Below are 112,495 nucleotides of genomic sequence, written 5' to 3' on the forward strand. Positions count from 1 at the left end.
TTGGCGCCAGCGCGCAATCCATCACGACGAGCTCGACGTCGAGGGTCTCGACCAGCCCGGCAATCTCTTCGGCCTTGCCCTTGCCGATGTAAGTCGCGGGCCGGATCTGGCTGATCGGCGCGATGATGGCATCGGCAACGACGAGATCGATCGCGCGCGCGAGGCCCGCGGCTTCATCGAGCCGGGCCTCGCTGTCTCGCAAGATATGGTTAGACGAGGCATGGTTTTCCGATTGCGCGTCGGTACTCCCTGCGCGCAGTCGCAAGTAGGGGCCGATGACAAGCACCCGCCCCGATTGCTTAGCCCCTGCCGACCGCGGACGGTCGGCCTCCCCGTCGAAATTCCGGGGTTCCAATCAGGTCACTCTCAAGCCGGCTGATCCTCGCCGCCTTCGAACAACTGGATCGGAGCGCCCGGCATGATGGTCGAGATCGCATGCTTGTAAACGAGCTGCGAGTGACCGTCGCGCCGAAGCAGCAAACAGAAATTATCGAACCAGGTCACGATGCCCTGGAGCTTCACTCCGTTGACCAGAAAGATCGTCAGTGGCGTCTTGGTTTTGCGAACGTGATTAAGGAAGGTGTCCTGTAGGTTTTGTGCGCGGTCTGCCGCCATTGTTTTTTTCTCGCTTTGAGTTTCTTTTTATTGCGCCGGTTGCGCCCCGCTTTTGAAAATGCGGGGTCTCTTCCGGTTGCCGTTCCTCATGAGATCCCCCTCGGAGGAACAGCGGTTCGATTAGAGGGCAGGACGGGTTATTAGGCAAGCCGCTTCGCGCGGCAGGCCGGGCCCAATTGCCCCCGAAAAACTACGGAAATCGATGGATTTCCTGGCTTATCCGCCACCGGCGGCTGCAGCGTCGCGGGTTAGCCGACGCCGAGCGCCTTCAATTTCCGGTGCAGCGCCGAGCGTTCCATGCCAACAAACTCGGCCGTGCGAGAAATATTTCCTGAAAAACGGCTGATCTGTGCAATCAAATAGTCGCGCTCGAACACTTCGCGCGCCTCGCGCAGTGGCAGGCCCATGATGTGCTCGCCATTGTTGCTGGTCGGCATCGCCGGCACCATCGAGCCGACATCCTGCGGCAGCATGTCGGCGGTGATGATCACCTCCGGCCCGCCTGCGGCCAGAATCATGACTCTCTCAACGTTGTTGCGGAGCTGGCGCACATTGCCCGGCCAGACATGCGATTGCAGCACCGCCATCGCGTCCTGCCCGATCTGCCGCTTCGGCAGGCCGCTGCCGGCAGAGATCTGCTCCATGAAATAGTCGATCAATTCCGGAATGTCCTCGCGCCGTTCCGAGAGCGCGGGCACGCGGATCGGCACCACCGAGAGCCGGTGATAGAGGTCCTCGCGGAAATGGCCGGCCGCGATCTCCTCTTCGAGATTGCGCGCGGTCGAAGAGATGATGCGGACGTCGACCTGCACCTTGGAGGTGCCGCCGACGCGCTGGAACGACTGCTCGACCAGCACGCGCAAGATCTTGTTCTGGGTCTCGCGCGGCATGTCCGCGATCTCGTCGATGAATAGCGTGCCGCCATGGGCTTCCTCGAGCGCACCCGGCTTGCGCGCGTGCTCGCCGTTGGATTGCTCGATGCCGAACAGCTCGTGCTCCATGCGCTCGGGCGTGATGGCGGCCGCGTTGATCACGACGAAGGGACCGTCGGCGCGGCCCGAGGCCGTGTGCAGCGTGCGTGCGGCCAGCTCCTTGCCGGCACCGGCGGGGCCGACGATCAGGATGCGGCTGTTGGCTTTCGCCGCGCGGTCGATAGTCTGGCGCAGCTGGTTCATGCTGGGCGAACGGCCGACGAGCGAGCTTGCGCTCGGCGCGAGCTGCTTCAGCTCCTTGACCTCGCGCTTGAGCCGCGAGTTTTCCAGCGCCCTGGTCGCGACCAGGATCAGCCGATCGGCCTTGAACGGTTTTTCGATGAAGTCATAGGCGCCGCGCTTGATCGCGGCGACCGCGGTCTCGATGTTGCCGTGGCCGGAGATCATCACCACCGGCAGATCGGGATTGTCCTTCTTGACCTGCTCCAGCAGCTGCAAGCCGTCGAGCTTGGAGCCCTGCAGCCAGATGTCGAGGAACACCAGATGCGGCCTGCGGTTGGCGATCTCGGTGAGCGCGGAGTCGCTATCGCGCGCGGTCCGCGTGACAAAACCCTCGTCTTCGAGAATGCCCGCGACGAGATCCCGAATATCGGCCTCATCATCGACAATCAGAATTTCACTTGCCATGAGTCGCGCCTGTCTTGTCAGCTGCCTGTTGAGGCTTCGATTTTCGTTGAATCATTAGTCTTTTCAGCCGGCTCTTTGGTTTCGGCAGCCGGCCCTTTTGTTTCGGAGGCCTTGGTGGATTCCTTGGCCGTTTCCTTGATGTCCGGCTGGGCTGTGCCCTTGGCCTCGGCCGCCGGCGCCTGCTCAGCCCCCTCGCTCTTCGGGGGGGCGCCGGAGATCGCAAAGCGCATCCGCATCCAGGCGCCACGCTGGCCTGCGCGGAAGTCCGAGGCATCCTTCAGCTCGATCCGCCCGCCATGGTCTTCCAGCACGCGGCCGACGATGGCGAGCCCGAGGCCGGTGCCCTTGACCCGCGTCGTCACATAGGGCTCGAGCAGCCGCGAGCGCGCGACCTTGGGCAGGCCGATACCGTTGTCGATGACGTCGATCAGCACGTCCTCGCCCTCGCGCGAGACCACCACGTCGATACGGCCTTTTCCGTTTTCCTGGCCGAGCTCCTCCGGCGGGACCTGCTCGATCGCCTCGGTGGCGTTCTTGACGATGTTGGTCACCGCCTGGGAGATCAGCCGCCGGTCGAACTGGGCGCGCAGCGGATCTTCCTTGAACTCCGTCTCGATATCGATCTCGGGATGGGCGACCTTCATCAGGAATACCGCCTGCCGCACGGCGTCAACGACGTCCTCGCCCTCCATCACTGGCTTGGGCATCCGCGCGAAACGCGAGAATTCGTCGACCATCCGGCGGATATCGTCGACTTGGCGCACGATGGTGTCGGTGCACTGCTCAAAAATCTGTTTGTCCTTGGCCTCGGTGATGGCCTTGCCGAATTTGCGGCGGATGCGCTCGGCGGAGAGCTGGATCGGCGTCAGCGGGTTCTTGATCTCGTGAGCGATGCGGCGCGCCACGTCGCCCCAGGCCGAGGTGCGCTGCGCCGAGACCAGGTCGGTGATGTCGTCGAGCGTGATGATGTAGCTGTCGTGCGGCTGGTTCTTCTCGGCGCTGACGCGGACCGACAGATTGCGTTCGTCTCCGTCGCGCGTGATCGTGATCTGGCCCTGCACCAGGCGCTGGGTGCCTTCCCGCGCCGTTTTCATCATGTCTTCGAGCTCGGGCAGCACGTCGGAGAGCGGATGGCCGAGCGTCTCGGCCTCGGAGTGTCCGATCAGCTTCTCGGCGGAGCGGTTCAGGATGCCGACGCTGCCTGAGGTATCGACGCCGATGATGCCGGCGCTGGCCGAGGACAGCACGGCCTCGATGAAGCGGCGGCGGCTGTCGATGAGGTCGCTGGCATTGACGAGCTCGTCGCGCTGGCTGCGCAATTCCTGCGTCATCTTGTTGAAGGTTTCGCCGAGCTGGGCGAGATCGCCTTCCGACTGATGCACCGGCACCTTCACGTTAAGGTCGCCGGTCGAGACCGTATGGGCGGCGTTCATCAGCCGCCGGATCGGCGACACCAGCGAGTTGGCGAAGTTCAGCCCGATCAGCACCGAGGCCATCAGGATGGTCAGCGCGATCACCGCGAACATCAGCGCAAAGGCGACCTGGATGCCGAGCCGGCGCGACTCGATCTGGGCGTATTCGGCGACGCTGACCTCGGTCTGCTTGAGCTGATTGACGACATTCGGATCAAGAGGCCGCGCGACATAGAGGAACGTGTCGTTGAAGGCGCGCAGGCGGATCACGGCCGCAACGAAGCTCGCATCCGGAAGCACCGCGATCTCGGGCTCGGATTCGTTGACGTTGCTGAGGAAGTCCGGCGCCGGCGGCGAATAGGCCAGCCGCATCCCGGTGTCGGCGGATTCCAGGATGTTGGTGTTCTTGTCGATGATCATTGCGCCCGGCAGATTGCGCGAGCCGGCGCTGGAGGTCAGCAACTCGCGGAACGAGCGGCGGTCCTGGTCGTAGAGCGGGCGGGCATGGGCGATGTCGTTGGCCATGCCGAGAATGTCGCCGCGGATCAGCTGCGCATGGTCCTGCATGTAGGCGCGCGCGATCGTCAGCGAATTCTGGATCACTTCCTTGGTCGGCCCGGAGAACAGCCGGTCGAGGCCGCGCTCGATGGTGACGTTGGCGACGACGGCAACCAGCACCGCCGGCAACACCGCCACGATCGAGAACAGGCTGACGATCTGGACGTGGAGCCGCGCCGCCGCCCTGCCCCGCCGCCGGGCCACGATCATCTGCCAGAGCTCGCGGATGATGATCCCGACCAGCAGCAGGATCGTGGCCGCATTGATCAGGTAGAACGAGCGGACGATCTCCGGCGTCGGCTCGATCGTCGTCAGGCCGGTCAGGACGACAAAGGTCAGGAAGGCCGACCCCAGTGCCAGGACCACGGCAAACGGCGCCAGCCAGCGCCGCACCGACCAACGCCGGGGCTCATCTGCTGGGGCCGTGTCGAAGTGTGCGGCCGAGGTGTCTGCGCTGGTCATTCCGGCAATGGGTGCTGAAAACGGGGTCCGCCGCGGGCGGATACTGATGTATTCGTACCACATTGTTGCCGAATTGCGACAATTCCGCGGCGTCCCTGCCGCGACGGCCCGGCGCATCCACAGGGATGCCAGGTCAGCCGGAACGGAATCCGGCCATTCCGGCTTGACCCGGCATGGACAGGTTCTTTCTCGCGATAATGGTTTCGGCGGTGCTGCTGCTGATCGTGGCCTCCGACCTGCTGGTCAATGGCCCCGGCATGAAGACACCGGCTGACGTGGCCATGCTGCCGGCATCAGCCCGCTTGGTCAGATAGGCGCGACGCCACGCCGCGCGGCCTCATGATCAATTTGAAGGGACCGGCGGAACATTTCGGCCCGATTCGGACTTCTGATCACCGCGCCAGTCACAAAGGCCAGCGCGATCCGGACAGGCTCAGCTCCGCTTTGGTAGGGGGAGCTGAGCCACCGTTCGTTGGAGGACTAGCCCCCGCTCCGATAGACTTGGATATCGAGATCCCGGATCTTCTTCCGTAGCGTGTTGCGGTTGAGGCCGAGGAGATCGGCTGCGCGGATCTGGTTGCCGCGGGTGGCTGCGAGCGCGGCCGTGAGCAGCGGCACCTCGATCTCCTTGAGGATGCGGTGATAGAGGCCGGGCGGTGGCACGCCGTTCGGAAAGCCCTGGAAGTGCGAGGAGAGATAGGCCTCCACCGCTCCGCCGAGATTGTCGACGCCCTGCTGGACCGCAGCGCCCGGACTGACCGAGGGAGGCGCCAGCTCGCCGTCGATGACGGAGGCCGTGATTACGTCCTGCGGATAGAGGGCGGCGAGACGCCGGGCGAGGTTTTCCAACTCGCGCACGTTGCCGGGCCAGCGGTGCTGCTTCAGCCGCTCCAGCGCCAGCGAGTCGAGCTTCTTCGGCGGCAGGCCATCCTTCTCGGCGAGCGCGAAGAAGTGACGGATGAGATCCGGCAAATCCTCGATGCGCTCGCGCAAGGGCGGCAGCCGCAGCGGCACGACGTTGAGGCGGAAGAACAGATCCTCGCGGAACAGGCCCTGCTGGATCAGCACGCGCAGATCCTTGTTGGAGGCCGCGACGATGCGCACATCGGTCTTGATTGGGGTGCGGCCGCCGACAGTGGTGTATTCGCCTTGCTGCAAGACGCGCAGCAATCGTGTCTGCGCCTCCATTGGCATGTCGCCGATTTCGTCGAGGAACAGCGTGCCGCCCTCGGCCTGCTCGAAACGACCGGAGGCGCGGGTGTTGGCACCGGTGAAGGCACCGCGCTCGTGGCCGAACAATTCCGACTCGATCAGGTCGCGCGGGATCGCCGCCATGTTGACCGCGACGAACGGACCGTTGCGGCGCTTGCCGTAATCGTGCAGCGCGCGTGCGACGAGCTCCTTGCCGGTTCCGGACTCGCCCGTGATCATCACGGTGAGGTCGGTCTGCATCAGACGCGCCAGCACGCGGTAGATTTCCTGCATCGCCGGCGAGCGGCCGACCAGCGGGATCGATTCCAGCTCCGAATCGTCGTCCGGCGTCGCGACCCGCTCCTTCGGCTCGGCGAGCGCGCGGCCGACGATGGCGATCAGCTCCTTCAGATCGAAGGGCTTTGGCAGATATTCGTAAGCCCCCCGCTCGGAGGCGCGGATCGCCGTCATGAAGGTGTTTTGCGCGCTCATGACGATGACCGGCAAATTCGGCCGCATCTTCTTGATCCGCGGCAGCAGGTCGAAGGCGTTTTCGTCCGGCATCACCACGTCGGTGATGACCAGATCGCCCTCCCCCTGGCTGACCCAGCGCCACAGCGTCGCGGCATTGCCGGTCAGCCTGACTTCATAGCCGGCACGGGACAGTGCCTGATTGAGAACTGTGCGGATGGCGGTATCGTCATCAGCAACGAGAATGCTACCTGCGGGCATTGTTAATCCTCATTTTGCCCCCTGAGATGCAGACGACGACTTCCCGGCAGAGCCGTCGCGACTGCTTAGATCGGGATGTTTGACCGATGTGGAGTACATCGGCATCAGCACGCGGAAGGTGGTCTTGCGCGGCTGAGATTCGCATTCGATGATGCCCCCGTGATCGCCGACGATCTTGGCGACCAGAGCAAGACCGAGGCCAGAGCCGGTCTGCTTGGTGGTGACGAAGGGATCGAACAAATTGGACAGAAGATCGTCGGGCACGCCTGGTCCGTTGTCCCTCACGCAGAATTCAAGCGGCAGGGATACCCGGGATTTTTGACCGGGGACTGACAGGCGAACGCCGGGGCGGAACGCCGTGGTGAGCTGGATCTCGCCGTCGGCAACGTCGATCAGGGCTTCGGCGGCGTTCTTCACGAGATTGAGAAACACCTGGATCAGCTGATCCTGGTTCGCCAGCACCGGCGGCAGCGAGGGATCGTAATCCTCGACGAAGCGGATGTTGCGGGCAAAGCCCGACTGCGCCAGCCGCTTCACGTGATCGAGCACGGAATGGATGTTGACGGGGCCGCGCACCACGGGTCGCTCGTCGCCGAACACCTCCATGCGGTCGACCAGCGTCACGATGCGGTCGGCCTCGTCGCAGATCAGCCGCGTCAGCATGCGGTCCTCGGAGGAAGCCTGCTGCTCCAGCAATTGCGCGGCGCCGCGAATCCCTGAGAGCGGGTTCTTGATCTCGTGCGCGAGCATGGCTGCCAGCGCGATCACCGAGCGCGCGGCGCTCCGATGGGTGAGCTGGCGGTCCATCTTGTCGGCGATGGAACGCTCCTGGAGCATCACCACGATATGGCCGGGCCGCTCCGTCAGCGGGGCGACGTGCAGATCGACCTGACGGTCGCCGCCCATGCGGGGCGTGCCGAGATCGACCTTATATTCGTTGACCGGCGAGTTCGACGATCGCACCTGGTCGATCAGCGCCAGCAAGGGGCTGCCGAATGGGACCAGCTCCTTCAGCGACTGCCGCTTCAGGAACTGCGTCGAGATATCGAAGAAGGCTTCAGTTGCGATGTTGGCGCCGACGATCTTGCCGTCCGGCCCGATCAGGAGCACGGGATTGGGCAAAGCGTCCAGGATCGCGTCGCTGTCGGTCGGAAGCGGCCGACGATGTTCAGCAGCCGAGCTCATGCAGCAGCGCTCCATGCGAAGTCGTCGAAGGCATCTTGCAGTGAATGGTGAACGCGACGCGGATCTTCGGACGTAAGAATGGTCTGGCGCCAGGCCTTCAGCTTCTCGGCCGGCGCACGGCTGACGTCGGCGGCGACGTCGAGCGCCCAGCCCAGATGCTTGCGCGCATGCTTGAGGCCCACGCGCAGGCCGTAGAGCGCGCACACGCCCTCATAGAGCGTGCGGACGTAATGCAGCTGCGTCTCGAGTGACGGGGTGGCTTCCGCCGCCCCGCCCATAAGGCGGCGGCCAATCTGGCCGGGCAGCCAGGGCTGGCCCTGCGCACCGCGGCCGATCATCACGGCATCGGCGCCAGAGGCCGCTAACGCGGCAAGCGCCTTCTCGTAGGATGTGATGTCGCCATTGACGATGAGCGGGATCGAGATCGCCTCGCGCACGGCGCGGATCGCATCCCAATCGGCTTCGCCCTTGTAGAACTGGCAACGGGTGCGACCATGAACGGTGACGAGCTTGATGCCCGCGGCCTGTGCGCGCCGCGCCAGCTCCGGCGCGTTGCGGGTGAGGTCGTCCCAGCCGAGCCGCATCTTCAGCGTCACCGGCACCTTCACCGCCGCGATGGTCGCATCGATCAGGCTGACGGCATGGTCGAGGTCGCGCATCAGGGCCGAGCCCGACTGGCCGCCTGTGACGTGGCGGGCCGGACAGCCCATGTTGATATCGATGATGTCGGCGCCATCAGCCTCGGCAATCCGGGCGCCTTCGGCCATCCAATGCGCTTCGCAGCCGGCGAGCTGGACCACGTGCGGACCGATCCCGGTCGCTTCGCAGCGCAACCGCGACATCCGGTGGCCATTGGCGAGCTCATCGCTCGCGGTCATCTCGGACACGACCAGACCCGCGCCGAGCTCGGCGACCAGCCGTCGGACGGGTGAGTCAGTCACTCCCGACATCGGTGCCAGGAAGACCGGGGTGGTGACCTCAATATCGCCTATTTTCAAGGGCTTGGAGCCTGATCCTGCCGGGCCGGTCACAGTGGTCTCATCAAGTAGGCAGCGCCTCATCGCGACTGCCATGACCTATCTTGCGCACAATTCTTGTGCAGTCAAGCGTCATGCCTACACTTTAACCAGTTCTGCAAATCTTTCAAGTGCAGTGCAGCAAAATGCTGAATCCCACAATCCGGGGAAACCCCCTTTTTTTGCGGGCCTGCCGTGCTAGAGGCATGCGGCAATCACCCCACTCCCAGACTCTCTTCATCACCAACTGAGTATTTGAGTCCTATGGCGAAATCACAGCGCACCGCAGTCGTTCTCGTCGCGGCCGGACGCGGCTTGCGCGCTGGCGCCGGTGGTCCCAAGCAATATCGGGAGATCGGCGGCGTGCCTGTGATCTATCGCGCCATGGAAGCCTTCAGCCGTCACGCCGATGTGTTCGCCGTGCAACCGGTGGTGAACCCCGACGACAGCGCCATGTTCACGGCAGCAGTCGCAGGATTGAAGCACGAGGCGCCGACCAGCGGCGGTGCGACCCGGCAGGCCTCCGTGCTCGCCGGTCTCGAAGCGCTCGCAAAGCACAAGCCGGATATCGTGCTGATCCACGACGCCGCACGTCCCTTTGTCTCGGAAGGTGTGATCTCGCGCGCGATCGATGCGGCGAGCCGTACCGGCGCTGCGATCCCGGCCGTGCCTGTGACCGACACCATCAAGATCACCGGCGAGAACGGCAATGTCGAGGACACGCCGGACCGCGCGCGCCTGCGAATCGCGCAGACGCCGCAATCCTTTCGTTTCGACATCATCCTCGAGGCGCATCGTCGCGCGGCAAAGGACGGCCGCAGCGATTTCACCGACGATGCCGCGATTGCCGAATGGGCGGGATTGACGGTTGCAACCTTTGAAGGCGATGTTGCCAACATGAAGCTCACCACCCCCGAGGATTTCGTGCGCGAGGAAGCGCGCCTGGCCAGCCTGCTTGGCGACATCAGGACGGGCACGGGCTACGACGTTCATGCCTTCGGCGAAGGCGACCATCTCATGATCTGTGGCGTGCGCGTGCCGCACACCAAAGGCTTCCTCGCCCATTCCGACGGCGATGTCGGCCTGCATGCGCTGGTCGACGCCATCCTCGGCGCGCTCGCCGACGGCGACATCGGCTCGCACTTTCCCCCGAGCGATGCGAAGTGGAAGGGCGCTTCTTCCGACCAGTTCCTGAAATATGCCATCGAGCGCGTCACCCAGCGCGGCGGCCGCATCGCCAATCTCGAGGTGACGATGATCTGCGAGCGGCCGAAGATCGGCCCCTTGCGCGACATCATGCGCGCGCGCATCGCCGAGATCTCCGGCGTCGACATCTCCCGCGTCGCGGTGAAGGCGACGACCAGCGAGCGGCTCGGCTTCACCGGCCGCGAGGAAGGCATCGCGGCCACTGCGAGCGCCACCATCCGTCTTCCGTTTAACGAGAAGACCTGGAGCGCCTAGATCATGGCCGGCAGCGACGCACGCGCCCTCTCCCGCTCGCTGCTGGATCTGTGCCGGATGCGCAAGCTGACGATCGCGACCGCGGAGTCCTGCACCGGCGGCCTCGTTGCAGGCGCACTGACTGACATCCCCGGCTCCTCCGACGTCATCGACCGTGGCTTCGTCACCTATTCCAACGACGCCAAGCGCGCGATGCTTGGCGTCGAGGCGAGCACGCTGACGAATTTCGGCGCCGTCAGCAAGGAGACCGCGATCGCAATGGCGGTCGGCGCGCTGGAGCGTGCGGGCGTCGATCTCGCCGTTGCCATCACCGGCATTGCCGGCCCCGGCGGCGCCACCCCCGGCAAGCCGGTCGGCCTCGTGCACTTTGCGGTCGCCGCGCGCGACGGCCGCATCGTCCATCGCGAGCATCGTTTCGGCGCGATCGGCCGCACGACCGTCCGTCAGCGCTCCGTCGTCGAGGCGCTGCGCATGCTGATGGATCTCGCCCGCGGCCCGAAGGCCCAGCCCAAGCCGCGCGCCGCCGCGGCAAGCCGCCTGCGCCCGCGCGTGACCCGTTCCCCGCGTCGGCATGTGGCCAAGCGCAGGCCGCCGCGCTCGCCGCGGGGATGAGACCTGCTTCGTAGCCCCTAGGGTGGATTAGCGAAGCGTAATCCACCACTGCTGTCTCCGCGGAGATCAAAGAGGTGGATTACGCCTTCGGCTAATCCACCCCACGCACCACAATCCCTTGCGTTGCCCGACGGGCAAAACACCCAGCCGGCGGGTCAATCCGCGTGCGTGAAAATATTCCACTTTACCGAAATTCGGATGTTGGGCTTCACCTGTATGCCGCTGTGCACGCTTTTCGTAGCGCACGCTTCGCACAGTGGACCGTGGGTGCCAGTCGGCACCCGGTCTTCCCTGCGCCCTCTGACATCTGAGGGCGATGCGACGAAGCAGAGCTCGGGCGACAATTGCCGCGAGAACACAGCGTCATGTCTGCTTATCAAAAAGCACGCAAATCTTGTCGAATTGGATCAGGATCGCAAATGTGCAGGCGCGACCAAACGTCATCGCAGCTGTCCTGTCTTGCGCAGGAAGATATTGGCGTAATAATGCGGCTCTACGTTGCGGCCAGGAATCAACCCGGTCCTGTTTTCTGGAGGGCGGCGTGTTCGCTCGCTACACTGCTCCGGCAATCGCCGTTGCCACCTTGGTCGCCTTTAATGGTGCCGTCGCCCAGACCCCGAGCCAGCCGCCCGATACCATGGCGGCGCGGGTGGAAGCCTGCACGCCCTGTCACGGCAACAAGGGCGAAGGCACCAGCGACGTCTATTTCCCGCGCCTTGCCGGCAAGCCCGCCGGCTATCTCTACAATCAGCTCCTCGCCTTCCGCAGCGGCCGGCGCAAATACCCGCCGATGAACTATCTCCTGGAGTTTCTGCCCGATCCATATCTGGAGGCGATGGCGGAGTATTTTGCCAGCGAGCACCCCCCGTTACCGCAGCCCGCGCCGAGCGAGGTCAGCAAGGAAGTCCTCGCTCAGGGCGAGCTGCTCGCCACCAGCGGCGATGCAGGCCGCAACATCCCGGCCTGTGTGAGCTGCCACGGCCCGGGCCTCACGGGCATGCAGCCCGGCATTCCCGGCCTGCTCGGCCTGCGCGCCAACTATGTCAGCGCCCAACTCGGCGCCTGGCGTTACGGCACCCGCACGGCGAAATCGCCCGACTGCATGCAGCTTGTCGCCGGCCATTTGACCGAGGCCGACGTCACCGCGGTCGCGGCCTGGCTCGCGACGCGGCCTGCCCCCGCCAATCCGGCCCCCGTACCGAAGGGCACATACGCGCTGCCGTTCGGCTGCGGCAGCCAGCCCAACTGACGAGGCGCATGATGGGCTCAAGACTGTTGATCACGCTCCTCGCTGTTGCCGCTCTCACCACGGTTGCGCAGGCGCAGGACAAGACCAACGACGTCATCGCGCGCGGCGAATATCTCGCCCGTGCCGGCGATTGCACGGCCTGCCATACCGCGGCCGAGGGCCGCCTGTTTGCCGGCGGGCGCCCGATGCCGACCCCGTTCGGAACGATCTACACCTCCAACATCACGCCCGATCCGGAGACCGGCATCGGCAAGTGGAGCGCGGACGATTTCTACAGAACCATGCACAATGGCCGCTTCCCCGATGGCGGGCTGATCTATCCGGCGATGCCGTTTGCGTCCTACACCAAGGTCACGCGCGCCGACAGCGATGCGATCTTTGCTTATCTGCGCTCGATCCCGCAGGTGAATCAGAAGAACAAGCCGCACGAGCTGCGCTTTCCCTACGACAACCGTCAGCTGATCCTCGGCTGGCGCACGCTGTTCTTCAGCGAGGGCGAGTTCAAGCCGGATTCGAAGAAATCAGCGGAATGGAATCGCGGCGCCTATCTGGTCGAAGGCCTCGGCCATTGCGGCATGTGCCATTCGCCGATCAATGCACTCGGCGGCACCTCGCAATCGGACGCCTTCAAGGGCGGCCTGATCCCGATGCAGAACTGGTACGCGCCCTCGCTCACCTCCAATCGTGAAGCGGGCCTCGGCGACTGGAGCATCAAGGACATCTCCGATCTGCTCCAGACCGGCGTCTCCACGCGCGGTGTGGTCTACGGTCCGATGGCCGAGGTCGTGCACAACAGCCTGCAATATCTCAACGACGAGGACACCAGGGCGATGGCGGTGTACCTCAAGGGCATCGCCGAAGGCTCCTCGCCGGCGCCGGCCAGCTCGGTGCTGCCGACCACCGAGAGCAGCCTGCTGATCAGCCTCGGCAAGACCGTCTACGACAAGAACTGCGCGAGCTGTCATGGCACGCAGGGCGAAGGCAAGCCGCCGCACTGGCCGCCGCTCGCCAACAACCAGTCGATCGAGATGCAATCGGCGGTCAATCCGATCCGCATGGTGCTCAATGGCGGCTATCCGCCGGGCACCAAGGGCAATCCGATGCCCTACGGCATGCCGCCCTTCGCCGGCCTCCTCTCCGACAACGAGGTCGCCGCCGTCGTCTCCTACATCCGCACCGCCTGGGGCAATCGCGGCACGCCGGTCTCGGCGCGCGAGGCCAACGAGCTCCGCTCCGCACCGCTGAACTGAGACAAGCCATGTTCAATTCCGACCCGCCGACCAGCCCAGCCGCCGCCGACCAGGCCGTCGAGGAGGTCGTTGCACAGGGACCGTCAGGAGCGATCGTGGTCGCCGGCATCGCCACGGCCTGCGTGGTCGCGATGTGGTTCGCGTTCTATCTGTTCGTCTTCCTGCCGCGCGGATCGTTGCAATGAGCTCTGAGCAAGCCCATCGCAGCGTCGAGGTCGCGGCCCGCGTCGAGCGACGCTGGGCCACCATTGCCGTGATCATTGTCGTGGGGATGGCGCTGCTGGCGGCGTTCGCCGGCATTCATCGCGCGACCATGCCGCAGCCGCGCGTCGAGACCACCGATCCGTCGCGGATCCATCTCTCCGGCGAGTTCGTCGAGAGCAATCTCGGCAGCGTGCTGGAAGCCAACGGCAATGTCACCGTGCGCGCGATTGGCCAGCAATATTCCTTCACGCCGGCCTGCATCGTGGTGCCCGCGGACACGCCGATCACCTTGCGCGCCACCAGCGCCGACGTGGTGCATGGCATCCTGATCCAGGGTACCAACGTCAACACCATGCTGGTGCCGGGTTACATCTCCGAGCAGCTGATGCGGTTCACGAAGACAGGCGACTATCTGATGCCCTGCCAGGAATTCTGCTCCTTCGGGCATGAGGGCATGTGGGGCAAGGTCAGGGTGATCGACAAGACCGACTTCGCCAATCGCGCGAAGGCTGGCGGGAGGCTGAGCTGTGTTGGTCAATAGGAAGCTCATCCTCGCTCATTTCTGGCTGGCCTTCGCCGTGTTCGGCGTGGCGCTGACGCTCGGCGCCTGGCAGATGTTCATCCGCAGCCCGATCGGCACGTGGCTGTCCAATCCCGAGCTGTATTACCGTTCGCTGACCGCGCATGGCACGGTCATGGGTTACGTCTTTCCAACACTCGTCGCGATGGGTTTTGGCTATGCCATCAGCGAGTCCGCGCTGGAGCAGCGCCTGGTCGGCGTGCGCTGGGCCTGGACCGGATTCTGGCTGATCGTGATCGGCAGCGTCATGGCGGTGATCCCGATCGCGCTCGGCCGCGCCTCGGTGCTCTACACGTTTTATCCGCCGTTGATCGGCAACGTCTTCTACTATCTCGGCGTCGTGCTGGTCGTGGTCGGCTCCTGGATCTGGGTCGCGCTGATGTCGATCAATCTGCGCGTCTGGCGCAAGGCCCATCCCGGAGCGCCGGTGCCGCTGGCGATGTACGCCAATGTCGCGGGCTCGTATCTGTGGGCCTGGACCGCGGTCGGCGCCGCGCTCGAGCTGCTGCTCCAGATCATTCCCGTGGCGGCAGGATTGAAGAATACGATCGATGCCGGTCTTGCGCGCATCTTCTTTTCCTGGACGCTGCACGCCATCGTCTATTTCTGGCTGATGCCGACCTACATCGCCTATTACACCATCGTGCCGCGCGCGATCGGCGGCCGTGTCTATTCCGACAGCATGGCGCGGATCTCCTTCATCCTGTTCCTGGTGGTGGCGATGCCGATCGGCATGCACCACACTTTTGCTGATCCGCAAGTCGGCGCCGGCTTCAAATTCATCCATTCGGCCTTCACGGCGCTGGTCGCGCTGCCAACGCTGCTGACCGTGTTCACGATCTGCGCCTCGGTCGAGATTGCGGCACGCCTGCGCGGCGGCCGCGGGATGTTCGGCTGGATCAGGGCCCTGCCCTGGGACAATCCGATGATGCTGGCGCTGGCGTTCTCGTTCGTGATGCTCGGATTCGGCGGCGCCGGCGGCCTCATCAACATGAGCTATCAGCTCGATGCCTCCATTCACAACACGCAGTGGATCACCGGCCATTTCCACCTGATTTTTGGTGGCGCCATCGTCATCATGTACTTCGCCATCGCCTATGATCTGTGGCCGCATCTGACCGGGCGCGAGCTGATCGATATCCGCCTGATCCGCACCCAGCTCTGGCTGTGGTTCGTCGGCATGATCGTCACCACCTTCCCGTGGCACTGGGTCGGCATTTTGGGCATGCCGCGCCGCATGGCCTATTTCGACTTCGGCGATCCCGCCATCGCGCCGCAGGCGCTGTCCGTGACCTTCTCGGCGATCGGCGGCTTCATCCTGCTGACCTCGGGCATCATGTTCATCGTCATCCTCGCGCGTGGCATGCGTACGCCCAAGGTTGATGCCGGCCCCTACCGCTTTGCGATCGCCGTGCACCAGTCGGCGACCGTGCCGGTGGCGCTCAACACGCACGCGCTGTGGGTGGCGTTGATGATCGTCCTCACGATCACCAATTACGGCTATCCGATCCTGAATCTGGCGCTGGGCGCGGGCACGTCAGTGCCGGCCGTCTATGTGGGAGCGCAGTGATGAGCACGCGCGACCTCTTCACGTTCAGCAATCGGCATTTCACGATCGGCGTGGGCGTCATCGCCGGCATTCTCGTCGTGACAGGGATTGCCGGCTTCATCGTGCTGCCCTTCGCGCAGCCCTGGGTCCAGTTCGCCAACGTCTGGGATGCGATCTGCAGCGCCGCCGGTGTGCCGCAGCGCGCGGCGAACGTCACTGCGCCCGAACAGGCAAAACGCCTGTCGGAGGTCGTGCTGACCTCGCGCACGTTGTCGCGCCCAAGCCAGGAGGCGATCGGCCGCGGCGCGACGCTGGCGCAGCGCTGCGCGATCTGCCACGGCCCGACCGGCATCAGCCGCGCGGACTCGCCGAACCTCGCCGGCCAGTACGCCGCCGTGATCTACAAGGAGCTGCACGATTTCCGCTCGGGTGCGCGCACCAATGCGGTGATGTCGCCGTTCGCCGTCAACCTGACGGACGAGGAGATCGCTGATCTCTCCAACTACTACGCCTATCTGCCGCGGCTTCCGGCCTATCACCCGACGCCGCAATTGCCGAAGCCGAACATCGTGATCTACGGCGCGCCGATGCGCGGCATCGCGCCCTGCGGCGCCTGCCATGGCAGCCTCGACAACAAGACTGGCAGCCCTTGGCTCGAAGGCCAGTCAGAGGCCTATCTGAAGGTGCAGCTCCAGGCCTTCGCGGCCGGCGACCGCCGCAACGACATCAGCCAGCAGATGCGCAACATCGCGCGCGCCATGACGCCGCAGGAGATCGAAGCGGCCGCGGCGTATTACGCTTCGCAGCCGCCTGATGTGGTGAAGGCGGTGGATTGAGATTGACCGCGAGGACCTTGATCGCCAAATCGACCAGTCTAGATGATCTCGTTCTCGGGAACGCGTCCAATCACGACCGCCGGATTGCCGGCAACGATGGCACGATCGGGGACGTCCCGCGTCACGACCGATCCGGCCCCAACCAACGCGTTTTCGCCGATGACCACGTTCGGACACAGCGCGCTGCCACCGCCGACGCGCGCGGCCCGCAATATCCGCGGCGCGGCGCGCGCGAAGGTCATGGATGGCCGTCGATGGGTGATACGCTTGTCGTTCATGGTGATGACGCGGGGGCCGCAAAAAACCTCGTCTTCGATCACGACACCTCGCGTGATGTAACAGCCGCTCTGCAGCGAGACGAAGTTGCCGATCCGTACATCGCCTTCGATGTCGAGGTAGGAGCCGATGACGCAACCGCGCCCGATGATGGTATTTTCGCGGATGAACACGAAATTACCGATGCGGGTGCCCTCACCCATCACGACATCATCCGCGATGACGCAATGCTGTCCTTGCATCGAGGTCAACTCGATCCCTCCTCACGGGCCACGTAGCGGTGCGACGCGCCTATATACGGCCAAACAGACGCCGGCGCCAAACGGCTGCCTGACGCCGCAAGATGCCTGGCCGCGACGCCGATTTCTCCAACTCCTGCTGGAGCGCGAAAATTTCGCCGCGAAGCCGGGCATTTTCATCGACGACGGCGCCATGTTCGGCCGCAAACTCGTTTGCCGCCAGCAGGGTATCGAAGTTTTCGGGGATTGTCCCTTCGCCGAGCCGCCGCAGCCATTGCGCCGCGAAACTGCCGGTCGCCCGGAGGTCCTCCCTGGAATTGACGTCGCGTGGCAACGCGGCGACCTCGCGGTGCAGTGCTTCGACCTGATCGAGATAGGCCGACAATGTTGCCACCTCGCGGATGCGCTCGGATACCTTCATTGCGTCGGCTGCATCGTAGCGCGCGATCTCGGCGCTGATCGCATCCGCGGTCACCGCGCGCGTCAGCACGCTCACGCCAAAATTCCTGACACGCCAGGCATCCACCGTGGCTGCGGTCGCGAGCCCTGCAAGGCCCCGTCCATCGACGACGACGACGGCGCAGCCGACAGCCAACGCCTCGAGCGCCATTCGCGCAGTCGCAAATACCAGATCGTAGTTCCTCAGCTGTGCGTGCAAGTCGTCGATCTCGCGGCCGAACGCGCTGCCGACTTCGTCGAGCACAAGGCCGGACCCACGCGCCGCATCGCGGACTGCGGCGATATGCTCGGTGTTCTTGGTGAGCAACAGTGCCCGCGCCGGTCTTTCAGGAAGCCGCCCTCGCGGCACGAACAGATCCGTGTCGACCGCATTCATCAAGAGGACGACGTCGTCGCTTGGACAACCCGTCTCCGCGACCAGGCGTGCACGGCAGGCTTCATCGACAGCACAGAGCCGCTTGACGCGCGGCAGGCGTGGCGGGCCATCGAACCAGTAAGCCGTGGAATGGCAGACGAAGAGCCCGGGCGTCTCGGGGAAGCACGCCAGGGCGGATGTCAGAACGTGGTTGTGGTGACCATGGATGACATCGGGAATCCACGGGACATCCTCTGGCCGGTCCGTCACCAGGACGCCGCGCCGCCGCAGGATCTCGGCATTTGACCCGAGCAATGGTGCGAACACCGCGACCTCGTGGCCGCGCCGCTGAAGTCCCGAGGCAAGATCGATCGTCACGATCTCCGAGCCGGAGCGGCCGCGCATGGCACAGTTGGTCACCAACACGCGCATGTGGGAGCAGCCTCCTCAGCCAAACCTCTTGTAACCGTCCGACGATCAAGACGACGCGAGCTTCGGCCGGCCGTAGATCGCATCTGCGCGCTTCTCGAACGCAATGGAGAACCGCGCAAACGCGGCATCGAACATCGAGCCCATCAGCATCGCCAGCATGCGGCTCCTGAACTCGTAGGCGAGGTAGAAACCGACGTCGCAGACGCCCTCACCTTTGGGCTCGAACGTCCAGCGATTTTCGAGGTTACTGAACGGACCTTGCAGATATTCGACCTGGATTTTCAGATTGGCGCGATCGAGCGTCACCCTGCTGGTGAAGGATTCCTTGACCAGCTTGAACGACACCGTCATGTCGGCGACCAGCACCTCGGTGCCATCAGGCTTCGCCATGCGCTGGCGGATCTTCAGCGCGCTGCACAGCGGCACGAATTCCGGGTAGCGCTCGACGTCGGCGACCAGATCGTACATCTCGGACGCGCTGTGATCGACACGGCGCTTGCTCGAAAATTTGGGCATGGCGGTTCAGCGAGCGGTCGCGGCCCGGGCGGCCTTCAGTCTGGCAAAATCCTCGCCGGCATGGTGCGACGAGCGGGTGAGCGGGCTTGCCGACACCATCAGGAAGCCCTTGGTGTAGGCGACCTTCTCGTAGGACGAGAACTCGTCCGGCGGCACGTAGCGCATCACGGCGTGGTGCTTGCGGGTCGGCTGGAGATATTGCCCGATGGTCAGGAAATCGACGTCGGCCGAGCGCAGATCGTCCATCACCTGCTGCACTTCGTGGCGCTCCTCGCCGAGCCCGACCATGATGCCGGACTTGGTGAAGATGGTGGGATCGAGCTCCTTGACCCGCTGCAACAGCCGGATCGAATGGAAATAGCGCGCGCCGGGCCGCACCGTGAGATAGCGCGACGGCACGGTCTCGAGATTGTGGTTGAAGACGTCGGGCCTCGCCGCAACGACGACCTCCATCGCGCCTTCCTTGCGCAGGAAGTCCGGCGTCAGGATCTCGATCGTGGTCGAGGGGCACGCAGCCCGGATCGCGCGGATGGTCTGGGCGAAATGCTCGGCGCCGCCATCAGCGAGATCGTCGCGGTCGACGGACGTGATGACGACATGGGCAAGGCCGAGCTTGGCGACGGCCTCGGCGACATTCTCGGGCTCAGCTGCATCCAGTGCATTGGGCATGCCGGTCTTGACGTTGCAGAAGGCGCAGGCCCGGGTGCAGGTGTCGCCCATGATCATGAAGGTCGCGTGCTTCTTGTCCCAGCACTCGCCGATATTCGGGCAGCCCGCCTCCTCGCACACCGTGTGCAGGCCGTTGGCGCGCACGATGTTGCGGGTGTCGGCATAGCCGCGGGTGTTGGGCGCGCGCACGCGGATCCAGTCCGGCTTCGGCGGCGAAGCGGAATCAGGGCGATTCACCTTTTCGGGGTGACGCGGGCGCAACGGGTTCGAGATAGTGTCGACAATAACGACCATGATCTGTCCGGTCTGTTCAGGTCCTACCTAATCGGTCTGCTTGCCTGCTGCAACCCGGCTCGCGCCGCTTCAGGGAACATGGCAGATATGGGCATTATCCTGCTCTGTTCTCAAGCGATTCTCACCTCGAATGGCTCCAGTCTCGAAAGCCTCCACACCGCGGCTCGGCAAGGCCCTGAAGCGCGCGTTCTTCGGCCGCAGCGTCCAAGAGGTCGCTCCCGATCTGATCGGTGCGACGATGCTCGTCGACGGCGTCGGCGGGATCATCGTCGAGGTCGAGGCCTATCATCATACCGAGCCGGCGGCACACTCCTACAACGGCCCGACACCGCGGAACCAGATCATGTTCGGCCCGCCCGGCTTCGCCTATGTCTACCGTTCCTACGGCATCCATTGGTGCGTCAACTTCGTCTGCGAGGAGGCAGGCTCGGCCGCTGCCGTGCTGATCCGTGCGCTGGAGCCGACGCATGGTCTCGCGGCGATGCGCCGCCGCCGCCATGCGGTCGATGTGCACGCGCTGTGCTCGGGCCCAGGCAAACTGACCGAGGCGCTCGGCATCACCATTGCGCACAACGCCCTGCCGCTGGACCGGCCGCCGATAGCGCTACATGCGCGGACGGAGGAATTCGAGGTCGCGACCGGCATTCGGATCGGCATCACCAAGGCCGTCGAGCTGCCCTGGCGCTATGGCGTCAAGGGCTCGAAATTCCTCAGCAAGCCGTTTCCGAAATAGGCCCAAGAGGCCTAGGTGGCCTGCTTCAGCCGCTCCAGCGCCTCCAGCAGCTTGGCCTTGCGGGCAAGCGCGGCTTCACGCTTTTCGCGCTCCTCCTCGACGACCTCCTCGGCCGCGTTGGCGACGAACTTCTCGTTCGCGAGCTTCGACTCGGCGCGCTTGATGTCGGCATCGGCCTTGCCGATCTCCTTGTCGAGGCGGGTCCGCTCGGCGGCGACGTCGACGACGCCCTTCAGCGGCAGCGCCGCGACCTCGCCGCGCACGAGGAGCTGGACGGCGCCATCAGGCGCGCGATCGGCGAAGGAGATGTCGGAGAGCCGCGCCATGCGCTTGATGACGTCGGTCCAGCGCGGCGCGCGTTCCCTCGTCTCAGTCGAAGCACCTGCGAGCACCAGCGCCGTCAGCGTTGCCGGCGGGATGTTCATCTCGGCGCGCACCGAACGGATCTGGGTGACGAGGTCGATCACCCAGCCGATCTCGGCTTCCGCCTTGGGATCGCTGAAGTCGGCATGGTCGAAGATCGGCATGATCAGGATCGGAGAGATCAGCGGATCGGTCGGACCGGCCGCGGCCGCCAGCATCGCGAGTTGCTCCGGCGTCGGCTGGGACGGCTTCAGCGGCCACTCTGCCAACGCGAGCAGGCCGTCGCGTTTGGCCGTCACCTCCCACAGCTCTTCAGTGATGAAGGGCATGAAGGGGTGCAGCAGCCTCAAAATCTCGTCGCGCGCCCAGGCCACCATGGCGCGGGTTTCAGCCCTGAGCGGACCGTCTGCGCCGAGGAGCGCAGGCTTTGCGAGCTCGACGTACCAGTCGCAATAGATGTTCAGGACGAACCGATACATCGCACTCGCGGCTTCGTTGAAGCTATGCGCTTCAAGGGCCTCGGTCACCTCGCGCGTGGCCTCTGCGGCCTTGTGTGCGATCCAACGATTCAGCGGCTCCTTGGCCTTCGCCGGCTCGAAACCTTCCGGCACGACGCACTCGTTCATCTCGGCGAAGCGGCAGGAATTCCAGAGCTTGGTCGCGAAATTGCGATTGATCTCGACAAGCTGCGACGACAGCTTGATGTCATGCGTATGGGCCGCCTCGCGTGCCAACGCAAAGCGGAGAGCATCGGCGCCGTATTCGTCGATCAGATTGAGCGGATCGATGACGTTGCCCTTCGACTTCGACATCTTGGCGCCCTTCTCGTCACGGACGAGGCGGTGGATGTAGACCGTCGAGAACGGCGCCTCCTTCATGAAGTGAAGGCCCATCATCATCATGCGGGCGACCCAGAAGAAGATGATGTCCCAGCCTGTGACCAGCACATTGGTCGGATAATAGCGCTTCACCTCCGGCGCATCTTCGGGCCAGCCGAGCGTCGAGAACGGCCACAGTGCCGAGGAGAACCAGGTGTCGAGCACGTCCTCGTCGCGGGTGATGAAGCCTTCGCGCTTGTTGCGGTCGAGCGCCATCTCGCGGCCCTGCTCGGCCGTGATGACCTCCTGCTCGACGTAATAGCCGAGCGCGTGGCTGACGGCCTCTTCCTCAGTCTCGGCGACGAAGACCTTGCCGTCCGGACCATACCAGGCCGGGATCTGATGACCCCACCAGAGCTGGCGCGAGATGCACCAGGGCTGGATGTTCTCCATCCACTCGAAATAGGTCTTTTCCCAATTCTTCGGCACGAAGGTGGTTTCGCCCGAACGCACCGCGGCGATCGCTGGCTTGGCCAGTGTCTTGGCGTCGACGTACCATTGGTCCGTGAGATAGGGCTCGATCACCGTGCCGGAGCGATCACCGTGCGGCACCATGTGGGTATGTGGCTCGATCCGCTCGACGAAGCCGAACGATTCCAGCCGCTCGACGATGCGCTTGCGCGCCGCGAAGCGATCGACCTTGTTGAACTCCTCGGCGAATTGCGAGGCGCCTTCCGGCAGGCCGCGCAGATAATCCTCGTTGTCGAGGAGATCGAGGCAGCCTTCCTTGTCGAGCACGCTGATGCGGCGCAGGCCGTGGCGATTGCCGACCTCGAAATCGTTGAAGTCATGCGCCGGCGTCACCTTCACGGCGCCCGAACCCTTCTCCGGGTCGGAGTAGTCGTCGGCGACGATCTTAATCTTGCGGCCGACCAGCGGCAGGATCACGTTCTTGCCGACCAGCTTCTGATAGCGCTCGTCGTCGGGATGCACGGCGACGCCGGTATCGCCGAGCATGGTCTCGGGGCGCGTGGTGGCGACGACGATGAAGGTCGCGGGATCCTCGGGGCTGAAAACCTTGCCCTCGATCGGATAGCGCAGATACCACAGGCTGCTCTTGACCTCGGTCTGCTGCACCTCGAGATCGGAGATCGCGGTGAGCAGCTTGGTGTCCCAGTTCACCAGCCGCTTGTCCTTGTAGATCAGTCCGTCACGATGCAGCTCGACGAACACCTTGACGACGGCCTTGGACAGGCCCTCGTCCATGGTGAAGCGCTCGCGCGACCAGTCGCAGGACGCACCCAGCCGCTTGAGCTGGTTGATGATGGTGTCGCCGCTCTCGGCTTTCCACTTCCAGACCCGCTCCAAAAACTTCTCGCGGCCCATCTCGCGGCGGCCGGGCTGCTGGCGCTCCATCAGCTGGCGCTCGACCACCATCTGGGTGGCGATGCCGGCATGGTCGGTACCGGGCTGCCACAACACGTCGCGGCCGCGCATGCGCTCGAACCGGCACAGGATGTCCTGGAGCGTGTTGTTGAGGGCGTGGCCCATGTGCAGCGAGCCCGTCACGTTCGGCGGCGGGATCACGATGGTGAAGGGTACCGCGTCACGGCGGTCGGGGCGGCCAGCCTTGAAGGCAAGGCTGTCCTCCCAGACGATGGACATGCGGGCTTCGATATCGGCGGGCTGGTAATTTTTCTCGATCATGGGGCTGGTAGAAAGCCGCGCGCGGGGCTCAAGTCAACGGAAAGCTCAGCGGCAATAAGGCTTTCCGGCCCGACTGGCAGGTCCAATATGACACAGGAGCAGGGCTTTATCGGGGCCGCGCGGCCTGGTTCAGCGTCCGCCGCGCGAGACTCGCTCGATTTCGGCCTTCACGATGCGTTCGACGAGGCCCGGCAGATTGTCGTCGAGCCAGGATTTCAGCATCGGGCGCAGCATCTCCTTGACCAGATCCTCCAGCGTCCGCGCGTTGCTGCTGAGCACCGTATGGGCCAGTGAGTTGAAGGCCGATTCGACCGCGGAGACCGTCGATTGCGCCAGGATCGGCTGCTGCGGCGGCAATGGCGGGGCATCGAAGTCCACCGGCGCATAGGACGGTGGCGGCGTGGGGCGCGGCGGCGGCGCTTCGGCGAATTCGAGATCGTCGCGCGGCTCGACCCTGCGGAAACTCGGCGGCGGCGGGGCCGGTGTCGGCTCCGGGTCCACGGCCATCTCGTCGGTCAATTCAAGCACGTCGGGCTCGGGCTCCGGCTCGGGTTCCGGAGCTCGAACCTCGGGCGCAGGCGTGGCTGTGTCGAGCCCTGCCAGCAGCGCGTCGATATCGTCCTGGTTATTGGATGCATCCACCGGAGGCGCGGGCGGCGGCGGCGCCGGCGCGGGCTTCGCGGCCGGCGGTGGGGCAGGCTTCTCGGCAGCAGGCTTGGCGGGGGCAACCTTGGAGGGCGGAATGTCGTTCATCGCCTGCGGTTTTGGCGCAGCAGCAGCTGGCGCCGGCGCGGGCTTCGCAGCTTCTGCCGGCGGCGGCTTCGCCTCATCGTCGGCAATGATGCGCCGGATCGAGGCCAGAATCTCCTCCATCGAGGGTTCTGTGACCTTTGCTGGCTGCGTCATCTCCGACTCCACATCATCAACGCCCTCGCATGCGTTGTTTTACACCAAGCACGACAGGATTGGCCGGTTCCGGACGGACGCCCCGACATTTTCGTCGCGGCGGCCCGACTTGTCCCCAGTTCACGGCTCAACGTGCGGCGGTGCGCCCCTGCCCTCGGCACTCAAGCTTTACGCACACGACATCGGGTGCGGGGCGAATCGACCCGCATCCTCTTGGCAAGGCTATGTCAGGGATTTTGATGAATGCAAGCAAAGCGCTGGTCGGCCTCGGCTGTTTGCGAGGCCGACCGGATCACTACGGGACTTTAGCGTCCGTCAGGTATCCGCACGCCGGCCCAGCTGTCGCGGATCTGCTGGTAGTGCACGCTCGGATCGTAGACGTTGGTGTTAAGGCCAAGCACCTGAGGCGCGAGACGACCGGTCGCGTTGAGCACCGAATAGGACGCCACCACGCGGTCGTGCTGGGCAGTGACGAGCGCAACGCGCGCGTTGACCAGCGCCTGCTGCGCGTTGAGCACGTCGAGCGTGGTGCGCTGGCCGGCCTTGGCTTCTTCGCGCACGCCGTTCAGCGCGATCTCGGAGGCCGTGACCTGAGCCTGTGCGGACTGCACCTGCGCCTTGCCGGCTTCCAACTGGCCCCAGGCCTGCACAACGTTGGCGCGGGTCTGATCGCGGGTGGTTTCGAGGTTCAGGCGCTGCTGCGCCAGGTTCTCTTTCGATTGCCGGATCAGCGCATATTCCGCGCCGCCCTGAAAGATCGGAATCGAGGCTGTCGCGATGGCGGACGCGGTATTCGTTCGGAAAACCGACAGGGTCTGCTGATAGGCCGTACTGACAGCAGCCTGGACCGTGACCGTCGGCAGCAGCGCGCCTTCGTTGATCTTGACCTGGAGATAGTTGACGTCGATGCCGAACATCGAAGCCGTGACGTTGGGGTTCTCCACCAGGCTGAGATTGACCGCGGATGCGAGCGTCCCGGGCAGGAAGCGATCGACCGGCGAGCCCGGGGCAAGGTTGGTCGGCTCGTTGCCGATGATCCGGCGGAAGTTCGCGCGCGTCGTCGTGAGATTCGATTCGGCGGTCAGGGCCTGGGTCCTGCCGGCAGCCAGCTGCGCCTCGGATTGCGCCACGTCTGTGCGCGTGACCTCGCCGACGTTAAAGCGATCGCGGGTTTGCTTGAGCGTCTGCTCGAGCACGCGCACGTTGCTGCGCTGAACTTCGAGCGTTGCCGCATCACGCAAATAGTCCATGTAGCTCGTGGCAGCCTGTAGCAGGACCGTCTGCTCGAGCACACGCAACGCCTCGCGGGACCCCGAGACCTGACTCTCCGCCACGCGCGTCCTGTTGGCGGTCTGATTGCCGTTGTAGAGCGTCTGGTTGACGGTCAGACTGGCGCTGTTGGACTGGGGGACGCCATAGAACGGAGTGCCCTTCTGCGCAGCTTGGGTGTCCTGATATTGATACCCGGTGCCGAGGGTCACATTGACCTTGGGCCGATAGCCCGACAGCGCCTGCGGCACATTCTCGTCGGTCGAGCGCACCTGAGCGCGCTGTGCGTTGAGCTGCGGATTGTTCTGATAGGCGCGCACCAGCGCCGCCTCGATCGTATCCGCCAAGGCAGGCGTCGGCCCTGCAAGCGCCAGCAACAGGACCGAAACAGCAGCTCCGGTGAAGAGCTTCACCCCATGCATCCCTGAAATTCCGTTCATTCTAACGCCCGGCTCGTGCCCGCGAGCTGGGTTACCGTCTACCAGTGGAGTCGTTGCCCCGCCGCAACATAGGACGTGGTCGAGCGCGACGGAACTACCTCAAGGTAGTTCCCAGTGGAAACTCTTCACGTGCAGCATCCCGGCCACACTTCTGATTCAGAACGGGATTTTAACAGGCCAAAGCCGCCAAACGGGCCGTCAGAAGACGAAGGCGGCGGCCCGTTCCAGCCCGGGAAGGACCGGGGCTGCGGCATCGAACAGCGCCCGATGGCCGAATTCGCCGTGGGTATGGGTCACGATCATGGCCCGCGGCGGCCTGGATTCGGCCGACACCCCCACCAGACGCCCGCCCTCCCTAAGCTGCCCGAGCAGCCCCTCCGGCGTCACCTCGGTGGCGCCATTGAGGATGATCACATCATAGGGAGCGGCAGATGAATCGCCCTCGGAGCAGGAGGCAGCCTTGCAGGTGACGTTGGCGAGCCCGAGGCTGGCACAAGCGTCCTTAGCCTTCGCGGCCAGAGCCGAATCGCACTCGGTCGCCGTGACCTGTTTGGCCAGCTTGGCCATCAGCGCGGCGAGATAGCCTGTGGCGCAACCGACCACCAGCACGTTGTCGCCCTCGCCAATCTCGGCGGCCTGGAGCAGCTTGCCGGTCAGCTGCGGCTTGATCAGGAATCGCTTGGCGCCGCCTTCGCTGACATCAAGGTCGAGGTCGAGATAGGCCAAGGCCTGCTTGGCCGCGGGCACGAATGCCTCGCGCGGAACCGCGAGCATGGCGTCGAGAACATTGCGATCGGTGACGTCACTGGTGCGCACCTGGCCATCGACCATTTTGAGGCGCGCGGTCGAGAAACCGGACATTTGCGGACCCTGAAATGCGGACGATGCCGCTGAGATGAGTTGGCGGCATCTTTGGAACATGCCCGGCGAAAACGCAACATGGCCGTTGGCCTCGCCGGCCAGCGAATCCGCGACGCGCCGCATCAGGGAGCGGGATGGACTATTCGATCGTCACCGCGAGGCGGCCGATCAGGGCGGCGACCTCATCCAGCCGTGCCGAATCGGGCGTCTCGACCGCGCGCTTGAGGCAGGCGATGCATTGATCGTCGCTGAGCTCGGGAATGTCGGCCGGCAGAATCGAGGGAGCCAGTTGGACACGGTCGATCTGGATGTCGGGCATGGGAATCAGCTCCGTAAAAATCCGGCGCTTGCGAAGGTCGATTTGAATTGAGTCGATTTGGTGCCGCCCGCGCGGTGGCGAAGCCTTCAGCGTACACATCTGGTTGAACGCGATTCTGCGGCGGATTAGCTGGACCGCCGTTGAGATCCTGCTCGAACGACATCGCGCGCCACATCAGGGCACGATCTCAAGCCATTGAATTTCAAGCGGAATTTGGCTCCCCGGGCAGGATTCGAACCTGCGACCATCCGATTAACAGTCGGATGCTCTACCGCTGAGCTACCGAGGAAAAGGCGAACCGTTCGTTCGCGCGCGGCTGCGTATAACAAAGCCGGTTGCGCTTGCAAAGGACGAATTCGCCATCGTCCGCAACGCATCGAGGAAGGGGCTTCCTGAAGTTCTTGGCGGCCCCTCCTCGGGTCATGAGCGCCGCAACTATTCGGCGGTGAAAGACGTGGTCTTGGTGCCGGGGTCGTAGCGCAACCGAAGCGCGGTCATCTTGCAGAGGTTGACGTTCTTCCAGAGCACGGTCTCGTCATAGTTCTGCCAGTCGACGCGGATGTTCCAGACGCAGCCCTCGTCGTCCTCGTCGAACTCGACATAGGTGCTGGCCTGGTTCTGCAAAACCTTGTCGAGCTCGTTGTCCCATTCGTCCATGCCGTCGTCGGGCGCGTTGAAGCCCAGGAATTTGATGGCATAGCCGGTCTCGTTGACGACGGTGACGTTACGGGCGTCGGCCGCGAATGACGGCGTAGCGGCGATCGCAAGTCCGATCGCGAGCAGTCCAGACAGAAAATACTTCATGTGAAATTCTCCGGATCGAAACAGGCTCCGGCGCCTGACGTCGATCGGCGCAGGCGCCGTGGCAACAAATGGCGTTGCCTCGAAGGATTCGTCCGGTGCCAGATCGAGAGGTTCAACACGCCATCGATCCGCACCCTGGCTCGTTGCGCGACGCGAGACGCGCAACGAGCCAGTTCATATCGATTCGAATTCTCCGCAGCAATGAACCGGCATTCATAGATCGGCGGAGTTTGTTTTCTCCGGCGCGGGCGCCGGGACCGCGGCGCCGTTGCTCTTTCCCGTCACGGCATTCACCAGCGTCTTCACGGGATCGTCGCCCGGCGCAAAGCCGCCCTGGCGCAGGATCTCGTCGATCATCGGACGCAGCGCGTGCACCTTGAGGAGCTCGCCGGCAAGACCTTCGCCGAAGCCGACATTGCCGCCGCCTGCGCCATTGCCGCCGAACGCGCCGCCGGTGTGGAGGATGCGGACGTCCTTCAGGTTGGCGATCGGTCTGACCATCTCGGCGAGCGCCGAGGGCATGATCTCGATCCGCTTCTTGGCGATCTCGAAATCGATGACGTTGGCGCCGAGCTTGTTCTGCGCCTCGTTCTTGAGCGTGATGACGGCGGCTTCGGCCTCGCCGATGTTCCTGACACCGACCGCCTTGATCTTGTTGGATTCGGCTTCGGCTGTTGCCAGCGTCTTGACGGCCTCGGCGCGATCGAGCGACGCCTTCTTATCGGCTTCGGCCGCGACGATCAGCTCGGTCGATCTGCGCTCGGCCTCGGTTCGTGCCGCAAGCACCTGGGTGAGACGGGCACGGTCGGCGACCTCGACGGCGCGCGCGGTCACGACCTTCTCCTCCGCGGAGACGGCAATCGCCTCGGCGGTCTTGGCTTCGGTGACGGCTTCGGAGGTCTGCTTGCTCTTGGCCGCGATCTGGATCTCATTCTCCTGCGTGGCGATCTGGATTTCGCGCTGGGCGTCGGTCTTGCGCTTGTTGATCGCCAGGTCCGACTCGATCACCGCGGTCTCCTTGACCTGTTTGGCGCCCGCCTCCTTCTCGGCAACGGCACGGTCGGTATCGATGCGGGCATTCTCCTCGGTCAGGCGCGCGGTTTGCGTCGCGGTTGCGACCTCGGCGCGGGTGCTCGCGGTCTTGTTGGCGACGTCGCGCTCCTGCGACAGCTCGGCCTCCTTCTTGGTCCGCTCGATGGTCAGCGTCTGCTGCCGCGCCTCGAGGTCCTTCTGTGCGATCGCCACTTCGTTGTCGCGCATGATGGCGTTGCGGTCGCGGCGACGGGTCTCGGTAACCGTCTTCAATTGGGTCAGACCTTCGGCGTCGAAGAAGTTCTCCGGGTTGAAGAATTTGACGTCGGTCTGATCGAGCTTGGTCAGCGACACCGATTCCAGCTCGAGCCCGTTCGATTTCACGTCGGACTCGACCGTGGCCTGCACGTGCTTGACGAAGTCGGAGCGCTTCTCCTGAAGCTCGAGGATGCTCATGGTCGCCGCCACCGAGCGCAGGCCGTCGACGAATTTCGCCTCGACCTGGTTGCGCAGCGCTTCAGCGTCGTTGGTCAGCGCGCCCAGAGTCTGGCTTGCCAGCGCGATGCTCTCATCGTCGGGACGGACGCGCACGTAGAATTCCGCGACGATGTCGACGCGCAGGCGATCTCTGGTGATCAGGGATTCCCGTTCCTTGCGCTCGACGGTCAGCCGCAGCGTCTTCAGATTGACGCTGGCATAGGAGTGGAAGATCGGCAGGATCATGGCGCCGCCGTCGAGCACGACCTTCTTGCCGCCGAGGCCGGTGCGCACGAAGGCCTCGTCACGCGTGGCACGCTTGTAGAGAATGGTGAAGACGATGCCCAAAACGACGATCAGCGCGACGCCGATCATGGCCGGGACTGCGATGTCGAACATGACTTTCTCCGATAAATGGCTTGCTAGCTGCTTAGAGGCGGTTTGGACGGTTTGAGTTCATCCTCGGCCTTCACCGCGACGAAACGGGTACCGGCGCGATCGACCAGCAGGACCATAGTTCCCTGCGGCAGGGGCGATGATGACGGTGCGGCGACCGCCCAGACGAAATGGCGGTTGCCATGGATGTCGGCGACGCTGACGCGGCCGGGCGGCCCCTGGTCGAGAGGACCGATGACGACCTCGCCGACGCGACCGACGAGATCGCCGAGGCCGATGACATAGCTTTCATCCTTCGGAATGATCCGCGCGATGGCGCCACTGGCGGCGCGAACGAGCGGCACCGACACAGCGACGGCCCCGATCGAGGCGATGCTTGCCGGCAAGGGGCCGGCGACCATCCGCGCGACATCCTGGATCAGGAAGCCGGTGATCGAGAACGCGCCGAGCACCAGCAACAGGAAGATCAGCAGCGGGACGCCGCCGACATTGATCCAGGAGATCGCGTTGATCACCCCATTGTCGCTGGGGTGACTGAAATCAATGCTGGTGCCGAGCATCTCGCTCAGCGAGGCCCCGATCAGCATCGAGACCACTTCGATCGAGCCGACGATGAGGATCATGGCCGCCGCGATCGCGAACGGCCTCACCTCCGGCGACATTACATGTTCGAGCAGAGCGCTCATGATGCATGACTCAGGAGCGCGACTTCAACCGCGCCAGCCTCGCTGCAATCTCCTTGTCGCGATGCAACGTGCTGAGCTCGTCGATGTCGCTCGAATACGGGATGCCCTGCGGCACGCCGGTGGCGCGCGCCACCGCCCTGCTCGCACGCAGCGCCTTCGCCGCCGCGGAGCTGCCGCCCGGCTTCCGCGGCGACGTCGAGGCCTGGTGGCTTGCAGCCGCCTCACTCTTTGCGAGATCGGCGCGACGCTGCTCGGCATCCTGGAGCGCCGACAGCACCGCGCGCAGCGATGTCACGCATTGCTCGATCTTCTCGTTGTTCTCGTCGATGGCGCGGGAGAGCACCTCGAACTGCGCCTCCATATCCATTTGCCGCGCGATGCCGGCGCGGGCGAGATCGTCGCGGCCATCAGCGATCGCACCCTCGATCTTGGGCGCGAGATCGGTCATCTCGCGTTCGATCTCGGTGCGGCGCGCGTTGAGGCGGTATTCCTCGGCCCGCGCCAATGCGAGCGCATCGCGGGCCTCGCTCTCGGCGCGCTGGATCTCGCGGATGGCCTGTCCGACCACCCCAAGCTTGTTCTTGCCTTCCGCCTGCTCGATCGCGTCATAGGCAATGCCGGCGATCAGACGTCCGACCCGGGACAGGAAATTTTCGGGGGCGGCAGCAATGGTATCCATGGCATTCTCCTCCTCTGGCAGATTGTTCGGCGTGACGCCGTAGTGAACTTCGAAGCCGTCGTCGGTGCGGATGAGGTGCGCGGGCACGCTTTGCCCCCAGCCCTCGGCGTAGCCGGCGTAGTCGAAGGGCACGCTGAAGCGCCCTTGCACGGTTGAAATCGAAATGGTGGCGGGGCCCTTGATTTTGGCGAGCTTGTCGTCGAGCGGCAGGCGGCGACCATGGGCGGCGCGATAATCGGCACGGTCGCGCAGACCCAGCGTCACCAGCCGCGACGGCAATGCGGTTTCTTTCCGGATCGGCTCATAGGCATGGGCATGCAGCAGGACGACATTGGAGCCCACATTGTGACTCCGCGCGACCTCGTCGAGGATCTCCATCATGCGGTCATAGGCCCTGAACGTCGCCTCCATGGCGGCCTTGGCGGCCGGGTCAGGGGCAAGCCTGTAACGCAGCGCAGACGGCGCGTTTCGGGGCGACTGGCTCATAGAAAGCACTAAAGCACCATTTTGGTGCTTTAGGAAGAGGAGCTACGATCACGTTCCACTGATCCTTGTGCACTCTATCGGTTTGTCGCGGCGGCTCAGGCCCGCGTTCAAGGCGGGTGATCACCTCTAGATCACCGCCGATCAAGACTTCTTGCACTCTCGGGTTGCAATTTGAGGCGAAATGAAAGCTTGTCCGGGACGCGCTGTAATGCCTCAGCGCGAGTGGTTTCGCGTCGCTCATTTGGTGCTGACCGTCGCGGAGCTTCAGTTCCGCTATCATAGCCGCTTCAACGCAAACATTTTCGGAACGTCGATCAAAGGGTGTTAGATGTTAAAGCGGGGCGATAGACGCAACCGAAATAAGCAAGCAGCTAACGCCAACAACAGCGCAGAAAAACGCGACCATTCCGAGAAAGCTGACGCGCAAGTTGCTACGCCCGAACCACCGGCACTCGAAGCCAGATGCTGCGGCAAATCCCCGCAAGATCAAGACGATCAGACCGAGCACCATCGCAATGAGCGAAACCTTGTTAAGCTCACCGCAGGTTTGCTGTTCGTAGGTGGCATCACTTTTCTGGTGCTCGTCGCGCACGCTTTCATTTTTTATTGGACCGACGAAACTCAGCGCGCATCGCAAAGAGCCTTCGTGGCTGTTCGAGACATTACTTTTTTCGCTGTCGGTCCTACGATATCCGGCTCCGATATTGCCTATAAGATCGGTACCTTGTGGGAGAATAGCGGCAACACCGAAACGCACGATCTGCAAATCGGCGGTACCTTGCTTCAGGTCCCGGTGGGCAGCCACCCAATTCCGCCCTTGTGGAGCCCAAGTGGCGATTCCTCCAGCTATGTTCTCTTGCCCAAGGCAACCCTGCCGAACTTTTCCCTGCAAATTCCCGGAGTAGAGATAAATAAGATCCGGAATGGGAATCTGTGGATCTATATCTTCGGCTTTGCAAAATATACAGATGCCTTCCAGAAGCGGCATCTGACTTTGGGCTGCTTCCGTCTCTACGCTAGCCAAGTTGACTACACCAAGGCCGGGGCCACTGGCGTCGGTGGACTGCAATGCGGAGAATATAACTGCGCTGACGAAGAATGCCTGCGATACAAGTCTGGCGCTTTTGCGGTCCCTAACCTGACAAAACTTCTCGTATATATCGAATAGAGTAAGCCGCTCTGTCGCAGCATGATCTGCCACATCAAAAGGACACTCGTTAGGTACCGGATAGTCGCCATTGCGAGGAGCCTCTCCGCGGTGACACTCAGGACTGCTTCGCTGCGCTCGCAATGACGGAGCGAGCGAACGCGCTGCTTTTGATCAACTTGCAGCATACCTCAGCGTCCTCGCGGCCTGTCTCGCCCGAGCTTTGCATCGTCCCACCCTCCTCTGTCAGAGGGCGCAGGGAAGACCGGGTGCCGGCCGGGCACCCACGGTCCACTGTGCGAATGGTGGCTACAAAAAGCTGCACAGCGGCATACAGGTGAAGCCAAACATCCGGCCTTCCCTGCGTAGCGGTTTTACGGCTTATGCCGAGCTCTCCCCGGGGAGCGATGCACTATTGCCCCCGTCGCCTTGCAGATGATCGATGCGCGGACCCGGTCGGGCCGCCACATCACCGCAAGACTTGACGCACAGACCCCGGGCGTCAGGACGACACGGTTTTGCCGTACGCCAACCGCACCGGTCGTGTGCGCGCGGTTATCGCTCACGGTTGCCCGCCCTGCGATGCCCTTCGCGCCGGTATGGTCAGCGTCCACCACGGCCCATCCCGCGTTTCGTGACGATCGCGATACGCCCCTCTGACTGGGGATGAGGTGGCGGGAGAATGCGACAAAGCCGAATTTCTGTAAAGGCGAATATTTTGACGCGAGCGGATTGACCCGTTGTTTGTGTGTTTTGCCCGACGGGCAACGCAAGGTCTTGTAGCCCGGATGAGCGAAGCGACATCCGGGGAACGTTCGTTGGCCCCGTCCCGGATGTCGCTTCGCTCATCCGGGCTACGAAAGCCGGCCTCACGGCCGCCGGCACACCAGATCGATCTCGATCAGTGCATCGTAGGCGAGCCCGGTGACGCCGACGCAGGTGCGGGCCGGCAGCCGGTCCGATGGGAAGTGCGTGCGATAGGTCTCGTTCATCGCGGCGTAGTCTTCCTTGAAGCGCGTCAGGTAGATGCGCGTCATCACGACATGCTCGAGGCCGAGGCCAACGCCGGCGAGAACCACCTTCAAATTCTCCATCACGGCTCGCGTCTGCGCGACGATGCCGTCGGGCAGCACGCCCGGCGTTTGCGGCGTATCCGGCATCTGGCCGGTGACGAAGACAAAGCCGTCGGTCTCGACGGCGTGGCTGAAGGGCGCGACCGGCTTCGGTCCGCCACTGATCATGTGGAATTTCACGTGAGCTGTCCTTGTTAAGGCGCGTCCTGAAACAGGCGCTTGCTGAGGATGGCGTGCACACCCCAATTACCGTCGACGACCTGGGTGACGCCGAAATCGACCGCGGCCGACATCAGCGCGATCGCCTCGTCCTCGCTGAGACCCTTCACGTTCATCAGGAAGCGCCGCATCTTGCGGAACGCATCCTTCATGGCGAGGTCGAGCGAGGATTTTGCGTAGACCTCGCTCTGGCCCTGCGCGCCGAATTCGGCGAGATAGTTCGGATGGCTGAAGCCTGTCAGCACCCAGTCTGTCTCGGTCTCGATCAGGGGATAAGACAGATCGGCGAAGGGTTGGCCGGCAAGATCGGCCTTCTTGTGCAGGATCACCTCGAACGTGCCGGTCATCGAGCATTCGATAGCGGTGCCGCTGAGTTCGCCGTCGCCCTGGGTGGCGTGGGAATCGCCAACCGACAGCAGCGCGCCGGGCACCGAGACCGGAAGATAGACGGTAGCCCCCTTTCCCAGCCGCCAATTGTCGAGATTGCCGCCGAAATAGGACGGCGGCACGGAGTCGACGAAATCGACCTCGCGCGGCGCCACCGCGATCACGCCGAAATGCGGACGCAGCGGAATGCGAATGCCGTCGAGCACGGCATGGCGACGCTTGATCGTGGCGGGCGCAACGGGGACGCCGGGATAGTCGTAGGTGGCGTGCACGACGCCAAACGGATCGGTCTGCGGCTCCCAGCGGTAGGAATAAAGCGCGCGAGCGTGGGGCTCCCTGGGATCGTCAAAAATCTCGTAGATGGTGACGATTTCGCGCGGCTTGGGACCGCCGAGAAACTCGTTGTAGTGATAGCCCCACCAGGCCGCGACCGAAGAGCCGAACACCCGGCCCGCATGGTTCGGACTGCGGCTTGCGCGCGGCACGATGTCGAGGATGCGCACCTCCAGCACGTCGCCGGGCTGGGCATCCTTCACCGCCACCGGCCCCGTGCAGATGTGCACGCCAAACCCCTCGCCGGCACCGCGGCCGAATACGCTCGCATCCATGGGCCCGGCGCCGCGGCGATCGACGTTCTTCTTCTCTCGCGTCCAGCCGAACACGCTTTCGGCGCCGGCATCGCCCGCAATCATCATCTCAGGCGCGTCGGAGGCGTGCTGGGTCAGTGTCTCGATGGTGATGGTGTCGCCGGAGGCGATCTCGATCTGCGGCGACAATGAGCGGCTGAAATAGCCCCAATGAATGCGGCCGGCCTCGACCGGGAGATAGTGATGCTTGCGCCCGGCGGTTCTCGGCTCTTCGGCGTCCGCGCGGGAAATGTTGCTGCGGGCTTCCACGCTCTGATGCGTGCGCAGCTGCGCCAGCGCCTCCTGCGGCCAGCCGCGCTGGCCGGCGACGCCGTGCTGCAACGTCGCGCGCTCCGCCTCCTGCTGGCGAAACTCGCGCGGCGGCAGGCCGAAGCGGTGGCGGAAGGCGCGGCTGAAATGCGCGGAGTCACCAAAGCCATAGGCGTAGGCGATTTCCGAGATCGATCGATGCGCTTCAACCGGATTGGACAGATCGGCCCAGGCGCGCTGGAGCCTGCGCTCGCGGACGTAATGGGTAAAATTGTCGCCGACCGTCTCGAATAGTTTTTGCAGATAGCGCTCGGAAATCCCCTCGGCCTGGGCGACACGCGCCGGCACCAGTTCGGGATCGTCGAGCCGACGCTCGATGGTCTGGCAGATCCGGTGCAGGAGCGCCGATTGCGTCGCGCTCGATCCGGCATCGGATGTCGAGGCCGCCAGTTGATGTGCAAGGGTCAGGAGCAGATCGACGAGGCTTTGCGCGACCGCATTCCATTCGGCATCGCTCAAGGTGTCGAGTGTACGCGCCGTCGCATCCAGCAGCCGCGCGAACACATCGGCGAAGCCACTGGGCGAAACGACGCGAGGCTCGCCGAGCCGCGGCTTGCCCGAGAGCCGGCCGTGCAGCGCTGCGGAGGTCACCGACAGCACGATCGCGCGCATGTCGCGCTGGAACACGATGCTCCAGTCGCCGCTGCGCGGCAGCAGCACGAGATGGCCGACGGGAACGATGCGGTGGCCGCCGGCGCTTTTCAGCACCATGCCGTCCTCGACGGGCATCAGCGCGATCGGAATATCCTCGTTCGCTTGCGAGAGTGGACCGATCGTTTGGGCCCCCGCGGCCATCCGCGTCAGCGCGACGCCTGCAGCATGGCGATGGGACGCTGTCGCGTGCCCGTCAAAGAAAGAGTGGCCGCCCGCCGGTTGCAGGCCGACGGCGGCCAGCACGTCCCGCCAGGCTTCCGGGCGGTCGTCTTGCGCGTAGGACTCGCTCGTGAAGGGACGGAAACTCATCGGATCGACCCAGATTGCAGTGGATCGAAGCAACCTCTGTGCCAGACGAACGCGCTCATCCGTCGCAGCGACGGGTCGAAGATACCCTTCCTTTTTCACGCCCTCACCCCGAAAACGGAATATCCCTCAATAGATTAGTCGCACCGGAACATGTTCTTGCGGATCGTGCCGTGGACGCCCCAATTGGCATCGACGACCTGGGTGACGCCGAAATCAGCGCCGACCGACAGCAGCGAGATCGCTTCGTCCTCGCTCAGGCCATGCACGGTCATCAGGAACCGGCGCAGCTTGCGGAATGCATCGCGCATCGCACGGTCGAGGCTCGAATGATTGGCAATCTCGGTTTGCGCCTCGGCCCCAAGCGCGGCGAGATAGTTCGGATAGGTGAAGCCGTAGAACGACCAGGCCTGATCGGTCTCGAGCATGGGATGGTCGAGGCCTTCGAGGCTGGTGCCGGCGAGATCGGCCTTCTTGTGCAGGATGAATTCGAAATCGCCGGTGAGCGAGGTCTCGATCGCGGTGCCGCCGAGTTCGCTGTCGCCCTGGGCGGCATGGGGATCGCCGACCGAGAAATAGGCGCCGGGGACTGCGACCGGATAGAACATCCGCGCGCCCTTGCCGATGCGCCAGTCGTCGATATTGCCGCCGGTATAGCTCGGCGGGATCGAGCTGACGAAATCGGCCTCTGACGGCGCGAGCCCCATCGTGCCGAAGTGCAGGCGCGCGGGGACCTTTACGCTTGCGAGGATGTTCTCGCGCTTCCTGATGGTGGCGTGATCGACGCGGACGCCGGGATAGTCGATGGTCGGATGCACGATACCGTCGGGGTCGGTCTGCGGCGTCCAGACATAGTTGTAGACCGCCTTCGCATAGGGCTCGCCCGAGGTGTCGAGCTCGAAGATGGTGACGACCTCGCGCGGCTTCGGCTCCTCGATCAAATCGTGATAGTGAAAGCCCCAGTTGGCCGCGACGTTGGAGCCGAAGCAGCGGCCGGCGTGGCAGGCGCTGCAGCTCGGCCGCGGCCTGATATCGAGGATACGCACTTCGAGAATGTCGCCGGGTTCGGCGCCTTCGATCGCGACCGGCCCGGTGAGGAGATGCACGCCGATCCCCTCGCCTGCACCGCGGATGAACGGGCCTTCGGTCGGCCCCGAACCACGACGCGCCACGGCCTTGTGCTCGCGGGTCCACTGGAACACGCTCTCGGCGCCGGGATCGCCTGATATCATGCGTTCGTAATCGTCATTGGCATGATGGGTCAGCGTCTCGATGGTGGCGCGATCGCCGGAGCGCAGCGTCAGGGCCGGCGCGACGATCTTGGAGAAATAGCCCCAGTGGACGGTCTTTGGCGAAACCGGCAGCGTGACATGCTTCATGAGATGGCCTCTTCGGGAGTCTTGAACCTTGCGGATGCGGCGCTCATCCGACCGCCTCTGGTGTCTTGTCGGCTTCCATCACGCTGAGAAAACGCGCGGTCAGCGGATTGCGGGGATTGGAGAGCACCTCGTGCGCAGGCCCCTCCTCGATGATCGCGCCACCGCTGAGGAACGCGACGCGGTCGGCGACCTCGTCGGCGAAGCGGATTTGGTGCGTCGAGATGATCATGGTGAGGCCGTCGTCGATGGCGAGGCGGCGGATCACCTCCAGCACCTCGTTGACCAATTCAGGGTCGAGCGCCGAGGTCGGCTCGTCCAGCAGCAGCACGCTCGGGTTAGGCGCGAGTGCGCGGGCGATGGCGACGCGCTGCTGTTGGCCGCCGGAGAGATGCCGCGGCAGTGCATCGGCGCGATGCGTCAGGCCGACGCGGCCGAGCAACTCGGTGGCGCGGCGATCGGCATCGATGCGGGTCATGCCGTGGACCCAGCGCAGGGGCCCCGCAATGTTCTCCTTGGCCGAGAGATGGGCGAACAAATTGAACTGCTGGAACACCATGCCGACGCCGACGGTCGCCCGTTCGTTGGCAATCGCCCGCGGCGATAGCAGCTTGCCGTTGTCGTCAAAACCGAGGCGCCGGCCACCGACGTGCACCGTGCCTCCGTCCCAGCTTTCGAGATGATTGATGCAGCGGAGCAATGTGCTCTTGCCGGAGCCGCTGGGCCCGAGCAGCGCGACGACCTCGCCGACGCGGACGGTGAGATCGAGGCCGCCAAGCACTTTTTGCGGGCCGTAGCTCTTGGTGAGGTCCTTGGTCTCAACCGCGATGTTGTTGCGGGCGATCGTCACCGCACGCCGCGTGCGCTCCTCGCGCGTGAGGGCCAGCGGTGGCGTGTCGGGCAGCTCTGCCGGCGCTGGCTCGGCGACGGTAGCGCTCGCAGGTTCGATCTTGGTGTCGATGTCGACGCGACGCCACGGCAGGTAATCCGCAAACTTGCGCTGGCGGCCCTTGGTACGGTCGAGATCGAGCAGCCATTCGACGAACAGCTGAATGATACTGATGGCGAAGGTCAGCACGAGGTACAGCAAGCCCGAGGCGAAGAAGATCGAGAAGAAATCGAAGGTCGAGGACGCGAGCTGGGTCGAGCGCAGCGTCAGCTCCTGGACCGCGACGACGGAGGCCAGCGAGGAATTTTTCAGCGCGCTGACGGCCTCGTTGCCAAACGCAGGAATCATGGTGCGGATCGCCTGCGGCGCGATCACCCGCCACATCAGGATCCGCGGCGTCATGCCGAGCGCCTGCCCTGCCGTCACCTGCCCGCGATCGACGCCGAGCACACCGGCGCGGAGCATCTCCGCGATGAACGGCGCCTCGTTGCAGGCGAGCGCGAGGCCGGCGGCCAGCACCGCCGGCAGCTTGATGCCGATATGCGGCAGCGCGTCGTAGGCGAACACCATCTGGAGGATCAGCGGGGTGCCGCGGAAGATCACGGTGTAGGCCCTGGCGACCGCCGCCAGGCCCCAGAAGCGCGAGAGCTGCATGCCGGCGAGGATCAATCCGAGGATCAATCCGCCGCCGAGCCCGAGGGCCGTCACCTCGAGGGTGAGCTCGATGCCCTCGAGCAGATACGGCATGCTCAGGTAATGGAGGAACAGCGACATCAGTCAGCCGTCAGAATGTCCGGCTCCTTGAAGTTGCCCACATCGAGCCCGTGCTTCTTCAGCAACTCCATGTGCGTGCCGGCCTTCTGCACCTCGATCAGCGCGGCCATCACGGCATCGCGGAATTTCGGCTTGTCCTTCGGGACTGCGATGCCGACCGAATACGGGATCGTCACCGCGGTCGCCTTTTCCAGCTTGTCCGGATAGGCCTTGACCGCGCTGTCGACGGTGTTGACGTCGTTGACATAGGTGTCGGCACGGCCGGCGAGGATCGCCTGGATGCAGTTGGCGTTGTTGTCATAGAGCTGCACGGTCGGCTCGGGCTTGCCGGCCTTCTTGCACTCCGGCATCAGCGCCTGGATCAGGGGCACCTCGACATAGCCGGTGTTTTCGGCGGCAGCCGCACCACACATCGACATGTTGATGCCGTTGATGCCCTTCGGATTGCCCTTGGCGACCAGCACGCCATCGAACACCTTCGAATAGGTGATGAAGTCGGCGGCCTTGGCGCGTTCCTTGGTGGCGTAGATGTCAGAGATGACGATGTCGGCTTGTCCGGCCGCGAGCGTGGTCAGGAGTGCCGCGAACGTCACCGCCTTGTAGGTCAGCTTGAAGCCGAGGCATTCGCCGATGGCTTCGCCGAGATCGATGTCGAAGCCGATATATTTGCTGGGATCCTTCGGATCGATGGTCTCATAGCCCGGCGTGTGCGGGTTGATGGCGTTGACGAGCGTCTTGCCCTTCCAGTCCGGATATTTGTCCTGGAGCGCGGCGCAGGCGGCGGGTGCCGCGGCCTGCGCACGCAGCGGTGCGGCGGCGACGAGGCCGAAAGCGATGGCGGCGCCGAGCGCGAGCTTGCGCCATGGCAACGCGCGCGACATCCCCCATGTCTGGGGCAATATCCGTGTCTCCATCTCCTGCTCCTTCGAATTGCCATGGCAGTGGCCATGTTCCAGATCTCGAAAGGAAGCCTAGGTGGAGTGCAGACAGGAAAGCTTGTCCGCGGGCGTACAAAAAATTGGATGGAGAGGGCCCGCGATTTGGGCAAGCGGCTGCACAAAAACTGCTCGCAGGCGCCGAACGCTGCGGCACGCTAATCCGAATTCGGGAGAACAAAATCCTCCTGAATCACGCAGCAATCCGCGCATCATCGAATGATATGATGAGGTTATTTGACAGAGATATGACACCTGCTGACGGAGATGCGACGCTGAGACGACGCAACTGCGGTCGGCATCCACAGCAATTCACAACCTGTCCGCAGCATATCCACAGCCCGATCATGCCGGATTCGCGAGCCTGCGCGGGCCACTTGCTGCGCACAAATCCACAGGCCAGCTATGTTAGCCGCCGGCCTGATCGAACACGGTGCGGCAAGCCTCGCTCAAGCTTGACCGGTTACGGCGCAGGCAGGCCGTGATGGCGCGGACGTTGGGGATCTCGCCGGCGCAGAGTCGGTAGACGTCGGGCGTGCAGGCCCGGCGTTGCTCCGGGGTTCCCTGCTGCGCCTGGGCGGCGGTGGCGAACAACGTCAGGAACAGCCCGACCGTCGAGGCGCGGCGCGCCCGGCTCTTCAGACCTGCGAACCGCAAGAACCTTGCCTTCATGACGAAGTCTCCTGTCTGCCCTGCCCATCCCCGGCCTGCATTGGCCGGGTGTGCGAAGGGGTAGGAGAAATAAACCGCGGAGAATGTGATCTCTTTCACACGGCCAGCCCGCCAGGTGCGCCTAGGGTTCCCGCGGGGATTTTTACAAATCGCTAACTAAGTGGGACCCGATCGCCGGATCGTTAAAATGCGATCGATCGGCTCAATCGGGTAACAAACCGGCTTTGCGACATTGCGCCATCCGCGTTCTGCGAGGGTGTGATGAGCGAAGCCGAATTCAACTTACTGCTGGATACCGTCCGGGACGCCATGATCAACGAAGATTTCGCGCCACTGCCGGAGGAGGAATTCGTGCCCCGCTCGTGGTCGTACGCCGCAACGCCCCAGGAAATGCTTAGGGCCGCCAATGACAATGAGGGCGCCTGGCCCCTGCTGCCGTTTCCGGACGGCTGGTACGCGGCCTGCTGAGGCCACTTCCAACGTCCGCCGATGCGCCCGCTTCCGCGGGCGTTTTGCTGTCGGCCCCGCTCAGGTCTTGACGCGCTCTTCGCCATCCTGCGGCGCCCGGTCGGGTGCGGCCGGCGGAAAGATGCTGTCGTAGATCGCGCGCGCCTCGGCAATGAGGCGAGCCCGCTCCAGCTCGGATTTCGGGATCAGTCGGACGATTTCGCCCACGTGCTCTCCAGCGCTCGTTGATGGGACATGCATCACTTCGCAGATGCGAAGTCTATGCCATCGGGCCTGAATCGCTGGTTTCCGCCAAGCCCCGGGCAAACCCGGTGTGCGCGGCTCGGCAGGAATCACTTGCGCGCCCCGTGGAGCCCGCAGTCGAGCGAAATTTATAATGAAATATCAGGAGCTTGTGATGGAGGCCACGTCGGGACTCGAACCCGAGTAAACGGTTTTGCAGACCGGCGCGTAACCACTCCGCCACGTGGCCCCAACGAGGGCGGAGCAATATAGGGGATCAGGGATTTAGGCAACCGCCTTCGTCTGATCTGCACGCCAACTTCTGACAGCCTTGAGGCCCCGGCCCGAGGCAAAAAAAGGCCCCGCATAGCGGGGCCTTTTGACTACGACGAGAGCGAAGGAACGATCAGTACCTTGCGACGACCGGGCCGCCGAACTTGTAGTTCAGGCCGACCTTCGCGATCGACAGCTTGTTCTTGATATCGACGTTTGCGATCGCTGGTCCAGCGCCGAAAGCCGAGAAGTCGAGTGCGATGTTCTTCTTCTGGAAGTCGACATAGTCGTATTCGATGAACGCGCTCCAGTTCTGGTCAAACGCGTATTCGGCGCCCAGGCCCAACACCCAACCGAGCGCCGTGCTGCTCGAGCTGACAGACCCCACGCCGGGACCACCAAAACCGGCGGTAATGCCGAGAGTGTGGTCGGTGTGCATCCACGCTGCGCCACCCTTCACGTAGACAAGGGTGCGATCGCCGACGACGCCACCGAACCGGCCCGTGACAGTCCCCATCCAGTCGCTCTTCGCAGTACAGGAAGCGAGACCGCCCAGGCATGGCGTCGTGCCCTTCACGTCCATCCCGTCAAAGTCGCCCTGAACGCCAAAAACAGCCCAGCCAGACTGGAAATTGTAGCCGATCTGGCCGCCGCCGAGGAAACCGCTGCGGCTGTTTTGGGCGATGGCGAAGCCGCCGGGGACCGCGACGCCGCCGATGCCGGTCAGCGACGATTCGGTGGTGCCCCAACCGGCGCCGACGTGGCCGCCCAGATAAAATCCAGTCCAGTTCCAGACCGCGGCCGGCGCAATGTACGGCGCCTTGACCGCCATGTCGGCCGCGTAACCGATCGAAGTCGAGGCCAGAAGAATGGCGGCGGCGGCGGCGAACTTAACTTTCATAAAACCTCCAATAGAATGACTTAGATGCTGCAAGCATGTACATGCACGTACATCTACGGGTTCCGCATCGGGAACCGCTAGTGCTTGAAAGCCACACAGCTCGACATTGAGGCACCGGCATACAATGCAACGGATGTGGCGTAAAAAGCGCCACACGGCGTGAAAAACCCAGCGCTTCGCGCCTCACTTGCCGAAGCGGGTATCGCGGGCGGCGAAGTCGCTGCGATAGACCGGCCGCCTCTCTAGTCCCTTCCAGCGGTCCCGAGGTACCGGCTCAAAATCTCGTCGGTCGCGCCGGCCGCGACAATGCGCCCCTCCTGCAAGAGGATCGCCCGGTTGCAGGTGCTCTTGATGAGATCGACGTCATGCGAGGCCAGCACCAGGATGCCGGCGCGAGCGACGATCTCGTCGAGCCGCTGCCGCGCCTTGCGGCGGAATTGCTGGTCGCCGACGCCGATCCATTCGTCGAGCAAAACGATCTCGCCCTCGACGGCCGTGGCGACCGCGAAGATCAGGCGCAGCATCATGCCGCTGGAATAGGTCCGCAGCGGCAGGTCGAGCCGGTCGCCGAGCTCGGTGAACTCGGCGATCTCCGCCCGTCGCGCATCGATCTCCGCGCGCCGCGCGCCGATCACGAGCCCGCGCCGGATGATGTTCTCGTAGCCGGTCGCCTCCTCGTCGAAGCCGGCCGAGAGATCAAACAGCGACAGGCAGCGGCCCTGCACGTCTACGCTGCCCGCGGTCGGATGATAGATGCCCGCGAGGACCCGCAGCAGCGTGGTCTTTCCGGCACCATTGGCACCGACGATGGCGAGCCGATCGCCGGCGCGGATGTCGAGGCTGACGTCGTTCAGCGCGGTGACGATGTGCGGGACCGCCAATGTCCTTCGCAGCGTCACCGCACTGACGAACCGGCTCCGCAGTGAGCGGTCGCGAAACGACAGTACGGGAAAGGTCACCGCGACGTTTCGGAGCAGGATGTGGGCAGCAAGGCTCATGCGCGCCTCACAGCCAATACGCCACGCGATGGCGGCATCTTGCGTAGCAGCCGAGGCCGATCACGGCCACGATAGCCGCGTAGACGATTCCGAGCAGCCATTGTTCCGGATCGGTCGGCTGCGACAGCAGCGGCCTGCGCACGAGATCGAGCAGCGTCGCGAACGGATTGGCGCGGATCAGCCAATGGAAGGCGGTGCCGCGGACGGCGTCCTCGGTCCAGATGATCGGCGTCAGGAAGAAGACGAATTGCAGGCCGCTGACGATCGCAGACCCGATGTCGCGAAACCGCGCGCAGAGCATGCCGAGCGCGACCGAGCCACCGAGGAGGACGATGAGCAGGATCGCAAAGCCGGGCACCGCGAGCAGCATGGTCCAGTGCAGTGGCCACGGCATCACGATATAGAGCAGGACGACGATCGCCAGATGATGCGCGAAGATGAGGACGTTGCGCGCGATCATCTGGAGGACATGCACGACCAGCGGCGCCGGCACGGCCTTGATCAGGTGGGCGGAGGCCACGAAGATGCTGGAGCCCTCCTGGAGCGTGGTCGCGATCAGGGTCCAGACGATCAGGCCGACGGCGAAGGTCGGAAGAAAGCCGGTGATGTCCTGCTTGAACAGGGCCGCATAGACCGTACCGACGCTTGCAATCGTGGCCGCAAGGGTCAGCGTGATCCAGAGCGGGCCGATCACGGTGCGCCGGTAGCGCAGCGAAATATCCATCAGCGCGAGCGTGCCCCACCGATCGGGCCGCGCCGCCTGTGCAAGGATTTCCTTCGCCGCGGCCTGAATTCGACTGCCCCTTCCGCTTCCGGCTTTCCGATGCCGCGACAAGATAAAATATCAGCCCGCCGCCAATCGACCGATGGTCTCTATCGGCCCGCTTCGCGCACGGCAATCAACCGTACGGACGAAGACGGCGGAAGTCAGGCCCGCTTGCCGCGCCGGACACTGCGCCGGCGGTCCTTGACCGCTGGTTTGGGCGCCAGTTCCGGCATCTCGGCCTGGACCTCGCGGTAGCGTGTTAACATCCGTTCAAAACTGGCGTTAAGCGTCTCGGCGAAGTCGGGGCGCTTCTCAAGACTGGCCAGGATCGTCGCGGCCGCCTCGATGGTCGAAAGCCCGTCCTTGCGCGGCTCCTTGCGCAGGCGCCCGTAGCGCGAGGGGCTCTTCGGATTGAGAATGACGCGCTGGCATTTCAGCATCCAGGGATTGCGCCACCACAGCGCCTTGGCCTGGCTCCAGGTGCCGTCGAGCAGGACGACACCTTCGAGCTTGCCAAGGAGCGCGCGCTGGTTCTCCGCGATCTCGCCCTTGCGGTTGAGCGCGACGATCTCGGCCTCGGCTTCGAGATCGGCCGCGTGCGCCGAGCCGAGATAGAGCACGGCCCAGTACGAGGCGTTCTCAATCGGCTGCCCCAGCGCCTTGGACAGGCTCGGCCAGGACAGGCCGACGCGGAGCGTGGCATCCTCAAAATGCTTCGCCAGCAGCCGCGCGGTGCCGAGCGCCCTGTCCTGCTCCTGCGGATGCTGGAGGATCAGGAGGCCAAGGCGATTTTTAACCGGCGTGACGCTGTCGCAGATGCACAGCGGCATCGGCTTCTGGCAATGCGGACATTCGGGAATCGGTTCGGGCGCGGCGGCGGTGGGGTTCGACATGGTCGCCGCTATACGCTTTGCGCAGGCCTTCAACAACCTATTCCGCCGGCGCAGCCACCGGGCGCGGCTCGGATCGCCGCCGCAGGCGGTCGATCAACAGGTATATCACCGGCGTGGTGTAGAGCGTCAGGATCTGCGAGACGAACAGGCCGCCGATGATGGTGATGCCGAGCGGCCGCCGCAGCTCCGTGCCCGGCCCGGTTGCGATCACGAGCGGAATGCCGGCGAACAGCGCCGCCATGGTGGTCATCAGGATGGGCCGAAAGCGCGCCTGACAGGCCTCGAAGATCGCCTCCGCCGAGGACAGGCCGCGCTGGCGCTCGGCGTCGAGCGCGAAGTCGACCATCATGATGCCGTTCTTCTTGACGATGCCGATCAACAGGATGATGCCGACGAAGGCGATCACGGTCAGCGGCGTGTTGGTGACCTGCAAGGCGAGCAGCGCGCCGAGGCCGGCGGACGGCAGCGTCGAGATGATCGTGAGCGGATGGGCAAGGCTCTCATAGAGCACGCCCAGCACGATATACATCGCCACCAGCGCGCCGAGGATCAGCAGCGGCTGGCGGCCGCTGGTCCTGGCGAAATCGCCGGCGTTGCCGTCGAAGCTGCCGCGGATGCCTTCCGGCATGTGCAGCTCCTCGACCGCGCGCTGGACGTTTTGGGTGGCCGTCTGGAGCGGCACGTCGGGCAACAGGTTGAACGACACCGTGGTCGAGGGAAACGACTGCGAGTGAAAGACTGCGAGCGCGGCGAGCCCGCGCGTCACCCGCACCACGGCCGACAGCGGCACCTGCGCGTCGCCGGAGCCCGCGACATAGATGCGCTCGAGGTTGGAGGGATCGACCTGGAATTTCGGGTCGATCTCCAGCACGGTCATGTACTGGTTGCGCTGGGTGTAGATGATCGAGATCTGCCGCTGCGAGAAGGCGTTGTTCAGCGCGTTGTCGATGTCCTGGACGCGGACGCCGAGCGCCGAGGCCTTCTGGCGATCGATCGACAAGGTTAGTTGAAGCCCGCCGGGATCGCGGTCGCTGGAGACGTCGGTGATGCCCTCGACGCTCTCCAAGCGCTTGGCGACGATCGGCGCCCATTTCTGCAACAGGTCGAGATCGGTCGAGGAGAGCGTGTACTGGTAGTCGGAATCGCTCTGTCGTCCGCCGGCTCGCACGTCCTGGGCGGCGAACATGAAGAGGCGGATTCCGGGCACCGGGAACAGCGCGCGCCGGAGACGGTCGATCACCACCTGCGTGGAAACGTGGTCGCGCTCCTCCGGCGGTTTCAGGCTGATGAACATGGTGCCACGGTTGGAGGTCGGAGCCCCCGGCCCGCCTCCGCTGCCGACGGTCGAACCGATTCCGGCCACGGCCGGATCCTGCATCACGATGTCGGCGAGCCGCTGCTGGAGGCCGAGCATCGACTGGAACGAGATGTCGGCCGAGGCGCGCGTTGCGCCGATCACGAAGCCGGAATCGTCGGTGGGGAAATAGCCCTTGGGGATCTTGATGTAGAGCGTCACCGTCAACGCGATGGTGGCGAAGAACACCAGGAGCGTCAGCAGCGGATATTCCAGCACGTTGCGCAAGCTGCGGGCGTAGAAGGTGACGATGCGCGACAGCGATCCCTCGATGAGGCGGTCGAACAGCGTTGCCGAGTCGGACGTGGTCTGTTTGATGTAATGGGCACAGATCATCGGCGTCACGGTGAGCGACACCACCGTCGAAACAACAATCGCGAAGGTCAGCGTCAGCGAGAATTCGCGCAGCAGGCGGCCGACGATGCCGTCCATGAAGATCAGCGGCGTGAACGCCGCGACCAGCGACAGGCTGATCGAGACGACGGTGAAGCCGATCTGCCTGGCCCCTTCGAGGGCGGCCTCAAGCGGTCGCATGCCGTGCTCGAGGTTGCGGAACATGTTCTCGATCATGACGATGGCATCGTCGACCACGAACCCGACCGAGATCGCCAGCGCCATCAGCGACAGATTGTCGATCGAGAAGCCCGCCACCCACATGCCGGCGCAGGTGCCGGCCAGCGCCAGCGGCACCGAGATGCCGGCCGCGATCGTCGGTGTCATTCGCCGCAGGAACACGAAGACAACGGCCATCACCAGGATGGCTGTCGCAAACAACGTCCATTGCATGTCTTGCACGCTGGCGCGGATCGTGCTGGTGCGGTCGACCAGGGTCGAGATATCGACGCCGGCGGGAATCCATTGCTTCAGCTCGGGGATCAGCGCCTTCACCCTGTCGACGGTGTCGATGACGTTGGCATCGCCCTGCTTGGTGATCTGGATCAGCACGGCCGGCTGCTTGTTGAACCAGGCGATGGAGCGGGCGTTGCGGACGGAATCCTCGATGTCGGCAACGTCGGAGAGCCGGACGAAATTGCCGTTCGAGCTCTTGATGATGATGTCGCGGAATTCCTTCGCCGTGCGCATCTGCTTGTTGAGCGACAGCGTCTCGCTCTGGCGCTCGCCGTTGAAGATGCCGACGGGGCCGAGCGGGTTGGCGTTGATGATCGCGGTCCGGACGTCGTCGGTGGCGATGCCGGCGTTCGACAGCGCCACGGGATTGAGCTGCACCCGCACCGCCGGCTGATCGGCACCGCTCACCGTGACGTCGCCGACGCCCGGCACCTGCGAGATGCGCTGCGCGAGGACCGTATCGGCAACATCGTAGATCGCGCTGGCGGACAGTGTCTTCGAGGTGAGCGCCAGAACGAAAACCGGTGCGCCGGCGGTGTTCGCCTTGCGGAAGCGCGGCAGCGTCGGCAGGTCGCTCGGCAGGTCCACCAGCGCGGCGTTGATCGCCGCCTGCACGTCGCGCGCGGCCTTGTCGATGTTGCGGCCGATGTCGAACTGGAGCTGGATGTTGGAGACGCCGAGCGAGCTCGTCGAGGTGATCTGGTTGATGCCGGATATCTCGCCCAGCCGCCGCTCCAGCGGCGATGCCACCGTCGCCGCCATCACGGACGGGTCGGCGCCCGGCCGGCTGGCCGAGACGAAGACGGCAGGGAAATCGACGTTCGGGACCGAGGCGACGGGCAGGAATTCGTAGGCGACGACACCCAGCAGGAACAACCCGATCGACAGCAGTGTGGTCGCGACCGGGCGGCGGATGAAGGGCTCCGAGATCGATGCCATTACAGCATCCCCTCGGTCGCGCCCGCGACCGGCGGGCCGCCGGATTCGGCCGGCGGCAGCGCCTGCTCGAGGCGGCGGTTGATGCGGTCGAGCGCGAGGTAGATCACGGGCGTGGTGTAGAGCGTCAGCAACTGGCTCAGCAGCAGGCCGCCGATGATGGAGATGCCGAGCGGGAAGCGCAGCTCGGCGCCGGTGCCGCTCTCGATCGCCAGCGGCAACGCGCCGAATAGCGCCGCCAGCGTCGTCATCATGATCGGACGGAAGCGCAAGAGACACGCCTGCACGATCGCCTCGTTCGGCGACATGCCCTGCTTGCGCTCGGCTTCCAGCGCGAAGTCGATCATCATGATCGCGTTCTTCTTGACGATGCCCATCAGCAGGATGATGCCGATCAGGCCGATCACCGAGAGGTCCTGCCCGCACAGCATCAGCGCCAGGATCGCGCCGACGCCGGCCGAGGGCAGCGTCGAGAGGATCGTGATGGGGTGGATGTAGCTCTCGTAGAGCACGCCCAGCACAATGTAGATCGTGATCACGGCGGCGAGCAGCAGCCACGGCTGTCCTGCAAGAGCCTTGGAGAATTCGGCGGCGTCGCCGGCAAAAATGCCCGCGATGCTGTTGGGCATCTCGATGCGGGTTTCGATCGTCTTCACGGCGTCGACGGCATCGCCAAGCGCTGCGCCGGGCGCGAGGTTGAAGCTGAGCGAGATCGCCGGGAATTGCGCCTGGTGCGAGATCGCGAGCGGCGCGGTGGTGCGCTTCAAGGTCGCCACGGCGGAGAGCGGCACCTGCGCGTTGGGCGCGCCGGCGGTCGCGCTCGCCCCGCCCGGCAAATAGAGCTTTGACAGGACCGAGGGATCGCGCTGGTACATCGGCAGCGCCTCCAGCACCACGCGGTACTGGTTGGCCTGGCCGTAGATGGTCGAGACCTGTCGCTGCGCGAAGGCATCGTTCAGCGTGTCAGTGATCCCTTGCAGGCTTACACCGAGCTGGCCGGCCCGCGTACGGTCGACGTCGAGCTGCGCGCGCAGGCCGCCTTCCTGCGCCTCCGAGGAGACGTCGCGGAACAAGGGATCGCGCCGCATCTCGGCGACCAGCTTGCGCGCCCATTCCGACACCAGCGCCGCATCCGTGCCTGTCAGCGTGTACTGGTATTGCGAGCGGCTCGACTGGGTCGATATCTGCACGTCCTGGACCGGCTGGAAATAGACGGTCATGCCGGGGATGCCGGCCACCCGCTCCTTGAGCCGGGTCACGACCACGCTGACATCGTCGCGCCGTTCGCCGCGTGGCTTCAACGTCATGACGAGACGGCCGACATTGGTGGTCGGGTTGACCGAGCCCGCGCCGATCACCGAGACCACGCCGGTCACGTCAGGATCGGCCTTGATGGCGTCGGCCGCCTCGGCCTGCCGCTTCTGCATTTCCGCGAACGAGACGTCCGCCCCCGCCTCCGTCACGGCTGTGATCGAGGCGGTATCCTGGAGTGGCAGAAAACCCTTTGGCGCGACGACATAGAGAACGAGGGTCGCAATCAGCGTGACGAAAGTCACGACCAGCGTGATGCGCTGGTGCTGTAGAACCACGAGCAGCGTCCGGTGGTAGAACTCGACGGTCCGATCGATGAAGCGGCTGATGGCCGCAAGGCCCGGCACAGCCATCTCTTCATGGGCGTGCCGCAGCAGCCGCGAACACATCATCGGCGTCAGCGTCAGCGAGACCACGGCCGAGGTCACGACCGCGATCGTCAGCGTCAGCGCGAATTCGCGGAACATACGCCCCACAAGGCCCGACATGAACAAAAGCGGGATGAACACCGCGATCAGCGACACCGTCAGCGAGATTACGGTGAAGCCGATTTCGCTGGCGCCTTTGAGCGAGGCCTCCATCGGCCCGTCGCCATTCTCCATGTGACGGACGATGTTCTCGATCATCACGATGGCATCGTCGACGACGAAACCGGTTCCGATCGTCAGCGCCATCAGCGACAGATTGTCGAGGCTGAAGCCGGCAAAATACATGATGCCGAAGCTGGTGATCAGCGACAGCGGCAGCGCCACGCCCGCGATCAGCGTCGCCCGCAGCGAGCGCAGGAACAGCAGCACCACCAGCGTCACCAGCACGACGCTGAGGATCAGCGTGAACTGCACGTCGCGCACTGAGGCACGGATGGTGACGGTGCGGTCGGAGACGATGGTGAGGTTCACGCCGGCTGGAATGGCGCGCTGGACTTTCGGGATTTCGGCGCGGATCTGCTTGACGACGTCGATGACGTTGGCGCCGGGCTGGCGCTGGATGTCGATGATGACGGCCGGTGAGCCCTGATACCAGCCGCCGGTGCGGTCGTTCTCGAGGCCGTCGACGATCTGTGCGACGTCGCCGATCGTAACGGGCGAGCCGTTGCGGTAGGCGATGATAACAGGCTTGTAGGCGTCGGCGACGGCGATCTGGTCGTTGGCGGCGATGATGTAGGATTGCTGCGCGCCGTCGAGCGAGCCCTTAGGCCCGGAGACGTTGGCATTGGAGATCGCGGTGCGCAGATCTTCCATGGCGATGCCATAGGCGGCCAGGCGCGCGAGGTCCGCCTGGATACGCACGGCCGGCTTCAGCCCTCCGAGCACTGAAACACGTCCGACGCCGGAGATCTGGCTCAAACGTTGCGCCAGAATCGTGTCGGCGATGTCGCTCATCGCGCGCAGCGAGATCGTGTCGGAGCGCAGCGCCAACGTCATGACCGGCGCGTCCGCCGGGTTCACCTTGGCGTAGGTCGGCGGATAAGGCAGCGTCCTGGGCAGCACACCCGCCGCCGCGTTGATCGCGGCCTGCACGTCCTGGGTGGCACCGTCGATATCGCGGTTGAGATCGAACTGGAGCGATATCTGGCTAACGCCGAACGAACTGGTCGAGTTCATCGCGGTCAGAGACGGGATCTGGCCGAGCTGCCGCTCCAGGGGCGCGGTGATCAGCGAGGCGATCACGTCGGGGCTCGCGCCCGGCAGTTGCGTCGACACTTGCACAGTCGGGAAATCGACCTGCGGCAGCGCCGAGACCGGCAGCGAGAAATAGCCCAGCAGCCCGCCGATCAGCAGGGCGATGCCGAGCAACGAGGTCGCGATCGGACGGCGGATGAAGGGTTCGGAGACACCCATGGAATATGCCTGCCGCCTAGGCGGCTGTTGTCGGGATCATGGCTGCTTGGCTCCACGTCCCGATTGGTCGGCCCCCTGCGCTGGCCCGGTCTGGCCCTTCTGGCCGTCCTTTTGCCCTTCCTTGGCCTGGCCGTCCTTCTTCTGGCCATCGGGCGCGCGCGAGCGTTTGCGTGGGGCGAGATCGGCCGACGGGGTCTGGTCGTCACGGCCGACCATCACCTTGGAGCCGTCGGACAGATTGGCAAAGCCTGTCGTCACGACCCGGTCGTTCGCCGACAGCCCGCTGGCGATGACGGCATCATGCTCGTTCTGCTGCGTCACCGTCACGGGCTTGGCCGTGACGACATTATCCTCGCCGATGACGTAACTGAAGGTGCCAATCGGGCCGCGCTGCACCGCAGACGTCGGCACCACCAGCGCCTGCATCAAGGTCTCGACCTTGAGGCGGACATTGACGAACTGGCCGGGCCAGAGCTGGTAGTTGGCATTGGGGAATTCGGCCTTGAGCTTGAGCGTGCCGGTGGTCTGGTCGACCTGGTTGTCGATGCCGGTCAGCTTGCCGGTGTCGATCACGGTAACGCCGTCATTGCCGAACACGTCGACCGCGAGCGCGCCCTTCGACGCCGCCGCGTTGACGCGCATGATCTGCTGCTGCGGCAGGCTGAACCACACCGCAATCGGCTGCAATTGCGTGATCACCACGAGGCCCGTGGTGTCGGAGGCATGGATGATGTTGCCCTGGTCGACCTGACGCAGACCGGCGCGGCCCGACAGCGGCGCCACGATCTTGGTGTAGCTCAGGGTCGCCCCCGCATTGTCGATCGCGGCCTGGTCGGCCTTCACCAGCGCCTCGGTCTGCGCGACCAGCGCACGCTGGGTGTCGGCCTGCTGCTTGGAGCCGGCGTTGGAAGCGGCGAGCTGCTCGTAGCGCGTCAGATCGATGCGCTGGTTGGCGAGCTGGGCCTGGTCCTGCGCCTTCTTGGCGACCGCCTGATCATACGTTGCCTGATAAAGCGCGGGATCGATCTCGCCGAGCACGTCGCCCTTCTTGACGTCCTGGCCTTCGGTGAAGTTGACCGCGATCAGCTTGCCGTCGACCTGCGAGCGCACGGTCACGGTGTTGAGCGCGCGGATGGCGCCGACGCCGTCGAGATAGACGGGAACGTCCTGGATGCGGGGCGTCGCCGCCAGCACCGGCACCGGCAGATCGGGCCGCTGGTTGCGGCCGTTCGCCTGCTGCGGCTGCTGATGCCAGACGGTCCAGCCGTAGTAGCCGAGCCCGCCGAGGATCGCGAGCGTGATCAGGGTCATGACGAAGCCGCGGCCGCGCGATCGCTTCACCGTGCCCTCCTTCGCGCCTTGCTTGTTATCCGGCTTAAAGAGCATTGACCGGTTTCTCCATGCGCGGCTCCCAGCCACCGCCGAGCGCCTGATACAGGCTGACGATGGCGAGAAGCCGCGCGAGTTGGGCCTGTGACAGCGCGTCTTCCGCCGTGAACAGGGTCAGCTGGGTGTTGAGCACGGTCACGATGTCGGCGGTGCCGGCACGTAATTGCTGCTCGGAAAGGTCGAAGGCGCGCCGCGAGGCGTTGAGGACATCGCGCTGCAATTGCAGCTTGATCGTGGTCTGCTTGATCGAGAACAGCGCGTTGTCGACGTCGGTGAAGGCCTGGACGATGGTCTTGCGGTAGGTCTGGAGCAGCTCGTCCTGACGCGCCTTGGCATATTCGAAATTGCCCAAGATCTTGCCGCCGTCGAAGATCGGCTGCGTCGCGCTGCCGACGAGCTGGAAAAACGCCGCATGCGGCTGGAATAGCGACACCAGCGCCGAGCTCTGATAGCCGCCATTGCCGGTGAGCTGGATAGTCGGAAAGAACTGCGCGCGGGCATTGCCGATGTTAGCGGTCGCCGACGCCAGCTGCGCTTCCTGCCGGCGAATGTCCGGCCGCTGCGTCAAAATCTCCGACGGCAGGCCGGGCGTGACGCGCGGGATCGCAACGTTGTTCAGAGAGCCGCCGCCGATGCGCACGCTTTCCGGCGGCCGCGACACCAGCACGGCGAGCGCGTTTCTGTTCTGGTCGAGCGTCTGGCGCAGCGGCGGCACCAGGGCCTTCTGGTTCGCCAGCACGCTCTCCTGCTGGGCGACGTCGAGATCGGTGCCGGTGCCGGCCTTGCGGCGCTCCCTGACCGCATCGAGAATGCGCTGCGCGCTCGCGATATTGCGCTGTGAGGTCCTGATGCGATCCTGCGAGGCCAGCACCTGGAAATAGGCATTGGCGGTGCTTGCCAGCGTCGTCAGCGCGACGGTGTCGCGATCGAACCGGTTGGCGTTCGCCGTCTCTTCCGCCGTCTGGAGTGCATCGCGGTTCTGGCCCCAGAAGTCGAGCTGGTAGCTGGCACTCAGCGAGGCCGAATAATTGACGACCTCGCGGCCGCCATTTGTGAGGCCCGAGGACGACGAACCCGAGGTGCGCGAATAGGTTTCGTTGCCGCCGCCTGACAGGCTCGGCAACAGCGCCGCGCCCGCCTGCCGCGCCTGGGCGTCCGCCTGGACGATGCGCGCGACGGCCGCGGCGATGTCGAGGTTGACGGTGTGCGCCTCCTCCATCAATTGCGTCAGCTCCGCAGAGCGGAAGCCGCGCCACCAGTCCAGTGTCGGCGGTGCATCCGCCTTGCCGGCGTATTTGTAAGTCGCGGGAACATCGAGCGCGGGATCCGGAAGATCCTGCGTCAGCATGCAAGCGCCTGAACTCGTGGCCAGGCACAGCACCACAACCCAGCGCGCCGCACGCAGCGGCCGGGGAGCAGAACCGCATGATCGCCGCATGGCGACCGCCGGATCGTCCTGTCTCACATCCACCCCCTGCCGGGCAGATCAAGCCGCCGCCACGCGAACGGATTAACCGATTCGCGGGAGAACAGTCGGCGGGCTTTGGGCAACTCGCTCACAGGTGATGCTTTCTGCGGAACCTTGAACTTCATACTAGCCGGGCGCAGAACTGCGGGACAGTCCCGCAGGTGCGAAGCACACAGTCCATCGCATCGACGTTCAAGGCGCTGGAATGCAGGATATGCCTGTCTCGCAGCAACTTTTAGCATCGTCGAAACATCCGGAAACGAGGGCAAGCTTACCAAGATTTCATGTGATATTCGCGCCACACGCCCCCCGTTCAGCCTCCAAGCGCAAGCCATTCTCACGAGGTCGTCAATTTCCGAACGAGGATGCGCACGCGTTTCAACATTGTCACGCCCGCCAAGGCACAATTGGCTCATCAACTCCGCTCACGACGACCGTTATCTTCTACGGCCGGATGACGGCCCGCCATATTCTTCCAGGGATCATCGGCTTCGGAGCCAAGGAGCTGTCTCCGACCGGAATATCGTTGCTTGGCCGGGCAGTTGGGCCGGTTTCGCCGCAGCGCAAAAGCCTTCCCCTTTGGCCTCCCAAGCACTAGGTTCTGGCCAACCAGATCAACCTCTTGCCTGTGATTTCCCCTGACATGACCATCAATAACGACGTTGTCGAAGCCATCGGCAACACCCCGCTGATCAAGCTCAAGCGCGCCTCGGAATTGACCGGCTGCACCATCCTCGGCAAGGCGGAGTTCATGAACCCCGGCCAGTCGGTCAAGGACCGCGCCGGCAAATGGATGATTTTGGAGGCCGAGAAGCGCGGCGAGCTGAAGCCGGGCGGACTCGTTGTGGAAGCGACCGCTGGCAACACCGGCATTGGGCTCGCGGTCGTCGCCAGCGCCCGGGGCTATCGCACGCTGATCGTGATCCCAGAGACGCAGAGCCAGGAGAAGAAGGATTTTCTGAAGCTGTGCGGCGCCGAGCTGCTGGAAACGCAGGTCCTGCCCTACTCCAATCCGAACAACTACCAGCATGTCGGCCGCCGTCTTGCCGATGAGCTGCGCAAGACCGAGCCGAATGGCGTGCTGTTCGCCGATCAGTGGAACAATCTCGACAATGCCAAGGCGCATTACGACTCGACCGGCCCCGAGATCTGGGAGCAGACCGGCGGCAAGGTCGACGGCTTCGTCTGCTCGGTCGGCAGCGGCGGCACGCTGGCCGGCACCAGCCGCTATCTGAAAGAGAAGAACAAGAACATCCGGATTGCCTGCGCCGATCCGCATGGTGCCGGCATGTATGAATACTTCAGGACCGGCGACCCCAAGGCGTCGCCCGGCGGTTCGATCACGGAAGGCATCGGGCTTGGCCGCGCGACCGCAATCGTCGAGAGCGCGAAGGTCGATGACGCCTATCTCATTCCCGATGCCGAGGCGGTCACGGTGATCTACGAACTCCTCCAGCACGAAGGCCTGTGCCTCGGCGGATCAACCGGCATCAACATCGTGGGTGCGATGCGGCTCGCCAAGCAGCTAGGGCCGGGCAAGACCATCGTCACCGTGCTCTGCGATTCCGGCAGCCGCTATCAGTCAAAACTGTTCAACGCCGACTTCATGCGCGCCAAGAACCTGCCCGTACCGGATTGGCTGGAGAAGCGCAGCAACATCAAGCTGCCGTTCGTCTAGGCCGGACTGGTCGCGGCCGCTAAGTGTAGCGGTCGCGGCCCGGCCAGAACAACAGCGCCAGCGTCAGCACGAGATTGGCGAGGCCGCCGACGATCGTGCCGGTATGTTCCTGGCCGATCCCATACGCCGGAAACTTCATCGCGACGACGTAATCGACGAGCATCAGCGCGATCCAGGCCGGGACCACGCAGACCGGATCCCAACCGATATCCCGGAAGCGCATCGAGTACAGCGTGACGGTCGCAATCGCGAAGAACGCGATCGCTGCGATCATCCCAGAGCTCTTTAAGATATCGTCGGGGCGAATGTTGGCCGGCGTGACGTTGCGCAGCACGGACATCGCGATCGCGACGCAGATCGCGGTCATCACGACCGCGAGCACGAGCGTGGCGAGGAAGAACTGCAGGCGTCCCAGGCGGGTATTGAAGCCGAACACGAGGTCGAGCACAGGCGTCCCCTCTTTTCGCGCCATAGGCGCAGAAAGAGCTTTCCGGCGGGTGAAAATGCGGAAACGCAACCTTGGATATGGTTTCGGGGAGATTACAAAAGCGGGCTCAGTTCGAACATTCGGCGCCCAGCACTCCGACCTCAGCGCAAGATCTGGCTCAAAAACAGCTTGGTCCGCGCGTGCTGGGGGGCGGCGAAAAATTCGTTCGGCGTGTTGGCCTCGATGATCTGGCCGGCGTCCATGAACACGACGCGGTTGGCGACCTCGCGGGCAAAACCCATCTCGTGGGTGACGACCAGCATGGTCATGCCCTCCTCGGCGAGGTCCACCATGGTGTCGAGTACCTCCTTGACCATTTCGGGGTCGAGTGCCGAGGTCGGCTCGTCGAACAGCATCACCTTCGGGTTCATGGTCAGCGCGCGGGCGATCGCGACGCGCTGCTGCTGGCCGCCGGACATCTGGCCCGGAAACTTGTTGGCCTGGTGCGGGATCTTGACCCGCTCCAGGAATTTCATCGCGGCAGCTTCCGCATCCCTTTTGGGAATGTTGCGCACCCAGATCGGCGCCAGCGTGCAATTGTCCAGCACGGTCAGATGCGGGAACAGATTAAAGCTCTGGAACACCATGCCGACTTCGCGGCGCACGGCGTCGACATGCTTGAGGTTCGGTCCGAGCTCGATGCCGTCGACGACGATCTCGCCCTCCTGGAATTCCTCCAGCGCGTTGATGCAGCGGATCAGCGTCGACTTGCCCGAGCCCGAGGGGCCGCAGATCACGATGCGCTCGCCCTTGTGGACCTCGAGGTCGATGTCGCGCAGCACGTGAAACTCGCCGTACCATTTGTTGAGGCCGGAAATTTTGACGATGGGGTCGGTCATGGTGAGCTCGATCAGTTGCGACGGTGAGCGTTGAGGCGTTTCTCGACGAACAGCGAGTAGCGCGACATTCCAAAGCAGAACAGGAAGTAGATGATCCCGGCGAAGGCAAATCCGGTGAACAACGTCGACGGCGCCGACCACTTCGGATCCGCGAACGAGGCGCGCAGCGAGCCCAGCAAATCGAACAGCGCGACGATCGACACCAGCGACGTATCCTTGAACAGCGAGATGAAGCTGTTGACGAGGTTCGGGATGACGTGGCGCAGCGCCTGCGGCAGCACGATCAGCGACGTCGTCTTCCACCAGGACAACCCAAGCGCCGCCGAAGCCTCGCTCTGTCCGCGAGGGATCGCAGCGAGCCCGCCGCGGACGTTCTCGGCCTGATAGGCGCCGGTGAACAGTGCGATGCCGATCAACGCGCGGACGAGACCGTCGACAGTGAAATTGCCCGGCAGGAACAGCGGCAGCATGTAGGTGGCGAAGAACAGCACGGTGATCAGCGGCACGCCGCGCCAGAACTCGATGAACGCGATCGAGAAGATCCGGATCAGCGGAATGGTGGAGCGGCGACCGAGCGCAAGCGCAATGCCGATCGGCAACGATGTGACAATGCCGGCGACGGAGACCACGAGCGTCACCAGAAGACCGCCCCAGAGTCTCGTCTGCACGATGGGCAGCCCGCCGTGATCGAGGCCCATCAGCTTGATGACGATGGCGATGGCGATGAAAGTCATGATGGTCGACCCCAAAGGGCGCCATCCCGTGCGCACGCCGCCGCTGACGACGAAGGCAATCAAGGACACCACGACGGTCGTGATGGCGAAGTCGGTCCAGACCGACTGGCCGGTGCTCTCGAGTTGGTCGCGCAGCCAGGTCAGCGGAAAGATCAGCCAGTAAATCGCCGTACCGACGAGCACGATGAGGTGGCCGAGGACCCACAGCAGCGGCGCGATGGCCGATGTCTTGCTCAGGCTGAGCAGGACCTGCCCGGCGCCGATGATGCTGTCGTCGAACAATTGCAGCAGGCCCGCGGTCCAGCTCAGGCCGAACCCGGTGATGCCGCCGCCAAGCAGCAGGAAGAACGCAACCACGGGAAAGGCGAAGAAGAACAAGCTGGCGTTGATCGCTTTCGCGGGCAGGCGTGGAATGAGGAGCGGCAGCAACAGCAGCACCGCCAGTATCAGCACGAGATTGACCCGCCAGCGCTCGGCCTCGGGATAGAAGCCGTAGATGAGCTGCGGCAGCTTGGCCTGGATGTAGGGCCAGCAGGCGCCGACCACAAACCCGGTGTTCTCGGTCAGGCACGCCGCGCGGTCCGTGCCGGTCCAGACCGCGTCGACGAACAGGAATTTGACGGCGGGAACGATGGTGAACCAGAGCAACAATGCGCTGACGATGGTGATCAGGATGTTGGTCGGCGAATTGAGCAGGCGCGTGCGCACCAAGCCGACGAAGCCCGTCGTCTTCACCGGCGCAGGCCGCTCGGCGAGCAGGTCCTGACGGACATAGCCGGACGAGGTGATATCGCTCATGCGCCCAGGCTCCGGCTGACACGCCAACCGTAGAGGCTCATGATCGCGCTGGTGAGAAGCGAGATCAGAAGATAGACGCCCATCGTCATGGCAATAATCTCGATCGCCTGCCCGGTCTGGCTCAGCGACGTGCCGGCCCATACCGACACCAGGTCAGGATAGCCGATCGCGACCGCGAGTGAAGAGTTCTTGGTGAGGTTGAGATACTGGTTGGTCAGCGGCGGCACGATGACGCGCATCGCTTGCGGTACGACGATCAGGCGCAGCGTGGTGCCGCGGCTGAGGCCCAGCGAGGCCCCCGCCTCCATCTGCCCGCTATGGACGGACAGGATTCCGGCACGCACGATCTCGGCGATGAAGGCAGCGGTATAGGTCGACAGGGCCAGCGTCAGCGCCACGAATTCCGGGATGATCCGCGAGCCGCCGGCGAAATTGAATCCCTTGAGCTGCGGCAGCTCGAAGGTGAAGGGCATACCCGATACCAGCGTCGTGACGAGCGGCAGGCCGAACAGCAGGCCCAGCACATAGGGCCAGATCCGGATGACCTGCCCGCGCTGAAACAGCGCGCGCCGCGTATAGAAGCGCAGGAACAGTGATGCCACGATGCCGAAAGCCAGAACCGCCAGGAATGCCTCGAAGCCGCTTTCGCCGATCGGGCGGGGTATGACGAGGCCGCGATTGCTGACGAACGCGATGCCGAACAGCGAAATGCTCTGCCGCGGATTGGGTAACGCTGCGAGCACGGCGAGGTACCAGAACAGGATCTGGAACAGCAGCGGCAAATTGCGGATGAGCTCGACATAGATCTCGCCGACGCGCGACAGCAGCCAGTTCGGCGACAGCCGACACAGCGCGACGACGAAGCCGATCACGGTGGCGAAAACGACGCCGACCACCGAGACCACGAGCGTGTTCAAAAGCCCGACCACGAACACGCGCAAAAACGTGTCCGAGCCGGTGTAGGAGATCAGGGTCTGGTTGACGTCGAAGCCGGCATTGTTCCGCAGGAATCCGAAGCCGCCGGCAATGTGCTGGTTCTCGAGGTTGGCGCGGGCGTTGGAGACGATCTCATAGCCGATCCACCCCAGGATCGCCGCGAAGACAAGCTGGACGGCGATGCCGTTCCAGCCTGTCTTGCCGCCCAGAACACGCCTGATCTTCAGCGCGATCTGGGCCGGCGGTTTTCGAGCCTCGGTGCTCATGGCCGCGAGCCGCTGATCAAGCGGGATCAGCGGATCGGCGGCGCGTACTGGAGACCGCCCTTGTTCCAGAGATTGTTGAGACCACGGGCGATGCCGAGCGGCGAGCCGCCGCCGACATTGCGATCAAACACCTCGCCGTAATTGCCGGTTGCCTTCACGATCCGCACCACCCAGTCCTTGGTGAGGCCGAGCTGTTCGCCGAAATTGCCGTCGGAGCCGAGCACGCGCTTCAGCTCCGGATTTTCCAGCTTGGCCTTCTCGTCGACGTTCTTCGAGGTGATGCCGAGCTCTTCGGTGGTGACGAGTGCGAACAGCGTCCATTTCACGATGTCGAACCACTGGTCATCGCCATGGCGCACCATCGGGCCGAGCGGCTCCTTCGAGATAATTTCGGGCAGCACCATGTGGTCGTTGGGATTGGCAAGCTTGAGGCGGTTGGAGTACAGGCCCGACTGGTCGGTGGTGAAGACGTCGCAGCGCCCGGCCTCATAGGCCTTGACGGTTTCGTCGTTGGTGCCGAACGCGATCACCTCGTACTTCATGTTGTTGGCCTTGAAATAGTCGGCGAGATTCTGCTCGGTGGTGGTGCCGGTCTGCACGCAGACCGAGGCGCTGTTGAGCTCGAGCGCCGAATTCACCTTGAGCGACTTCTTCACCATGAAGCCCTGCCCGTCATAATAGGTCACGCCGGTGAAGTTGGCGCCGAGCGAGGTGTCGCGCGAGATCGTCCAGGTGGTGTTGCGCGAGAGCACGTCGATCTCGCCGGATTGCAGCGCAGTGAAGCGGTCCTTGGCCGAGGTCGGCACGTACTTGACCTTGGTCGGGTCGTTGAAGATGGCGGCTGCGATGGCGCGGCAGATGTCGACGTCGAGGCCGGTCCAGTTGCCCTTGTCGTCGGGCGAGGAGAAGCCCGGCAGGCCCTGGCTGACGCCGCAGGACAGCGTGCCCCGGTCCTTGATGGTCTTGAGCGTTTGCGCGTCGGCGGCTTGGGCAGTCAGGCCGGCGGCGAGAGCAAGAGTGAGAGCCAGGGTTACGCGTTTCATGGGCTTTGGGCCTTTCAAGGTCGTCTCAAGGTCAGGAATGTTGTCTCAGGGATCGTCTCTGCCAGGGTGAGCCTTATCAAGACAAGCCTTGCAAGAGTCATGCTGAAAACTTTGCCGAACACTCGCCGATCTCGGGAGGCCATACCTTAATCCCCGCCGCAGGCGCCCGCCATTGTGGCCGTGGCGCAAGGTCCGGTCAGACGATGGATCGAAGGTCGCGGCAGGCCCCTCAACATGCGGCGACTGAATAGCACCCACGCATCACAGAACGACTGGCGAGCCGGGTCAAGGGGTTGACGGGACTCTTCTGTGTTCTGTTATTAACGTCAGCGGCCTCCGGCCCGCCCGTCAAGCGCCAGGCGCCGAGCGGAAACGCGGTTTTGAAAGCAGACGCATGGATTCCTCGCCCCCCTCCCCGCAGCAGGCCGAGACCCGGCTGGTCACCTCCGGCCGCGACACCAAGGCGCAGAAGGGGTTTGTCAATCCGCCGGTGTTCCACGGTTCGACCGTGCTCTATCCGACCGCCGAGGACCTGCACGCCCATCGCGGCGAGTTCACCTACGGCCGCCACGGCACCCCGACGACCGTGGCGTTCCAGGACACGCTGATGGCGCTGGAGGGCCCGCAATGCGCCGGCGTCGGTATCGTGCCGTCGGGGCTCTCGGCGATCTCCACCACCCTGCTCTCGGTGCTGAGGACCGGCGACCATCTGTTGGTCTGCGACAACGTCTACCGGCCCTCGCGCAATTTCTGCAACGGGATGCTCGCCCGCCTTGGCATCGAGACCACCTATTTCGATCCGATGATCGGCGCCGGGATCGAGAAGCTGTTCAAGCCCAACACCCGCGTGGTGCTGGTGGAGGCGCCAGGCTCGCAATCCTTCGAGATGCCTGACATTCGCGCCATCGCCGAGGTCGCGCATGCGCGCGATGCGCTCGTCATCGACGACAACACCTGGGCGACGCCACTCTATCACCGCTCGCTCGAGCAGGGCGTCGACATCAGCATGCAGGCCGCCACCAAATATATCGGCGGCCATTCCGACATCATGTTCGGCACCATCTCGGCCAACGCAAAAGCCTGGCCGCAGATCGTGGAAGGCATCCGCCTGCTCGGCGTCTGCGCCGGTCCCGATGACGTCTTCCTGGCGCTGCGCGGCCTGCGCACGCTGTCGGTGCGCCTCGCGCAGCATCATCGCTCCGGCCTCGACATGGCGCGCTGGCTGGCTGCCCGACCCGAGGTCGCGCGCGTGCTGCATCCGGGGCTCGAGACCGATCCGGGTCATGCGATCTGGAAGCGCGACTTCACCGGCGCCTCGGGCCTTTTCAGCATCGTGCTGAAGCCGGCCCCGCAGAAGGCCGTCGACACCATGCTCAATACGCTAAAGCTGTTCGGCATGGGCTTTTCCTGGGGCGGCTTCGAGAGCCTTGCGATTCCCTTCGACTGCGACGCCTATCGCACCGCGACCAAATGGGCGCCGGGCGGCCCGACTCTGCGGCTGCATATCGGTCTGGAGAGCACCGATGATCTAAAGAACGATCTCGATCGCGGCTTCGCTGCCCTCAAGGCGGCAATGTGAGCCTGCTCACAAGGCACCTCGCCTGCGGACGCGCCAAAGCGCGCCGCGACGGGAACGAGCAACCCGCGCAAACGTTAACGACGATGCGCCAACAAGGGGTTTGATCCCTAGGCGTTTGGCGCTAGCCTCACCAATCGACTCTCATCCGGACACGGAGCATGGGAACGTTGGTATTGCTCGATCTGATGGGCGGCGTAGCGCTGCTGCTGTGGGGCCTCCATATGGTCCAGAGCGGCATCCTGCGCGCCTTTGGCCCCGACCTGCGCCGCCTGCTCGGCAAGGCGCTGGGCAATCGCGCCAGCGCGTTCGCCGCCGGCCTTGGTCTCACCGCGCTGCTCCAGAGCAGCACGGCGACAGCTCTGATCACCAGCTCATTTGCCGCCGAGGGCCTCGTCAGCCTCACCGCCGCGCTCGCCATCATGTTGGGAGCTAATGTCGGCACCACGCTGATCGTGCAGGCGCTGTCATTCAACATCGCAGCTGTCGCGCCCGTGCTGTTCGTGATCGGGCTCGTTGCCTTCCGCTCCGGCCCACGCTCGCGCATCAAGGACATCGGCCGTATCTCGATCGGTCTCGGCTTGATGCTGCTGTCGTTGCACATCCTGCTCGACACGCTGGCGCCGGCCGAGAACGCGCCTGGCGTGCGCATCATGATGTCGGCGATCACAGGCGATCCAGTGCTCTGCATCGTCGTCGCTGCGCTGGTGACCTGGGCGGTGCATTCGAGCGTCGCCAGCGTGCTGCTGATCATGTCGCTGGCCTATTCGCAGTTCATCACGCCCTACGCGGCGCTGGCCCTCGTGCTCGGGGCCAATCTCGGCAGCGCCATCAATCCCGTGTTCGAGGGCGCCAGGCGCGACGATCCCGCCAGCTACCGCCTGCCGCTCGGCAATCTCATCAACCGCGTGGTCGGAATCGTCCTCGTCTTGCCATTCCTGAGCGTGCTCGCCGGGCACATGCATGCCTGGCAGCCCGATCTCGCAAAGATGACGGCCGCCTTCCACATCGCCTTCAACGTCGGCACCGCCATCATCTTCGTCGGCCTGCTCGACACCATGTCGCGCCTGTTGACCCGGCTGCTTCCCGATCGCGTGCAGGAGACCGACCCGGCGCGGCCGCGCTATCTCGACGAGACCGCGCTGGAGACGCCGTCGCTGGCACTCGCGGACGCCGCCCGAGAGGTGTTGCGCATGGGCGATCACGTCGAGATCATGCTGCGCAAGGTGATGGCGGCGATGATGACCAACGACCGCGTGCTGGTCGACCAGGTCTCGAAGATGGACAATATCGTCGACAGCCTCGACGAGGCCGTCAAGCTCTACGTGACGAAGCTGATGCGGGGCAGCCTCGACGAGAGCGAGGGGCGGCGCGCGATGGAGATCATTTCCTTCGCCATCAATCTCGAGCATATCGGCGACATCATCGACAAAAGCCTGAGCGAGCTCGCGACCAAGAAGATCAAGCGGCGCTTCCAGTTCTCGGCCGAGGGCGCCGAGGAGCTCGCCGCCTTCCACAAGCGCACGATGGAATCGTTGCGGATCGCCTTCGGCGTGTTCATGTCGGGCGATGCCAACGAAGCGCGCAAGCTGCTGGTGGAGAAGACCACGCTGAAGAACACCGAGCTCGCCGCCGTCGAGCGCCATCTCGACCGCCTGCGCGAGGGCCGCCCGGAGACCATCGAGACCACGTCGCTGCATCTCGATGTGCTGCGCGATCTCAGGCGCATCCACTCGCATATCTGCTCGGTCGCCTATCCCGTGCTGGACGCCGCCGGCGAGCCCTATCGCAGGACCGAGGCGGAGGCGGCCACCCTGCCCGCCTCAAGCACGGCCTCGGCGTTGCCGCGCTAACTGCTCCGACGCCGCGTTGCTGGCACTCTATAAAGGCTAGGTCCTCACCGGTAACCGGCCGGTCCACCTGAAGAATTGCCTCAATTTTAGATTGAACAATCGAGCGATTTGGCTAATCTTGCAGGGTTTCAATCTACCGGCATTTGTATGATGGTTGATATTGAACCGGCCAAATCGTCCTACCTGAGGGATCTGCAATCGATACGCAGCCCGTCCTTCAATCGCGACACCAACCGAAATACGTTCGCATACAGACTATCCGAGCTGGTGTTCGGAAGCCTACTTGCCTCGTATATTCTCGGCTTCATAAGCTTTGCGTCCGCGTCGGCTGTGGCAACCCCGGGGCATATCAACCTTATAATGACCAGCCTATTCTCATGGACGTCGATAGTTATCCTGCAACAACTGCTAATTTCAATTCTGTATTCGGCATTCACGGCTCTGCTGTACGTGAATTTTCACCAAAGCATTCTCTATCTTTCAACCAATCAGCGAAAGTCATCGACGGACTTCATCTTGGCCATGGCCATAGGAATATCTTTTGGAATTTCTATGATTTTTCCTCTTAGTACGATCTTCTGGTTGGGACTTCTGACAGCCGGTGTCTTCCTTCGGCGAGACAATCTCTTGAAGGCATTCACCGGGCACGTCGCTCTGAAAATTGCAGAAGAAACGGGCGGCAAGATCCTCGCGGGATCCGCCCCCGGAGGAGAGCAGGACAGCCAAAAAAATCTTATCGAGCCCATAATTCCTGAAGTCATGAAAGCGCTAATGAGCAGTCAACATCCCGTGATACGATCTTGGGTATCGGAAACGACGTGGGGATGGAAGGTTGGAATCGGTGCAATGGTGAGTCTTCCAATTGCCGCGTTCGTGGCCGAGTTAATCTATTGGTATTTTTTTGGTACCCTTTGGCTGCTGGGCGACTACTATCTTCGCACAGCGACGACTGCAAATGTTGCCGGTTGCGCTGCGGTATCGGTCTTTTTCTTACGGCGTCAGTATGTCGCGACACACACAATGCCCTCGCAGGAGAACCGCGAGGACACTAAGCTTGATGATGCGCTCAACAACCTTCTCAGACCTGTGAAAGCGCAAATTCTGTTGACCGCTAAGACCGAATGAACTGGACGCTATGCGATGAGTTTCGTGAAACGTCTGATCGTCCGCGGAATGTACACGTTCAACACAGTTGACGCACCCGCCTCGACTACGTTGCAGCGCTTCTTCATGAGCGCGAGACTTGGCCTCTGGCCAGCAATAATGGTCAGTAGTTTCGCATTTGCTCACCTCACGCAACACAACTGGCAAACAGCCACTTTGATAGGTGGCAATTTATGCCTAGTGGCAAGCTTGGCCTTCCTTTTTAATGATATTCGCGACGCTGATATAGATGCGGCGAACAACATCAGTCGATGGTCCGTAAGATCTCCTATTGATAGACATCTCTTCCGAACGACCGTAGGCGTTGTTTTTGCCTCGGCTATCGCAAGCTCGTTCTATCTTAGCGCTACTGCGGCAGTAGGATTGGCGGCTGCAATTTGCGTCGGGCTGGCCTACTCGATAGTTTGCAAGAGAATTTTCTTGCTCGGCAACGTGGTGGCTGCGGCCCTGTCGCTCAGTCCCGGATTGATCATGCTAAGTAACTCCCTTATCATCAATCGCGCGGATTTCGACGCCACTTCCTTGCTTCCGGCTGCTGCTTTTTCCACTGTCGCTTTTCTTCTCCTGCTATCGCGAGAAATAAAGTTTGATGAATTTGATATCGCGGGCGATCGATTGGGTGGCCGCACGACTCTGCCGATGAAGCTGAGCACGAGGTCGCTTAACAATATTCATGCGCTGCTTGTTGTGGCGAGCGTGGTGTTGATAGCCGCTATCGTTGGTTGCGCCGGACGGTATTCGATGGTCGTCAATCTAATCATCGGCTTGCTTACGGCTACCACTGCCGCTGCACTCCTGCATGCCGCTTACATAAGCCCGTCGAAGGAGGCCTTTTACAAGAAGACACGCATTGTAATGCTGGTTGTCCCAGTATCCATTTTCTTGAGCTTTTGAGTTTGTCCCCTTATTTGAGGACCTATCTCAGCGCCTGCTTACTCGCCAATCGGGAGTTGAAACGCTTTGGACTACCGACTAAGAGCCGCGTGAGATATCTATTCAAGGCTGGAAATCTTGCCTGTTGTTTTTTGGGATTCGCTACGCAGCGAGAAGACGCTAGCCTTAGAAAGGGTGCAGAGCTTGGAATGCTCGCGTCGGCCTTCGATTACGCATCAGACGGCGTTTGCTTTCAACACGACGCAATCACTACTTTCAAATCTCTGGTTCAGGACACCGTGCCGCGAGATGTTGGCCTGCAGATCATCGAGCTCATCGAGCGCAAACAACAATGTCGTCTAAAAGTACAAGGCCTTGAACGTGGCGTTTCGACGCTCGAAATAGTATTGAGTCATTTTGGACAACACAATCGCCTGCTTGCCGACGGCGACGTTTACGACGCCGGCATCCTTTGCCAGATCGTCGATGACGTTCTTGACTTTGAAGGAGACATGGATCGAGGGGAGTTGAACTTCATGAGAGGCTCCAATTTTTGCGAACATTTAAGCGCTCTGGTCGAATGGAACTATATTGATAGATTTAGGCGGAGCGCTTATCCACTTGCGCTCTTTCGCGCGATTGGGAAAGCTCAAGTGAAAGCAAGAAAGCTACTAGATTCCCGCGATGCGTTTCTTCGTTCTTCCACTTGAAGCAGATCAATCCAGGGCCGCGAGTGGGAGCAATGGCCCTCGCCGCTACCTGATTGCCCGACGCGCAAACGGCTTTGTAAAATCTGCAAAGGCGCCTGCCAACCTCCGGACTGCTCTGCGTGGGCTAGTCGACATTTTACATCGAACGGTCGCCGGTACTAGCGCTCCAGCGTCTTCGACGCGGTGCCGCGGTTCTTCACGATCAGCATGATGTTGCGAAGATAGATGACGGTCGCAAACAGCTGCCCCATGATGATGACGGGCTCGCGCTTGACGACGCCGTAGACCAGCGTCATCAGGCCGCCGCCCATCGAGCAAAACCAGAACGCGATCGGCACGACGCTGTTGCCGGCCCGCTCGCTGGCGATCCACTGCACCAGGAATCGCGCGGTGAAGAACAGTTGCGCGATCAGGCCGAACGCGAGCCAGAAGTCGAACTTGGCGACGAACACGTCGTAGAAATAGTTGCTCAACGCCTGGCCGTATTGAATGATCATGCCTTCACCTCAGTCACGTCCGGTGTCGGCTTCTTGCGACGGATCAACCACCACACGCCGGCGAGATCCATGATGCCGATCCACAGCCGGTCGAAGAAACCATAGTTTGACACGCCGGAATGGCGCGGCCGGTCGATCACGTCGACATAGGCGATCTCATAGCCCTCCCGGCGCACCAGCGCGGGCAGGAAGCGATGCAGCCCGTCGAAATAGGGCATCATCAGGAACACGTCGCGCCGGAACGCCTTCAGACCGCAACCGGTGTCGCGCGTGCCGTCCTTCAGGATCGCGCCGCGCACGCCGTTGGCAATGCGCGACTGGAATTTCTTGAAGCCAGTATCCTTGCGGCCGACGCGTTGGCCTGCGGCAAGTCCGACGTTGCTGCCCTTCTCGACCGCCGCGATCAGGTCCGGCAGGAAGGCCGGATTGTTCTGGCCGTCGCCGTCGAGCGTCGCCACGATCGCGCCGCGGGCCGCCCGCACGCCGCTGCGCACCGCCGCCGACTGGCCGGTGGATCTGGCGTGGCGAAGCTGCCGTAGATTGTCCCGCTGCTGCATCATGGATGCGAGCCGCTCGCCGGTCGCGTCCGTCGAGCCGTCATTGACGTAGATGATCTCATAGGGCCAGCGGCCATCCAGCGCCGCACTGATCTCGGCGATCAAGGGCGCAATGTTGTCGGCTTCGTTGCGCACGGGAACGACGATGGAAACCGCAGGCTGGGAAACCGAAGGCTGGGACGTCGACAAATCGAGGCTCGTGGTTGGAATGGGCAGCCTGGGGAACCGGGGGCCCCGGCAGGCAGCCGCTTTTATGGGGCGGATGCCCCGTGGGCAACCCTTTTAAGCCGGCCCGAGACTGCTCCTGCAAGAGGCACAATGGTGCCGTCGGAACGGATGGCAAAGCCGAGCCTACGGGCCGCAAACCAGTAGCGGACCGCCATGGCGCCGACCATGCCGACCAGGGCACCGGCCACGACATCGCTCGGATGATGCGCGAGCAGCACCAGGCGCGTCAGCAGGATCACGATTGCGTAAGTGAACATGAACACACGCAGGCGCGGCCACAGCGCCGAGACCGCAAACGCCAGCGCGAACGCCGTCACCGCATGGCCCGACGGCAGGCTGGTATAGGCCCCCGTTCCCTCTAGCGGGATGAAGTTGAACGGATTGGCCTTGCCGCCGACGAATGGCCGCCCGCGGCCAATGAGATATTTCAGGATCTCGGTGACGAACACGGAAACGGCAACAGACAGAAACAGGTACTGCAGTCGCGTGCCGAGACCGAGCAGCAGCGCGCGGCGCGCGCCGCGAAGCCCGGCCGCGACGAGCGCCACGGTCACCAGTACAATCCCGAGCACGGAGAGCACGTACTCGTCCTTGCCGAAATCAGTGAGAATAAGTATCGGCCACAGGCTCGGCGTGCCGCGCGCCGGCATCAGCTGGATTTCGGCCTGGTCGAACGCGACCATCAGCACGATGACCAGGGCCGCGCCCGCAGCGCTCAGCCACAGCGAATGCCGCGCCAGCTTTCGAGCGGCTTCGGCGCGGCGCGAATGCGAGGGAGACCGCACCAGCTGCGCCAGCGCACGCCCCGCGACGGCAAGCAGTTGCGCGGGATAGCCCGGGCGCGGCGCGATGGTGGTCGTAACAGGCATCTTACTCGGTGCCTTCCGAGCGGAAGATCGAGATCGAGATCGCGCGTCCCTGCGAGAAATTATAGCCGTCGATGCGGGTGCCGACCTTGTAGCGCAGCCCGATCGCCTCGGCGCGCTGCACGAAGCTGCGCTCCGAGCGTTGCTCGATCAGCGCGAAGCGGCAGCTCCCCTGCCGCAGGAAATCCGCCGCGCCCGAGCCGTCGGTGAGCAATGTCTGCGTGCCTGTCAGGAAGACGAGGCTCGGCTCGTGATAGCCCGCGGCAGCCGCCTTCGGTCCAACGCAGGTGACGTTGCGAAGCGCGCGCGCGACCTCGATGCTCGGAAACACCGGCGTCAGTGACGGCAGCACGATGCCGTAGACCGTGAATGCGAGCATCAGGGCTGCGACCAGCGCGTTGAGCACCGAGCGCTCGGCGCGATTGGTATCGAACAGCCACCAGGCAAACAGGCCGAAGATCAGCGAGGCCGCGATGAACGGCCAGGCCACGAAGGCCGGCTGCCGCGTCAGCATGACCGCGCCGACCACCGCGATGATCGAGCCGAGGGCGGGGATCGCGAACCACCAGGCCGAGCCGCGCATCAGCCAGGAGCGCGACAGCACGCGCCGCTCCAATGCGCCGACGGTGAGGATTGCGATCGCCGGATACAGCGGCAGCACGTAATGCGGCAGCTTGGTCAGCACCGCCTCGAACACGATCCAGGACGGGATCAGCCAGGCCAGCAGGAACTGCGCGCCGGGCTCGCGCCGCGCCCGCCACACGGCGGGAGCTGCCATCGCCGCGAGCGGCGCGCCCGGCCAGAACGTGATCCAGAACAGCGCGAGGTAAAGTCCGGGCGGTGCGCCGTGGGATTCCTGCGCGCCGATCTTGCTCAGCATGTCGCCGCCGACCGAATCGGCAAAGAAAGCATCGCCCGCGCGCCAGAAGATCGCGATGAACCAGGGCAGCACCAGCACCAGCATCCACATCAGGCCCCAGACGGGGCGCAAGCGCCACAGCCATGAGGCATCGCGGTCCTGGATCGCAAGCGCGATGATGGTCAGGCCTGCGAACATCAGGATCAGCGGACCCTTGATCAGGATGCCGACGGCAAGCGCAGTCCAGAAGATCGCGGGCCAGCTCCAGGGCGGATGGGTCTCGTCCTCGGCGCGTTGCCACGAGAGATAAGCGCGCGACATCGCACCCATCGCAGCGACCACGCAGAACAGCAGCATCGCGTCGGTCTTGGCGAGCCGCGCCTCGACACCCAGCAACACGGAGGCGCTCATCAGGAGCGCGGCGAGCACCGCGGCGCGCCGCGTGACGAAGCCGAGCGCGGTCCAATAGGTCATGAGCACGGCGCCGATCGCACCGATCAGCGACGGCAGACGGTAGACCCAGATGCGCAATTCGGCCTTCGGCAGACCGAGCGCCGAGGCGGTCTCGACCGCAGCCGATTGCAGCCAGTAGATGCCGACCGGCTTCTTGTAGCGGACGTCCTCCTGGAAGCGGATGTCGACATAATCGCCGCTCTCGACCATTTGCTTGGTGGCCTGGGCAAAGCGAGCTTCGTCGCGGTCGACGGGCGGGATGGTGAAGAAGCCGGGCAGAAACAGCAGCAGCGCACACAGCAGCAGGAAAGCCACCGCACGGGCATGGCTGGCCGTGGCGAAGTCGAGCATGGTCACGAGCCGGCTGCCCGGATTCACGGGTGCTTTCGGCTCGCGGGGCGCTCCAAAACGAGGTGCTGGGTAGGTCTCGGCCATTGGTTCCGCTTACGCTGAAACCGTCATTCCGACAACCGGTTGGGGCAGGGTCATTGAATTCGAATGACGACTGTGTCCGCGGCGCCAGTGGCATCGATCACGGTGAGCCGCGCAAAGCCCGGACCGGGCGGATCGATCAGTCGCTGGCGCCGTCCGTCGATCTCGCCGAGCGCTGTCCCGTTAACCATGACAGTCATCGGCAACACCCCGCCGGCGACCTTGACGGGCATGGCAGCGGCCTCCGCCCCGCCCGAGCGATCGACATCGATCCGCGAGCCATTGAGCGGGAACTGGATGTGCAGGGCCTGCTCGCTGCCGATCCGCACCAGTTCCCCGACCGGGCGGAACCGCTTGAGCGGCAACGGCAACTTCGCATTGCTGGCGACCAGGGTTCCCTTCGGCGGCTTCGGCAACGGGACCAGCGTCTTGCCGGTGCGGGCGAAGGCATCGAACAGGATGGGTGCGGCGGCGACCCGTCCGATCAGGCCGGGAACCGGCGCGCCATCGGGCCGGCCGACCCAGACACCTATGGTCATGCGGCCGTCGAACCCAACCGACCATGCGTCGCGATAGCCGTAGGACGTGCCGGTCTTGAAGGCGATGCGATTGTGGGCCGCGTTTTCCGGCGGCGGGGTGCCCAGCAGCACGTTGCCGACCTGCCACGCCGCCACCGGATCGAGCAATCGCAGCGGCTCGCGGTCGTCTTTGGCCGTGACGATCTCGCGCAGCGGCTTGGTGGTCCCAAGCCGGGCAAAGCCCGCATAGAGCTGAGCAAGGTCCTGGAGTGTCACGCCGACGCCGCCAAGACCCATGGCAAGCCCCGGGGCCTCGTCCTTCGGCAGCACCAGATTGCCGCCGGCCTGCCGCAGCCGCGACGCCAGCCGGCTCGCGCCGACGCGGTCGAGCAGCACGATGGCCGGCACGTTCAGCGACAATTGCAGCGCTTTCTTCACCGACACCGTGCCCTGGAAGGTCATGTCGAAATTTTCCGGCGCGTAGGAGCCGAAGCGCACCGGACGGTCGTCGATCAGGCTGTCGGGATGAACAAAACCGTCCTCGAAGGCGAGGCCATAGATGAACGGCTTCAGCGTCGAGCCCGGTGAGCGGATAGCGCGGGTCATGTCGACCTGCCCTGCCCGGCTCTCGTCGAAATAATCGGCCGAGCCGACGCGCGCGAGCACGTCACCACTCTCGTTGTCGACCACGATAATGCCGACCGAGATGTTTTGCCCGAGCGCAATGGCACGGTCGCGCGCCAGCGGCTCCAGCACTTTCTGCAAGCTCGCATCCAGCGTCAGCTTGATGACCGGCGTATCCTTGACGGTCGAGAGCGCGGTGTCGGACGCATGCGGCGCCAGGATCGGCATCGGCTTGCGCAGTTTCGGTACAGGCACGGCCTTGGCCTGCTGCGCATCGTCAGCACTGACCACATACTCCTCGACCATGCGGTCGAGCACGCGATCGCGTGCTTTTCGCGCGGCCTCGGGATAGCGATCAAGCCGGCGCGTCTCCGGCGATTGCGGCAGCGCGACCAGCAGCGCGGCTTCGGCGAGCGACAGCCGCTTCGGCTCCTTGCCGAGATAGGCGATGGAGGCCGCGCGAATGCCTTCGAGATTGCCGCCATAAGGCGCGAGCGCGAGATAGAGATCGAGGATCTCAGCCTTGCTCATGCTGCGCTCGATCTCGATCGCGCGCACGATCTGCCGCAGCTTTGCATGAAGCGAGCGCTGCCGCCGCGGCTCCATCAGGCGTGCGAGCTGCATCGAAATGGTCGAGCCGCCCGAGACGATGTGGCCGCGCGTGGTGAGCTGCAACGCGGCGCGGCCGAGCGCGAGCGGATCGAGACCGTTATGCGCGTAGAAGCGCTGGTCCTCGTAGGCGAGCAGCAGTTTGAGATAAGTCGGATCGACATTCGCTTTTGTCTCGACCGGCAGCCGCCAACGTCCGTCCGCCATCGCATAGGCGCGCAGCAATTTTCCGTTGCGGTCGACGATCGTGGTGGAGACCTGTCGCGCCTCGTCGAACGGCAGCGGGCCGAGGGAGTAGACCCAGCCGACGAAGCCGACGATGGCGAGGATGAACGTGAGCGCGAGGGCAGAGAGGGCGCACATAGTCGCGCGCCCTGCTCTGCTGCTGTGGTTCCGAGAAACGCGATCAGCCTCGCTCATCTCACTCACTTCGCAGCCCGCACCTCGACATTGCCCGTGCCCGTCCGGCCATAGCGCGAGGGGTTGTACATGTCCTCGACATAGGCCTGCGGCAGCACGTATTTGCCGGGCGAGACCGCGCGCACGACATAGGCGACGGTGAAGACCGCCTTGGAATCCGAGGCCCGATCGACAGCTGCCGTGAAGCGGTCGTCGCGGAACTCGGTATCCTCGGGCTCCTGGCCGTCCTCGATCCAGCCCAGCGTGCCGCTGTCACCCGACGACACCAGTTTCGGATTGTCGATCTCGAGGCCTGCCGGCAGATAGTCGGACACCATGATGTGGCCGTACTCCGGCTTGGCCTCGGTAATCTTCAGCACCACCGCAAAGCGGTCGTTCTGCTTGACCTTGCTGATATCGGCGGGCTTGCCGTCGAGCGTGAAGTAATTGCGCTCGATCTTGAAGCCGTTCGATGCCGCCGGCTCCGGCGTCACCGGCGAGCCCGACACCGAGATCACCGCCTGAATCGGCGCATCGCCGGTGTTGGTGATCTTCAGCGGCTTGCCGCTCAGCGTATCCGCCTTGTAGCTGCGATAGAGCGCAGTCTTGACCGACTGACCGTCAACCTCGATCGAGAGGTTTTCCTTGGCCAGCGCGCGTGCCGCCAGCACCAGCCACGCATTCTCCTGCGTGGAGGTGTAGGGCGTCAGCCCGCGCGCAGTCTCGACGCGGGTCACAGCCTGCGTCAGCGTCGCCTTCGGCGCGTTGCCCTCGCTCGCAAGTGACACCAGCGCCGCGGCATCGCGAAGCTGCGAGCCGTAGTCGGTGCGGCCGAACTCCAGCACGGGCTTTGGCGCGAGGCTGTCGAGCGCGGCGCCATAGACACGCTCTGCGCGGTTGCGGTCACCGACCAGTGCCAACGCGGCCGCAAGCTGCGACTTCGCAATTGGGGTTGCGAGGTTGCTCAGCTTGGTATCGGCGAGATAGCGGAGATCGCCGATGGGAGCTGCACCATTGCGGGCGAGCACGTAGAGGCCGTAGGCAAGATCGCGCCCGCCGTCCTTCTCCGGCTCGTTGCCGTTGACGACGGAGTTGCGGATACGATCCAGCGCGGTCTTGAACAGGACATCAGGCACCACAAAGCCCTTTTCGCGGGCGCGGGTGAGGAAGTCCGTCACGTAGGCGTCGAGCCAGGCATCGTCGCCGCCAGCCGACCACAGGCCGAACGAACCATTGGAGCCTTGACGGGCCAAAAGCCGCTCGATGGCGTCGCGGATGCGCTGGTCGACCTCGGTGTCCATGGCGAGGTGCGCGCCCGCCGCGAGGTCGTTGACGTAGAGCAGCGGCAGAGCGCGGCTCGTGATCTGCTCCGAGCAGCCATAGGGATAACGATCCAGCGCCTTCAGGATCGTTGCCGCATCGAGCGCGGTCGACAGGCTCGCCGAGACCGAGACGCTGCCGGTGCCCGGCACCAGGTCGGCGAACATGTCCGAGGTCAGCGTCAGGCTCTCGCCCTTCGCCAACGTCCGGATCGAGCGCCGTGCCAGCACCTGCGTCGCCGCCTTGACGTCGAGCGCATAGTGACGCGCCAGCGCCAGGCCGTTCGGCCCCTTGATGTCGACGTCGAGTGTGGCCTGCCCCGCCGCTGTCGCGTCGACCGCGAGCGAGAAAGAGTTACGCTGCTTGGCCGCGAGCTTGACCGTTGTGGCCGGATTGCCGGTCATCTTCACCGGGCCACCCGTCTTCACGTTGATGACATAGTCGCCGGCTTGGCCCTCGACATTGTCGATCTCGAGGTTGACCGTGCCATGGTCGCCGTTGAGCAGGAAGCGCGGCAGGGTCGTGGTCAGCACGACAGGGTCGCGGATCACGACGTCGGTGTTGGCGCGACCGAGTTTTGTCGCAGTCCACGCCACCACCATCACCCGCGCGGTGCCGGCGAACTCGGGAATGTCAAAACTCACCTCAGCAGTGCCGTCGGCGGCAACCGTGACGATGCCGGAATAAAGCGCGAGCGGCTTCTGCGCCGGCGGTGAGCCTTGCAGCTCGGCGGCCCCGGCGTCACCGCCGGACTTGATCTGGCCGCGCGTGCCCGACATGCCGTCGATCAGTTGCCCGTAGAGATCGCGGATCTCCGCGCTCAGGCGGCGCTGGCCGAGATAGTAATCATCCGGCGCCGGCGGCTTGTAATTGGTGAGGTTGAGGATGCCGACATCGACCGCTGATATGACGATTTTGGCGTCCTCACCCGGATTGAGCCCGTCGAGCTTGACCGGGATCTTCAGCGTCGCGTTCGGCCGGATCAGCGCCGGCGGCGACAGCTTCACCTGGAGTGTGCGGGTCTGTTTGTCGATGCCGAACCACTTTAGCCCGATCGCGCGACCCGGCATGCGTTGCGCAGCCGCATCGAGCGGACGGCGCAGCGTCGCCACCACATAGGCGCCGGTGCCCCAGTCCTTGCCGACCGGCAGTTTTACCTGCGCGGTGCCCTCCTTGACGTCGATGCTCTGCGTCGTCAGCAGGCGGTCGCCGAGCACGTTGATGGTGAGCTTGCCCGCCGAGCGCACGTTGATCGACACGGTCATGATGTCGCCGGAAGCGTATTGCGGCTTGTCGATCGAGGTCTCCAGCAGGTCCGGCGTGTCGGCGCTGCCATCAGAGTACCAGCCGACGTCGAACTGCACCGAGGTCACCGGACCGTCCGCATCGTTCGACTTCACATCCAGCCGGTAGCGGCCAGGCTGCGGCGTGAACGAAATCCGCGACGGCTTGTCAGCAGCAATCGTGACATCGCCGTCAGAAACGCGCGAGGTCGACTTGACCGGCTCGTAATCCCAGTAATTGTTCTGGCGATACCATTGGTAGCGCGACTCCATCTTCAGGAGCTCGTAGCGCAGGCCGTCGCGGCGCAGCTTCTCGCCCTCAGGCGAGACGAACACCACGTCGAACTCGGCCTTGTCGCCCTCGGCGACGTTCTTGTCTGCAAAGAGCGGCTTGATGCCGATCATCGCGTTGGCGGGCGCCACCGGCAGCACCAGCTTGCGCTCGACGGCGCGTCCCCCCGTCTCGACCATGCGGACGAAGATCTGAGCCTCCTGCGGACGCGTCGACGCCGGCTGCTTCTCCAGCGTCACCGGGAAGGTCGCAACGCCGTTGGCGTCGGCTTCCGGCAAATTCTCCAGCGGCGTGCGCTCGTTCGAGGTGGTCTCCTCGTCGGCAACGCCGAACTGATATCCGGCAAAACCCGGGCGCGCGGCCGCAGGCGCAATCAGCATGTCACCTTCGAGCGCAAGGCCCGAGGCCGGCGCCCCATAGAGGAAATGGCCGTCCGCCTTAAGCTCCACTGGAGCGTTAGCTTTGATCAGCTTGTCCTTGGCGGACAAGTCGAATTCAATCCTGTCTGGCACGTAGTCCTCGACCAGGAAGGAGGTCTCGCCGACCGAGGCGCCCTTCGGATCGGTAAAGGCGCGTACGCGCCAAGTGCCGGTCGGGACGGCCGAATTGAGCGGCACGGACAGCGTGCGGCCGCCGGCGCCCTGGTCGGCGAGCACGGCACGGCGATATTCGACGCCATCCGGGCGCTCGATCACCAGCGTCATCGGCCCACCAGTGACGGCATTGCCCTGCCCGTCGCGCAGGAGCGCGGTGAGATAGACGGTCTCGCTGGAGCGGTAGACGCCGCGCTCGGCATAGACGAAGGCATCGGCGCCGGCAGGCACTGCGCGGCCCGCAACGCCGCGGTCGGACAGGTCGAAAGCGCTGGTCTTGAGGCTCAGGAAGGCATAGTCGGCCTTCTCGCCCGTGACCGTGAGCATCGCCGGCGACAGGCCGCCCTCGCCGCGCGCGAGGCCCGCCTCGAACAGCAAATGACCGGAATCGTCTGTCTTGCGGGTCGCCAAAATCTCGTTGTTACGCGCGACCAGCCGCACCTCGGCCTTGCCGACCGGATCGGTCGAGGCCAGCGAGTTCACGAACACATGGATGCCGTCATTGCCGGAATAGGCGGTGACACCAAGGTCGGAGACGATGAACCATTGGGTGGCGAGCTGATTGTCATCGTCCGAGCCCGGGCCTTTGGCGGCGGCCGTCATCACGTAGACACCTGGCTGAAGCTCGCCGAGCGCCTGATCGACCGGGAATGCGGTGGTGACGTCCTGGTTCAGCGTCATCGCGGTCGCGAGCTCGCCGGTCCAGACCTTGGTGCCGCGCTCACCGCCGAGATCGCTGAGCTGGTATTTGGACAGCGTCTTCTGAAAATCGCTGTCGACCACCGTGTTGATCAGATTGCGATCGCCGATCCGGAAAACGTTGATGTTGACCGCGGGCGTGTTGACGCTGACCACGGGAATACCGCGTTGGCCGGTCCTGGGCAGCACATAGGCGCGGCTGGTGAAGCGCACGAACGGCTTGCGGTCGCGGACATAGACGTTGAACTCGGCCGATTTCGGCAGTCCTTCCTTGACGGTGGACGGCAGGCCGGCGCGCAGATTGATGTTGTAGCGCTCGCCATGCTTCAGCCCGTCAACGCAGAGCTGCTTGCCCTCGGCCGACAGCGCCGGCTTGTCCTGGCCTGCTAGCGCAAGGAACGGTGCAAAGTCGGTGCGCTTGGCGAGCTCTTCCGAGAACTGGAAGCAGGCGCGCGGGCTCGCCGAGTCCGAATCCACGGTGTAGTCGAGCAGCCGGAAGCCGTGCTCGTCGCGCATCTTCTCATATTGGCCGCGAACGTCGGCGACCTCGCGCATATCCAGCGACAGCCGCAGCGCGTCCAGCGCCGGCCGCCACAGTTTTCGCTCGGCCAGCGATTTTCCGAGCACCGCGAGCGCATCGGCCTCCTCGCCCGGATTGCCGGCGCGCTGGTAGGCGATATAGGCGGCGGTCGAGGCACGCTCCAGCAGGAAGGTCTGTTCGCTCGAGTTTTTCGTCCAGATCTGGGGAATCACCTTGGCGAGCCGCAACCAGTTGCTGGCATCCTCCGGCGTGGTCGCGGCAATCTGGCCGAGCACCGACAGGCCCGTGCGGTAGTCATTGCGGCGGAAGGCGGCGTCGGCGTCGGTGCGCAGCGTCGCGCTGGTCTTGGCGACCGGCCCGGCCTCGCTCTTGATCTGCGCCTCCAGCTTGATCGCGGAATCAGCGAGATCGTCGCGCTTGAAGGCTTTGTCGGCGGCCTGCGCGACCGAAAGGCCGAACGCCAGCGCGGCGCAGAGTGTGACGGCGCGAACAAGACCGATCATGGATGGACTCCCGGAAATCGCGGACAAGCGCCGCGGCAGCATGAAATGCTCGGAAAGGTGACGGACTCAAGGCGATGGAACCAAAGGTGCAAATCGTCGCATTCGCCATAGCAAGGCAAGCCCAAAGAAGACCGGTCAAGATATCGCCGCGCACGCCGTCCTGATGGCGCAGCAATATGAGACCAGCCGTCCGGCGGCCGTGTCCCGGAAGCTGATCAGCGTTCCCGGCGATGTGAACCATCGTCCAGTCCGCTGCCGCTCAACCCGGCACCCTGACACCCCACCGTTCCGCTTTGTCGCTTTAGATGCGAAAACGGTTCGGTTCAGGCTTGGCGAAAGACCAGATTTTTCATATTGGCATGGTAGATGAACGGCCGGGCCGCCAACTTGGGCGGCTCAAGACGGTCCCGTAGCTCAACTGGATAGAGCATCAGATTTCTACTCTGAGGGTTGCAGGTTCGATTCCTGCCGGGATCGCCATTCAATTACAGAATCACCATTATAGGGGTCCCTCACGTCAGCTGCGCGCCAGCTTCTGCAACGGCTGCGGCATCGCTGCAGTCGCTGCGAGCTTGATGGTGCCTGGCGTGCAGCAGATGGGATCACCGGATCTCGCCGGTTGGGTTAAGCTGATCGCCTTTGGAAGCATCGGACTGAGTGTAGGGCTGATATTTCATTCCATCGGCCGCGCCTACCTTCTCAGAATCAAGGAATAACCGGCACCACCTAGCCGTTGCATCTTTCCCGCCGCGATGGACGTTGCAAGGCAGACACTGCGACGCTTTACAACGCAACGACGAATATCCGCGTTGCTGAAAGCGAGACGCGAAGCCGAGCAGCAGGCGCGAACCACAGGGCCCCGCTCCGACGCTCACTTGAAGAATCGTCGCACTTCACGAACGCGTGGGGTAACCATACTCCGCCCTTTGAACCGTCAAGATGCCCCCTATCTAAGCGGCGGGCGAATTGCGCCCGATAAGGACTCCAATGCTGCCGACCGAGTGGACGAGAATGGCTATCGCATCCGCGGTGGCAATCCTCGCAATGTCGTACTTGGCCATCGACGCAGGCGTCGTGAACACCGGTGTGGTCACAAGGCGTATCGAGGTTGCGAAGGCTTCGATTGCGGATGCCGCGGCGAGTCAGTATCAACTCGCCTTCGCTGTTCAGGCGTGGACACGGCAAAGCCAGCAGAAGCCGCATTTGGAAGAATGCCTGGCGATCGATTGATCCAGGCGCGGCACCAAATCAGCCCGCCTCCCAGCCGGCATTTCGCTTGTTCACGGTCCGACTCCGCTTCGTTCGCAAAGCACGAATCGTAACCGCGAAAATCGGGGCCGCACACTTCTTAATGCTGCGTTTCGCTCCGCTCGATCCCGTTCAGGAAGAAGCGGGCGGACTCCCTGTGCTCGCGCGACGCCAGTGGCGGCGAACCGCGGCACGACAAAATGCGCAAGCCGCGTGGAACGAGATCACCACCGGCGCATTGGATGCAGCGAAACACGGTGGTGCCGACCTGCCAGCCCCCGGTCGGCTTTGAAGGGCCCCGTGCTTGTCCTGCGAGCACGGGGCTTTCTCATGCGTCCCACAAACCAAAGGCGCGAGGCGAGCAATGCCCGGCCTCGCGCCTTGAGCCCCCGGCGAGCGCCCGCGCTTACCAGGTGTAACGAATGCGGCCCGTGCCGGAATAGGTCTGGGAACGGTCGCCGAATTCACCGTCGAACTTCACCAGGAACGAGACGCCGCTTGCCGTCCGCCACTCGGCGCCGCCCGTGGTCAGAGCGAGGTCACGCGCAGGCCGCGTGCCGAACACGGTGAACGCGCCGCCGCCGCCGAGACCACCGAGCCCGACGAAGCCCATCGTGCCCGACGGGTTGCTGATCTCGTCATGGGCATAGGCGATCTTGCTGAACAGGTTGAGCTGGCCGCCGGCATCGACCGGCACGACCTTGTCAGTGCGCAGACCGACTTCGCCGCGATACGCCGTTGCGGTGCGGCCTGCGACTGCGAGCGCCAGTCCGGCGCCGCCACCCATCGTTGCGGTTTCGGTGATGTCCCCGGTGCGATAGGCCTGTCCCTGGATCGCGCCATAGGGCGTCCAGTTCACGGTCCAGTACTGGCCGACCTTGTAGCCGCCTTCGATACGACCACCCCAGCCTTGTGCGTTGTAGTCGGCTTTGAACTGGTCCACGCCCACGATCGTGGAACGGGACGTGCCAACCCAGTAATTGGTGTAGGTCGCAGCCGCCGAGATGTAGCCGGGGCCGATGCCGTACTTGCCGTAGATGCCGGCCATGAACGTATCGCTGGTACCGCCGCCCTGCCCGCCGCCGACCACAGTCGGTGACACCGACCAGTTGATGTTGCCGCCCGCGAGCGAGAAGCCGATCAGCGTGTCCGGCGCGAAGCGATAGTCCGCACCGGCCGCGACGCCGCCGACGCGGGTGTAGATGTCGGAAGTCCCGGCAGCAGCGATGCCACCCGTAGAGTTGGCGCCGCCGAACGCCGCGCCCCAGACATCCCAGCGCGGAGCATAGACGGCCACCGGCGGCGGTGCCTTCATGTAGGCGCCGAAAGCCGAGCGTACGGCCGGCGGCACCGGCTTCTCACCGGAGTAATTCAGCGTGCCGGTCGTCGTGACCTTGTTGGTCGCGAACGGATCGGTCAGCAGCGAGAGATAGGAGTTGCCGAGCTGGAACGCGCCCGTCTGCGCCTGGACGATGTTCTCGCCGGTCGTGCCGCCCGAGAGATAGGCCTGCATCGCCAGATCTTCGGCAATGTTGCTCCATCCGGTCGTGAACAGATTCGCGAAGGTGGGGCCGTTGTTCTGGAATACGAACTGGCCGTTCGGAATCGCCGTGTTGTTGGTCAGCGCGCCCCATCTTGACGAAGCGTTTGGAGCGCCGCCCTGGAGGTTCGACGTCGACAGGAAGAGCACATATTGCTGACCGGCCGTCAGCGTGATGCCGCCGGTATTGACCGTGATGGGGGTGAAGCCTGCGCCGGCGGCCAGATTGATCGTGCCCGAGCTGAACAGCGCAGGGCCGATAATGCGTTGGTTCGCTGTGTCCCACTGGTACACGAACGCCTGCGAGGCGATCGGCGCGGAGGCGAAGCCGACCTGGAAGGTGAAGGCGCTCAGCCGGGTCTGCGCCGCGGTCGGCGTAAACGTCTGGCCGTAGGTCGCGGTGTTGGTCACGCCGTAGGACGAGATGAAGCTCGACCCGTTCCACTGCGAAATTGTGTCGATGCTTTGCGCGTTTGCAGACGTTCCCAGTGCGAGAAGAGCTGCGCTGCCGAGCCAGATGGCTTTGCGAGTCCCTGAAGACTTCATTCCCAGTCCCCCCGTAAAAATTCCGAGAAAACGAATGAACGGCTATCAATATCGAGTCACCAAGCAATACGGCGAACGGGGGAGGACGGGCAATTGCTGTTCGGGTTCCCAGCAACGATTGGCAATCAAGTGTGCTCCCAAAACAACATAATTAGGCAACTAGACGTATTTTGACATTGAAATAACTGGGTTTTTTGTCCTATCGATGATACTCGCAACAATCCGGCGACGCACAACGACAACATGTGTCGCGCACGGCCGCACGTTGCGGCTCCGAGCCGACGTCCGCGCCGGCGACGATGACGGCGCCTGACTCAATTGCGTTTGTCCGAAATTCAAGGCCGGTAGCGGCGGGCCGGCGGTCATTGCCTGAGTGCGATTAGTCCGCCGGCTCGTCGCGCCGATCGCGGGCGAGCTGATGCCAGGCCAGGGCCAGTTGGATGAGGCGTTGCCGGTCGGGGCCTTCGGATGCCGCGGCGCGCTTCATCGCGGCCTCGGCCTCGTGCTGAGGGTCGTACTTGATACACATAAGCCTCACCCTAGCCGGCCGATATGGACAAACGGATGGCAATTTCGTCCGTATGATTGCGGTGTCATTTCCCGGCAACGCGGACCCGGTGATCGCGTTCAATTCCGGTGAAGCTGATCGCCCACGGGCAGCCGTGAATGGTGTGATTGTTTCCGGACGTGTCTCGCACGAAAAGGTGAGATCAAACGTCATTCAAACGGATCTGTGAATTGCGTCACAGCCTGCGTCCGGCGTCTCCGCTAAACAGCGCCTAACACTCGCAAAGGCGCGAGCAGACACATGGGTTGTCTTGGGTGGTCTTGCCGTCATGACACAGAAAGCAGCAACCGAGGCGCAGGTCCCGACACCGCGGGAAAGGTCCGACCTGTTCGGCGTCACTTTTCTTGCGACCATCGGCATCGTCATGCTGGCCTGGATCGGAGGCCTGGTCTGGGGCGCGATGGCGTTCTTCAGCTGGCTCGTGTCCTGACGCGCGCGGCTGAGCGCCGCGGATCATGCGCTAAAATAGGTAGTGCACCACCTGCGCCAGCTTGATCCCGCCGCAAACGATCATGGCCCACAACGCCACGCTGATCTGGATTGCATCCAGCATGTCCCACCTCCCCGGCGAATCTTGTCCCGACGTTTTTTCTTTTGAGATTCGCCAGAAGCGGCAACGAGCGCCAGCGTTAATTTGAGGCAATTGTTGTGCGCCGCCGAACGCGACAGCTGCGTCAGCGCCACGACAAAAGAGGCGGGCTTTCGCCCGCCTCTCCGTTCTCAATTTCAAGCTCGGAAGCTCAGTAGCACGCGCGCGGATCGGCCTGCACATACTGGCCGCTCGGATAGCGGTAGTAGCAATTGCCCTGGGCCAGATAGTAGCCGGGGCGCGAGGCCGCCGTCGCGCCGGCAATCGCGCCGGTGGCGCCGCCGATCACGGCGCCTGCGGCTGCGCCCGAAGCGTTGCCCGAGATCAGACCGCCCAGCACACCGCCGACGATGGCGCCGCCAAGCGCGCTTGCACCGGGATCAACCGGCGGAGGTGGCGGCGCGTAGGCGACCGGAGGAGGACCAGGGGCATAGGCCACCGGCTCGTCATCGTAATAGTCCTCCGAAATGTAGGCGGGCGGGCCTTCCATCCGCTGCGGATAATAATACCAGACGCCGCCGACGTCCCACCACCAGCCGGGGCGGCCGTTGTGGACCTCGTGGCGCCAGCGCCCGCCATCCCAGGCGAGATTGCCGCGATAGGTATGTCCGCCCCAGTCGCGCGCCGGTGCGGGGCCCCTGGCGTAATTGCGGCCGGGCTGCGGGCCACCAACGGCACGGGGGCCAGGACCAGGACCGGGACCCGGGCCGCCGGCGTGAGGCTGGCCACCGGGCTGCGGACCGGGCCTGATAGCCTGCTGCGGCGGCGGACCCTTGTGCATGTTCTGATTATTCTGGGACGGCGCGCCTGCGCCCTGCCCGTGCGGCGGCTGGCCGTCGTGCCTCGGCGGCCCTGAATCCTGTGCCTGCGCCGAGAGCGCAAGCAATGACATGGCCGAAACCAAGGGAATGATGATCTTCATGCGGCTGGACGCACTCATGCGTGCTTGACCCCTACTCTCTCGATTGCCGTGGTCCTCAGCGCGATAGACGATTCGTCTCGCGTCGGGGTGATGCCGGCTAATATAACTGACCTGTTTTGGTCGGCTAAGTCCCGTTACAAATGCTTAAGATCACGGCAATTTTTCGGCTGCACGGGCTGCGCTGGAGCGCTTCTAACGGGCCGGCTCGATCACGTTGCAATTGCGCCGCCCCGACATCAGGCAGTCCTGCATCTTGCTGGCGGCGGTGAGATCCCGGGCAAGCCACCAGCCGACGCCGAGGATCACAATCGCGATGATCAGCCCGGCGATGGCGCCGCGGCGGTTGTCACCGGATCGAGGTTTTGGCGGGGATTTGGGCTTCGTGCCCGGTTCGGGCTCGGACTTGGGCATGGACTTGGGCATGGCTGACTGGATCACAGACGCTGGCCGGCTTTATCACCTCTGCGACCTGGCGTCACATCCCGCTCAGAGAGTTTACCCCCGGGTCGGCCGGATCAGATCCTTGCGCGAGGTTTCGACCGCCGGGGTCGCCCGCGGTGCGCAGGTTGTGAGCACGAAAGCGGTCTGGGTGCACTCCCAGTCGGCGCCCAGAACGGCGCTGTCGATCGGCTGCGGACGGGCAAGCAGCAGCGCAGCGCCAGCCACGGCCGCCACCGCAAGGGTGATCGCGAGCGCCTTCAGGCTCAGTCTTGAGATCGTCATGCCCGTGCTCCGTCTCGTACCGGGACGGACGCTAGGTCCCGCCCCTGTGCTCCCTTATGAGGGACATCACAATTCGGCAGTTTTTCCGGGCTACGAGAGATCGTTGGGGGCGATTTTTCGTCTACCTGATCGGCTGCAATATCTATGGCTTTGCGGCGCGCGTGGATGTACACGCATCTGCGTCGCGCGGCGCCCGCTATGCCCAGCCGACGTACCAACACGCAGTTATGTAGGACTGAAAGCGAGGATGACAAGGTTCGTTCGATGAGTGGATTCAGGGAACCAGGATTCTCCGACCGGCAAAAGGCCGCTCAGGAAGCACGCAAAAATCTTTTGAACAAATTCAAATCGCAGCCGGGTCACGACGATCCGGAGGTGGTGGCACGTCGTGCCGAGCGCGAGGCGCTCGCGGCCAAGCGCGCCGAGGCAAAGGCCTCGCGCGAAGCCGAAAAGGCCGAGCAGAAGCGCGTCGCGGAAGAAGCTGCAGCTGCGGAAGCTGCGCGACTTGCGCGTGAGGCCGAGGAGGCGGTCGCCAAGGCGGCTGAGGCCGAGGCCGATCAAAAAGCCAAGCGCGATGCCCGCTACGCAGCCCGCAAGGCCAAGCGCAAGTAACGTTCTCTAGTAACGTTCGATTGAATTTGAACTGAAGCGCCATTTTCGGGGCGGTCCACGTGACCGCCCCGAGCATCTGCGCGCGCGCCTACCGGCGCAAACGCTACGCGCCGCCGGTAGAAGATCAGTTCTTCTTCATCATCCCGTCGTCCTTCTTCATCCCGTCGTCTTTCTTCATCCCGTCCTTCTTCATGCCGTCGTCCTTGGACATGGTGTCTTTCTTCATGCCGTCCTTGGACATCGTGTCCTTCTTCATCATGCCGTCGTCCTTGCCCATCTTATCCTGGGCGAAAGCGGCCGGCGCGAGCGCGAGGCCAAGCGAGAGAACGGCAGCAGAGACGCCGAGCGCGATGCGGGTGCGAATGGTCATGGATCATCTTCCCTTCGGGATGGTGTTTGTCAGCGACGGACGCCGCTATTTAATCTCGACGGATTGACCGCCAGCGTTGTTACGCCGGCACCGATAAATTTCTGCGGGCTGCTGCCGTCCACGTATTCGCCGCAATCGCGTCCGCGCATGGCGCCGCCCATTTGCAGCAGAATGGATGGCCAGTGTGCAGCGCAGCAAGGCCGGCCCTTGCCGCGGCATTCGGTCTCGAACTATCAGATGAGAGAATATCGCCTGTAAGACCGGCTAGGATGGGCCCAGCGTCGATCTTGCACGACCTGACCCAAATCACACCAACAAGAACCGCTCAAAGAAACGTTCAAGGGGATCACACCATGCTCACGCGTCGCCATCTGATCGCAACCGCCGTCGCCGCACCCGCCATCCTCCGTTTTAGCACCGGCACCGCGCATGCCGCGACCACGCTGAAGATCTCGCATCAATTCCCGGGTGGCACCATCGACAAGGGCGATTTCCGCGACCGGCTCTGCCGCATGTTCGCAGCCGAAGTCAGCAAGCGCAGCAATGGCGACATCGCCGCCGAGATCTATCCGAACTCCTCGCTGATCAAGACCAACGCGCAGTTCTCCGCGATGCGCAAGGGCGCGCTCGACATCTCGCTCTATCCGATGCCCTACGCCGGCGGCGAATTGCCGGAGACCAATATCGGCCTGATGCCGGGCCTCGTGACCACCTACGACCAGGGCATGCGCTGGAAGAAGGAGCCGGTCGGCAAGGCGCTGACCGACTTCCTCGCCGACAAGGGCATCATCCTGCTCTCCTGGGTGTGGCAGGCCGGCGGCGTCGCCAGCCGCTCCAAGCCGATCGTGTCGCCGGAAGATGCCAAGGGCATGAAGGTGCGCGGCGGCTCGCGCGAGATGGACATGGTGCTGCAGACCGCGGGCGCTTCCGTGCTGTCGGTGCCGTCCAACGAAATCTACGCGGCGATGCAGACCGGCGCTTGCGACGCCGGCATCACCTCCTCCACCAGCCTGATCTCGTTCCGGCTCGAAGAGGTCGCGAAGTCGCTGACCTCAGGCGCCGGCGCCTCCTACTGGTTCATGCTGGAGCCGCTGATGATGTCGAAGGCGATCTTCGACAAGCTGCCGAAGAACCAGCAGGACATCCTGCTCGCGGTCGGTGAGGAGTTAGAGGCCTTCGGCCGCAAGGGCGCGCAGGATGACGACGTCGAGGTCGCCAAGGTCTATGAGAAGGCCGGCGCAAAAGTCTCGGTGCTCGATGCTGCGACCGTCGGCAAGTGGCGCGACATCGCCCGCGACACCGCCTGGAAGGACTACGGCGCCAAGACCGCGACGGCTGCGACCCTGTTGAAGCTCGCCTCCGACGTCGCCGCATGAGCCACGGTCCGCTTCCGGATCGTGGCCACCAGTCGACCGCTGCCGCAAGGACGGGCCTTGCGGCGGCGATCGATCGCGGTCTCGCAATCCTCAACACCATTATCGTCGTGTTCGCCGCGATCGCGCTGATCGCGGCCTGCGCAATCCTGAGCTACAGCGTGCTCAGCCGCGCGCTGTTCAAGGCCGCCAATTACTGGCAGGACGAGGCCGCAGTGTTCCTGCTGGTCGGCGCCACCTTCATGACGGCCGCCTATGTGCAGCAGAACCGCGGCCATATCGGTATCGAGGCGTTTGTCGGCCTGCTGTCGCCGCTCGCCAACAAGATCCGGCTCTGGCTGGTCGATGCCGTGACGTTCCTGTTCTGCGCCTTTTTCACCTGGAAGTCCTGGACGCTGGCCCATGAGGCCTATGTCGACGGCCAGGTATCGAACTCGATGTGGTCGCCGCCGCTTGCCATTCCCTACTCGCTGATGGCGCTTGGCATGAGCCTGCTCTGCGTCCAGATCCTCGTGCAGCTTGCGCTGCCTTTCGCGGGAGCCAAGCGTCCATGAGCGTTTTCGGTATCGGCATCGCCTACGGCATCGCGACGCTGGTCGTGATGTTTTCGGGCATGCCCATTGCGTTTGCGCTCGGCGCGGTCGCGGTCGTGTTCATGGGCATCTACATGCCCGCCGCTTCGCTGGATACGGTGACGCAGAACGTCTACGAGGAAATGGCCTCGATCACGCTGCTGTCGATCCCGCTCTTCATCCTCAAGGGGGCGGCGATCGGCAAGTCGCGCGCCGGCCAGGATCTCTATTCGGCCCTGCACGCCTGGCTGCATCGCGTGCCCGGCGGCCTTGGCGTCGCCAATGTGTTTGCCTGCGCGCTGTTTGCGGCAATGGCGGGCTCCTCGCCCGCGACCTGCTCGGCGATCGGCTCGGCCGGCATCCCCGAGATGCGCAAGCGCGGCTATTCCGGAGGGTTTGCGGCCGGCATCATCGCCGCCGGCGGTACGCTCGGCATTTTGTTGCCGCCCTCGATCACCATGATCCTGTTCGCAGTGGCCGCCGAAAAATCGCTCGGCCGGCTGTTCCTCGCCGGTATCGGCCCGGGCCTGCTGCTGGTCTCGCTGTTCGGCACCTATGCCGTGATCCGCTTTCGCCAGGAATATGCGGCGGCCGAAGCGATCTACAAGAAGGGCGGCCCCGAAGCTGCGATCCTCGCCCGCGACGAATACACGCTCGCCGAACGCTTCAGCGTGCTGCCGCGCGTGCTCCCCTTCGTGCTGCTGCTCACCGGCGTCATGATTGCGCTCTATGGCGGCTATGCCACGCCGTCGGAGACGGCCGGCCTCGGCGGCCTGCTCGCGCTGGCGCTGATCGCGGTGATCTACAGCGTGTGGCGGCCGAGCGACCTTGCGCCCATCCTGAAATCGACGATCCGGGAATCGACCATGCTGATGATGATCATCGGCATGTCGCTGCTCTACTCCTACGTGATGAGCTATCTGCACATCTCGCAATCGGTCGCCGAATCCGTCGTCGCGATGCACCTGCCGCGCTGGGGCCTGCTGTTCGCGATCCTCGTCATGGTCGTCGTACTCGGATTCTTCCTGCCGCCGGTCTCGATTATTCTCATGACCGCGCCGATCATCCTGCCGCCGCTGCGCGCCGCGAATTTCGACATCATCTGGTTCGGCGTGGTCATGACCATCGTGATGGAGATGGGGCTGATCCATCCACCCGTAGGCCTCAACATCTTCGTCATCCGCAACGTCGCGCCGGATATTCCCCTGAGCGAGGTGATCTGGGGTACCCTGCCCTTCGTGCTGCTGATGATGCTCGCGGTGCTGCTGCTGTGCTTCGTGCCGGGGATATCGACCGCACTGCCGGACCTGGTGATGGGGCCGGACGGCAGCAGGTAGCGGGAGAAGCCGTTGGCGCAGGGCGGTCCAGGCACCGGCTTCTATCTCATTCTCGCCCTCGCCCTGTTTGGGCCGTTCGCCATTGGCTCGTTGGCCGGCGTGACGTTCACGCGTCTCATCAAACGTCGCGGCTGGCAGCCCCAGGTGATTTCGGTGTGGCCGATTTCCGTGATGTTCGGGACGCTGGCCTATGTCGTCGCGCCGGCATTGCTGTTTGCCGTGCTCTCCGCGTTCGCAGGTTCTCATCCGCTGTCGTTCTTGGCGGGACTGGCGCTGGCCCTGTTCTACACGTGGCCGGTCTGGCTGCTGATGGGGCCGATCTTCTACATCTACGTCGTCTATCTCAAGAACCGCCGGAAGTGGCTGAGAGACTCGACGGTGGTTTATCTCTCGGCCATTGCTCTCACGTCCGAGTGCGCTTTTCTGTTCTGGTACATTAGCGGCACATTGCCCCCCTATTGAGGCATCGTCGTCTCGTGCCTGCGACCGCTACTCGCTCTTCCGCCGCGCCTTCGGCGCGATCGTGCTGCCGGCGACGACCTGCAACAGGTCCTTGCGCACGGCCTCGATGTGCCGTTCCAAAAATCGGCAGGCGTCCTCGACCTTCTGCGCGCGGCAGAGCGCGATCAGATGGGCATGCTCCTTCTCAGCTGTCCCCATCGCCTTGGTGTTGGAGAGCTGGAGCCGCGTATAGCGGTCGCTGGTCTGGAGCAGCGACAGCACGATCGTGCGGGTGCGGGGCTGCGGGGCGTGCACATACAGCGCCATGTGGAAGTCGGCGTTGAGCTGGCCCCATTCGCTGACGTTGCGCGCCTTGATCGCCTTCTCGAAGTGCTTGTGGATGTCGTCGAGCCCGTTGAAATCATCGGCGGTGAAACGCGGCGCCGACTGCGCCAGCAGTCGCGGCTCCAGGATACCACGCAGGTCGAACACGTCGTTGATCTCATCCAGCGACAATTCGGAGACGATGGCGCCCTTCTGCGGAACGATCCGCACTAGCCCTTCGGCCTCGAGCTGAAACAGTGCCTCACGCACCGGAATGCGGCTGACGCCATAGGCCTCGCCAAGCGCGTCCTGTCGCAATTGCGAACCGGCCGGATAGGTGCCGTCGAGGATCGCCTGCCTGAGCTGGTCGACGATCGCAGCCGACAGCGTGCGATGCTTCAGAGGCTGTTTCATCTGACCTTCTGTTGTCCTTCCCGACTCATCGGCCGATGCGGTCCCTCTCTTGCATGATGGGAGCGCCAGCAAAAGCCAAGCACCAGTGCCTAGCAAAAGCGCGTCCTGCCGCCGAAATGACCGCAATCTCCGTTTGACAGGCAAAATGTATAAATTATACATTTGCCGATAGCACGATAAATTTCCGGGGTTGGGGCCTCTTTCATGATCGAGCAGACGATGCCGGCGCCGCGCGCGCTCAGCCTCCGACGGACGGTCGTCCGCGCGTCCAGCGCCCTTCTCGCCGTCGAGCGCCTCGCGCTGATGGGCCTGATGTACCTCCTCACTGGCCTGATCCTGGTGAACGTCGTCACCCGCTACGCGCACTTCCCGATCTACTGGATCGATGAATCCGCGGTCTATTGCGTGGTCTGGCTGACCTTCATCGGCGCCTCCGCGATGACGCGGCTGCGGCTCGACTTCGCGGTGACGATGCTGACAGAACGTCTTTCGCCACAGCACCAGAAGATCGCCAAGGCGATCTCGACCAGCCTCGTCGTCGTGTTCGGCGTCGCGCTGATCATCACCTGCGTGCTCTGGATGGATCCGATCGGACTGGCCGTCGCCGGCTTCGACGGGCGCAAGCTCGCGGCCGAGACCTTCAACTTCATCTACACCGAGCACACCCAGACGCTGAACTGGCCGACCTGGGTGCTTTACCTGACGCTGCCGATCTTCGCGGTGTCGATGACCGTTCACGGCCTCGCCAATCTGCTGGAAGATCTCGAGCTGGTCCCGCGCACGCCACTGAGGGGCTTTCAGCTCTCCGAGCTCGACGGGGTCAACTGATGATCACATCGGCAGCCTTTCTCGCGATCATGCTGGTCGGCGTGCCGATCGGCCTCTGCCTGTGCCTCGCCGGCCTCGTCTACATCGCCGCGTCAGGCAATCCATTGCTGTTCCAATCCTATCCGCTCCAGCTCTTCGGCGGCGTCGACAGCTACGGCCTGATCGCCATCCCGCTCTTCATCCTGATCGGCGAGATCATGAACGGCGGCGGCATCACCCGTCGCATCGTCGACATGGCGATGGCCTTCGTCGGTTCGCTCAAAGGCGGGCTCGCCTACGTCAACATCCTCGCCAACATGTTCATCTCCTCGATCCTGGGATCTGCCACCGCGCAGGTCGCGATCATGGCCCAGATCATGGTCCCCGAGATGGAGAAGAAGGGCTACGACAAGACCTTCGCGGCAGGCCTCACCGCCTATGGCGGCATGCTTGGCCCGATCATTCCGCCGTCGGTGATGTTCGTGGTCTACAGCGTGCTGGCGCAGGTCTCGGTCAGCGACATGCTGATCGCCGGCATCGTGCCGGGCGTCATCCTCACGGTGATGTTCTGCGTCGTCATCGCGCTGATGGGATACGTCTACAACTATCCCCGCGCCGACTATCAGACCCCGCGCCAGCGCGTCATGACGATCCTGCGGACATCGCCGACCCTGCTCATTCCCATCGTCATCGTGGGCACCATTCTCAGCGGTCTCGCCAACGCAACGGAATCCGCCGCAATCGGCGCGGTCGCCGCAGCGCTGGTCGGAAAGTACTGGACCAAGGAATTTGAGTTCTCCCAGCTGCCGCAGATGATGCTGCGCAGCGGCATCTATTCGGCGATCGTGCTGTTCCTGGTCGCGGCCGCAGCCGTGTTCTCCTGGGTCCTGATCTTCGGCAAGGTGCCGCAGGAAACCGCGGCCTGGATCCAGACGGCCGCCAAGGACCCGATCAGCTTCATGCTGATTTGCAACGTCATCCTGCTGGTGATCGGCACGGTGATCGACGGCATTCCCGGCCTGATCATGACCGTGCCGATCCTGCTGCCTGTTGCAACCGACGTCTACCACATCGATCCCCGGCATTTCGGCGTGGTGGTGGTGATCAACCTCGTGCTCGGCCTGCTGTCGCCACCGGTCGGGCTCTGCTTCTTCGTTGCAGCCGCCGTCACCGGCGCCAAGCCGGGCAAGATGTTCATCGTGACGCTGCCGTTCTTCGTCATCTCCTGCGTCCTGCTGGTGCTGCTCTCGCTCTACCCGTCGCTCTCGCTGATCCTCATCAAATAGGCCCGTTCCAAAGGAGCCCGACCATGCCGCTTTCACGCCGCCGCTTTCTCGCCGCCAGTGCCGCCGCATCGGTGTTCGCGCCCTCGCTGGCGCTCGCCGAGGCCAAGGAATTCCGCCTCGGCCTGATCACGCCCAACGGCCATTCCTGGAACAAGGCCGCGCTCAAATTCGGCGACGAGCTCAAGACGGCCACGAGCGGTCGCCTGACCTTGACCGTGTTCCACTCTGGCCAGCTCGGCAACGAGCCCGCGATGATGCAGCAACTCCAGTCCGGCGCGCTCGACATGGGCTTCATCCAGGCCGCTGAGCTCGGCTCGCGCGTACCGCACATCGCCGCGATCAACGCGCCCTATATCGTCCGCTCGACACCCGCGGTGGCGAAATTTGTGCGGCATCCGACGGCGATAAAGCTGTTCGAGGTGCTGCCGCAGGAGACCGGTACGATCGGGCTCGGCTGGGGCATCACCGGCATGCGCGCGGTGTTCTCGTCCAAGGACCTGACGACGCTCGGCGATATCAAGGGCATGAAGCTGCGCATCAACCCGACGCCGGTCTATCGCGATTTCTATTCGTCGCTGGGGGCTGCGCCAACGCCGATCCCGACGCCGCAAGTGTTCGACGCGATGGCCAACGGCCAGGTCGACGGCCTCGAGGCCGATCTCGAATTCTCCTGGAACCAGCGCTTCGACAAGGTGTCGAAGGTGATCTTGCAGATGAACGCCGTCTTCATGCCTATGGCAGCGGTGGTCTCGGGGCGGGTCTGGCAGACGCTGCCCGCGGCCGACCGCGAGCTGATCGCCAAGACCGTGAAGGCGACGCTGGACGCGCAGATCGACGAGTTGGCCTCCAACGAGCCCGCGCTGATCGAGAATTTCAAGAACGCGCCGATCCCGATCCGCCAGGTCCCGGCCGGCGACACCGAGGCCGTCATTGCCGAGTTCGACAAGATCTGGCTGCCGAAGGCCCCTGTTCTCGCCGAGCTGCGCAAGGTCGGCGCCACGCTCTGATCCCACCCGCCATCCTCTTTACAACAGCCGGCGGCCCCAGCCCCCCGTCGGCAACTTTACCTGGAGCAAACATGAGCCGCCGCGTTTCCTGGGAAGGCGTCTTCCCGGCCGTCACCACGCAATTCCACGACGATCTCTCGCTCGACATCGACGCGACCGCGAAAGTCATGGACGGATTGATCCGCGACGGCGTCTCCGGCCTGATCGTCTGCGGCTCGGTCGGCGAGAACACCTCGCTGGAGCGCAAGGAGAAGGTCGCGATCATGGAGACGGCAAAGTCCGTCGCGAAAGGCCGCGTGCCCGTGCTGTGCGGCATCGCCGAATTCACCACGGCGTTTGCTGTCGAAACGGCGAAGGAAGCCGCCCGCATCGGCATCGACGGCGTGATGGTGATGCCGGCGCTGGTCTATTCGTCGAAGCCGCACGAGACCGCCGCGCATTTCCGCGCGGTTGCCACCGCAACCGACCTGCCGGTGATGCTCTACAACAATCCGCCGATCTACAAGAATGACGTCACCCCCGACATCCTGGCCACGCTCGCTGATGTCGAGACGGTTGTGTGCTTCAAGGATTCCTCTGGCGACACAAGGCGCTTCATCGACACCCGCAACATGGTTGGCGACCGCTTCGTGCTGTTCGCAGGCCTCGACGACGTCATCGTCGAGAGCATCGCCATGGGCGCCGTGGGCTGGGTCTCCGGCATGTCGAACGCCTTCCCGCGCGAGGGCGAGACGCTATTCCGCCTGGCCAAGGCCGGCCGCTTTGCCGAGGCTATGCCGCTCTACGAATGGTTCATGCCGCTGCTGCATCTCGACGCCCGCCCCGACCTCGTCCAGTGCATCAAGCTGTGCGAGCACATCATGGGCCGCGGTACCGCGCTGACCCGCCCGCCCCGCCTCGCGCTGCTGCCGCAGGAGAAAGCCGAGGTCGAGGCGATGATGGCCAAGGCGCTCAAGAACCGGCCGCGCCTGCCGGATGTCGGGCTGAAGGCGGCGTAAGCGGCTTACGTCGCCGCCCGCTTCCTCTTCGCGTTCAGCGCGGACGCCACGCGGCTCACCGGCGGTTTGCCCAGCACGCGGCTCATCTCGTTCGTGGCCGCTAAAAGCCGGTCCATATCGATGCCGGTCCTGATCCCCATGCCTTCGAGCATGTAGACGACATCCTCGGTCGCGACATTGCCGGTCGCGCCCGGTGCGTAGGGACAGCCGCCGAGACCGCCGGCGGCGGCATCGATGACGCGGACGCCCTCCTCCAGGCCGGCATAGAGATTGGCGAGCGCCTGGCCGTAGGTGTCGTGGAAATGCATCGCGAGCTTTGCGGGCGGGATGTTGGCGGCTACCGCGCGCAGCATCTCTTTCGCCTTGGTCGGCGTGCCGACGCCGATGGTGTCGCCGAGCGAGATCTCGTAGCAGCCGAGCTCCCACAGCGTGTTGGCGAGATCAGCGACAGCCTTCGGCTTGATCTCGCCGTCGAACGGACAACCGAGCACGCAGGAGATATAGCCGCGCACCTTGACGCCGTCCGCCTTGGCGCGCGCCAGCACCGGCTTGAACCGCTCGATCGACTCCGCAACCGTGCAGTTGATATTCGCGCGTGAAAACCCTTCCGAGGCCGCGGCAAACACTGAGACAACCTTCGCACCCGCGGCGCGCGCGGCATCAAAACCCTTTTCGTTCGGCACCAGCACGTGGAATTCGGCGCCCTTCACATGGGCAACGCCGCGCAGCACGGCGTCCGAGCTTGCCATCTGCGGGATCGCCTTGGGCGAGACGAAGGCGCCGACCTCGACCGTATCGAGGCCGGCCGCGACCAACGCCTCGATGAAGGCGATGCGGGCCTCGACGCTGACGGGTGTCTTCTCGTTCTGAAGGCCGTCGCGCGGCCCCATTTCGATGATGCGGACGGGATCGGTCATGTCACTCACCGGAAGCCTCGACCACGGCGAGCTCGACACCTTCCTGGACGATGTCGCCGACCTTGCACTTGATCGACTTCAGCACGCCGGCATAGGGCGCGCGCAGCGTCTGCTCCATCTTCATGACTTCCAGCGTGAGGATCGGCGCGCCCTTCTCCAGTTTTGCGCCTTCCTCGGCCAGCACGGCGACCACCGTGCCGGGCAGCGGCGCTGCGATCTTGTCCGCGCCGGTCTGCTCCTCGGTCTCACCACCGAACGGATCGACCAAGTGCAGGTCGAAGCGTCCGTTGCGCGTGCGGAGGTACAGTTCATGGCCAGAGATCACAGCAGCAACGGCTGATTTGACGCCATCAAGCGTCAGATCGAAGCCGCCGTCACGCGGCGCAATCGCAAACGCCAGCTCGCGGTCGCCGACTACCAGCGTCGCCGGTCCGCTGCCGTAGTTCAGCGTGACCTTCTGCTCCGTCCCGTGGCCGACGCGGAAGGCAAAACTGCGCCGGCGGCGGCCGACCGGCTGCCAGCCAAAAGTCTGCCAAGGGGAATTCAAAGGCGAAGTCGCGCCACCTTGCGCGGCTTGCCGCTCGTCATTGATAACAGCTGCAACGGCCGCGCAAAGCTCGAGCTCTCCGGGCGCCAGCGTCGCGGAAGTCAGCACCGCCAGCTCACGCTCGATGAAGCCGGTGTCGATCGCATTGGTCCGCACTTTTGGGTGCGTCATCAGCGCCGACAGGAACGGAATATTGGTGACGATACCGCGAACGTCGGACTCCTCCAGCCCCCGGTTCAGCCGCTCGATCGCGACATCCCGCGTCGGCGCCCATGCGATCATTTTTGCGAGCATGGCGTCGTAATACGGCGAGACGGTATCGCCCTCGCGGTAGCCGGCGTCGATGCGCAAGCCTCCGGTCTCGGCCGGCAGGCGCCAGGTCGAGATCTTGCCGACCGACGGCATGAAATTCTTGGTCGGGTTTTCCGCATAGACACGTGCTTCGACCGCGTGGCCGTTGAGCTTGATCTCATCCTGCTTGAGCGGCAGCGCCTCACCGAAGGCGACGCGCAGCTGCCATTCGACGAGATCGATTCCGGTGATCAGCTCGGTTACGGGGTGCTCGACCTGGAGGCGCGTGTTCATCTCGATGAAGAACACGTCCTTGCCGTCGGAGACGAACTCGATGGTGCCGGCGCCGACATAGCTCACCGCGCCCGCCGCTTTTCGCGCGGCGGCGCAGACGGTCTCGCGCTGCGCAGGATTGAGGGTCGGCGACGGCGCCTCCTCGATCACCTTCTGATGCCGGCGCTGCAGCGTGCATTCGCGCTCGAACAGCGACAGCAGATTGCCGTGGCTGTCGCCGACGATCTGCACCTCGATATGCCTGGGATTGTCGACATATTTTTCGATCAGCATGCGGTCGTCGCCGAATGCGGCTTTTGCTTCACGCTTGGCGCTGACGATCGCGGGCCCAAGCTCGTCCGCGGACCGCACCACACGCATGCCGCGGCCACCGCCGCCGGCGGACGCCTTCACCAGCACAGGAAAACCAGCCTTCTCGGCCGCCTTCGCCAGCGTTGCATCGTCCTGGGCTTCGCCGTGATAGCCGGGCACCAGCGGCACACCCGCTTTCTCCATCAGCGCCTTGGAGCCAGACTTCGAGCCCATCGCATTCATCATGTCAGCCGTCGGGCCGACGAAGACGAGCCCCGCGTCGTAACAGGCCTGCGCGAACTCGGCATTTTCCGACAGAAAACCGTAGCCGGGATGCACGGCCTCGGCGCCGGTCTTGCGCGCGGCCTCGATCAGCCGCTCTACATTGAGATAGCTGTCACGCGCACGCGCGGGTCCGAGCAGCACGGCCTCGTCAGCGAGCGCGACATGCATCGCGTCGCGGTCAGCCTCGGAATAGACCGCGACCGTGCGCAGGCCCATGGCGCGCGCGGTGCGGATGACGCGGCAGGCAATCTCGCCGCGGTTGGCGATCAGGAGCGTGCGAAAACGGCGGTAGAGTTTTGAACGGTCCATCGCATCACATCCTGAACAGGCCGAATTTCGTAGGCTCGATCGGCGCATTCGACGCCGCCGAGAGGCCAAGGCCCAGCACGAGCCGCGTATCTGCGGGGTCGATCACGCCGTCGTCCCACAGACGCGCGGTCGCGTAATAGGGATGCCCCTGGCTGTCATATTGCGCGCGGATGGGCTTGCGGAATGTCTCTTCGTCTTCTTTCGACCAGCTATCGCCCTTTGCCTCGATATTGTCGCGGCGGACCTGGCTCAGCACCATCGAGGCCTGCTCGCCGCCCATCACCGAGATGCGCGCATTCGGCCACATCCAGAGGAAGCGCGGCGAGTAGGCGCGGCCGCACATGCCGTAATTGCCGGCGCCGTAGGAGCCGCCGATCACCACGGTGAATTTCGGCACCGATGCCGTCGCGACCGCCGTCACGAGCTTTGCGCCGTCGCGCGCGATGCCGCCGGCTTCGTATTTCTTGCCGACCATGAAGCCCGTGATGTTCTGGAGGAACACCAGGGGAATGCCGCGTTGGCAGCACAGCTCGATGAAATGCGCGCCCTTCAGCGAGCTCTCGCTGAACAGAATGCCGTTGTTGGCGATGATGCCGACCGGATAGCCCCAGATGTGCGCGAAGCCGCACACCAGCGTCGTGCCGTAGAGTTTCTTGAACTCGTCGAACTCGGAACCATCAACGACACGCGCGATGATGTCGTGCACGTCGAACGGCTTGCGGCCGTCGACCGGCACCACGCCGTAAATCTCCTCCGCGGCGAACAGCGGGTCGCGCGGCGGATGCATGTTGAGGTTCGGCCGCGCAGATGGTTTCAGTGTGCCAACGATGCGGCGGGCGATGCCGATCGCATGCGCATCGTTCTGGGCGTAATGATCGGTCACGCCCGACTGCCGCGAATGCACGTCGGCGCCGCCGAGCTCTTCCGCGGTCACGACCTCGCCGGTGGCGGCCTTCACCAGCGGCGGGCCGCCGAGGAAGATGGTGCCCTGATTCCGCACGATGATGCTCTCATCCGACATCGCCGGCACATAGGCGCCGCCGGCGGTGCAGGAGCCCATCACGATCGCGATCTGCGGGATGCCCTGTGAGGACATCTGCGCCTGATTGTAGAAGATGCGGCCGAAATGGCGCTCGTCCGGAAAGATCTCGTCCTGCATCGGCAGGAAGGCGCCGCCGGAATCGACCATGTAGACGCAGGGAAGATTGTTCTGCCGCGCCACGTCCTGCGCGCGCAAATGCTTCTTCACGGTCATGGGATAGTAGGTGCCGCCCTTGATGGTGGCGTCGTTGGCGACGATCACGCATTCGCGGCCCGCGATGCGTCCCACTCCGGTGACGACGCTCGCCGAATGCACGTCGCCGCCATAGAGGCCATAGGCCGCGAGCGGCGACAGCTCGAGGAACGAAGTGCCGGGATCGACCAGCAGGTCGACGCGCTCGCGTGCCAGCATCTTGCCGCGCGAGGTGTGGCGGCTGCGCGAGGCCTCGCCGCCGCCGCCAGCGACTTGGGCGAGCTTTTCGCGCAGATCCGCGACGAGCCCGCGCATGGATTCGGCATTGCGGGCGAAATCCGATGAAGACGGATCGATACTGGAATGGAGCGGCATGTTGATTCCAATCAGGTGAAGGTTTTAGGCCGTTTCCGCCATCAGTTCGCGGCCGATCAGCATGCGTCGCACCTCCGAGGTGCCGGCGCCGATCTCATAGAGCTTGGCATCGCGCCAGAGCCGGCCGACCGGAAATTCGGATGTATAGCCGACGCCGCCAAGCGCCTGGATCGCCTCGCCCGCCATCCAGGTCGCCTTCTCCGCGGAATAGAGGATCGCGGCGGCTGCGTCCTTGCGCAAGCTGCGGGCGTGGTCGGCGCGGTCGCAGGCGCGCCCGACCGCATAGACATAGGCGCGCGCCGACTGCCAGGTCGCGTACATGTCGGCGAGCTTGCCCTGCATCAGCTGGAAATCGCCGATCGGCTGCCCGAACTGCTTGCGTTCATGCATGTAGGGCACCACCGCGTCCATGCAGGCCGCCATGATCCCGAGCGGGCCGCCTGAGAGAACCGTGCGCTCATAGTCGAGGCCGGACATCAGCACCTTGACGCCCTCGCCCACCTTGCCCATCACGTTCTCCTCCGGCACCTCGCATTCGTCGAAGAACAACGGATAGGTGTTGGAGCCGCGCATGCCGAGCTTGTCGAGATGCTGGCCGTGGGTAAAGCCCTTGAAGCCTTTTTCAATGAGGAAGGCGGTCATGCCGCGCGGGCCGGCTTCCGGATCGGTCTTGGCGTAGACGACCAACACGTCGGCGTCGCCGCCATTGGTGATCCACATTTTTGAGCCGTTGAGCACGTAGCGGTCGCCGCGCTTGTCGGCGCGCAGCTTCATCGAGACGACATCGGAGCCAGCGCCGGGCTCGGACATCGCGAGCGCGCCGACATGCTCGCCGGAGATCAGTTTTGGCAGATAGCGCGCGCGCTGTGCCTCGTTGCCGTTGCGGCTGATCTGGTTGACGCAGAGGTTGGAATGGGCGCCGTAGGACAGGCCTACGGCGGCGGACCCGCGCGAAACCTCCTCCATGGCGACGATATGGGCGAGATAGCCCATGTTCGAGCCGCCATATTGCTCCGGCGCAGTCATGCCGTGCAGGCCGAGGTCGCCGAGGCGCTTCCAGAGATCGGCCGGGAACAGATTGGCCTTCTCGATCTCGGCGGCGCGCGGGGCGATCTCCGCCTCCACGAAGGCGCGCAGCGTGTCGCGCAACATGCCGATGTCTTCGCCCAGATCGAAATCGATGCTCGGGATGTTCAAGGCGATTCCTCCGTATTTTGGGGTCCGAACCTAACGGCATCAGGGCCCTTCTGCGGTCGAAAAGGTTGCATTTTCCGCCAAACTTGGCGAGGATTTCCGAGAGGAATCCGATGCCTTTCCAGACCGCAACCGCGCTCCAGCGCCGGGCCGTGACCCCCGCCGCCTTCGTTCGCGGCGTCGTTGCCGCCTATGCCAGATACGGCCGCGATCCGACCGAGGCGCTGAGCCGGGGTCAGGTAGCGCCAGACCTTGTCAATTCTCCGGACGGGCGGGTCACAGCCGCCCAGTTCGAGGCCCTGGCCGGCCACGCCATGCGCGAGCTCGACGACGAGGCGCTGGGCTGGTTCTCGCGAAGGCTGCCCTGGGGCAGCTACGGTATGCTGTGCCGCGCCTCGATCACAGCCCCGACGCTCGAAGTCGCGCTAAAACGCTGGTGCCGGCATCATCGCCTGCTCACCGAGGACGTGCTGCTCGATCTCGCGGTCGGCGACGAGACCGCGACCGTGTCGATCCGCGAGTTGCGTGACCTCGGGCCGTTACGCGAGTTCTGCCTGGTCACGCTGCTCCGCTACGCGCTCGGCTTCTCCTGCTGGGCAGTAGACTCCAGGATCGCGCTTCGCACCGCGGAATTCCCCCACCCCGAGCCCGGCCATGTCTCGGTCTATCCGACCATCTTTTGCCGAAATATCCGCTTCGATGCGGACCACGCGTCCATCACCTTCGACAAGCACTATCTGTCGCTGCCGCTGACACGCAGCGCCGCCGATCTCGACAACATGCTCAAAGGCGCGTTGCGGCTGACCGTGCTGCCTTATCGGCGCGACCGGCTGCTGGTCGAGCGCGTGCGGCGCGTGCTGCGCGATGCGCGCGGACGCAGTCTCGGCGCCGAGGATGTCGCAAGCGAGCTGGCGCTCTCCACCCGCACCATGCACCGGCGCCTGCGCGAGGAAGCAACCTCGCTACGCGATCTCAAGGAAGAAGCGAAGTTCGAGCTGGCAAAACAGGAGCTGATGCGCGGACGGGCGCCGATCAAGCGGATCGCGGAGATCGCCGGTTTCCGCAACGAGAAGAGTTTTTCGCGGGCTTTTCGCAGCTGGACCGGCGCAAGCCCGCGCGAGTTTCGCGGCCGGTATCGGTGAAGCCGACAAACAAGTACGGCCTCCGCGGTCGAACGCAGAGGCCGTATCGGTACGCCTGAACTGGAGATTTCGCATCCCCGATCCGCGCCGGAAAGCGCGCAATCCCTACCTCGCCGTCACGCCCTCCTGCAACGGCAGCGGCACGTCCTTTGCGACGCCCAGCACCGGGAAGCTGCGGACGTTCCTCACATCAGGCATCGCGGCGAAATGCAGGAGCTGCTGGCGCATGCTCTCGACGCTCGGCGCCACGCATTTGAGGAGATAGTCGGTGTCGCCGGAAATCCGCCAGCACTGCTGGATGCGCGGGATCGCCGATATCGAGCTCTCGAACGCCTCCAGCACCGGCTGGGCCTGGCTGCCGAGCTGGATCGAGACGAACGACACCACCTCATAGCCGAGTAGTCGCTCGTCGATGACGGCACGGATCGCCCGGATCACGCCGCGGCTGAACAGCGATTTCAGCCGCCGCAGGCAGTTGGGTGCGGAGACGCCGACGCGCAGCGCCAGCTCGTTGTTGCGGATACGCCCGTCCTGCTGGAGCTCGGACAGTATCTTCAGATCGACGCCGTCGAGCTGGTCACGCCCGGCCATCCCCCACCTCGTCATGGTCGTGTCATGCGAGGCAGCGAAGCACGGGGTGGAAACGCTGCCAAGGGTCTGGACGCTGGATGACTTCTCCGTCATGGCCGGGCAAAACGTGGATGCCCGGGACGTCTGCGCAAAGACGCGCTTCGCGCTTTTGCCCAGGCATGACGACGGCTCGAACGAGAATGATCTTTAGTGCGTCCAGGGCTCGCCGCGGCGGAACGAGAAATTGTCCGAATACGCGACCGGGCGGCGGATCGAATCCTGGGGCTCGATCACCTGGTAGGCGATGCCCTTGCGCTCGCAATAGGCGACCGCCTCTTCCTTGCTGTGGAAGTGCAGGGTGATCTGCTGCTTCATGTCGCCCGACGAGGTCCAGCCCATCAGCGGCTCGACCGCGCGCGGCTGCTCCGGCTCGTAGTCGATCTGCCATTCCTTGGTCTTGGATCGGCCGGATTGCATCGCGTTCTTGGCGGGCTTGAAAATGCGTGCGGTCATGGTCGGTCCGGGCCTCGTCTTTTCGTTCGAATTCGATGCGTGACGGTAGCAGTTGGTGCAAACCGCGGGCATAGTATAGAGACACCTTTCGGGAACTGATCGGTGATTCCGGGCCCCCGGATGCCTCGTCGACGGGTATAGTCATTATGCTGCACCGTGACAATTGCGTACCCGCCGTCCGCTCGGGGATCCCGCCCGGTGGCGCCCCCGTCTCGCCGCCTCCCAAGAGTCCGCCCTCCAAGAGTCCGCCCTCCAAGAGTCCGCCCTCCAAGAATCTGCACTCCAGGTATCCGTCCCCTTCGAAAGCCCCCGTCGCATGGCCTTTTTGAACGTCAGCGCAACGCTCCCCGAGAAAGGCCGCGACCTCAGGCTCGACCTGTTTCGCGGCGTCGCCAACTGGGCGATCTTCCTCGACCACATCCCCGACAATATCGTGAACTGGATCACGACCCGCAATTACGGCTTCTCTGACGCAGCCGACCTGTTCGTCTTCATCTCCGGCTACACGGCCTCCTTCGTCTATGCGCGGATGATGCTGGATCGCGGCTTCGTCGTCGGCGCTACGCGGCTGACCAAGCGAGTCTGGCAGCTCTACGTCGCCCACATCATCCTGTTCGTGATCTACATCGCCTCGATCAGCTATCTCGCGCTGCGCTTCGGCGATTCCGAGATGATCAACGAGTTCAACGTCGCCGGCCTCGTCGACAACGCCACCGAGACGCTGCGCCAGGGCCTGTTCCTGCGCTTCAAGCCGCTCAATCTCGACGTGCTGCCGCTCTACATCGTGCTGATGGGCCTGTTTCCGCCTGTGCTGTGGTTCATGCTGCGCAAGCCGGATTTGACCATGGTCTTGTCGATCGTGCTGTGGCTCGCCGCGAGGCATTACGGCCTCAACCTGACCGCCTATCCGGCCGGCCAGTGGTACTTCAACCCGTATGCCTGGCAGGTGCTGTTCGTGTTCGGCGCCTGGTGTGCGATGGGCGGGGCGCGGCGCTCGATGACGCTGATCAATTCGCCCATCACGCTGTGGGTCTGCTTCTCTTATCTCGCCTTCGCGCTGGTCATGACCATGGCCGGCCGCTTCCCCAGCCTCGGCGGCATGTTGCCGGAATGGCTGTTCTCGGCCTTCAACCCGAACGACAAGACCAATCTTGCGCCCTACCGCTTCATCCACTTCGTCGTGATCGTGATCCTGGTGATCCGCTTCGTGCCGAAGGAGTGGCCGGGGCTGGAATGGAAGGTGTTCGATCCCATCATCGTCTGCGGCCAGCAATCGCTCGCGGTGTTTTGCGTCGGCGTGTTTCTGTCCTTCGTCGGCCATTTCGAGCTGTCGATGAGCTCGGGCTCGCTGTTCGCGCAGCTCTTTGTCAGCATCGCCGGCATCGCGATCATGACGACGGTGGCCTATTACATCTCGTGGTCGAAGCGGCAGGACAAGCCGCTGAAGCCGCCGCCCGCCAAGCCGGCTGCGACGGCGAAGGCCGCCTGAGCCGGGGGCGTCAGATGCCTTCCATCCGATTGACCTGCGTCAACCGGCAGAGGCGGCGGCCGACGTAGTGTTACTCCGATACGGACCGCCGCACCGATTGCCGGCGACATCCCCTCGGACAAGGCCAACACATGTCATATCATTTTCACGCCGTGGTCTGGATCGACCACTCGCAGGCCCGGATCTTCCATCTCGGCCTGAGCGGCTCCGATGAAATCACGCTGCATCCGCATCTGGCGACGCGCCATCTCCATCATAAGGCCAATGTGACCGGCAGCGGCCATGCTGCGCCCGACAAGACGTTTTACAATGAGGTAACCCAAGCCCTCGCCGATGCCGGCGAAATCCTGATCATCGGCCCGGCAAACGCGAAGACGGAACTCGCCAGCCACATTCGCGCACACGCGCCCGATATCGCCAAGCGGATTGCCGGGGTGGAGGCAGCCGATCATCCCTCCGACAACGAGATCGTCGCCTACGCGAAGCGCCACTTCAAATTGCCTGCGCCGCGCGTGCAGGCGCCGGGCTCGGCCCCGGGTGAGAGACAGTCGCGTTGAGACGGGGCGCCGTCCAGAGCGTTTTCCAGCGAAGTGACACCGGTTCGCGTGAGGAAAACGCGTCAAAACAGAAATCTGGAGCCCCGTTCCGATTCGATCGGAACGGGGCTCTAGGCCGCCTCTTCGCCGTTGAACTCGGTGAACTTCTTGTAGATCCAGTCGCGGCCGTCGTGGCGGCGCCAGACTTTTCCGACCACGAGCTGCCCGTTGATCGAGCGGCGCGGCACGATCACGGTCCAGAGGTGCCAGATCTCGGTCCAGCTCGACTTCGGATGGACTGTTTTGACGTTGCGATCGAAAGACATGACGCAAAACTCACAGGATACGCGCGCCGCGACGAACTGTGATCCCTGTGTGAGCACCTGAAACAGGCAGCCCATCGCGCGCCTCGCGGACCTGATCACAGCAATCGATGCAGCCGCAACCACCGCTTGCCCTTAACCTAACCGATCAACCTTACTTCTCATGTATCGGTGGCCGGACCGGTTGAAAACCGGCGCGGATTTTTCTAGAGTGCATGCACAATTTGAGAATGACCGTGCCGTTTTAGGCGCGCCTTGCAATTTTGAACTGACTCGAATTTTTCAAAAGAATTGACCGGCCGGGGGCGACCACAATGAATTTGCAATGTGCATGTTTGCGCCTGGAGGTGCGTTCGACGCCGCCTGCGCCGCTCATCCGGACGTCCATTCAAGAACCGCCGAAGGCCGCGAACGACAACCAGCTGGTCTGGCCGTATTTGCCGTTTCCGCTCGGCTGGTGCGCGACGAACTGATCGAGCTTCGTTCGAAAACGCTCCGGAAAAGCGCAACGCCGCGCAAGCGGAATATCATCGCTTGGCGGCGTCCGTTTAGGTATTGGGCGCTGAAATCCCCAATACTCATATGTCTATGGCGACAGCCAAAGGTTCGATGAATCCGGACTAATTCTGCGCCGGTCGGACAGTGCCAATGCCTTGAAAAATCGCGCAGAAGTCGCGTTGTGCGGAGAATGAGCGCCCAGGCTTTGGAAGGCTCGGCCCAGGTTCGCGCAAACGTGTCGGGACGCAATAGGCCGCGTGCCCGCCCCGGCAACCGAGCCCGGCCTAGACGCTGGCGCTGGATGCGCCCTGGGCATTGGAGCCTAGCGAGCCCTGCGCGTTGTAGGTCTGCCCCGCCTGACTGCCTTGACTGTTTTGCGCGCTCCCCGAAGTCTCGACCTCGGTCGTGCCGTCGGAATAGGTGATCGTCGTGGTAGTGATGCCGTCCATGGTGATGGAGACCTCGCTGACGACGGTCTTGGCCGAGCCGCCGCCCGAGCCCGAGCTCCCGCCCGCCGATTGCGAGGACGATGTCGCCGAGGTCGAGGACGTTGCTGATGTCGATGACGTCGCCGACGTCGCGGACGACGACGTGGCGGTCGCCGCGGATGTTGTCGCCGCCGGGCTGGTTGATGCAATCGCACTGATCGACATGAAAGCCTCGCCTGGAAGAACCCCGGGGCACAGCGACAGTTGCGCGCCCTATTCTCCTCTTGAACGCGGCAGGCGCGCGAAGCAGGCGCCGGCGGCGGGAAAAAATCGATTGCCACGCATTTCCGGGCCCGAGGCCAGCAACCAATCGCTGTGCAGCGCGTTGCAGCTTTCCCACGCGTCCGGGTATCCGCCACGCCTCAGCGGGGCCTGCCGGGACAATCACCTTGTCTCACGTCCGTGTGAGCTGGAGCACGGCCGGTGAATTTATTCAGGCGAGCTGAGACCAATGAACAGCAGGCCGCAAGGCAAGGGGATGCTGTGAGTCAGATCGATACGACCGAGAAACTCTCGGAGGCGCCGGAGACCGGAAGCTCGTTGTTCGCGCTGTGCGGACTCGGCGTCGCCGGGATTGCGATGCTGGGCTGGGTCTGCGGCCTCGCCTGGATCGCTTGGCGCCTCGTTGACTGGCTGCTGTTCTGACTTCCGGAACGCCACCGGAGCTCCGGCCACGTCCCGGCAGTCCCCCTCAGTAGTGGTAATTCACGCCGACGGTCGCGGCATGGATCGTATCCTTGAGATGGGCCACGGTGATGCCTTCGACAGGACTGATCAACTGGATCGGACCCTTGGTGCCGAAGTCGTGGTAATTGTATTCGACATTGGCCGACCAGCTTGGCGCAAACGCCCATTCCACGCCGGCGCCCAATGTCCAACCGGTCCGCATCACCGACGCGCTGGGGTCGATCGCGAAACCTGCGGCCGGGCTGATGTAGGCATCATCGACCTTCTCGTGAGTCCAGGCGACGCCGCCCCGCGCATAGAACAGCCAGCCCAAGCCATAGGCGTAGCCGAGCCGCGCCGTGACTGAGCCGAGAAAATCGTTCTTGAGGCCGAACTGCGATGGCACGAGGAGGTTGCCGAGCGCGGGAAATCTGACATTGCTGCCATGGTGGCTCGACAAGCTCGCTCCTGCGGCACGGCCCTCGGCGCCGACGACCCAGTTGGATGCGAATTGATGGTCGCAGCCGACCTGTCCACCGCCGACAACGCCGGCCGCGCCGAAATCGAGTGTCCCCCCGGCGATGTTGATCGTGCGATCGTCGCTCGCAGCGACGCCGAGATGACCGCCGACATAGCAACCAGTCCAGTTGAATGTGACCGGTGCAGCAGGCAGCTGCGCATAATCAGCCGCAGACGCGGTCGTCGCGGACAGGGCGAGAATCGCCGCGCCGCACAGAGCTCTAAACATGTCCTGACATTCCCCATTGCACGCGCGGAGACATTGGCACGCGAGGCTGACGCGGAGGTTGTGTGCAAGACAAGATGTCGCGGGAATGGTCTGCCGCCTTGAGCCCGATTGGCGTCGCCGGGATTGCGATGCTGGGCTTGAGTCTGCGCTCTCGCGTGGCCTCGTTGACTGGCGGCTGTTCTGAGGCCTGAACGGCCAGCCGCGCGACCGCGGCAGCCGTCACCCATCACGTCAGAAGTGATAATTCGCGCCGACAGTCGCTGCGTGAATCATGTCCTTGAGGTTGGACATGGTGACGTTGTTGACGGGACTGGTCAGCAATGTCGGACCCTTGGTGCCGAAGTCGTGGTCATTGTATTCGACATTGGCCGGCCAATGCTGCTCGGCAGCTTTTCAAGCCCTGGCTACGCGAGTTCATGCGTGGTTCAGCTCGAACATGCGTCAATAGGCAAGTCGTTACGTGAGAGACGAATCTTGCTAGGCTTGTTCCGGGAATTTGGAGGAGACGTCATGATCGAGATTGCGCTGGCAGCCCTCATTGCGTCAGCTGGAGTTTTGCCATCGGCGGCAGCGCCGCTGGAGCCCTTGGTTCAAGAGGTTCAATTCAGGGGCTCGCCCGGTGGCGGATGCCCGGATGGCTTCGCGTTCAATTATTCTGACGGCCGCTGCTACCCCAACGGTAGACAACCGCCGGGAGAATATGCGCAGCCCGAATATCAGCCGCGGCGTGGCTGTCCCGACGGTTTTGCCTTCAATTATTCGGACGGCCGCTGTTACCGGAACGGCCGGCAACCGCCGGGCGTGTATGCGCGATAGGTGGCCGCCAATCCTGATTGCTCAGTTCCGCTTGCCGCCAGAGAACGAACTCACAGTGTGATGCGGTCGATGCAATTCCAACTGCATATCGACTCCCCCTAAGGCCCCAGTCTCCGCCAGCCAGGACTGGGGCCTTCGTTTGGCGCCCGCATACGGGGACTTAGGACAGCGGCAACAGCTTGACGTGCCGTTATCGCGGGAGTCTGATCCGCCGCATGGGGCAACATCAGCACGACGTCGACGAGCTCGCGCGCATCTGCCTGGAGCTGGCGGAGGAAAGCGCCCTGCCCCTCAAGCGTGACGCCCTGATCGAACTTCCGGAACTATCGCGCCGAGGCCGCCAGCCGCACAAATCAGCTATGCATCGCGCCTTCCCATGACCTTCCCAATTCAAATTTCTGGGAAGGTCGGACGCTGCTTTTCTGTCGTAAGTGTTTGAAATCACTGGTCGGGGCAGCTGGATTCGAACCAACGACCTGCAGTACCCAAAACTGCCGCGCTACCAGGCTGCGCTATACCCCGAATGTCCGGCGAGCCACGTCGATACACGCTTCCAGGCGTGCCAGCAAGGCTGGCAGTGCCCCCGCCGGGTGGCCCTATTTGCTGCCGAACAAGGGGTGACCGACTCGGTCACCGGGCCGGATGCCGTATTTCTGCGCCGTTCCCGCCACCACCTCCAGCACGGCCCGGGCGAGCCCCCTGGACGAGACGATCTTGGTCGACATCGGTTCGGTGTTCTCGGCAACGCGCAGGATGCGGCCGTCGGCGCGGATGAAGATCATGTCGAGCGAGACATAGGTGTTCTGCATCCACATCGACACTTCCTGCTCGGGATTGAAGTCGAACAGCATGCCTTTGCCGTCCGCGAGCTCCTTCCGATACATCAAGCCGGTATGCTTCTCCTGCTCGGTCGTCGCCATTTCAACCGAGAACACCTGCACGCCGTTCTTCGTGACGATCTCGAGCGGCTGAAAGTCCGCGGCGCCGACAGGCGCGCTGGCGACGGTCAGGCCTGCAATGACGAGGATGGCGGCAAGCCAGCTCCGGGCAAAGCACCAGGCGGCCGTACGATTGGAATTCATGGAGCACTCAAGGCGTGGGAACGGAACAGTCCTACGCGGCGACCGCCCGAAAAGCCAGAGGCGCGCCGGCTGGCCGGCGCGCCTCTGCTCACGATTGCGGGAATTGGAAACGCTAGTGCGAAGAAAGGCCCGGCGATCCCGTCTCGGGATGGATCTCGGCCGCCATCATGCCCTTGGAACCGGGCCCGAAGCGGACGAGCACATATTGGCCGGGACGCAATTCGGTCATGCCGAAGCGACGCAGCGTCTCCATGTGCACGAAGATGTCGGGCGTGCCCTCGCCGCAGGTCAGGAAGCCGAAGCCGCGCAGCCGGTTGAACCATTTGACCTGGGCCCGCTCGAGCCCGCTGGTCGCGGTCACCGTGACATGGGTGCGTGGCGGCAGCATCTGCGCCGGATGGATCGCAGTCGACTCGTCCATCGAGACGACGCGGAAGGCCTGGTAGCCCTTGGCGCGCTGGATGCACTCGACGACGATGCGGGCGCCCTCGTAAGCGGTCTGGAAGCCGTCGCGCCTAAGCACGGTAACGTGCAGGAGCACGTCGGGCCAGCCATTGTCGGGAACGATGAAGCCGTAGCCCTTTGAGGCGTCGAACCATTTGATGACGCCGTGAACCTCGACGAGGTTGGCGCTGCCCTCACCTAGTCCGGTGAAGGGGCTGAGCGCGCCGTCGCGACCGCTGCCGTGCTCGCCGAGCTCGGGAACTCCGACCTTCTTGGACTCAAATCCGTCCGACGACCCCATAACCCCGGACCCCACACATGCCATGCAACCCGCCACATTGGCGGCGCTCGAATCACGCGTCTTAAGAGAATGTTCTCACTTCGACGCGACGCGAATCTTTCGACTCAAAAGATAACACTCCCGGTTGCGACGCATAGACAAAAAAGAGATTCGCCGGAACCTATGAACAGCTTGCACAGCCGCGAATCAAACTACCGCCTCAATTACCGACAAAGGGTCCGAGCGTTTCGCCGATGTCGTGGCGGATGACGAGGTCGGCAATGTCGTCCTGCTCGGTCGGCTCGCGATTGATGATCGCCAAACGTGCACCCGCGTTCTTCGCCATCATCGGAAAGCCCGCCGCGGGCCACACCACGAGCGAGGAACCGATCGCGATGAAGAGGTCGCAGGCCCGCGCCAGTTCGGTTGCGCGCTGCATTTCATCCTCCGGCATCATCTGGCCGAACGAGATCGTCGCAGTCTTCACCGGCTCATCGCACACGGTACAGTTGGGTGCGGCGCCGTCTTCGTCGAATCGGCGTTTCACCCAGTCGAGCTGGTAGGCCTGCCCACATCCGATGCAGCGCGCATAAGTGGTATTGCCGTGAAGTTCAATCACGTGCTCCGCGGCGAAGCCCGAAGCCTGGTGCAGATTGTCGATGTTCTGGGTGATGATGGCGGGAATCTTGCCAGCGCGGTACAGCGAGGCGAGCGCGCGATGGCCGCGGCCGGGCTTAGCCGCCGCAAACACCTCGTCCATCGCAAAGCGGCGCCGCCAGGATTCGTCGCGCGCATCCTGGCTCGCAACAAACTCGCCGAACTCGATCGGCCGGTAGCGCGTCCAAATTCCGCCCGGCGAGCGGAAGTCGGGGATGCCGCATTCGGTCGAGATGCCGGCGCCGGTGAACGGCACGATAGTCTTCGCTTCGGCGATCATATCGCCGAGACGTTCAACGCCGCTGCGAAGATCCAATGCAATCACTCGCCGCCTCCCGATTTGGTTTTGCGCTAGCTGCGTCGCGTACAAGCGACAAGATTATTGACGCTGTTATCCACTGCCAAAGCACTTGCGAAGCAAGAGAAGAACTTGCGAACCAAGAGAAGAACTTGCGAACCAAGACATGGGCGGCAATTTTTTCCGACCTTCGCTTATCACAATCCTGCAATGCCGCCTCCCCATTGACGCCCCAATCAGAAGCGCCAATGCATGTGTTGACGCGACTCAACGTGATTGCGGCGGCAGTGCGTGAGTTCAGTAGTGCACACATACTCACGTGTAGAGGGATTTGACATGACCGAGGACGAACAACGCAAGATCCGCGAACGCGAAGAGATTGCCGCCCGTGTCGCCGCCTTCCGTGCCACGCAGGAAAAATTCAAGCGCGAGCGCGACGAGTATTTCGTCTCGACACTCGAGAACGCCCGCAAGGTGGAACGGCCCTCGCTCTGGCCGTAAGACATTTTCTGATCTGCAGACATGAAAAAAGCCCGGAGTGATACTCCGGGCTTTTCGTTTGTTCAGCCGTTACCAGTGGCGGTAGTAGTGGCGGTGTCCATAGTACGGCCCGTCGCCATAATAGGCGTAAGGGCCAGGACCATAGCCGGGGCCGCCGTAGTAGCCGTAGCCCGGTCCATAACCATACGGATGCGACGCCGCGACCGCACCCGCGGTGATCGCGCCGGCGGCCAGACCAAACGCGAGGCCCGGACCGATGCCGCGACCGCGCGCCTCGGCAGGCGCTGCGACCGCGGTCACGCCAACGGCTGCGACGGTGGCCAGAATTGCCAGTGTCTTCTTCATGATCCTCTCCTTCATATCTGGCGAGACAACGCATCCCGCTTGCGATGGTTGCGTGCGGGGCGGAACCGAAGGCCGTCAAAAATCTCACTGGAGGGGGAACGAAAGCGCGCCGGCCGTATTGTGGTTGCGAGTGCGGAGCCTCCGCTATCCGGTAGAGGCGACAGCACGAAAGCCCCGTCAGTATCCTCCGCGATGCTGGCGGGGTTTTTCAGTTTCACGATATGCAAATGGCAGCCGGCATGAAAAATTGCCAACGGGGCGGAGACATGAGGAGGCGAGATTGCCGATATCCGCGTTGCTGGCCCGCATCCGCCGGCTGGTCCCCAGATCCAGCGATGAGCATTACGACGAGATCGTTCGCAATTTCGGTGTCGGCGCGCTGCGCCCGCCTGCGACGCCGATGACCGACGGCGAGCTGGCGCGCGCCATCGCCGAGTTCCTCAAGCACTCCCCTTCTTCGGAGTCGGTTGCGACCCTGGGCCGGCGGCTCGATCCCACCACGCCGCTGTAAACGGTTTCTGTTCACCGCTGGGAACAAGCGTTTCGCGCCCACGTTGAGGTCGTCTTCGCGCAAGCGAGATCCACATGTGAGACCCGACATGCCCGCCTGGCTCGAAATTCTGCTCAACCTGTCAGGCTATGCCGGCTTCG

The 112,495-nt window shown here is 63.8% G+C and carries 103 protein-coding genes, 4 tRNA genes and 1 pseudogene (2 of these 108 running past the window's edge); 39 read left to right on the forward strand and 69 right to left on the reverse strand.

Annotated features, from left to right (window positions below; translation table 11 throughout):
* The 4 genes from hflX to BMW89_RS28270 form a co-directional block, all read right to left on the reverse strand.
* Positions 1 to 355, reverse strand: partial view of a GTPase HflX gene (hflX, locus tag BMW89_RS28255; RefSeq protein WP_177196372.1) — the beginning only. Its footprint begins 1,043 nt before the window's first position; the window shows 355 of its 1,398 coding nt (coding positions 1-355); the start codon lies at positions 353 to 355; its stop codon lies beyond the left edge, outside the window.
* Between the two features lie 11 nt (positions 356 to 366).
* A complete protein-coding gene (gene hfq / locus BMW89_RS28260) occupies positions 367 to 615 on the reverse strand; it encodes an RNA chaperone Hfq (protein WP_007591126.1) in 249 nt (82 codons plus the stop codon).
* Between the two features lie 248 nt (positions 616 to 863).
* Complete coding sequence (gene ntrX / locus BMW89_RS28265; protein WP_092031287.1) at positions 864 to 2,234, reverse strand: nitrogen assimilation response regulator NtrX; 1,371 nt, start codon at positions 2,232 to 2,234, stop codon at positions 864 to 866.
* Positions 2,235 to 2,251: 17 nt separating this feature from the next.
* A complete protein-coding gene (locus BMW89_RS28270; protein WP_177196373.1) occupies positions 2,252 to 4,666 on the reverse strand; it encodes a sensor histidine kinase in 2,415 nt (804 codons plus the stop codon).
* A gap of 173 nt (positions 4,667 to 4,839) precedes the next feature.
* Between BMW89_RS28270 and BMW89_RS38100 the strand changes: the two genes are divergently transcribed.
* Positions 4,840 to 4,980, forward strand: coding sequence for a hypothetical protein (locus tag BMW89_RS38100; protein ID WP_177196362.1), 141 nt, complete (start codon positions 4,840 to 4,842; stop codon positions 4,978 to 4,980).
* Between the two features lie 166 nt (positions 4,981 to 5,146).
* On the opposite strand, the gene ntrC is transcribed toward BMW89_RS38100, so the two are convergent.
* The 3 genes from ntrC to dusB are packed head-to-tail and all read right to left on the reverse strand — an operon-like array spanning position 5,147 to position 8,772.
* Positions 5,147 to 6,589, reverse strand: a complete 1,443-nt coding sequence (gene ntrC, locus BMW89_RS28275) for a nitrogen regulation protein NR(I) (protein ID WP_092031294.1) — start codon at positions 6,587 to 6,589, stop codon at positions 5,147 to 5,149.
* A gap of 9 nt (positions 6,590 to 6,598) precedes the next feature.
* A complete protein-coding gene (locus tag BMW89_RS28280; RefSeq protein ID WP_092031688.1) occupies positions 6,599 to 7,774 on the reverse strand; it encodes a two-component system sensor histidine kinase NtrB in 1,176 nt (391 codons plus the stop codon).
* The gene (gene dusB, locus BMW89_RS28285) at positions 7,771 to 8,772 is read right to left on the reverse strand and encodes a tRNA dihydrouridine synthase DusB (RefSeq protein WP_092031297.1); all 1,002 of its coding nucleotides are present in this window, start codon (positions 8,770 to 8,772) and stop codon (positions 7,771 to 7,773) included. The genes BMW89_RS28280 and dusB overlap by 4 nt, the downstream gene beginning before the upstream one ends.
* Before the next feature lie 282 nt (positions 8,773 to 9,054).
* On the opposite strand from dusB, the gene BMW89_RS28290 reads away from it, so the two are divergent.
* The 8 genes from BMW89_RS28290 to BMW89_RS28320 all read left to right on the forward strand — a co-directional run bounded on the left by BMW89_RS28290 (position 9,055) and on the right by BMW89_RS28320 (position 16,531).
* Complete coding sequence (locus tag BMW89_RS28290; RefSeq protein ID WP_092031300.1) at positions 9,055 to 10,251, forward strand: bifunctional 2-C-methyl-D-erythritol 4-phosphate cytidylyltransferase/2-C-methyl-D-erythritol 2,4-cyclodiphosphate synthase; 1,197 nt, start codon at positions 9,055 to 9,057, stop codon at positions 10,249 to 10,251.
* A 3-nt stretch (positions 10,252 to 10,254) separates the two neighbouring features.
* Positions 10,255 to 10,863: a CinA family protein gene (locus tag BMW89_RS28295; RefSeq protein ID WP_092031304.1), complete on the forward strand. Its 609-nt coding sequence runs from the start codon at positions 10,255 to 10,257 to the stop codon at positions 10,861 to 10,863.
* A 541-nt stretch (positions 10,864 to 11,404) separates the two neighbouring features.
* The gene (locus tag BMW89_RS28300; protein WP_177196374.1) at positions 11,405 to 12,112 is read left to right on the forward strand and encodes a c-type cytochrome; all 708 of its coding nucleotides are present in this window, start codon (positions 11,405 to 11,407) and stop codon (positions 12,110 to 12,112) included.
* A gap of 8 nt (positions 12,113 to 12,120) precedes the next feature.
* On the forward strand, positions 12,121 to 13,362 hold the full coding sequence (locus BMW89_RS28305) for a cytochrome c (RefSeq protein ID WP_092031307.1): 1,242 nt from the start codon (positions 12,121 to 12,123) through the stop codon (positions 13,360 to 13,362).
* An 8-nt stretch (positions 13,363 to 13,370) separates the two neighbouring features.
* The gene (locus tag BMW89_RS38105) at positions 13,371 to 13,547 is read left to right on the forward strand and encodes a hypothetical protein (protein ID WP_007610286.1); all 177 of its coding nucleotides are present in this window, start codon (positions 13,371 to 13,373) and stop codon (positions 13,545 to 13,547) included.
* The gene (locus BMW89_RS28310) at positions 13,544 to 14,107 is read left to right on the forward strand and encodes a cupredoxin domain-containing protein (protein ID WP_092031311.1); all 564 of its coding nucleotides are present in this window, start codon (positions 13,544 to 13,546) and stop codon (positions 14,105 to 14,107) included. Before BMW89_RS38105 ends, BMW89_RS28310 begins: the two co-directional genes overlap by 4 nt.
* Positions 14,094 to 15,716, forward strand: a complete 1,623-nt coding sequence (locus tag BMW89_RS28315; RefSeq protein WP_092031315.1) for a b(o/a)3-type cytochrome-c oxidase subunit 1 — start codon at positions 14,094 to 14,096, stop codon at positions 15,714 to 15,716. The genes BMW89_RS28310 and BMW89_RS28315 overlap by 14 nt, the downstream gene beginning before the upstream one ends.
* Positions 15,716 to 16,531: a c-type cytochrome gene (locus BMW89_RS28320; RefSeq protein WP_177196375.1), complete on the forward strand. Its 816-nt coding sequence runs from the start codon at positions 15,716 to 15,718 to the stop codon at positions 16,529 to 16,531. Before BMW89_RS28315 ends, BMW89_RS28320 begins: the two co-directional genes overlap by 1 nt.
* A 38-nt stretch (positions 16,532 to 16,569) precedes the next feature.
* Here the strand turns inward: BMW89_RS28320 and BMW89_RS38595 are convergent, their stop codons facing one another.
* From BMW89_RS38595 to lipA, 4 genes are read right to left on the reverse strand one after another with little or no spacing between them, the layout of a single operon-like run.
* A complete protein-coding gene (locus BMW89_RS38595; protein ID WP_283805337.1) occupies positions 16,570 to 17,049 on the reverse strand; it encodes an acyltransferase in 480 nt (159 codons plus the stop codon).
* Between the two features lie 49 nt (positions 17,050 to 17,098).
* A complete protein-coding gene (locus tag BMW89_RS28330) occupies positions 17,099 to 18,292 on the reverse strand; it encodes a glycosyltransferase (protein WP_092031327.1) in 1,194 nt (397 codons plus the stop codon).
* Positions 18,293 to 18,337: 45 nt separating this feature from the next.
* Positions 18,338 to 18,808, reverse strand: coding sequence for a type II toxin-antitoxin system RatA family toxin (locus tag BMW89_RS28335; RefSeq protein ID WP_092031330.1), 471 nt, complete (start codon positions 18,806 to 18,808; stop codon positions 18,338 to 18,340).
* 6 nt (positions 18,809 to 18,814) lie between these two features.
* Positions 18,815 to 19,771: a lipoyl synthase gene (gene lipA, locus BMW89_RS28340; protein WP_092031334.1), complete on the reverse strand. Its 957-nt coding sequence runs from the start codon at positions 19,769 to 19,771 to the stop codon at positions 18,815 to 18,817.
* Between the two features lie 130 nt (positions 19,772 to 19,901).
* Between lipA and BMW89_RS28345 the strand changes: the two genes are divergently transcribed.
* Positions 19,902 to 20,504, forward strand: coding sequence for a DNA-3-methyladenine glycosylase (locus tag BMW89_RS28345; protein WP_092031338.1), 603 nt, complete (start codon positions 19,902 to 19,904; stop codon positions 20,502 to 20,504).
* 11 nt (positions 20,505 to 20,515) lie between these two features.
* Here BMW89_RS28345 and BMW89_RS28350 read toward each other — a convergent pair whose 3' ends face one another.
* The 10 genes from BMW89_RS28350 to BMW89_RS28395 form a co-directional block, all read right to left on the reverse strand.
* Complete coding sequence (locus BMW89_RS28350; RefSeq protein ID WP_092031343.1) at positions 20,516 to 23,392, reverse strand: valine--tRNA ligase; 2,877 nt, start codon at positions 23,390 to 23,392, stop codon at positions 20,516 to 20,518.
* 129 nt (positions 23,393 to 23,521) lie between these two features.
* Entirely contained in the window at positions 23,522 to 24,298 is a 777-nt protein-coding gene (locus BMW89_RS28355; RefSeq protein ID WP_177196376.1) for a PopZ family protein, read from the reverse strand.
* Between the two features lie 305 nt (positions 24,299 to 24,603).
* A complete protein-coding gene (locus tag BMW89_RS28360; protein WP_092031351.1) occupies positions 24,604 to 25,989 on the reverse strand; it encodes a TolC family outer membrane protein in 1,386 nt (461 codons plus the stop codon).
* 216 nt (positions 25,990 to 26,205) lie between these two features.
* The gene (locus tag BMW89_RS28365) at positions 26,206 to 26,868 is read right to left on the reverse strand and encodes a protein-L-isoaspartate O-methyltransferase family protein (RefSeq protein WP_177196377.1); all 663 of its coding nucleotides are present in this window, start codon (positions 26,866 to 26,868) and stop codon (positions 26,206 to 26,208) included.
* A 139-nt stretch (positions 26,869 to 27,007) separates the two neighbouring features.
* Positions 27,008 to 27,187 (reverse strand): hypothetical protein, encoded by a 180-nt coding sequence (locus BMW89_RS28370; protein ID WP_092031697.1) that lies wholly within the window; start codon positions 27,185 to 27,187, stop codon positions 27,008 to 27,010.
* A 214-nt stretch (positions 27,188 to 27,401) separates the two neighbouring features.
* Positions 27,402 to 27,476 (reverse strand) — tRNA-Asn (locus BMW89_RS28375).
* Between the two features lie 146 nt (positions 27,477 to 27,622).
* Entirely contained in the window at positions 27,623 to 27,991 is a 369-nt protein-coding gene (locus BMW89_RS28380; protein WP_092031356.1) for a hypothetical protein, read from the reverse strand.
* 213 nt (positions 27,992 to 28,204) lie between these two features.
* On the reverse strand, positions 28,205 to 29,899 hold the full coding sequence (locus tag BMW89_RS28385) for a flotillin family protein (RefSeq protein WP_092031360.1): 1,695 nt from the start codon (positions 29,897 to 29,899) through the stop codon (positions 28,205 to 28,207).
* A 23-nt stretch (positions 29,900 to 29,922) separates the two neighbouring features.
* On the reverse strand, positions 29,923 to 30,582 hold the full coding sequence (locus BMW89_RS28390; protein ID WP_092031364.1) for an OB-fold-containig protein: 660 nt from the start codon (positions 30,580 to 30,582) through the stop codon (positions 29,923 to 29,925).
* A 10-nt stretch (positions 30,583 to 30,592) separates the two neighbouring features.
* Positions 30,593 to 31,756, reverse strand: a complete 1,164-nt coding sequence (locus BMW89_RS28395; RefSeq protein ID WP_092031369.1) for a PspA/IM30 family protein — start codon at positions 31,754 to 31,756, stop codon at positions 30,593 to 30,595.
* A 319-nt stretch (positions 31,757 to 32,075) separates the two neighbouring features.
* Here BMW89_RS28395 and BMW89_RS28405 point away from each other — a divergent pair, with 319 nt between their 5' ends.
* Positions 32,076 to 32,915, forward strand: a complete 840-nt coding sequence (locus BMW89_RS28405; RefSeq protein ID WP_143062847.1) for a hypothetical protein — start codon at positions 32,076 to 32,078, stop codon at positions 32,913 to 32,915.
* Positions 32,916 to 33,763: 848 nt separating this feature from the next.
* Here the strand turns inward: BMW89_RS28405 and BMW89_RS28415 are convergent.
* From BMW89_RS28415 to BMW89_RS28440, 6 genes are all read right to left on the reverse strand, one after another.
* On the reverse strand, positions 33,764 to 34,147 hold the full coding sequence (locus tag BMW89_RS28415; protein WP_092031382.1) for a RidA family protein: 384 nt from the start codon (positions 34,145 to 34,147) through the stop codon (positions 33,764 to 33,766).
* Between the two features lie 14 nt (positions 34,148 to 34,161).
* The gene (locus tag BMW89_RS28420) at positions 34,162 to 36,492 is read right to left on the reverse strand and encodes an acetamidase/formamidase family protein (protein ID WP_177196378.1); all 2,331 of its coding nucleotides are present in this window, start codon (positions 36,490 to 36,492) and stop codon (positions 34,162 to 34,164) included.
* Positions 36,493 to 36,626: 134 nt separating this feature from the next.
* Positions 36,627 to 37,868 (reverse strand): acetamidase/formamidase family protein, encoded by a 1,242-nt coding sequence (locus BMW89_RS28425; protein ID WP_092031390.1) that lies wholly within the window; start codon positions 37,866 to 37,868, stop codon positions 36,627 to 36,629.
* Positions 37,869 to 37,911: 43 nt separating this feature from the next.
* On the reverse strand, positions 37,912 to 39,528 hold the full coding sequence (locus tag BMW89_RS28430; RefSeq protein ID WP_092031395.1) for an amino acid ABC transporter permease/ATP-binding protein: 1,617 nt from the start codon (positions 39,526 to 39,528) through the stop codon (positions 37,912 to 37,914).
* The gene (locus BMW89_RS28435; RefSeq protein WP_502686406.1) at positions 39,528 to 40,409 is read right to left on the reverse strand and encodes an ABC transporter substrate-binding protein; all 882 of its coding nucleotides are present in this window, start codon (positions 40,407 to 40,409) and stop codon (positions 39,528 to 39,530) included. The genes BMW89_RS28430 and BMW89_RS28435 overlap by 1 nt, the downstream gene beginning before the upstream one ends.
* Positions 40,410 to 40,871: 462 nt before the next feature.
* A complete protein-coding gene (locus tag BMW89_RS28440; RefSeq protein ID WP_092031403.1) occupies positions 40,872 to 41,135 on the reverse strand; it encodes a hypothetical protein in 264 nt (87 codons plus the stop codon).
* A 261-nt stretch (positions 41,136 to 41,396) separates the two neighbouring features.
* Between BMW89_RS28440 and BMW89_RS28445 the strand changes: the two genes are divergently transcribed.
* Positions 41,397 to 41,603: a hypothetical protein gene (locus BMW89_RS28445; protein WP_092031405.1), complete on the forward strand. Its 207-nt coding sequence runs from the start codon at positions 41,397 to 41,399 to the stop codon at positions 41,601 to 41,603.
* 60 nt (positions 41,604 to 41,663) lie between these two features.
* Here BMW89_RS28445 and BMW89_RS38110 read toward each other — a convergent pair whose 3' ends face one another.
* The 10 genes and pseudogenes from BMW89_RS38110 to BMW89_RS28495 all read right to left on the reverse strand — a co-directional run bounded on the left by BMW89_RS38110 (position 41,664) and on the right by BMW89_RS28495 (position 54,774).
* The gene (locus BMW89_RS38110) at positions 41,664 to 41,810 is read right to left on the reverse strand and encodes a hypothetical protein (RefSeq protein ID WP_177196379.1); all 147 of its coding nucleotides are present in this window, start codon (positions 41,808 to 41,810) and stop codon (positions 41,664 to 41,666) included.
* Between the two features lie 191 nt (positions 41,811 to 42,001).
* A tRNA-Cys gene (locus BMW89_RS28455) sits at positions 42,002 to 42,075 on the reverse strand.
* Positions 42,076 to 42,231: 156 nt separating this feature from the next.
* Positions 42,232 to 42,999, reverse strand: coding sequence for an outer membrane protein (locus tag BMW89_RS28460; protein ID WP_092031411.1), 768 nt, complete (start codon positions 42,997 to 42,999; stop codon positions 42,232 to 42,234).
* 242 nt (positions 43,000 to 43,241) lie between these two features.
* Positions 43,242 to 43,841: pseudogene (locus BMW89_RS28465) on the reverse strand (ABC transporter ATP-binding protein); the annotation flags it as partial.
* A 163-nt stretch (positions 43,842 to 44,004) separates the two neighbouring features.
* On the reverse strand, positions 44,005 to 44,721 hold the full coding sequence (locus BMW89_RS28470) for an ABC transporter permease (RefSeq protein ID WP_244547708.1): 717 nt from the start codon (positions 44,719 to 44,721) through the stop codon (positions 44,005 to 44,007).
* Between the two features lie 203 nt (positions 44,722 to 44,924).
* Positions 44,925 to 45,656 carry a tRNA-uridine aminocarboxypropyltransferase gene (locus tag BMW89_RS28475; RefSeq protein WP_092031419.1) on the reverse strand — a complete coding sequence of 244 codons (732 nt, stop codon included), beginning with the start codon at positions 45,654 to 45,656 and terminating at the stop codon, positions 44,925 to 44,927.
* A gap of 37 nt (positions 45,657 to 45,693) precedes the next feature.
* Positions 45,694 to 48,798, reverse strand: coding sequence for an efflux RND transporter permease subunit (locus BMW89_RS28480; protein ID WP_092031424.1), 3,105 nt, complete (start codon positions 48,796 to 48,798; stop codon positions 45,694 to 45,696).
* Positions 48,798 to 51,947: an efflux RND transporter permease subunit gene (locus BMW89_RS28485; protein WP_092031428.1), complete on the reverse strand. Its 3,150-nt coding sequence runs from the start codon at positions 51,945 to 51,947 to the stop codon at positions 48,798 to 48,800. Before BMW89_RS28485 ends, BMW89_RS28480 begins: the two co-directional genes overlap by 1 nt.
* A 36-nt stretch (positions 51,948 to 51,983) precedes the next feature.
* On the reverse strand, positions 51,984 to 53,333 hold the full coding sequence (locus BMW89_RS28490) for an efflux RND transporter periplasmic adaptor subunit (RefSeq protein WP_092031433.1): 1,350 nt from the start codon (positions 53,331 to 53,333) through the stop codon (positions 51,984 to 51,986).
* Positions 53,323 to 54,774, reverse strand: a complete 1,452-nt coding sequence (locus BMW89_RS28495; RefSeq protein ID WP_092031704.1) for an efflux transporter outer membrane subunit — start codon at positions 54,772 to 54,774, stop codon at positions 53,323 to 53,325. The genes BMW89_RS28490 and BMW89_RS28495 overlap by 11 nt, the downstream gene beginning before the upstream one ends.
* Before the next feature lie 673 nt (positions 54,775 to 55,447).
* On the opposite strand from BMW89_RS28495, the gene BMW89_RS28505 reads away from it, so the two are divergent.
* Complete coding sequence (locus tag BMW89_RS28505) at positions 55,448 to 56,482, forward strand: cysteine synthase A (RefSeq protein ID WP_092031441.1); 1,035 nt, start codon at positions 55,448 to 55,450, stop codon at positions 56,480 to 56,482.
* Between the two features lie 19 nt (positions 56,483 to 56,501).
* Here BMW89_RS28505 and BMW89_RS28510 read toward each other — a convergent pair whose 3' ends face one another.
* From BMW89_RS28510 to BMW89_RS28530, 5 genes are all read right to left on the reverse strand, one after another.
* Positions 56,502 to 56,930 carry a DUF805 domain-containing protein gene (locus tag BMW89_RS28510; protein WP_143062849.1) on the reverse strand — a complete coding sequence of 143 codons (429 nt, stop codon included), beginning with the start codon at positions 56,928 to 56,930 and terminating at the stop codon, positions 56,502 to 56,504.
* A 140-nt stretch (positions 56,931 to 57,070) separates the two neighbouring features.
* A complete protein-coding gene (locus BMW89_RS28515) occupies positions 57,071 to 57,808 on the reverse strand; it encodes an amino acid ABC transporter ATP-binding protein (protein WP_092031448.1) in 738 nt (245 codons plus the stop codon).
* 11 nt (positions 57,809 to 57,819) lie between these two features.
* Entirely contained in the window at positions 57,820 to 59,340 is a 1,521-nt protein-coding gene (locus BMW89_RS28520) for an amino acid ABC transporter permease (RefSeq protein WP_092031452.1), read from the reverse strand.
* Positions 59,337 to 60,542 carry an amino acid ABC transporter permease gene (locus BMW89_RS28525; protein WP_092031455.1) on the reverse strand — a complete coding sequence of 402 codons (1,206 nt, stop codon included), beginning with the start codon at positions 60,540 to 60,542 and terminating at the stop codon, positions 59,337 to 59,339. The genes BMW89_RS28520 and BMW89_RS28525 overlap by 4 nt, the downstream gene beginning before the upstream one ends.
* 26 nt (positions 60,543 to 60,568) lie before the next feature.
* Complete coding sequence (locus tag BMW89_RS28530) at positions 60,569 to 61,585, reverse strand: amino acid ABC transporter substrate-binding protein (RefSeq protein ID WP_092031459.1); 1,017 nt, start codon at positions 61,583 to 61,585, stop codon at positions 60,569 to 60,571.
* 394 nt (positions 61,586 to 61,979) lie between these two features.
* Between BMW89_RS28530 and metC the strand changes: the two genes are divergently transcribed.
* From metC to BMW89_RS37530, 5 genes are all read left to right on the forward strand, one after another.
* Positions 61,980 to 63,164, forward strand: coding sequence for a cystathionine beta-lyase (gene metC / locus BMW89_RS28535; RefSeq protein ID WP_092031463.1), 1,185 nt, complete (start codon positions 61,980 to 61,982; stop codon positions 63,162 to 63,164).
* A 158-nt stretch (positions 63,165 to 63,322) separates the two neighbouring features.
* Positions 63,323 to 65,014, forward strand: coding sequence for a Na/Pi cotransporter family protein (locus tag BMW89_RS28540; RefSeq protein WP_092031467.1), 1,692 nt, complete (start codon positions 63,323 to 63,325; stop codon positions 65,012 to 65,014).
* Between the two features lie 147 nt (positions 65,015 to 65,161).
* Entirely contained in the window at positions 65,162 to 66,139 is a 978-nt protein-coding gene (locus BMW89_RS28545) for a hypothetical protein (protein ID WP_092031470.1), read from the forward strand.
* Positions 66,140 to 66,154: 15 nt separating this feature from the next.
* Positions 66,155 to 67,072 (forward strand): UbiA family prenyltransferase, encoded by a 918-nt coding sequence (locus tag BMW89_RS28550; protein WP_092031475.1) that lies wholly within the window; start codon positions 66,155 to 66,157, stop codon positions 67,070 to 67,072.
* A 188-nt stretch (positions 67,073 to 67,260) separates the two neighbouring features.
* A complete protein-coding gene (locus BMW89_RS37530) occupies positions 67,261 to 67,761 on the forward strand; it encodes a hypothetical protein (RefSeq protein WP_143062851.1) in 501 nt (166 codons plus the stop codon).
* Positions 67,762 to 67,919: 158 nt separating this feature from the next.
* Here the strand turns inward: BMW89_RS37530 and BMW89_RS28560 are convergent, their stop codons facing one another.
* The 6 genes from BMW89_RS28560 to BMW89_RS28585 all read right to left on the reverse strand — a co-directional run bounded on the left by BMW89_RS28560 (position 67,920) and on the right by BMW89_RS28585 (position 79,034).
* Positions 67,920 to 68,258: a lipid-A-disaccharide synthase N-terminal domain-containing protein gene (locus BMW89_RS28560; RefSeq protein WP_092031481.1), complete on the reverse strand. Its 339-nt coding sequence runs from the start codon at positions 68,256 to 68,258 to the stop codon at positions 67,920 to 67,922.
* The gene (locus BMW89_RS28565) at positions 68,255 to 69,004 is read right to left on the reverse strand and encodes a glycosyltransferase family 2 protein (RefSeq protein WP_177196380.1); all 750 of its coding nucleotides are present in this window, start codon (positions 69,002 to 69,004) and stop codon (positions 68,255 to 68,257) included. Before BMW89_RS28565 ends, BMW89_RS28560 begins: the two co-directional genes overlap by 4 nt.
* 62 nt (positions 69,005 to 69,066) lie before the next feature.
* Positions 69,067 to 69,912, reverse strand: a complete 846-nt coding sequence (locus tag BMW89_RS28570) for a phosphatase PAP2 family protein (protein WP_092031484.1) — start codon at positions 69,910 to 69,912, stop codon at positions 69,067 to 69,069.
* Between the two features lies 1 nt (position 69,913).
* Positions 69,914 to 71,656, reverse strand: a complete 1,743-nt coding sequence (locus tag BMW89_RS28575; protein WP_092031487.1) for an ArnT family glycosyltransferase — start codon at positions 71,654 to 71,656, stop codon at positions 69,914 to 69,916.
* A gap of 50 nt (positions 71,657 to 71,706) precedes the next feature.
* Entirely contained in the window at positions 71,707 to 73,767 is a 2,061-nt protein-coding gene (gene pbpC / locus BMW89_RS28580) for a penicillin-binding protein 1C (RefSeq protein ID WP_092031490.1), read from the reverse strand.
* A gap of 62 nt (positions 73,768 to 73,829) precedes the next feature.
* The gene (locus BMW89_RS28585; RefSeq protein WP_092031493.1) at positions 73,830 to 79,034 is read right to left on the reverse strand and encodes an alpha-2-macroglobulin family protein; all 5,205 of its coding nucleotides are present in this window, start codon (positions 79,032 to 79,034) and stop codon (positions 73,830 to 73,832) included.
* A 403-nt stretch (positions 79,035 to 79,437) separates the two neighbouring features.
* Here BMW89_RS28585 and BMW89_RS28590 point away from each other — a divergent pair.
* Both BMW89_RS28590 and BMW89_RS28595 read left to right on the forward strand, forming a co-directional pair.
* Positions 79,438 to 79,514, forward strand: a tRNA-Arg gene (locus tag BMW89_RS28590).
* Positions 79,515 to 80,045: 531 nt separating this feature from the next.
* The gene (locus BMW89_RS28595; protein WP_244547709.1) at positions 80,046 to 80,264 is read left to right on the forward strand and encodes a hypothetical protein; all 219 of its coding nucleotides are present in this window, start codon (positions 80,046 to 80,048) and stop codon (positions 80,262 to 80,264) included.
* Between the two features lie 424 nt (positions 80,265 to 80,688).
* Here BMW89_RS28595 and BMW89_RS28600 read toward each other — a convergent pair whose 3' ends face one another.
* On the reverse strand, positions 80,689 to 82,368 hold the full coding sequence (locus tag BMW89_RS28600; protein ID WP_092031502.1) for an autotransporter family protein: 1,680 nt from the start codon (positions 82,366 to 82,368) through the stop codon (positions 80,689 to 80,691).
* Between the two features lie 379 nt (positions 82,369 to 82,747).
* Positions 82,748 to 82,897, reverse strand: coding sequence for a hypothetical protein (locus tag BMW89_RS38115; RefSeq protein ID WP_177196381.1), 150 nt, complete (start codon positions 82,895 to 82,897; stop codon positions 82,748 to 82,750).
* A gap of 307 nt (positions 82,898 to 83,204) precedes the next feature.
* Here BMW89_RS38115 and BMW89_RS28605 point away from each other — a divergent pair, with 307 nt between their 5' ends.
* Positions 83,205 to 83,366 (forward strand): hypothetical protein, encoded by a 162-nt coding sequence (locus tag BMW89_RS28605; RefSeq protein WP_092031506.1) that lies wholly within the window; start codon positions 83,205 to 83,207, stop codon positions 83,364 to 83,366.
* Between the two features lie 310 nt (positions 83,367 to 83,676).
* On the opposite strand, the gene BMW89_RS28610 is transcribed toward BMW89_RS28605, so the two are convergent.
* From BMW89_RS28610 to BMW89_RS28620, 3 genes are all read right to left on the reverse strand, one after another.
* Complete coding sequence (locus BMW89_RS28610) at positions 83,677 to 84,465, reverse strand: hypothetical protein (protein WP_092031510.1); 789 nt, start codon at positions 84,463 to 84,465, stop codon at positions 83,677 to 83,679.
* A 174-nt stretch (positions 84,466 to 84,639) separates the two neighbouring features.
* On the reverse strand, positions 84,640 to 84,870 hold the full coding sequence (locus BMW89_RS28615) for a hypothetical protein (protein ID WP_092031513.1): 231 nt from the start codon (positions 84,868 to 84,870) through the stop codon (positions 84,640 to 84,642).
* A 72-nt stretch (positions 84,871 to 84,942) separates the two neighbouring features.
* A complete protein-coding gene (locus BMW89_RS28620; RefSeq protein ID WP_092031517.1) occupies positions 84,943 to 85,170 on the reverse strand; it encodes a hypothetical protein in 228 nt (75 codons plus the stop codon).
* 264 nt (positions 85,171 to 85,434) lie between these two features.
* Here BMW89_RS28620 and BMW89_RS28625 point away from each other — a divergent pair, with 264 nt between their 5' ends.
* Positions 85,435 to 85,782, forward strand: a complete 348-nt coding sequence (locus BMW89_RS28625) for a DUF6481 family protein (protein ID WP_092031521.1) — start codon at positions 85,435 to 85,437, stop codon at positions 85,780 to 85,782.
* A 124-nt stretch (positions 85,783 to 85,906) separates the two neighbouring features.
* Here the strand turns inward: BMW89_RS28625 and BMW89_RS28630 are convergent, their stop codons facing one another.
* Positions 85,907 to 86,152 (reverse strand): pentapeptide MXKDX repeat protein, encoded by a 246-nt coding sequence (locus BMW89_RS28630; protein WP_092031525.1) that lies wholly within the window; start codon positions 86,150 to 86,152, stop codon positions 85,907 to 85,909.
* 353 nt (positions 86,153 to 86,505) lie between these two features.
* Between BMW89_RS28630 and BMW89_RS28635 the strand changes: the two genes are divergently transcribed.
* The 4 genes from BMW89_RS28635 to BMW89_RS28650 are packed head-to-tail and all read left to right on the forward strand — an operon-like array spanning position 86,506 to position 89,896.
* The gene (locus tag BMW89_RS28635) at positions 86,506 to 87,528 is read left to right on the forward strand and encodes a TRAP transporter substrate-binding protein (protein ID WP_092031529.1); all 1,023 of its coding nucleotides are present in this window, start codon (positions 86,506 to 86,508) and stop codon (positions 87,526 to 87,528) included.
* Complete coding sequence (locus BMW89_RS28640; protein ID WP_092031534.1) at positions 87,525 to 88,079, forward strand: TRAP transporter small permease; 555 nt, start codon at positions 87,525 to 87,527, stop codon at positions 88,077 to 88,079. The genes BMW89_RS28635 and BMW89_RS28640 overlap by 4 nt, the downstream gene beginning before the upstream one ends.
* Positions 88,076 to 89,434, forward strand: coding sequence for a TRAP transporter large permease (locus BMW89_RS28645; RefSeq protein WP_092031538.1), 1,359 nt, complete (start codon positions 88,076 to 88,078; stop codon positions 89,432 to 89,434). The genes BMW89_RS28640 and BMW89_RS28645 overlap by 4 nt, the downstream gene beginning before the upstream one ends.
* 12 nt (positions 89,435 to 89,446) lie before the next feature.
* Positions 89,447 to 89,896, forward strand: a complete 450-nt coding sequence (locus BMW89_RS28650; RefSeq protein WP_092031543.1) for a hypothetical protein — start codon at positions 89,447 to 89,449, stop codon at positions 89,894 to 89,896.
* Positions 89,897 to 89,923: 27 nt separating this feature from the next.
* Here the strand turns inward: BMW89_RS28650 and BMW89_RS28655 are convergent, their stop codons facing one another.
* Positions 89,924 to 90,613 (reverse strand): GntR family transcriptional regulator, encoded by a 690-nt coding sequence (locus BMW89_RS28655; RefSeq protein WP_092031547.1) that lies wholly within the window; start codon positions 90,611 to 90,613, stop codon positions 89,924 to 89,926.
* A gap of 219 nt (positions 90,614 to 90,832) precedes the next feature.
* On the opposite strand from BMW89_RS28655, the gene BMW89_RS28660 reads away from it, so the two are divergent.
* The 4 genes from BMW89_RS28660 (at position 90,833) to BMW89_RS28675 (ending at position 94,711) form a co-directional block, all read left to right on the forward strand.
* Positions 90,833 to 91,441 carry a TRAP transporter small permease gene (locus BMW89_RS28660; RefSeq protein ID WP_092031710.1) on the forward strand — a complete coding sequence of 203 codons (609 nt, stop codon included), beginning with the start codon at positions 90,833 to 90,835 and terminating at the stop codon, positions 91,439 to 91,441.
* Positions 91,441 to 92,706, forward strand: a complete 1,266-nt coding sequence (locus BMW89_RS28665; protein WP_092031551.1) for a TRAP transporter large permease — start codon at positions 91,441 to 91,443, stop codon at positions 92,704 to 92,706. Before BMW89_RS28660 ends, BMW89_RS28665 begins: the two co-directional genes overlap by 1 nt.
* Before the next feature lie 23 nt (positions 92,707 to 92,729).
* On the forward strand, positions 92,730 to 93,713 hold the full coding sequence (locus BMW89_RS28670; protein WP_092031555.1) for a TRAP transporter substrate-binding protein: 984 nt from the start codon (positions 92,730 to 92,732) through the stop codon (positions 93,711 to 93,713).
* A 71-nt stretch (positions 93,714 to 93,784) separates the two neighbouring features.
* On the forward strand, positions 93,785 to 94,711 hold the full coding sequence (locus BMW89_RS28675; RefSeq protein WP_092031558.1) for a dihydrodipicolinate synthase family protein: 927 nt from the start codon (positions 93,785 to 93,787) through the stop codon (positions 94,709 to 94,711).
* A 5-nt stretch (positions 94,712 to 94,716) separates the two neighbouring features.
* Here BMW89_RS28675 and BMW89_RS28680 read toward each other — a convergent pair whose 3' ends face one another.
* From BMW89_RS28680 to BMW89_RS28695, 4 genes are read right to left on the reverse strand one after another with little or no spacing between them, the layout of a single operon-like run.
* Positions 94,717 to 95,628, reverse strand: a complete 912-nt coding sequence (locus BMW89_RS28680) for a hydroxymethylglutaryl-CoA lyase (RefSeq protein ID WP_092031562.1) — start codon at positions 95,626 to 95,628, stop codon at positions 94,717 to 94,719.
* 1 nt (position 95,629) lies between these two features.
* Positions 95,630 to 97,645: an acetyl/propionyl/methylcrotonyl-CoA carboxylase subunit alpha gene (locus BMW89_RS28685; protein ID WP_177196382.1), complete on the reverse strand. Its 2,016-nt coding sequence runs from the start codon at positions 97,643 to 97,645 to the stop codon at positions 95,630 to 95,632.
* 4 nt (positions 97,646 to 97,649) lie between these two features.
* Entirely contained in the window at positions 97,650 to 99,254 is a 1,605-nt protein-coding gene (locus tag BMW89_RS28690) for a carboxyl transferase domain-containing protein (protein ID WP_092031570.1), read from the reverse strand.
* A gap of 24 nt (positions 99,255 to 99,278) precedes the next feature.
* Positions 99,279 to 100,406 (reverse strand): isovaleryl-CoA dehydrogenase, encoded by a 1,128-nt coding sequence (locus BMW89_RS28695; RefSeq protein WP_092031713.1) that lies wholly within the window; start codon positions 100,404 to 100,406, stop codon positions 99,279 to 99,281.
* Between the two features lie 155 nt (positions 100,407 to 100,561).
* Here BMW89_RS28695 and BMW89_RS28700 point away from each other — a divergent pair, with 155 nt between their 5' ends.
* Positions 100,562 to 101,590 (forward strand): AraC family transcriptional regulator, encoded by a 1,029-nt coding sequence (locus BMW89_RS28700; RefSeq protein WP_092031575.1) that lies wholly within the window; start codon positions 100,562 to 100,564, stop codon positions 101,588 to 101,590.
* 105 nt (positions 101,591 to 101,695) lie between these two features.
* Here BMW89_RS28700 and BMW89_RS28705 read toward each other — a convergent pair whose 3' ends face one another.
* Complete coding sequence (locus BMW89_RS28705; RefSeq protein WP_092031579.1) at positions 101,696 to 102,181, reverse strand: Lrp/AsnC family transcriptional regulator; 486 nt, start codon at positions 102,179 to 102,181, stop codon at positions 101,696 to 101,698.
* Positions 102,182 to 102,367: 186 nt separating this feature from the next.
* Entirely contained in the window at positions 102,368 to 102,673 is a 306-nt protein-coding gene (locus tag BMW89_RS28710; RefSeq protein ID WP_092031583.1) for an ETC complex I subunit, read from the reverse strand.
* A 316-nt stretch (positions 102,674 to 102,989) separates the two neighbouring features.
* Here BMW89_RS28710 and BMW89_RS28715 point away from each other — a divergent pair, with 316 nt between their 5' ends.
* Positions 102,990 to 104,162, forward strand: a complete 1,173-nt coding sequence (locus BMW89_RS28715; RefSeq protein WP_092031586.1) for an OpgC domain-containing protein — start codon at positions 102,990 to 102,992, stop codon at positions 104,160 to 104,162.
* Positions 104,163 to 104,293: 131 nt separating this feature from the next.
* Entirely contained in the window at positions 104,294 to 104,719 is a 426-nt protein-coding gene (locus BMW89_RS28720) for a translational machinery protein (protein ID WP_092031589.1), read from the forward strand.
* Between the two features lie 110 nt (positions 104,720 to 104,829).
* Here BMW89_RS28720 and BMW89_RS28725 read toward each other — a convergent pair whose 3' ends face one another.
* Positions 104,830 to 105,024, reverse strand: coding sequence for a hypothetical protein (locus BMW89_RS28725; protein ID WP_092031716.1), 195 nt, complete (start codon positions 105,022 to 105,024; stop codon positions 104,830 to 104,832).
* Between the two features lie 779 nt (positions 105,025 to 105,803).
* The gene (locus tag BMW89_RS38490) at positions 105,804 to 105,968 is read right to left on the reverse strand and encodes a hypothetical protein (RefSeq protein WP_244547710.1); all 165 of its coding nucleotides are present in this window, start codon (positions 105,966 to 105,968) and stop codon (positions 105,804 to 105,806) included.
* Between BMW89_RS38490 and BMW89_RS38495 the strand changes: the two genes are divergently transcribed.
* Together BMW89_RS38495 and BMW89_RS28735 are read left to right on the forward strand one after the other, a co-directional pair.
* The gene (locus tag BMW89_RS38495) at positions 105,967 to 106,434 is read left to right on the forward strand and encodes a hypothetical protein (RefSeq protein ID WP_244547711.1); all 468 of its coding nucleotides are present in this window, start codon (positions 105,967 to 105,969) and stop codon (positions 106,432 to 106,434) included. The genes BMW89_RS38490 and BMW89_RS38495 overlap by 2 nt on opposite strands.
* Before the next feature lie 56 nt (positions 106,435 to 106,490).
* The gene (locus tag BMW89_RS28735; protein ID WP_244547712.1) at positions 106,491 to 106,652 is read left to right on the forward strand and encodes an RNA-binding protein; all 162 of its coding nucleotides are present in this window, start codon (positions 106,491 to 106,493) and stop codon (positions 106,650 to 106,652) included.
* Between the two features lie 46 nt (positions 106,653 to 106,698).
* Here BMW89_RS28735 and BMW89_RS28740 read toward each other — a convergent pair whose 3' ends face one another.
* On the reverse strand, positions 106,699 to 107,421 hold the full coding sequence (locus BMW89_RS28740) for an outer membrane protein (protein ID WP_092031599.1): 723 nt from the start codon (positions 107,419 to 107,421) through the stop codon (positions 106,699 to 106,701).
* Positions 107,422 to 107,931: 510 nt separating this feature from the next.
* Here BMW89_RS28740 and BMW89_RS28745 point away from each other — a divergent pair.
* Entirely contained in the window at positions 107,932 to 108,237 is a 306-nt protein-coding gene (locus tag BMW89_RS28745; protein WP_092031604.1) for a hypothetical protein, read from the forward strand.
* A 445-nt stretch (positions 108,238 to 108,682) separates the two neighbouring features.
* Here BMW89_RS28745 and BMW89_RS28750 read toward each other — a convergent pair.
* From BMW89_RS28750 to BMW89_RS28765, 4 genes are all read right to left on the reverse strand, one after another.
* Positions 108,683 to 108,759, reverse strand: a tRNA-Pro gene (locus BMW89_RS28750).
* A gap of 74 nt (positions 108,760 to 108,833) precedes the next feature.
* Positions 108,834 to 109,319 (reverse strand): DUF192 domain-containing protein, encoded by a 486-nt coding sequence (locus BMW89_RS28755; RefSeq protein WP_092031609.1) that lies wholly within the window; start codon positions 109,317 to 109,319, stop codon positions 108,834 to 108,836.
* A 112-nt stretch (positions 109,320 to 109,431) separates the two neighbouring features.
* Positions 109,432 to 110,064 carry a cold-shock protein gene (locus BMW89_RS28760; protein ID WP_177196384.1) on the reverse strand — a complete coding sequence of 211 codons (633 nt, stop codon included), beginning with the start codon at positions 110,062 to 110,064 and terminating at the stop codon, positions 109,432 to 109,434.
* A gap of 199 nt (positions 110,065 to 110,263) precedes the next feature.
* Positions 110,264 to 111,025, reverse strand: coding sequence for an SIR2 family NAD-dependent protein deacylase (locus tag BMW89_RS28765; RefSeq protein ID WP_177196391.1), 762 nt, complete (start codon positions 111,023 to 111,025; stop codon positions 110,264 to 110,266).
* 309 nt (positions 111,026 to 111,334) lie between these two features.
* Between BMW89_RS28765 and BMW89_RS38120 the strand changes: the two genes are divergently transcribed.
* A complete protein-coding gene (locus tag BMW89_RS38120) occupies positions 111,335 to 111,499 on the forward strand; it encodes a hypothetical protein (RefSeq protein ID WP_164988584.1) in 165 nt (54 codons plus the stop codon).
* Positions 111,500 to 111,568: 69 nt separating this feature from the next.
* Here the strand turns inward: BMW89_RS38120 and BMW89_RS28770 are convergent, their stop codons facing one another.
* A complete protein-coding gene (locus BMW89_RS28770; protein WP_092031722.1) occupies positions 111,569 to 111,844 on the reverse strand; it encodes a hypothetical protein in 276 nt (91 codons plus the stop codon).
* A 280-nt stretch (positions 111,845 to 112,124) separates the two neighbouring features.
* Between BMW89_RS28770 and BMW89_RS28775 the strand changes: the two genes are divergently transcribed.
* Both BMW89_RS28775 and BMW89_RS38600 read left to right on the forward strand, forming a co-directional pair.
* On the forward strand, positions 112,125 to 112,355 hold the full coding sequence (locus tag BMW89_RS28775; RefSeq protein WP_092031618.1) for a hypothetical protein: 231 nt from the start codon (positions 112,125 to 112,127) through the stop codon (positions 112,353 to 112,355).
* Positions 112,356 to 112,443: 88 nt separating this feature from the next.
* Positions 112,444 to 112,495, forward strand: partial view of a hypothetical protein gene (locus BMW89_RS38600; RefSeq protein ID WP_092031622.1) — the start only. 74 nt of this gene lie beyond the right edge of the window; 52 of the gene's 126 nt are visible here — the first part of the coding sequence; it begins with the start codon at positions 112,444 to 112,446; its stop codon lies beyond the right edge, outside the window.

This window comes from Bradyrhizobium sp. OK095 (genome assembly GCF_900109945.1).
Lineage (GTDB): Bacteria > Pseudomonadota > Alphaproteobacteria > Rhizobiales > Xanthobacteraceae > Bradyrhizobium.

Bases quoted from the DNA above. Each gene is read 5' to 3' on its own strand.
- BMW89_RS28620 (WP_092031517.1), bottom strand. From the start codon at position 85,170: ATGACGATCTCAAGACTGAGCCTGAAGGCGCTCGCGATCACCCTTGCG.
- ntrX (WP_092031287.1), bottom strand. From the start codon at position 2,234: ATGGCAAGTGAAATTCTGATTGTCGATGATGAGGCCGATATTCGGGAT.
- BMW89_RS28645 (WP_092031538.1), top strand. From the start codon at position 88,076: ATGAGCGTTTTCGGTATCGGCATCGCCTACGGCATCGCGACGCTGGTC.
- BMW89_RS28640 (WP_092031534.1), top strand. From the start codon at position 87,525: ATGAGCCACGGTCCGCTTCCGGATCGTGGCCACCAGTCGACCGCTGCC.
- metC (WP_092031463.1), top strand. From the start codon at position 61,980: ATGGATTCCTCGCCCCCCTCCCCGCAGCAGGCCGAGACCCGGCTGGTC.
- BMW89_RS28405 (WP_143062847.1), top strand. From the start codon at position 32,076: ATGTTAAAGCGGGGCGATAGACGCAACCGAAATAAGCAAGCAGCTAAC.
- BMW89_RS28430 (WP_092031395.1), bottom strand. From the start codon at position 39,528: ATGTCGCTGTTCCTCCATTACCTGAGCATGCCGTATCTGCTCGAGGGC.
- BMW89_RS28695 (WP_092031713.1), bottom strand. From the start codon at position 100,406: ATGTTGCGCGACACGCTGCGCGCCTTCGTGGAGGCGGAGATCGCCCCG.
- pbpC (WP_092031490.1), bottom strand. From the start codon at position 73,767: ATGTGCGCCCTCTCTGCCCTCGCGCTCACGTTCATCCTCGCCATCGTC.
- BMW89_RS28560 (WP_092031481.1), bottom strand. From the start codon at position 68,258: ATGATCATTCAATACGGCCAGGCGTTGAGCAACTATTTCTACGACGTG.
- BMW89_RS28470 (WP_244547708.1), bottom strand. From the start codon at position 44,721: ATGGATATTTCGCTGCGCTACCGGCGCACCGTGATCGGCCCGCTCTGG.
- lipA (WP_092031334.1), bottom strand. From the start codon at position 19,771: ATGGTCGTTATTGTCGACACTATCTCGAACCCGTTGCGCCCGCGTCAC.
- BMW89_RS28715 (WP_092031586.1), top strand. From the start codon at position 102,990: ATGGCCTTTTTGAACGTCAGCGCAACGCTCCCCGAGAAAGGCCGCGAC.
- BMW89_RS28595 (WP_244547709.1), top strand. From the start codon at position 80,046: ATGGCTATCGCATCCGCGGTGGCAATCCTCGCAATGTCGTACTTGGCC.
- BMW89_RS28385 (WP_092031360.1), bottom strand. From the start codon at position 29,899: ATGTTCGACATCGCAGTCCCGGCCATGATCGGCGTCGCGCTGATCGTC.
- BMW89_RS28320 (WP_177196375.1), top strand. From the start codon at position 15,716: ATGAGCACGCGCGACCTCTTCACGTTCAGCAATCGGCATTTCACGATC.
- BMW89_RS28550 (WP_092031475.1), top strand. From the start codon at position 66,155: ATGAGTTTCGTGAAACGTCTGATCGTCCGCGGAATGTACACGTTCAAC.
- BMW89_RS28665 (WP_092031551.1), top strand. From the start codon at position 91,441: ATGATCACATCGGCAGCCTTTCTCGCGATCATGCTGGTCGGCGTGCCG.
- BMW89_RS28420 (WP_177196378.1), bottom strand. From the start codon at position 36,492: ATGAGTTTCCGTCCCTTCACGAGCGAGTCCTACGCGCAAGACGACCGC.
- hfq (WP_007591126.1), bottom strand. From the start codon at position 615: ATGGCGGCAGACCGCGCACAAAACCTACAGGACACCTTCCTTAATCAC.
- BMW89_RS38105 (WP_007610286.1), top strand. From the start codon at position 13,371: ATGTTCAATTCCGACCCGCCGACCAGCCCAGCCGCCGCCGACCAGGCC.
- BMW89_RS28540 (WP_092031467.1), top strand. From the start codon at position 63,323: ATGGGAACGTTGGTATTGCTCGATCTGATGGGCGGCGTAGCGCTGCTG.
- BMW89_RS28770 (WP_092031722.1), bottom strand. From the start codon at position 111,844: ATGAAGAAGACACTGGCAATTCTGGCCACCGTCGCAGCCGTTGGCGTG.
- BMW89_RS28710 (WP_092031583.1), bottom strand. From the start codon at position 102,673: ATGACCGCACGCATTTTCAAGCCCGCCAAGAACGCGATGCAATCCGGC.
- BMW89_RS28745 (WP_092031604.1), top strand. From the start codon at position 107,932: ATGATCGAGATTGCGCTGGCAGCCCTCATTGCGTCAGCTGGAGTTTTG.
- BMW89_RS28345 (WP_092031338.1), top strand. From the start codon at position 19,902: ATGGCTCCAGTCTCGAAAGCCTCCACACCGCGGCTCGGCAAGGCCCTG.
- BMW89_RS28380 (WP_092031356.1), bottom strand. From the start codon at position 27,991: ATGAAGTATTTTCTGTCTGGACTGCTCGCGATCGGACTTGCGATCGCC.
- BMW89_RS28495 (WP_092031704.1), bottom strand. From the start codon at position 54,774: ATGCGGCGATCATGCGGTTCTGCTCCCCGGCCGCTGCGTGCGGCGCGC.
- BMW89_RS28480 (WP_092031424.1), bottom strand. From the start codon at position 48,798: ATGGCATCGATCTCGGAGCCCTTCATCCGCCGCCCGGTCGCGACCACA.
- ntrC (WP_092031294.1), bottom strand. From the start codon at position 6,589: ATGCCCGCAGGTAGCATTCTCGTTGCTGATGACGATACCGCCATCCGC.
- BMW89_RS28270 (WP_177196373.1), bottom strand. From the start codon at position 4,666: ATGACCAGCGCAGACACCTCGGCCGCACACTTCGACACGGCCCCAGCA.
- BMW89_RS28435 (WP_502686406.1), bottom strand. From the start codon at position 40,409: ATGTCGCGCGCGTTGCCATGGCGCAAGCTCGCGCTCGGCGCCGCCATC.
- BMW89_RS28660 (WP_092031710.1), top strand. From the start codon at position 90,833: ATGCCGGCGCCGCGCGCGCTCAGCCTCCGACGGACGGTCGTCCGCGCG.
- BMW89_RS28280 (WP_092031688.1), bottom strand. From the start codon at position 7,774: ATGAGCTCGGCTGCTGAACATCGTCGGCCGCTTCCGACCGACAGCGAC.
- BMW89_RS28505 (WP_092031441.1), top strand. From the start codon at position 55,448: ATGACCATCAATAACGACGTTGTCGAAGCCATCGGCAACACCCCGCTG.
- BMW89_RS28635 (WP_092031529.1), top strand. From the start codon at position 86,506: ATGCTCACGCGTCGCCATCTGATCGCAACCGCCGTCGCCGCACCCGCC.
- BMW89_RS28625 (WP_092031521.1), top strand. From the start codon at position 85,435: ATGAGTGGATTCAGGGAACCAGGATTCTCCGACCGGCAAAAGGCCGCT.
- BMW89_RS28705 (WP_092031579.1), bottom strand. From the start codon at position 102,181: ATGGCCGGGCGTGACCAGCTCGACGGCGTCGATCTGAAGATACTGTCC.
- BMW89_RS28390 (WP_092031364.1), bottom strand. From the start codon at position 30,582: ATGAGCGCTCTGCTCGAACATGTAATGTCGCCGGAGGTGAGGCCGTTC.
- BMW89_RS28530 (WP_092031459.1), bottom strand. From the start codon at position 61,585: ATGAAACGCGTAACCCTGGCTCTCACTCTTGCTCTCGCCGCCGGCCTG.
- BMW89_RS37530 (WP_143062851.1), top strand. From the start codon at position 67,261: ATGCTCGCGTCGGCCTTCGATTACGCATCAGACGGCGTTTGCTTTCAA.
- BMW89_RS28630 (WP_092031525.1), bottom strand. From the start codon at position 86,152: ATGACCATTCGCACCCGCATCGCGCTCGGCGTCTCTGCTGCCGTTCTC.
- BMW89_RS38115 (WP_177196381.1), bottom strand. From the start codon at position 82,897: ATGTGTATCAAGTACGACCCTCAGCACGAGGCCGAGGCCGCGATGAAG.
- BMW89_RS38100 (WP_177196362.1), top strand. From the start codon at position 4,840: ATGGACAGGTTCTTTCTCGCGATAATGGTTTCGGCGGTGCTGCTGCTG.
- BMW89_RS38595 (WP_283805337.1), bottom strand. From the start codon at position 17,049: ATGCAAGGACAGCATTGCGTCATCGCGGATGATGTCGTGATGGGTGAG.
- BMW89_RS28600 (WP_092031502.1), bottom strand. From the start codon at position 82,368: ATGAAGTCTTCAGGGACTCGCAAAGCCATCTGGCTCGGCAGCGCAGCT.
- BMW89_RS38490 (WP_244547710.1), bottom strand. From the start codon at position 105,968: ATGGACGGCATCACTACCACGACGATCACCTATTCCGACGGCACGACC.
- BMW89_RS28295 (WP_092031304.1), top strand. From the start codon at position 10,255: ATGGCCGGCAGCGACGCACGCGCCCTCTCCCGCTCGCTGCTGGATCTG.
- BMW89_RS28440 (WP_092031403.1), bottom strand. From the start codon at position 41,135: ATGAAGGCAAGGTTCTTGCGGTTCGCAGGTCTGAAGAGCCGGGCGCGC.
- BMW89_RS28720 (WP_092031589.1), top strand. From the start codon at position 104,294: ATGTCATATCATTTTCACGCCGTGGTCTGGATCGACCACTCGCAGGCC.
- BMW89_RS28760 (WP_177196384.1), bottom strand. From the start codon at position 110,064: ATGGGGTCGTCGGACGGATTTGAGTCCAAGAAGGTCGGAGTTCCCGAG.
- BMW89_RS38495 (WP_244547711.1), top strand. From the start codon at position 105,967: ATGGTGATGGAGACCTCGCTGACGACGGTCTTGGCCGAGCCGCCGCCC.
- BMW89_RS28700 (WP_092031575.1), top strand. From the start codon at position 100,562: ATGCCTTTCCAGACCGCAACCGCGCTCCAGCGCCGGGCCGTGACCCCC.
- BMW89_RS28655 (WP_092031547.1), bottom strand. From the start codon at position 90,613: ATGAAACAGCCTCTGAAGCATCGCACGCTGTCGGCTGCGATCGTCGAC.
- BMW89_RS28445 (WP_092031405.1), top strand. From the start codon at position 41,397: ATGAGCGAAGCCGAATTCAACTTACTGCTGGATACCGTCCGGGACGCC.
- BMW89_RS28545 (WP_092031470.1), top strand. From the start codon at position 65,162: ATGATGGTTGATATTGAACCGGCCAAATCGTCCTACCTGAGGGATCTG.
- BMW89_RS38120 (WP_164988584.1), top strand. From the start codon at position 111,335: ATGACCGAGGACGAACAACGCAAGATCCGCGAACGCGAAGAGATTGCC.
- BMW89_RS28670 (WP_092031555.1), top strand. From the start codon at position 92,730: ATGCCGCTTTCACGCCGCCGCTTTCTCGCCGCCAGTGCCGCCGCATCG.
- BMW89_RS28485 (WP_092031428.1), bottom strand. From the start codon at position 51,947: ATGGGTGTCTCCGAACCCTTCATCCGCCGTCCGATCGCGACCTCGTTG.
- BMW89_RS28425 (WP_092031390.1), bottom strand. From the start codon at position 37,868: ATGAAGCATGTCACGCTGCCGGTTTCGCCAAAGACCGTCCACTGGGGC.
- BMW89_RS28685 (WP_177196382.1), bottom strand. From the start codon at position 97,645: ATGGACCGTTCAAAACTCTACCGCCGTTTTCGCACGCTCCTGATCGCC.
- BMW89_RS28675 (WP_092031558.1), top strand. From the start codon at position 93,785: ATGAGCCGCCGCGTTTCCTGGGAAGGCGTCTTCCCGGCCGTCACCACG.
- BMW89_RS28605 (WP_092031506.1), top strand. From the start codon at position 83,205: ATGACACAGAAAGCAGCAACCGAGGCGCAGGTCCCGACACCGCGGGAA.
- BMW89_RS28475 (WP_092031419.1), bottom strand. From the start codon at position 45,656: ATGTCGAACCCCACCGCCGCCGCGCCCGAACCGATTCCCGAATGTCCG.
- BMW89_RS28525 (WP_092031455.1), bottom strand. From the start codon at position 60,542: ATGAGCACCGAGGCTCGAAAACCGCCGGCCCAGATCGCGCTGAAGATC.
- BMW89_RS28610 (WP_092031510.1), bottom strand. From the start codon at position 84,465: ATGAGTGCGTCCAGCCGCATGAAGATCATCATTCCCTTGGTTTCGGCC.
- BMW89_RS28680 (WP_092031562.1), bottom strand. From the start codon at position 95,628: ATGACCGATCCCGTCCGCATCATCGAAATGGGGCCGCGCGACGGCCTT.
- BMW89_RS28755 (WP_092031609.1), bottom strand. From the start codon at position 109,319: ATGAATTCCAATCGTACGGCCGCCTGGTGCTTTGCCCGGAGCTGGCTT.
- BMW89_RS28575 (WP_092031487.1), bottom strand. From the start codon at position 71,656: ATGGCCGAGACCTACCCAGCACCTCGTTTTGGAGCGCCCCGCGAGCCG.
- BMW89_RS28365 (WP_177196377.1), bottom strand. From the start codon at position 26,868: ATGTCCGGTTTCTCGACCGCGCGCCTCAAAATGGTCGATGGCCAGGTG.
- BMW89_RS28460 (WP_092031411.1), bottom strand. From the start codon at position 42,999: ATGAAAGTTAAGTTCGCCGCCGCCGCCGCCATTCTTCTGGCCTCGACT.
- BMW89_RS28570 (WP_092031484.1), bottom strand. From the start codon at position 69,912: ATGCCTGTTACGACCACCATCGCGCCGCGCCCGGGCTATCCCGCGCAA.
- BMW89_RS28290 (WP_092031300.1), top strand. From the start codon at position 9,055: ATGGCGAAATCACAGCGCACCGCAGTCGTTCTCGTCGCGGCCGGACGC.
- BMW89_RS28360 (WP_092031351.1), bottom strand. From the start codon at position 25,989: ATGCATGGGGTGAAGCTCTTCACCGGAGCTGCTGTTTCGGTCCTGTTG.
- BMW89_RS28310 (WP_092031311.1), top strand. From the start codon at position 13,544: ATGAGCTCTGAGCAAGCCCATCGCAGCGTCGAGGTCGCGGCCCGCGTC.
- BMW89_RS28520 (WP_092031452.1), bottom strand. From the start codon at position 59,340: ATGAGCGATATCACCTCGTCCGGCTATGTCCGTCAGGACCTGCTCGCC.
- BMW89_RS28585 (WP_092031493.1), bottom strand. From the start codon at position 79,034: ATGATCGGTCTTGTTCGCGCCGTCACACTCTGCGCCGCGCTGGCGTTC.
- BMW89_RS28350 (WP_092031343.1), bottom strand. From the start codon at position 23,392: ATGATCGAGAAAAATTACCAGCCCGCCGATATCGAAGCCCGCATGTCC.
- BMW89_RS28335 (WP_092031330.1), bottom strand. From the start codon at position 18,808: ATGCCCAAATTTTCGAGCAAGCGCCGTGTCGATCACAGCGCGTCCGAG.
- BMW89_RS28740 (WP_092031599.1), bottom strand. From the start codon at position 107,421: ATGTTTAGAGCTCTGTGCGGCGCGGCGATTCTCGCCCTGTCCGCGACG.
- BMW89_RS28725 (WP_092031716.1), bottom strand. From the start codon at position 105,024: ATGTCTTTCGATCGCAACGTCAAAACAGTCCATCCGAAGTCGAGCTGG.
- BMW89_RS28355 (WP_177196376.1), bottom strand. From the start codon at position 24,298: ATGACGCAGCCAGCAAAGGTCACAGAACCCTCGATGGAGGAGATTCTG.
- BMW89_RS28370 (WP_092031697.1), bottom strand. From the start codon at position 27,187: ATGCCCGACATCCAGATCGACCGTGTCCAACTGGCTCCCTCGATTCTG.
- BMW89_RS28690 (WP_092031570.1), bottom strand. From the start codon at position 99,254: ATGCCGCTCCATTCCAGTATCGATCCGTCTTCATCGGATTTCGCCCGC.
- BMW89_RS28305 (WP_092031307.1), top strand. From the start codon at position 12,121: ATGATGGGCTCAAGACTGTTGATCACGCTCCTCGCTGTTGCCGCTCTC.
- BMW89_RS28515 (WP_092031448.1), bottom strand. From the start codon at position 57,808: ATGACCGACCCCATCGTCAAAATTTCCGGCCTCAACAAATGGTACGGC.
- BMW89_RS28490 (WP_092031433.1), bottom strand. From the start codon at position 53,333: ATGCTCTTTAAGCCGGATAACAAGCAAGGCGCGAAGGAGGGCACGGTG.
- BMW89_RS28615 (WP_092031513.1), bottom strand. From the start codon at position 84,870: ATGCCCAAGTCCATGCCCAAGTCCGAGCCCGAACCGGGCACGAAGCCC.
- BMW89_RS28330 (WP_092031327.1), bottom strand. From the start codon at position 18,292: ATGCGCGTGTTGGTGACCAACTGTGCCATGCGCGGCCGCTCCGGCTCG.